This window comes from Saccharothrix lopnurensis (assembly GCF_042658445.1).
GTDB lineage: Bacteria > Actinomycetota > Actinomycetes > Mycobacteriales > Pseudonocardiaceae > Actinosynnema > Actinosynnema lopnurensis.
The window spans coordinates 1-115343 of the sequence record NZ_JBHSQO010000020.1 but is presented as its reverse complement, the minus strand read 5'-3'; the positions used below and the strand labels follow the sequence as shown (position 1 = coordinate 115343).

Genomic DNA, 115343 nt, shown 5'->3' with positions numbered 1-115343 from the left:
CAGCGGGAAGTCCTGTGCGGTGGCCGGGTCGAGCGGGCCGCCGCGGCTCAGGCCGTGGGTGTGCAGCCGGGCCCGGACGGCGGCCTTGTCCCGCAGCACCCGCACCGCCGCCGGCGCCGGTCCGGGCAGGCCGAGGCGGTGGGCCAGCTCCGCGCCGGGCAGCGCCCAGGTGTCGGTGGAGCTGATCAGCCCGGCCAGGTCGGGGAGGTCGCGCAGCACGCGCTCGCACGTGGTGATGTCGGTGGTGTCGACGTCCACGACCCGCACGAGGTCGCCGCAGTGGGACAGCTCGTGGCGGTAGATCGACCGGTCGCCGGTGAGCAGCACGAGGTCGTGCCCGGCGGCGGCCGCGGCGTCGGCGGTGCGGCCGAGGCCGAAGGTGAGGGCTTCGAGCAGCACGACGGTCACGGCACGGGGTCCTTCCTGAGGTCCCGGGGGCGTTCCTGCCCGGGGACGGTCGGTCCGTGGGGGCGGACGTTGTCGAAGTGGATGGCGTTGCCGATGCCGGCGATGATCGCGTCGGGGTCGGTGAACCGTTCGCTGCCGAAGGTGACGCTGCCGAAGGGCTGCACGCACACCAGCCGGGCCAGCAGCTCGCGCACGCGGGCCACCCGCCTGCTCTGGTCCAGCCGCAAGTCGTCCGACGGGGGCATCTGGTCCACGGTCACGGCCAGGATCTCCAGCTGGACGCGCAGGGTCTCGTCGACCGTGGTGGAGGCGACGACGTGGCAGCGCAGGCCGTGGCGGTGGCAGGCCATGGCCAGGGCGAGGGCGTAGATGCCGCTGGAGCTGTCGACCAGGGTCTGCCCGGGGCGGACCACGCCGGTGTCCAGGAGGTGCCGGACCGCGCCGAGCGCGGCGTAGACCTTGAGGGTCTCGAAGCGGACCAGCACGGTGTTCGGCGTGAGCCGGATCAGCGAGGGCGCCTTGACCGCGTCGGTGACGTGGTCGTGGACCGGCGGCGCCACGGCGTCGTGGTCGAGCACGGTCCTCACCTCCCGACCGGTCGTGGGCAGCCGGCCACCGCCGGTGGGACCGTCGCGCGGGTCAGGGTCATGATCGAGCCCTTCCGGTGTGGGCATGTCGTCGAGCGGCGGCGGCGAGGGCGCGCGAACCGCTACCGTGCGCACGGTGGTGCGGGTCGAGCCGGCCGGCCCACCGGCCGTACCGCTTCCAGTCCTACTGGTCGTCCGCAGGACCTGGTTGGTTCCCCGGGTGGTGGAATTCGGGCGTGGGAATCGGAACTCCTGCCCGTCGTGGAACGACCAGTTCCGCGTCGGGCCGGTGGCCCGGCCGGTGCGTGGGGCGACGGGAGCAGGAGGCTGCGCATGGGTCGGGACGGTTGATGGGTACCGGAATGTCCTCCCGTGTGGGAACCCGAAGGCGTTTCCCGGGACGCGGGATGGCCGGTCTCGCGGGAGCGCAGGTGGCGTTGCTGGTGAGCGGGTGCCTGGTCAACGTCGGTACCTTCGCGGTCTACCCGTACCTGGCCGTGCTGCTGCGCGATCGGCTGGGAGTGGGCATGGCGCAGGTCGGCGTGGTGCTCGGGGCGGCTACGTTGGTGCAGTTCGCCAGCGCGCCGCTCACGGCCGCGTTCGCCGAGCGGATCGGGCTCAAGCGCTGCCTGCTGCTGGCCACGTTCGTCTACGGGCTGGCCGCGCTGACCTACCTGGTCGGAGGGGACGAACCCGGGCTGACGGTGCTCGCGCTGTTCCTGAGCTGCGGCGCCGGGGCGCTCTACTCGCCGGCCTACCGCGGCTACCTGGTGCACTCGGCGACCGCGGAGCAGCGTCCGCGGGTGCTGTCGGCCGGCAACGCGGCGGGCAACCTCGGCATCGCGCTCGGACCGGTGGTCGGGGCGTTGTTCCTGCACCAGCCCGGTCGGTTGTTCGCGATGACCGCGGTGCTCTACGCCGTGCTGGCGGTGGCGCACTTCTTCCTGCGCCCGGAGAGGACGACCGGTCCCAGGCCCGATGTCGAGCCGTTCCGCAGGGTGCTGCGGGGTCTGGCCGGGCTGCCGTTCGCGGTGACCGTGCTGACCCACTACCTCTACATGCAGTTCTACCAATACCTGTCGCCCTTCGCGGAAGGGCGCGTGCCCACGGCCGTCTACGGGGTGGTCATGATGGGGTACTCGCTCGGGTTGGTGGCGGTGCAGCCGCTGGTGGCGCGACGGGTCGGTCGCGTCGGCTACCCGGTGGCGATGGCGGTCGGCTTCTGCTGCATGGCCGCGGGCACGGCGGCCTTCGCCGCCGACGGGGTGGCCGGTCTCGCCGCGGGTGTCGCGGTGATGGCGGTGGGTACCGCGGTGTTGTTCCTCAAGAACGACCTGGAGGCGTTGGCGGGGTCGCGGCGGTCGGCCACGGTGACCTTCGGGCAGCAGCGGCTGGCGGTCGGGGTGGGTTCCCTGCTCAGCGGGGTGGTCGGTGGCGCGGTGTACGGGCTGTTCGAGGAGGCGGGGCTGCTGCCGGGGTTCTGGCTGGCGGTGGCCGCGCAGTGCCTGCTGCTGCCGCCGCTGGTGCTGGTGGTGGCCCGCCGGGCGGCCGGGTGGAGGGGGTGACCCGTCTGCGGGCGTACGGGATTACGAAGCCGGCGTCGCGGGCTTCTCGTAGACGGTGACGTAGTTGCCCTCGGCGCGGAACGGCTCACGGCGCCAGCCGCCCCACCGGTGCACGCGCCGCAGTCCCGCCAGGCGGGCCATGAGGTCGAGTTCGGCCGGCCAGGCGTAGCGCATGAACGCCGGCGCCAGCTTGATCCCGCGTTCGGTGATCAGCACGTGGTGTCCCTCGAAGCGCTGTTCGACAGGGTCGTGGCGGACTGCGGCCAGCCGCACCCGGTCGAGGCCGACCTGGTGGGTCTCCAGGGTCTGGTCGCGCTGGTAGCGGGCGACGTCGGGCATCGGGCACTCCAGCACGAACCGGCCGCCGGGCAGCAGGCGCTTCGCGGCATTGGCGAAGCAGCGCACCTGCTCCTCCTGGTCCTGGAGGAAGAAGAAGGTGGAGAACACCACGAACACCACGGCGAACAGGTCGTCGGTGCCGTCGTCGACGTCGGCCATGTCACCGATGACGACGGGGATGCGGTCGCCGCCGGGCTTGGCGCGCATACGGGCCACCATCGCCTCCGAGGCGTCCACGCCCCGCACGTCGATCCCTGCCTCGGCCAGCGGGATCGTCACCCTCCCGGTGCCCACCGCCAGCTCGAACACCGGCCCGGCCGGTCCTTCCCCGGCCAGCTCGGCCAGGCCGCGCACCGCGTCGGTGGGGTCGTGGGCGGCGTGCCACTCGTCGTAGACGTCGGCGTTGAGCTCGCCGTAGGTCTCCGGTCCGAAGCTGTGCATGAGGTGTCCTCCAGAGGGCCGTTTCCAGCGGCCGGGCGCGTAGTGCGGGCAGCGTTCGGCGACCACGGCACGTCCACCAAGGTCGGCCGGCCGATCCACCGAGTTCCCGGCTCGCGCGGAATCGTCACCGTCTGTGCGTTTCCACGATCCTCGGGAACCGGATGGCGGTGCGGCACGACTTCTACGGTGGTGGCCGGTTCGACAGCGGCCCGGAGCGGGAGGAACAGGGTGCGCGGTGTCGGGTAGTGGCACGGGGGTCGAGGACGCGGCCGAGGTCGTCGCACCGCCGCGCGGGACCGGGGCGCGTGGGCGGGCCGGGTACATGGCGGGGTTGTTCGGGCTGCTGGTCCTGCTGTTGCTGGGCGCGGTGGTGGTGCTGATCGCGCAGGGCTCGATCGCCATCCCGATCGGGGAGGTGCTGCGCATCCTGACCGGCCAGGACGCCGAGTCCGAGGTCAGCCGCACGATCGTGCTGGACGCGCGGCTGCCGAAGGTGGTGGCCGGGCTGCTGGCCGGTGCCGCGCTGGCGGTGGGCGGGGCGCAGATGCAGACGTTGTTCCGCAACCCGCTGGCCGACCCGTTCGTGCTCGGCGTCAGCTCCGGCGCGGTCCTGGGCGCCTCGGTGGTCATCCTGGGCACCAGCGGCGTGGGGTGGCTGTCGGGGCTCGGTGTGGTCAGCCAACTGGGGGTGACCGGCGCGGCCGTGGCCGGGGCCGCCGGGGTGCTGCTGATCGCGCTGGGCATCGCGCGGCGCGTCGGCGACCCGGTGGTGGTGCTGGTCGTGGGCGTGATGCTGGGTTACCTGGCCGGGGCGGTGGTGGACATGCTGGTCTACTACACCGACCCGGACCGGTTGCAGGCGCTGGCGACGTTCACCCGCGGGTCGGTGCGCAACGTGACGTGGAACGAGTTGCAGGTCATCGCGGTGTCGTGCGCGGTGGTGCTGGTGCTGTCGGTGTTCCTGGCCCAGCCGCTCAACGCCCTGCTGCTGGGCGACCGCTACGCGGGCAGCCTGGGGATCAACGTCCGCCGCGTGCACTTCCTGGCGCTGGCCAGCGTCGCGGTGCTCTCGGGCATCACCACGGCCTACTGCGGGGCGATCGGGTTCGTCGGCTTGGCCGCACCGCACCTGGCCCGGGGCCTGCTGCGCACCGCCGATCACCGGCTGGTGCTGCCCGCCAGCGCCCTGATCGGGGCGGTGATCGTGCTGGTCGCCGAGTACATCGCGGGCGGCAACGGGTTGACCCGGACCTCGCTGCCGCTGAACTCGGTGACCGCGTTCGTCGGCGCGCCGGTGATCCTGTGGGTGCTGCTGTCGGGTCGGGCGAGGAGGCAGGCGTGACGACCGAGAACCCCCGGCCGGCGTTGCAGGCGGTGGCGCTCACCGCCGGTTATCGGCGTCGTCGCCGGCACCCGGCCGTCGCCGTGCTGCGCGACGTGCACCTGGCGGCCCGGCCCGGCGAGCTGATCGCGCTGATCGGCCCCAACGGCGCGGGCAAGTCGACCCTGCTGCGCACCCTGGTCGGCGCGCAACCGCCGCTGGCCGGTCACGTCCTGCTCGACGGCCGCGACCTCGCCGACCTCTCGCCCCGGCAGCGGGCGCGGCGGCTGGCGGTCACGCTGACCGAGCCGGTCGACGTGGGGCAGATGAGCGTCGGGGCGGTGGTGGCGCTGGGGCGGATGCCCTACCGGTCCTGGATCGGCAGGGAGAAGGCCCGCGACCGCGCCGCGGTGGACCGGGCGCTGGTCGACGCCGGGGTGGCCGAGTTGCGCGACCGGCCGCTGACCGACCTGTCCGACGGCGAGCGGCAGCGGGTCATGGTGGCCCGCTCCCTGGCGCAGGAACCGGCGGTGCTGGTGCTCGACGAGCCCACCGCGTTCCTGGATGTGGCGCGCCGGATCGAGTTCGCGGCGATGCTGACCCGGCTCGCCGCGACCAGCGGCGCGGCGATCGTGCTGTCCACCCACGACCTGGGGTTCGCGTTGCGCCGCGCCGACCAGGTGTGGCTGGTCGGCGGCGACGGCACGGTGACCGCGGGCGCGCCCGAGGACCTGGCCTACGGCGACGCCGTCACCCGCACCTTCACCGGCGAGAACATGTCCTTCGACGACGCCGCGGCCACCATCGTCGTCGCCGACGACACCGAACCCGGCGCCACCGTCCAGGTGGTCGCCGACGGACGCCTGCGCCAGTGGGCCGAGCACGCCGTGCGCCGCGCCGGGTGGGAACCGGTCGCCGACCCGTGCGGCCACGTCCTGGGCATCGAGCACGGCACACCGTGCCGCTGGACCGTCAACGGCGCGCAGGGCGTCGGCTTCGACTCCCTGGTCACCCACCTGCGCGGCCGCGCCGCGCCGCTGCCCGAAGACGCCCGGACCGGGTGACACCCGGTCCCCCCGCCCGACCCACCACGGACACGCAGGAGAGCACCACCGTGAACACACTCATCCGCTCGGCCGTCGCGCTGCTCGCGCTGCCCCTCGCCCTGACCGGCTGCGGGGGATCGAGCCCTGACGCGTCGGGCGGCCAGGCCGGCGCGGACGGCTGCGCCACCGACTACGCCGAGGGCCGGGACTACTTCCCCGACAAGGCCACCGTCACCGAATCCGAGCTGTGGAAGATCAGCTACCACGACTCCTACAAGACCATCACGCTCACCGACACCGAGAACACCGACGGCCCCGAGCTGACGTACGTGCTCTACCAGTGCGGCACCCCCCAACCCGAGGCCACCGGCGACCTGGACGGCGCGCTGGTGGTCCAGGTGCCGGTCACCAACGTCTCCGTCACCTCGTTCAACGCCCTGGCCATGGTCGACCGGCTGGGCAGGAACAAGACCATCACCGGCCTGAGCGGCCAACTCCTGGGCAACGCCGAGAAGGACGAGTGGTACGCGGGCGTCGCCGAGGCCGCCGGCAAGCCGATGTCGATCGGCGAGTACACCGACCTGAACAAGGAAGCCGTGCTGGGCCTGAAGAACCAGGTCATCCTCATGTCCGGGTTCGGCAAGGGCTTCGACGACATCAGCAACGCCCGCGCCGCCGGGATGCCCGGCGTGAGCGTGTCCAACCGGCTGGAGCGCCACGCCCTGGCCTCCGCCGAGTGGATCAAGATGGTGGCGGCGTTCTACAACGCCGAAGCCGCCGCCAACACCGAGTTCGACGCCATCAAGGCCCGCTACGACGAGGTCGTCCCCACCGTTTCCGGCAAGATCGGCAACCGCGAGGCGGGTTACCTCTGCGTCGCTCCCGAGCGCGGTTGCGAGTTCATGCACGGCCACGGCGCCGAAACCCTCGTCGGCCGCCTGCTCACCCAGCTCGGCGTGGACAACGTCTTCGCACCCGACAACCCCGCGCCCAACGGCCTGCCGTACGACTTCGAGAAGGCCGTGGGCACCGCCGCCGACGCGGACTTCTTCATCGTCTACGACCCGATGAAGATGACCCGGGCCGCGCTGACCGCCGACCCGCGCACCAACCGGTTCAAGCCGTTCCGGGACGACGACTTCATCGCCGGTGTGGACGAGAACTTCGAGGAGTGCCGCGCCAAGACCTACCTCGACGTCGACGTGCTCATCCGCGACTTCGCCATCGGCTTGGCGCCCGAGCTGTTCCCGGACGCCAAGGGCACCTGCTTCGCCCGCGCCTCCTGACGCGCCGGGTCCGCCGGGACGGCTGCCCGGCGGACCCGGCGTTCAGGCGCGGGTGCCGCGCACGATCAGCCGGCGCGCGTGGTTGTCGTAGGGGGAGGCGTCGAAGCCGCCGAAGCACTCCACGTCGGTGAACCCCGCGGTCTCGAACAGCACGCGCAGCTCGGCGGCGCTGTAGAGGGTGTTGTGGATCGACGTCCGCCGCACCTCGTCCCCGCGCACCCAAGTCCAGTCGCTGCGCACCCGCGTCCAGTCGTCCAGCACGGTGTCACGCATGAACACCGTGCCGCCGCTGACGTCCACCGCCTGCGGGCGGCCCACCCAGCCGGCGAACACCTCCTTTCCCAACATGTCGACCAGCAGCCGGCCGCCGGGGGCGAGGCTGGTGTGCGCGTTGCGGAGCACGGCCAGGTTCTCGTCCGGGTCGGTGAAGTAGCCGAACGACGTGTACAGGTTCACCACCAGGTCGTAAGCGCCTGGCTCGACGTGCTCGCGCATGTCCGCCCGCACCAGCCGCGCCTCGACTTCTGCCTCCCGACACGCCTCGCGCGCCCGCGCCAGCATCGCCTCGCTCAGGTCCACCCCGGTGACCGCCGCTCCGCGCCGGGCCAGCGGCACGACGTGGGTGCCCGGTCCGCACGCCAGATCCAGCACCCGATCGCCCGCGGTCACCTTGAGCAGCGGTGAGGTCGCCACCAGGCGCTCCGCCTCCTCGACCCGACGCGGCGGGAACATCACCTCGGCGAACCCCACCCACAGGTCGTCGTCCTCGTACCAGCCCATGCCGCTCCAGCCGTAGCGTCCTCGCGCGGAACAACGCCTTCCCGTTCTACTGGTCGTCGGCGAGCTTCGACCGGTTCCCGGGACACGTCGACCGCCGTCGGGTGCCGGGAACTTCCGCACCCGCCAGGACGACCTGTGGTGGTGACAGCCGACTTCGAGGTTGGGGACCCGATGCGACCCACGCAGGCAGCACGCGCCTACCCGTTCCGCGAGCCGACCGCGCTGGAGTTGGAGCCGGAGTACGCCCACCTCCGGGACCACGAACCGCTCAGCCGCATCTCCCTGCCCCACGGGGGCGACGCGTGGCTGGCCGTGCGGCACGCCGACGTGCGCACGGTGCTCAGCGACCCGAGGTTCAGCCGGGCCGCGCTGCTGGACCGCGACGTGCCCCGCGCCTCACCTCGCAGGCACACCGACGCGACGCTGCACACCGTCGACCCGCCCGAGCACACCCGGCTGCGTCGCCTGGTCGCCGCCGCCTTCAGCCCCCGGCGGGTCGAGCGCCTGGCCGAGCACGCCCGACGCGTCGCCGACGAACTGCTGGACCGGATCGAGGAGCAGGGCCCGCCCGCCGACCTGATCACCGACTTCGCCGTGCCGGTGCCCGTGGCGGTCATCTGCCAGATGCTGGGCGTGCCGGTGGCCGACCGCGAGGAGTTCGCGGGCTGGATCGACGTCGCCCTGGCCACCACCGCGTTCACCAGTGAGGAGATCCACGCCGCGTTCACCAGGTTGAAGGACTACGTGGCCGGCCTGGTCGCCGCCCGCCGCCGGGAACCGACCGACGACCTGCTCGGCGCCCTGGTCGAGGCGCGCGACACCGCCGACCGGCTCAGCGAGGACGAGCTGGTCGTGCTGGGCGTGACCCTGCTCTACGCGGGCCTGGAAACCACCACCAGCGAACTCGGCAACGGCATCCACACCCTGCTCACCCACCCCGACCAGCTCGCCGCCCTGCTCGCCGACCCGACCCTGATCGACCGGGCGGTGGACGAACTGCTGCGCTTCAACCCCCTGGTCACCTCGGCGGGGTTCACCCGCATCGCGCTGGAGGACGTCGAACTGGGCGGCGTGCTCGTCCGCGCCGGTGACGCGGTGATGGTGCACCCCGACGCCGCCGACCGCGACGACCGCGTCTTCGACCGCCCCGACGAACTGGACCTCACCCGCAGGCCGAACCCGCACCTGGCGTTCGGGTTCGGCCTGCACTACTGCGTCGCCGCGCAACTGGCCAAGGCCGAACTGCGGGTGGCCATCGGGACCTTGCTGCGCCGCTTCCCGGACCTGCGCCTCGCGGTCGGGGAGGACGAGCTGTCCTGGCGGCAGGGCCGGATGGCGCGCGGTCTGGACCGGCTCCCCGTCACCTGGTGACCCGCACCCCGACGGCGGGGAAGAACGGCGTCCGCCGTGTCTTGGGGTACCGCGCGGTGAGCCCTCACGCGGGCCAGCGGGTGTGGAGCCCGTCGATGCGGAAGTGGTGCGCGTGCCGGTGCCTCCCGTCCACGAGGACCGCGCCGTGGACGTGGTCGTGGTCGGTCCCGAGCCCGTGGTGCTCGTGCTCGACCACCTCGGGGTCGTGGGCGGGCCACAACCGGATGGCGACGGCGGTGGCCGCGGTGGCGATGACGCCGAGGACGAGCAGGGCGGTCGTCGTGGAGGTGGTGGTGGCCAGCCGGCCGGCCAGGGGGTAGCAGAGCAGCCAGCAGGCGTGGGAGAGGGCGAAGTCGGCGGCGAAGACGGCCGGGAGGTCGGGTCGGTGCGCCGATCGCCGCAGGAGGCGTCCGCCGGGGGTGAGCACGAGCGATCCGGCGGCGCCGAGCGCGGTCCACAGCACCAGCAGCGCCGGCCAGCGCAGGTCGCCGAGGAAGGCCGTCGCCGGTGCGGCGAGGAACAGCAGCACGGCGAGGGAGACCGAGGCGCGCAGCACGACGGGGCGGTCGGGGTGGCGGTCCAGGATGCGGGGTAGGGCGAGAGCGGCGGTGAGGGAGCCCAACCCGTAGGCGGCCAGGGCGACCGCGACGGCGGTCTCGCCACGCCCGAGCAGGTCGCGGACGTAGGCGACGGTGTTCACCAGGACCATGGCGCCCGCGGCGGCGACGGCCAGGTGGGCGGCGAGCAGGCCGCGCAGCCGAGGCGTGCCGAGGTAGACGCGGATGCCGCGGGTGGTGGCGGCGAACGAACGCCCCGACACCGCCGTGCCGCGTGAGGTCGGCAGTGCCGCCGCGAGCACCAGCAGGGCCGAGGCGGCGAACCCGGCCGCGGTGCCCAGGAACAGGGAGTCGTGGCCGACCACCAGCAGGACCGCGGCGGCGAGCAGGGGGCTGAGCAGCGTCTCCAGGTCGTAGGCCAGGCGCGAGAGGCTCAGGGCACGGGTGTAGTCGCGCTCCTCGGTGAGGACGTCGGGAATGGTCGCCTGGAACGTCGGCGTGAACGCGGCGGAGGCGGCTTGGAGCAGGAAGATCAACAGGTAGACCTGCCAGATCTGGTCCACCCAGGGCAGGCAGGCCGCGACGGCGGCGCGCACCAGGTCCAAGCCCACCAGCAGGGTCTTGCGGGGGAGCCGGGCGGCCAGGGTCGCGGCGAGCGGGCCGATGCCGACGTAGGCGACCATCTTGATCGCGAAGGCCGTGCCGAGCACCGCGCCCGCGTCCGGTCCGGCCAGGTCGTAGGCCAGCAGGCCCAGGGCGACGGTGGCCAGACCGGTGCCGGTCAGCGCGATGACCTGGGCGGTGAACAGGCGTCGGTACGTGCGGTTCGACAGCACCGTGAGCATCGGTGCGCACCTCCGGTCGGCTGGTGTTCCCGGGAACCGGGTGACACCATACGTGCTCATGTACGCACGCGACGACCTTGCAACAACGCATGACTGGCAACAGCTACCTCCTGGCGCGCACGTCGAGGCGGCGGTGGACGGGTTCCGGATGCTGGCCGACGGGACCCGACTGCGGATGATGTGGCTGTTGTGCGGTGCGGAGTACGACGTCACGACTTTGGCCGCCGCGGTGGGGATCGCCCGGCCGGCCGTGTCCCAGCACCTGGCGAAGCTGAAGCTCGCCGGCCTGGTGGCCGTGCGCCGTGACGGCCGCCGCGCGGTCTACCGGGTGCGCGGCGGCCACGTGCGGCGGCTGCTGGCCGAGGCGGTCGAGACCGCCGACCACCACCTCACCGGCCGTCCCGACCACGATTGACGCCGAAGACCGCTACCGGTCCGGAGCGCTGTCGAGCGGCCACCGGTACCCGCGTCGGCCTCGGCGACGCCGATCCCGCACCACCGCACCCGCGAGTGACCACCCGACATGACGCTGCCGGCAGCCCACACCCACCCGACCGCGTCACCGTCTCCAGCGCCACGAACGCGACCGTCGCCGGGTCCTCCGGTACCCGGCACGAGGCGCCCGTCAGGCGTGGTGTCCCCGGTGCCTGGTGACGGCGGCGCCGACGAGCGGGCAGGCGCGGCACGTGTGGCCGGTGGGCGTGCGGTAGAACAGGCAGCAGCTGCGGCGGGTGCCGTCGAGCGACAGCTCGCCGCGCAGGGACGGCGCGGCCAGCAGGCGGTCGCCGAGGTCGCGGAGATCGGCGGGCAGCGGTCGCAGGGCGCTGCGCAGGGCCGCGGCGGCGTTGCCCCGCAGCACCCCGGCGGCGACCTTGGCCACGGCGCGCAACCCGGTGTGGAACGGTTCCAGGTGCTCCTCGACCACGGCGCGCAGCAGCAGCGGTGCGTGATCGCCGGTGGTGGTCCAGCCGCCGGGCTCGGGCAGGGCCAGTCGCACGGAGGCGTCCTCGCCGATGCGGTAGCGCAGTCGGTCCAGGTCGGGCACGACCCCACGGGAGGCCACCGCGCCGAGAGCCACCGACCACAGCCCGGCCGCGACGAGGAACTGCAGGGTCGAGGCGGCCACCCGCGCCTCCGTCGTGCCGAACTTCGCGCCGACCCGTCGCACGGCCTCGGCCAGGGCGTCGGGGTCGTCGTGGAACGAGCGCAGCAGTTCGCCGTTGTGGTCGTCGTCAAGGGCCGAGCAGGGGCCGGTGCTCGATGCCGAGGCCGGCGCGGCGGCGACGTCGGCGGGGTCGGCCCGCCGGATCGCGTGTGGTCCGGCGGGCAGCGCCAGCGCCCACCGGAACACGGCCGTGACGTCGGGCAGGTGGGTTCGCCGGCCGTCCGCAAGCCCGACGTGACCACCAGGCCCGACCTGGATCTCGGCATCGGCCGGCCCCTGGTCGACGATGCCGATGCCGGCGCGGATCAGGACCGGACCGAGCACCGGGGAGTCGGGGCCGGGAATCCGGCAGGTCGTGGTGTCGGGCGATCGCGGCACGAGGACGCCTGCGGCCCTGTCGACGACCGGCTCGCAGCAGTCGACCTCCGGTTCGTGCGGCAACGACGTCACTGGCCCCACAGGTGCCTCCGGAAGTGTGTGGTGACGTGAACCGGCGGCGTGTCGTGCTGGGCGGCGGGGACCGGGTTCCTCGCCCGATCCCCGCTGCCGTCCCGCGTTCGGGCTCAACGTGGAAGGCCCGTGTACAGGTGGTCGTCCGGGACCCCGTCCCGGTTCCCGAACCGGGACGGCTGAGATGCGCCCCGTGCGCTCCGGTCGGCGGCGTCCGCTGACCTGAGCACGTGGAGGCCGGAGAAACCGCTCCTCGGCACGACCACGGCCGGCGAGGACGGCGGAGCCGCCGGACCGGTGCGGGCTCGGTCGAGTGAGCCGCGGTGGCAGGAGTTCGGCGTTGGGACGACGGGTACGCCCGAGCCGGCCCCGACGACCCCGGTCTCGTCAGATCCAGCCGCGCCGGGACGCCTGGAGGGCGGCCTGGAAGCGGGTCGTCGCGTTGAGCGCGGTCATCAGGCTGGTGAGCCTGCGGGTCAGGGTCCGGTCGGCGAGGTCCAGGGCGCGGGAGATCGCCTTGTCCTTCATGCCCGAGGCGAGCATCAGCAGGATCTGCCGGTCGAGGTCGCTCAGCTCGGCGTCGGGCTCCGGACCGATGGGGGTCGCGCGCTCCCACAGCATGTCGAAGCAGGCGGTGATGGTGCTCAGCAGCGGTGACGGGTGGACGAGGATGCGGACGCCGGTCTCGGCTTCCCTGAAGCTGAGCGGGAGCATCGCCACCCGGCCGTCCGCGATGATCATCTTCATCCGGATGTCCGGCAGGGCGCGGGCCTGCTCGCCCTCCGCGATGGAGCGCAGGATCTCCTCGGAGCGGTGGTGCTCGGCGATCGAGGGCGCGTGGTAGATCGCGCGGTAGCGGACGCCGCGGGCCAGTGCCTGCATCTCCGGCGGGTTCACCTCGGGGTGCCCGCTCATGTACGGCGGGCAGTCGACGATGCACACCTCGGATTCCGCGCCGAGCTGGATGCGGGCGAGCTGGCGGCGGATCGCGGCCTGGCCGTCGACCAGCTCGATCAGCTCGGACGTGCGGCCGGTGGGTGCGATGTCGAGGCGCTTGCCGAGGTCGCGCGCGGCGGCGCGCAGGGCCTCCAGGTCCTGCCTGCGCCGCAGGACGAGCGCGTCCACCGCCACCTCGGGCGGCGCGGGCAGGTAGCGGGCCGGGGTGCCCGCCAGGCGGGTGACCAGTCCGCTGTCGATCAGCCGGGCCAGCGGGCGGCGCAGCCGGGCCGCCGGGTCCCCGGTCAGCGCCGCCAGCTCGGACACCGAGGTCTGCGGGTTGTCGATGAGCACGAGGTAGAGCGCGCTCTCGACGGCCCCGAGGCCGAGCGGCTCCAACAGGACGTCCATGGCCGGTGGACGTTAGCACCGCTTTGGCCAGTTGTCGCCGGTGGCGCAAAGTGGCCACTGGGATTCGCGGGAACGGGGTTATCGTCCTCGGCGGGCGTTGTCTTCAGTTCAACGGAGAACATGAGAATGAACCCTGCATCCTCGCGCCGGGGCAGATGCCTCGGCGTGGCGCTGGCCGCGCTGACCATCGCCGGTCTGACCGCGACCGCCTCGCCCGCCACCGCGGCCGAGGTCACCATCCTCGGTGAAGGCGGTCCCGGCGCCGTCGCCGATCGCTACATCGTCAAGCTCAAGGACCAGACCGGCGCGGTCTCCGCGAGCGCGACCGGCCTGGCCAACACCTACGGCGGCGAGGTCAAGCACACCTACGAGCACGTCCTGCGCGGCTTCTCGGTGGTGATGGGCCAGCGGCAGGCCCGCAGGCTGGCCGCCGACCCGCGGGTGGACTACGTCGAGCAGGTCACCACGGCCCGCATCGCCGACACCCAGACCAACCCGCCGTGGGGCCTGGACCGCACCGACCAGCGGGACCGGCCGCTGAACCAGTCCTTCACCTACCCCGCCAACGGCGGCGAGGGCGTGACCGTCTACGTCCTCGACACCGGCGCGCGCATGACCCACCGCGACTTCAGCGGCCGGATCAGCGCGGGCCCGGACTACATCGACAACGACAGCAACCCCGCTGACTGCAACGGCCACGGCACGCACGTCGCCGGTTCGGCGGCGGGCACGACCTACGGCGTGGCGAAGAAGGCGCGGATCGTCCCGGTCCGCGTGCTGGACTGCCAGGGCAGCGGCCCGTGGGACACCGTCATCCGGGCCATCGACTGGGTCACGGCGAACGCCGCCAAGCCCGCCGTGGTCAACATGAGCCTCGGCGGCAGCGGTACCCAGACGACCCTGGAGAACGCGGTCCGCAGGTCGATCTCCTCCGGCGTGACCTACGTCCTGGCGGGTGGCAACGACAACTCCGACGCCTGCGGCTTCACCCCCGCCCGCACGCCGGAGGCCATCACGGTCGGCAACAGCACCAACTCCGACACCAAGTCCGGCACGAGCAACTTCGGCCGCTGCCTGGACATCTGGGCGCCGGGCACCAACATCCTGTCCGCCTGGCACACCGGTGACACGGCCACCAACACCATCACCGGGACGTCGATGGCCTCCCCGCACGTCGCGGGCGCCGCGGCCCTGCACCTGGGCGCGACCCCGGGCGCCACGCCGCAGCAGGTCCGGGACGCGCTGGTGAACAACGCGAGCAGCGGCAAGCTGTCCGGGATCGGCACCGGGTCGCCGAACCTGCTCCTCTACACCGGTTATCTCAACGACAGCACGCCGAACGAACCCGTGGTGGCCGAGCCGGGCGACCAGACGGCCAGGGTCGGCACCGCGGTGAACCTGCAACTGCGGGCCTCCGGCGGCACGTCGCCCTACCGGTGGTCGGCCCAGGGCCTGCCCGCCGGCCTGTCGCTCGACGCCTCCACCGGCCTGGTCGGCGGCACCCCGACCGCCGCCGCGACGAGCAACGTCGTCGTCACCGCGACCGACGCCGCGGGCAAGTCGGACTCGGCGTCCTTCCGGTGGGTGGTCACCCAGGACGGCGGCGGTGGCTGCGGCACCCACCCGAACACCGAGACGGGCAGGCTGACCAGCGGGGGCAGCACCTACGAGCCCAACGGCACGTACTTCTCGGCGGGCGCGGGCACGCACCGGGCGACGCTGTGCGGCCCCGCGGGCACGGACTTCGACGTCTACCTGCTCAGGTGGAACAACGTCACGTGGGTGACGGTCGCGCAGGGCACCACGCCCGGCAATTCCGAGACCATCACCTACACCGGTGGCGCGGGGCTCTACACCTACCGGGTCCTCGCCTACGCCGGCAGCGGCGACTACACCCTGGGCTACACCGCACCGTGACCCCCGCGGCCCGGCCGGCCGAACTCTCCCATCACGACGCCCTGAGTTCCGGTCGGCCGGGCCGCGGGTGCCGGGCACCGGCACTCGCGCACGGTGCCCGGCCGTGAGAGGCGGCCTTCCGGTCCCTGCGCCGGGGGGCCGCCGACCACGGCGCCGGGCGGACTCGCGGTGCGCACAGCGGTGCGCACCGCGGTGCGCACGAAGGACCGCCCCTGCCCGCGCGGGGGCAACCGGTACCGGATGCGCCCGCCCGGCGCGTCCGGGACCCGCCGCGATCCTCGACGCGTTGGAGTCCGCGGCACAGGCGTGGATCCGGCATCACCGGGGAGCCTCCGGAAGAACGGGCGACCCCGCCCCAGTAGAACCGGACGTCGTCCGCACGTCACGCGGCTGAACCGAGAGGCACCCGGCCCGCCGGGCGCAAGCGGGGTGGTACCGCGGAGTTCCGGGCACCCGGGCGCTTCGTCCCCGTGCGGGTGGTCGCACCGACGCCCGGCGCCCACCACGTCGAAGCGCGCGTCTTCAAGGACGTCTTCCCGCGCTACCGGACGATGAGGGGTTGCTCGGTGCCGCGCCGGGCCGGCTGGGACTGCCACGGCCTGCCCGTCGAGCTGGCGGTGGAGAAGGAACTGGGGCCGTCCGGCAAACCCGACATCGAGAAGATCGGGATCGCCGGGTTCAACGACCGCTGCCGCGAGTCGGTGAGGACTTCCGCGTCGCCCCCTACCGCGCCAAGGACGGCACGACCCTGTCCGACCACGAGGTCGCGCAGGGCTACGAGACGGTCACCGATCCCTCGGTGTACGTGCGCTTCCCGCTGGACGCGCCGGTCGCGGGAGTCGAGGGCGCCGAACTGCTGATCTGGACCACCACGCCGTGGACGCTGGTGTCCAACACGGCGGTCGCGGTGCACCCCGAGGTCCCCTACGTCGTCGCCCGGACCGCCGAGGGGACCTTCGTGGTCGCCGGGGCGCGCGTGGAGGCCGTGCTCGGCGCGGACGCGGAGGTGCTCGCCACCGCGGCCGGCGCGGAGTTGGCCGGCCTGCGCTACCGGCGGCCGTTCGACCTGGTCGAGATCCCGGACGCGCACGTCGTGGTGCCGGCCGACTACGTCACCACCACCGACGGCACCGGCCTGGTGCACCAGGCCCCCGCTTTCGGCGCGGACGACCTCGCGGTGTGCCGGGCGAACGGGCTGCCGCTGGTCAACCCCATCGCGCCCGACGGCCGGTTCCTCGACGACGTGCCGCTGGTGGGCGGCGTGTTCTTCAAGGCGGCCGACCCGATCCTGGTCGAGGAGCTGAAGAGGAACGGGACCCTGTTCCGCCACGAGGAGTTCGAGCACCCGTACCCGCACTGCTGGCGCTGCCACACGCCGCTGATCCACTACGCGCAGCCGTCGTGGTACATCCGCACCACGGACGTGCGCGGGGAACTCCTGCGGGAGAACGAGCGGACGAACTGGTTCCCCGGGCACATCAAGCACGGCCGCTACGGCGACTGGCTGGAGAACAACGTCGACTGGGCGCTGTCGCGGTCCCGCCACCGGGGGACCCCGCTGCCGCTGTGGCGCTGTCCCGGCGGTCACGTCACGGCGGTCGACTCGCGTGCCGAGCTGGGGCGCCTGGCCGGCCGGGACCTCTCCGGGCTGGACCCGCACCGCCCGTACGTGGACGCGATCACCTTCGCCTGCCCGGCGTGCGGCGGAACCGCGACCCGCGTCCCCGAGGTCGTCGACGCCTGGTACGACTCGGGCGCCATGCCGTTCGCGTCGCTGGGCTACCCGCACCTGCCGGGGAGCGTCGAGGCGTTCGGGAAGACCTACCCCGCGCAGTACATCTGCGAGGCGATCGACCAGACCCGCGGCTGGTTCTACACGCTGATGGCGATCGGCACGCTGGTGTTCGGCAGGTCCGCCTACGAGAACGTGGTCTGCCTCGGCCACATCCTGGCCGAGGACGGCCGCAAGATGAGCAAGCACCTCGGCAACACCCTGGAGCCGATCCCGCTGATGGACGCGCACGGCGCGGACGCGCTGCGCTGGTTCATGGCGTGCTCCGGTTCGCCGTGGTCGTCGCGCCGGGTAGGGCCGGCGCCGCTGGACGAGATCGTGCGGAAGGTCCTGCTGACCTACTGGAACACCGCGTCGTTCTTCTCGCTCTACGCGGCGGGCACGACGTGGGCGCCGGAAGACGGCCCGCCCGGTCGCCGGGCGACCCGTCCTGAACCGCTGGATCCTGTCGGAGGCGCACGCGCTGGTCGCCGAGGTGGGGGAGCGGATGGACGCCTACGACACCGCGCGCGGGCCGGCTGCTCGCCGACTTCGTCGACGACCTGTCGAACTGGTACGTGCGCCGGTCGCGGCAGCGGTTCTGGGAGGGCGACCAGGACGCCCTGGCCACCCTCTACGAGACCCTCGACGTCCTGACCAGGCTGCTCGCACCGATCGTGCCGTTCATCACCGAGGAGGTGTGGCAGCGGGTCGTCCGCCCCCGGCAACCCGGCGGCGGCCGACTCGGCGCACCTGGCCCCCTGGCCGGGATCGGACGGGGAGCTGGTCGACCCGGCCCTGCCCGGGGCGGTCGCGACCGCGCGCGCGGTGGCCGAGGCCGGCCGCGCGGCCCGCAAGGCGTCCGGCATCCGGGTGCGCCGGCCACTGGCCCCGCGCGCTGGTCGGCCTGCCGCCGGGCGCCGCGGTGACCCGGGACCTGCTCGACGACGTCGGTGACGAGCTGAACGTCAAGGTCATCCAGCCGCTCGACGCGGCGAGCGAGGTCGTGGACGTGCGGGTCAAGGCGAACTTCCGCGAGTTGGGCAGGCGGTTCGGCAAGCGGACCCAGCGGGTGGCCGACGTGATCACCGCCGAGGACCCGGGGGCGGTGGTGGCGAGCCTGCGCGACACCGGGTCGTTCACGGTGCCCCTGGACGGCGAGGCCCTCGCGCTCGGCGCCGAGGACGTGCTGGTGACCGAGGTGCCCCGCACGGGCTGGGTCGTGGAGTCGCAGCGCGGCGTGACCATCGCCCTCGACACCGCGAGCACCCCGGAGCTGGAGGCGGAGGGCATCGCCCGAGATGTGGTCCGCGTGGTCCAGCAGGCCCGACGCGACGCCGACCTGGAGGTGTCCGACCGGATCGCCCTGGTGGTCGGGGCGCCGCGGGAGGTGCGGGAGGCCGTCCGCGCCCACCGGGAGTTCGTCGCGCACGACACCCTGGCGGGCTCGTTGACCCTGGTGGACGACCTGGACGGCGGCTTCCCCGGCACGGTGGGCAACGCCGTGGGGATCACCGTCGCGGTTGCCAGGGGGTGATTCCCGGGCGCGGTTTTGCGGGACCGCGCCCGTGTGGCAACTGCTCTGTCCGCCATCGGCGTTGGACCGGTCCTCACATTGGGCACCGCAATATCGTGGGACCACTGGCTGTTGGCCGCCGCACAGCCCGCCGCCGCCGGACCACCCCCGCTTGCGCGGGGAGCACACGCCTTCGCGCAGCGCCTCCGCCACGGCCGCCGGACCACCCCCGCTCGCGCGGGGAGCACGCACTAATCACGTCGAACAGGTCAGAGTAGAACGGACCACCCCCGCTCGCGCGGGGAGCACTGGGTCACGTGCTCTTCGGTCCACACGATCGGCGGACCATCCCCGCTCGTGCGGGGAGCACCTCAACCGCGCCGACATCGACGGCGCGAACGACGGACCATCCCCGCTTGCGCGGGGAGCACATACACGATGTGTGCGGCGGGTGACCTGGAGGAGGACCATCCCCGCTTGCGCGGGAAGCACCTCTACGCCAGTGATCCCCGGCCGCTGGACTACGGACCACCCCCGCTCACGCGGGGAGCACTTCAGCCACGCGCCCGCGTGGATGAGGTCGGGGGGACCACCCCCGCTCACGCGGGGAGCACTTACGGGCACGTTTGGAGGTGAACAGGGCGTCCGGACCACCCCCGCTCACGCGGGGAGCACAAGCCGGCCAGCGCCGGGGTCAACTCGGAGAACGGACCACCCCCGCTCACGCGGGGAGCACGGTGCTGGCGCGGTGCTGGCGGGCTTTTGGGTCGGACCACCCCCGCTCACGCGGGGAGCACGGCTGGAGGACAGCCGAGGCACGGTGTCCCCGCGGACCACCCCCGCTCACGCGGGGAGCACGGGTCGTCGGCCGGCGGGGGGGAGCTGGGCGACGGACCACCCCCGCTCACGCGGGGAGCACATCGCGCGCCCCCGGTCCGCACGGTGCACGCACGGACCACCCCCGCTCACGCGGGGAGCACACGATCGGACCGGCCGACTTCCGCAACGCCTTGGGACCACCCCCGCTCACGCGGGGAGCACACTTCTTGACCAGGGACTTTACAGGCCGAAGTGCGCGTTTTCATTCGGTTTGTTCCAGTCTCGTATATCGGTGACCGATCGTGCCCGCGCGCCAGCGGATCTTGACCGGCCGCACCAGATCTCGCAACCGGATGTCGGCGGGGAGGGTGGACATCCTGTAGTCGGTGGGCTCGGGCTCACCAGGCGGCAGTTCGGCCAGTAGCCAGCACTGGGGGCGTCTTCGGCGCGGGGAATGTCGCGGCCGGCCGGTCGGACTCGCAATGCGAGGAACCGTGCTCGCAGTCGGGTTGACCGGTGACTTCTTGTATCCGTGGCGCCGGACCACGAACCTGCCCGCCGAACGTCCGAAGTCCATGACCAGGGTCTTCAGGTGGACCGCCGTGTCCCCGTGTACCCAGCGCGGCTGCCGGTGGGACCTGAGCGCCGTGTTGCACCTGCCGTAGCGGCATGTGCTGTTCTTGGAGGCACCACAGCACGAAAGGCTCCGTCCGCGATGCACCTCTCCTTCACGTCTCCCCGCCAGGTCAAGATCGGTGATGCCGCCGCCTTCGCCGGAACGACCCCGCGCGCCATCCGCCACTACCACCAGATCGGTCTGCTTCGTGAGCCCGAGCGCGGAGGGGACGGCCGCCGCCGCTACGGCTACGACGACATGATCCGCCTGCTGTGGATTCGCAAGATGGCGGAGGCCGGCATCAGGCTCGACGACATGCGGGCGGCGTTCGACGAAACCCGGGACATCGAGGAGAACCTGGTTGGGCTGGAGGAAACGCTGGCCGCTCAGGAGGCCGAGATCAGACGTCAACGCGTGGCCGTTCAGCGCCTGCGGGCCGTGGGCAGTCCACTGGGGCTGCTGTCGGACCTGGTGACGGATCGGCTCGGCCACCTGCCCCCCGGCGCGCTGCGTCCCTCCGATGTGGACGCCCTGCTGGTCACGGAACGGATCTTCGGCCCGCTGGGTGCCGCCGTCCAGGCCAGTTCGTTCATCGTGCTGGCCACCCACCCCGGCCTGCGGGCCGAGGAAGACCGTCTCAACGCGGCTGAGGCCGCCCTCGACGACAGCGTCGAGCCCGATGACCCGCGTGTCGAAGAACTCGCCAGACAGCGGTACGCCCACCACAAGGCCCTGGAACGGGTCGTCGAGGCCACCGGGCTGGACAGGGCCGAGGAGGAGCTCTTCGAGATCCACGGCGACCTGGACGAGGAGCACGAAACGCAGATGAGCGCCTTCGAGGCGTTCACCAAGATGCCGTACGACTTCTCTCCCGCTCGGATGCGCTGCATCGAGCGCGCGGGACAACTCCTGGGGCAGGATCTCGCGAACAGCTGACGTCCGTGCAGGACGCCGAAGTGGACCTGCCGGCAGTGCCGCCGCGGCGGCGTCCACGTCCGCGGCGCCCGCTGCGGGCTGGGCCTCCGCCACACCCGGGCACCGGCACGTCCGAAACCAACGACCACCTCCGCGAACCACACGCCGGTGAAGAGGGTCACTCCAACGCGGCAACACCAAGCGACGCACAGTCACAACCGCAGAGGGCGGATGGGCCGAAAGGGCGGCCCCGCCCCTGCCTCGACCCTGTCGAGGTCACGCCCCTCGCACATCGACCTGGCCGACGTCCGGGCGTTCGAGCACCGACGACTCCCGCCTTCGGGACCCGTCGCGCGTCGACGCCCGCGGGCGGAGGACGTGCCGATCCGCGCACCGTCGGTGCCGGGCGCCGGACGAGCGCGCCCTGGATGGGCTGGCGAGCGCGAACAGTCGTTACGCTGTGTCGGGACGGTGCTGGCGGAAGGGCGGTCATGGTGTTCGAGCGGAAGTACAGCGACGAGGTGCGCAACGCCGCTGTCCGCCGCGTCGTCGAGCGCCGTCAGGCGGAGCCGGGCAACCGGTCGATCCTGCGCGAGGTGGCCGAGGAGTTCGAGGTCGGCGAGCAGTCCCTGCGGATCTGGGTGAAGCGGCTGGACGACGGGATGTTCAGCGTGGGCGAGGCGGCCAAGCTGCGGCAGGCGCCGCGGGAGCGGCTGCTGGCACGCATCGCCGAGCTGGAGGCGGAACTGGAGTCCGCGCACGTCCGGATCGGGGCGATGGGGGAGGAGATCGAGGTGCTGAAGAAAGCCTCGGTGATCTTCGCCGCGGAGCTGGCCAAGCGGTGACCGGGTCCGCGGTGTCCACATAGCGGTACGGCTCCGGTCCGAAGGGGTGGTTGGCGCACACTGGACGCGCGACCTCGCGCTCTCGGAGGGCAGATGACCGGGTACGACTACATCAGCGCCATCACCGGCTGCACGACCGACGTCGGCGGGCGTTTCGCCGTGCGCGGTCCGGCGTTCGAGCTGCTCGCCGACGGCTCGGTGGCCTCGGGTGGTCCCGGCCGGGCGCCCGGTCCGCTCGACCTGCTGGTCTCCGCGCTCGTGGTCAACCTCCTCAACGTGCTGCGCGCCGAGGGCGACCCCGACGCGGACGACCCCGGCACGCGGGCCGTGAACGTGCGCGCCCGCACGTCGCGCTACACCCCGAACCGGCTCAAGGTGGGCCGGGTGCTGGTCGAGGTGGCGGTGGACGGGTTGGCCGAGCCGGACGTCGAGCTGTTGTTGGAGCAGTACCGCGCGGGGTGCCGGGTGCTGCCCGCCGTGTCGACCGTGCTGGACGTGGACATCCGCGCGGTGGTGCCCGCCCCGATCGGTTGACCGCGGCCGGTTGAGCGGGGTTCACCCGGCCAGCAGCGCCTGCGTGTAGTCGTGCCGCGGCGTCAGGACCACCTCCGACGTGGGCCCGTGCTCCACGATGCGCCCGGACCGCATGACCGCGACGTGCGCGGCGACGTCCGCGACCACCGCGAGGTCGTGGGTGACCAGGAAGTAGGTCAGGTTCAGCTCGCGCTGGAGCTCGACGAGCAGGTCCAGGACCCGTGCCTGGACGGTGGCGTCCAGGGCGGACACCGGCTCGTCCAGGACGAGGAGCTCGGGGCGCGGCGCCAGTGCCCTGGCGATGGCCACGCGCTGCCGTTGGCCGCCGGACAGCTCGTCCGGCTTGCGGTCCTCGTAGGACTGCGGCAGGCGCACCAGGTCGAGGAGTTCGCGCACGCGGGCGCGGCGTTCGGCGCGGGTGCCGATCCGGAAGGAGGCCAGCGGCTCGCCGATGATGTCGCGCAGGGACAGCCGGGGGTTGAGCGACTCGAACGGGCTCTGGTACACCACCTGTACGTCACGGCGCAGCGCGCGCAGTTCGGCGCGCCGCAGGGACGGCACGTCGCGGCCGAGCACCCGCACCACACCGCGGTCCGGGCGTTCCAGGCCGAGGATCAGCCTGCTGGTGGTCGTCTTGCCCGAGCCGGACTCGCCGACCAGCGCGAACGTCGTGCCGCGCGGTACGACGAGGGAGACGTCGTCCACGGCCTGGGTGCCGCGCCTCGCGGTGCCGAACCGCTTGGCCACCGAGACCAGCTCGATCACCGGTGGTGCGGCGGCCTCGTCCGCCACCGCCTCGTCCGCCACCGCCTCGTCCGCCACCGCCTGGTTCGGCCGCCGCAGGTGGACCTCCGCGACGCTGAGCACGCGGCCGCGCGACAGCCGTGGGGAACTGGCCAGCAGGGCGCGGGTGTAGTCGTGCCGCGGGTTGGCGAAGACGTCGTCGATCGGGCCGGACTCGACGACCTCGCCGCGGTGCAGCACGACCGCCGTCTGGGCGTTGCGGCCGGCCAGGGCGAGGTCGTGGGTGATGAGCACGACCGTGGTGCCGTGCTTGGCGCGGGCGGTGTGGATGGCGCGCAGCACCTCGCGGCCGACCAGCACGTCCAGCGCGCTCGTCGGCTCGTCGGCGATCACCAGTTCGGGGCGCTGCGAGAACGCGATGGCCACCAGCACCCGTTGGCGCATGCCGCCGGACAACTCGTGCGGGTAGCGCCCCGTCACCGCGTCCGGGTCGTCGAACCCCAGGTCGTGCAGGTCCTGCCGGATGCGCGCGCCGACCTCGTCCGGTGACAGGGTGGAGCGGGCCAGCGTGAACGCCTCGCGCAGTTGCGCGCCGACCGTCCTGGTCGGGTTGAGCGAGGCGATCGGGTCCTGCGGCACGAACCCGATGTGCCTGCCGCGCAGGGCGCGGAAGTCCTCGTCGCGGCGCCGGAGCACGTCCTCGCCGGCGAACTCGACGCGACCGCCGGCGATGTGGCCGTTGTGCGGCAACAGGCGCACGACGGCGTGCGCGAGGGTGCTCTTGCCGGAGCCGGACTCGCCGATCACCGCGGTCACCTGGCCCTCGGGGACGTCCAGGGAGACCGAGTCCAGCGCGGTGTCCGCGGTGTCGTCGCGCGCGTGCCGGTAGGTGACGGTGAGGTCGGTGATGCGGACGAGCGGTGTCATGCGCGGTCTCCCTGGAACAGGTAGGCGATGCGGCTGAGCAGCACGACCACGGAGGTCAGCGCGAGGCCGGGGACGATGGCGACCCACCAGGCGTGCGCCAGGTACTTCTGGCCTCCCGCGATCAGCACGCCCCACTCCGCCGACGGCGGGGCCTCGCCGAAGCCGAGGTAGCTCAGCGAGCCGATGGCGAGCATGGCCAGGCCGAAGTGCAGCGCGGTGTAGGACAGCACGGGGTGCAGGATGCTCGGGACCACGTGCCGGGTGATCACCCTCAGCGGACCGGCGCCGCACGTGCGGGCCGCCTCGACGTAGGTCAGCGTGCCGGAGCGGACCACGCAGCCGCGGATCAGCCGGGCGAACCCGGTGGCCTCGCCGACGCCGATGGCGATCGCCGCCACGAACGCGCCGCGCCCGTAGGTGGTGATCACCGCCAGGGCGAGCAGCACGCCCGGGATGGCCATGACCGCCTCGGTGAGGATGCCGAGCCCGCGGTCGAGCAGGCCACCGGGCCGCAGCCCGGACAGCACGCCGACCACCACGCCGACCCCCAGTGCCACGACGACCGCGAGCAGCGAGGAGAACAGCGAGATCCGCAGGCCGTGCACCACCCGGGAGAACAGGTCGCGGCCGATCTCGTCGGTGCCGAACCAGAAGTCGCCGTTCGGCGCGGTGAACGGCAGTCCGTCCAGCTCGTACGGGTCGTGCCAGGTCACCAGGCCCGGGAAGAGCGCGACCAGCACCAGGAACGCGAACAGCGCCAGCAGGACGTGCAGCTCACGGACCCGCCGCCGACGCCGCCGCCGGACCGGGGCGGACGTGCCCGGCAGGGTGGGGACGGGTTCGACGACGGCGGTGGCGATGGTGTCGGTCACGCCCGGACCTCCTGTGCGACGGCGTTCGCCGCACGGCGGCGCAGACGTGGGTCGAGCAGCACGTACCCGATGTCGACCAGGGCGTTGACGGCCACGTAGGCGACCGCCAGCACCACGACCAGGCCGAGCACGACGGTCAGGTCGACGGCCTTGACCGAGTCGACCATCAGCCTGCCGAGCCCGACGCGGGAGAACACGACCTCGACCACGACCGTGCCCCCGAGCAGCTGCCCGACCCGCAGGCCGAACACCGCCAGGAACGGGAACGACGCGTTGCGCAGGCAGTGCCGGTAGAGGGTGTGGAAGCGGCCCGCGCCCTTGGCGGGCGCGGTGACCGCCGCGTAGGTGGCGCCCAGCTCGGTGCGCAGGCCGCTGATCAGCACCTGGGCGAACTGCGCGGCGCCGAGCAGCGCCAACACCGCCGTGGGCAGCACCAGCGAGGCGAACCCCTGGCTGCCGTTGGACGGGAACCAACCCAGGGTCAGGGAGAAGAAGTAGATGAACAGGACGCCGACCCAGAACACCGGCAGGCTCACGTAGGCCGACGGGACCAGCGAGGCCAGCGAGCGGACCGCCCGCGCGCGGGGGTTGACGGCGAGCACGGCCAGCAGGAAGCCGAGCGGCACCGAGAGCGCCAGTGACGCGAGGGCCAGCGTGATCGTGTTCGGCAGCACCTCGCCGAGCAGGACCGTGACCGGCTGCTCGGTGATCAGCGACCGGCCGAGGTCGCCGCGCACGAGCCCGGCCAGGCCGTCGAGGTACTGGGTCCACAGGCTGTCGGACAGGCCGATCTCGTCCCGGAGCAGGTCCAGGTCGAGGTCGGCGACGTCGGCCGAGCCGATGGTGTCGGTGGTGCCGACGCGGGCCAGCACGGCGTCACCCGGCAGCACGAACAGCAGGAAGAAGGACGCGGAGTACGCCGCGAAGATCACCGCGACGGCGTGCGCGAGCTTGGCCGCCACGACGCGGCCGAGGTCGCGCGCGGCACCGGTGCGGGTGGACGGGACCGGTTCGCTCATCGTCGGCTCCCCACGGGTCGTGGACCGCCGGTGACGGTCTCCTGCCCGGTCACCGCTGGTCGGTCCAGGCGTCGCCGAGCCACGGGATGTGGGTGGCCTCCAGCAGCGGCAGGTGCGTGCTGTTGCGGTGGGCGAGCGGCTGGATGAAGTCGTAGAGGGGGATGTAGTACGCCTCGTCGAGGACGATCTCCGAGGCCCGGCCGGCGAGCGCCTTGCGCGCGGCGATGTCGGGCTCGGCCAGGATCTGGTCGAAGACCTCGTCCAGCTCCTCGTCCAGGCCGGCGTAGGTGGAGCGCAGCACGTCGGCGTCGGGCCGGGTGCCCGAGCCCCAGGAGAACGCGTAGTTGCCGGATTGCAGGCGCTGGTTGAGCTCCGCCTGGGTGAGGCTGCCGAACTTCAGCTCGACGCCGATGGCCCTCCACTGCGACTGCACCACGGCGATGTTCGGCTCGTGCGAGACCGTGGACGGGCTGTAGACCAGCTCGAAGGACAACCGCGCGCCGGCCTTGGCCCGCACGCCGTCCGCGTCCCGCCGCCAGCCCGCCTCGTCGAGCAGGCGTTCCGCCGCCGCGACGTCGGTCCTGATCTTGTCGGACTGGTCGGTGAAGTACGGGTTGCTCGCGGTGTAGGCGCCCTTGGGCGCGATGTCGATCGCCGAGGCGCGCTTGAGCACCGCGCCCCGGTCGACGGCCAGCGCCAGCGCGCGGCGGACCCGCACGTCGTCCAGGCCGGGGACCTCGGTGTTGGCCGCGAACCCGAGGGCCGAACCCGGCAGCGGTTCCCGCCGGATGGTGATCTCCCGGCTGGTGGAGAACTCGGTCTTGTCCGCCGGTTCGGTGTTGTGCAGCAGGTCGAGACCGCCGGAGCGCAGCTCGGCCGCGGCGATGCTGTTGTCCTGGATGTTGTGCACCTCGATCCTGTCGAGGTACGGCGCTCCCCGGTTCGCCGCGGGCTCCGGCGCCCAGGCGTAGTCGTCCCGGCGGACCAGCGTGTAGCCCTCCTCGCCCCGGCTCTCGTCGGCCACGAACGGCCCGGAGCCGATGATGCCGAGACCTTCCTGGCGCTTCTCGAACGGCAGCGCGGCGGTGGCGGGCGCCACGACGCCGAGCACGGTGCTGGACACCGCCTGGAGGAACGACGAGTTCGGCTTGGCGAGGTCGAACACGACGGTGTAGGGGTCGGGCGTGGTGATCTGCGCGAGCGCGCCGATCCACTGGTTGGCGACGGCGTACTTGGCGCCGCCGTCGCGCAGGGCCTGGTAGCTCTTCCGGACGGCGGCGGCGTCGAACTCCTCGCCGTTGCTGAACGTGACGTCCTGGCGCAGCGTGAACGCGTACCTGGTGGCGTTGGCGTTGACCTCCCACTTCGTGGCGAGCCACGGTGCGAACGTGCCGTCCGGGTTGTTGAACACCAGGGAGTCGACCAGGCCGCGCAGCGGCACGGCCAGGCCGTAGCCGGTCGTGGTGGCGGGGTCGAGCGACTTGCCGCCCCCGGCGGCCCGGTACTTCAGCACGCCGCCCCTGACGGGCGTGCTGCTCACGTCCCGCACGCCGCCGCCGGCTGCGGCGCAGCCGGAGAGCACGAGACCGGCCGACGTCAACAGGGCGAGCGCCGCGCTGGCGCCCCGGGAAGACCGGACGCGCCCGGTCGCGTCGCGGAGGTGCCGCTTCATCGTTGGTGACCCACTCTCGTCTGGAACTCCCGTGCGCCGCCCGCGGGCGGCGCGTGCCAGAACCGTAGAGCTGTCGTCGCCCGTAGTGGATAGCGTCCCGCTATATGAAACTTCTACGGTAAAGCACTCAAAAAACCTAGTGTGTGGTGGCATCCACCGTGAAAGTTCTAGTGCACGCACTTGGGGACATCTCATGCCGAAGATCAAGATCGAGGCGACCAGCGCCGTCTTCTACCTGCCGTACTACGTGGCCGAGGAGGAGGGCTACTTCACCGACGAGGGGCTGGACGTCGAACTCATCCGCAACCGGCCCTCCGACGAAACCGGGCTGCGGTTCATCGAGGACCCGCGCAAGGTCTCGTCGTTCAGCAGCTTCAAGCTGTTCGAGGCCGGCGCGTCGCAGCTGTACAACGCCTGCGAGTGGGGCCAGCTGCGCCGCTCCCAGGACAGCCAGGTCAACGGCAGGGTGGTGGCCCGCCGGGCCGCGGTCGCCAGCCAGGCGATCATCGTCCGCCCCGACTCCCCGTACAACGTCCCCGGCGACCTGGCCGGCGTCCGGGTCGGCGTGAACTTCCACCACGGCTCGCACTACCTGGTGCTCCAGACCCTGGAGGGCTTCCTGCGACGCGACGACATCAACCTGGTCGGCATCAAGGGCAAGGAGCGCTTCGAGGCGCTGCGCGACGGCGACATCGACGCCGTCGCGGTGATGGAGCCGTGGATCACCGTCGCCGAGAAGCAGGGCTACAAGGTGCTCGCCGAGGCGCACTACTACGGTGCGGAAGTCGCCAACGACTCCCTCGACGCCGAGACCTTCACCAGGATCAACCGGGCCGTGACGCGGGGTGTCGACCGCATCCACGAAGACATCCGCCCGCACCTGAAGCACTTCATCAGGCAGGCGGCGCCGGTCGCCGAGCTGGTGCCGGAGGACTTCAAGACGGGTCGGCTGCGCTACGTCCACCCCGGCCCGTACCCGGAGGACCACTTCAACCGGACCCTGGACTGGGTGGCCAGCTGGGGCTTGATCGACCCGGGCAACGAGTTCGGCGCGCTCGTCGACTCCGGCAAGATCCTCCAGGAGGCGTGAGGACGCCGTCGCACGGCGGCGCGATCAGCGGTCGCGCCGCCGTCGTGCGGTCCCGCCATGCCCACCACCGTCGTCAACCGCCGGGCCGTGCTGCTGCTGTGCGGCACCACCGCCGGCTTCCTGCTGCTCGACATCCACAAGGTGTCGATCGCCGTGCCCGCGATCGAGCGCGCCCTGCGGCCCGGACCGGCGGGCATCCAGCTGATCCAGGCCGCCTACGTCGTCTGCTTCGCCATCACCCTGGTCCCCGCGGGCCGCATCGGCGACGCGGGCGGGCGACTCGCGCTCGCCTACGCGGGCACCTACCTCTACCTGGCCGCCGGCGTGCTGTGCGCGGTCGCGCCGACCGCGGGCTTCGTCATCACGGGCCGCGCCCTGCTCGGTGTCGCCGCCGGACTGCTCATGCCCCAGGTGATGGGCATCGTCCAGCAACTGTTCCCCGCGGCCGAACGCGGCAGGGCGTTCGGCGTCTACGGCATGTGCGTGAGCCTGGCGACCGCGCTCGGCCCGAGCCTGGGCGGGCTGCTGGTCACCACACCGCTGCTGGGCTGGCGAGGCGTGTTCGTGATGAACGTCCCGGTGGGCATCGCCCTGCTCGTCGCGGTGCGCACCCTGCTGCCCGCCGTCGGTCGTGACCAGGGTGGGCGGCGCACGCCGGACATCGACGTGGTCGGTTTGGCGCTGGGCAGCCTCGCCCTGGTCGCGTTGCTGACGCCGTTCATCCTCACCACCGGTCGCCCGTCCGACGTCGGCGCGCGGTGGCTCGCGCTGATCCCGGCGGTCGTGCTCGCGGCGCTGTTCGCGACCCGGTCACGGCGACGCGTCGCGGCAGGCCGCTCCGGCGTGATCGACCCGGCCCTGCTGCGCATCCCGTCGTTCCGCAACGGCGTGCTCGTCTCCCTCACCTGGTTCGCCGCCGGGCCGGGCGTCGCGCTCGCGCTGACCGTCTACCTCCAGGAAGCCCGCGGCGTCACACCCTTCCTGGCGGGCCTGGTGGTGCTGCCGTCGTCGGCCACGTCCGTGCTGGGCGCCTGGCTCGGCGGCCGGTACGTGACCAGGCTCGGCCGGCTGCTGACCGGCACGGGCATGCTCCTGGTGCTCGCCGGCACCCTGGGCACGGTGGCGTTGGCGCACTCGGACCTGTCCACCGCGGCCGTGCTGGCGGTCATCCCGGCGCTGCAACTCGTGCAGGGGCTCGGCGGCGGGCTGGTGGTCTCGCCCAACCACTCCATGACCCTCGTGGACGTCCCGCCCGCACAGGGCAGCGCGGCGGGCGCGATCGGCCAACTCGGCCAGCGCGTCAGCAACAGCACCGGTGTCGCGACCGCGTCGATGGCGTACTACTCGACGATCTACGGCGCGGGCTCCACACTGGCCGACGCCCCCGCCCGGCTGCACCGCGACGCACTCGACCGGGCCACCGCGGTGTCCTGCCTGTTCCTGTGCGCGGCGATCGTCGTCGTGGCCGTCGACCTGCGCCGCCAGAACCGGGCGCGCCACGGGGTGAACGCCACCGTCGCGACTCCTCCGAATTCGCGCTCGTCCTTCCCGCGCCGCTAACGGGGCGTTCGTCGGCCGAGGACTACCGCGACCTGCCGGACGCCCTCCGATCCCGTCCCGGGCGGACCAGCGTGGTGACCAGGCGGACCGCCGCCACGAGCAAACCCGGTCCCAGGGTGATGATCCACAGGTTCCGCGGTCCGTCGAGGACGGCGATCAACACCACCGACACCACCACGTGCAGCAGGAGGAACGCCGCCCTCGTTCGCGGGCCCCCTATCCTCAGCGCCGCGATCGCCACGGACGCGACGGCGATGAGCACCAGCAGTGCGATGACGACCATGCGCGGCTCACTGGCCCCAACTGTGCGACGGGTCGGTGGCCAGGTTCCGGTCCAGGCAGAAGTGCGCCCTGGCGGGGTTGGTTCCCGGGTCCTGGGGCGGTGCCGCCGTGATGTTCCAGGGGTTGCCCGACCTGTCCGTCGCGGCGTCGCACGGCCCGTACGGGTTCGGCCACAGCGGGAACGTCTGGTTCGGGTCGGGCAGCGCGCTGAACTTCTTGAAGTCACCGCGCCAGACCGGCTGGTTGCTGTTGGAGAACCCGCCGTTCAGGTTCATCGCCCTGCCGTTGTGGTACAGGTACTGGTCGGGCATCCAACTCGCCCGGAGCAGTGGCCGGTCCACGACCTTCTGGATGGAACCGTCGGCGCACGCCTTGAAGTTGAGCTCCTGCCAGATCGGCGGGGCCTGGGTGAAGATGCTGGACTCGGCGCCGACGAGCACACCGTCGTCGAAGAACATCTCCCGGACCGATTCCGCCAGGTCGGCGACGTCGTCCGGCACGCGGGAGTCGCCCTCCAGCCGGTTCACCCACGCCTCCATGTTGTCCACCGGGCCGGAGTTGCCGAGCATCGGGCGGTAGCCGATGGACCCGCCGGACACCGTGATCGCCGCGACGCAGACCGCGTTGTCCGTCGACGGCGCGCCGGTCGAGTCCACCGGGACCGGCTTCTTGCCGGCGTAGGCGTAGGCCCTGCCCGGCAGGATGCCCGTGGACGTCGGGGTGGCCCTGGTCGACACGCCGTTGTGGGTGTTGAGGTCCTGGATGGTGTAGCTCAGGTCCGGCGGCGCGATGCCGTAGTCGGAGTTGATCGCCCGCATGAAGTCCATGAAGAACTTCGGCAGGTGCGTGTTGCCGGTGCGGTGCTCGTACACGGCGTACTCGCTGCCGGTGACGATCCTGCCGTCCGGTCCGACGACGAAGGTCACCGTGGCCTTGGTCCGGATCTTGATGCGGTCGTCGTTGTCGAAGTGCCCCGGCCGCTGGTCCGTCGTGGGCCGGTCGGTGTACGGCTGGGCGAAGCCGATCCACGTGCCCAGGCTGGTGCCGTCCGGGTGGTTGGTGGGATCGGTGCCCGCCGTGGTCACCTGGTTGCGCCAGCCGGTCATCGCGGTCCGCAGGTTCGCCGGCACGCAGCCCGACGTGGGCGAGCCGGCGCAGCTGCCGAGCCCGAGGATCTTCGAACTCGACGAGTTGCCCCAGTCGTGCAGCGACTGCCGGTTCGCGAGCGGACCCGCCAGCCAGGAGCTGGGCGCCTCCGTGTCGATGTTCTGGTCCTCGTCGAACACCGCCACGGACTCGACGCTCTCCTCCTTGAACGTGCCGGGCACCGGGATGAACGCCATGGCGTCCCACGCGATCCGCTGGCTGCCGTCGCCGTCGGGGGTGACGTTCCCGAGGCTGACCGTCGGGGTGACGCCGTCGAACATGAACGTGCCGATGTTCACCCAGCGGTTGCCGCTGCCGACGCCCTGGTCGACCACCCGGCTGCCACCGCCGCGCACGGCGTTGACCTCGTAGTTGGCCGAGCGGGTCCGGGCACCCGGGTCGGGGACGTGCGCCATGAGCCGCATCGGGCCGTTGTGCGTGCGGTCCAGCCGCCACGTCCCGACCGCCCGCCGGGCGGTGTCGCGGTGGGTGTTGCTCATCCAGAAGTGCGCCCCGTAGGCCGCGCCGAGCTGGTGCACGTCGATCTTGCCCGGGTAGGTGCCGTTCGACGCCGCGCTGAAGGAGAACCGGAAGGTGCCGTTGCTCACCGACCTCGTGCACCCCGGCCGGACCGCCGGCACCGACTGCGGGATGTTGTCCACGACGAGCGCGTTGCCGGGCAGTCCGCTGTTCGAGCACACCGGTGGGTAGCTGGTGGCGTCGTCCTGGTAGGCGTAGCCGGGTTCGAAGCGCAGCAGCTCGTTGCCGCAGGTGGTCGCGCAGTTCGACTTCCAGGTGTTGGACGCGTGGTACCAGCACTTCAGGTCGAACCTGCCCGCGGCGTTGCGGTGCGCGCACGGCCCGGCCGGCTCGCCGATCACCTCGGGGTCGTTCGGGGTGTGCCGGGCGCCCGGCTCGCAGTTGTTGCTGCTGTCGCAGAACTGGTTGACCGGCGGCTTGACCAGCCAGCGGTCGGTTTCGGTGAGCCACCACGCCGGCCGGTAGCCGGCGACGAGCGTGCCCGGGGTCTCGATGAGCTCGATGGGGTGACCGGCCCAGCCCATCACCTTCTCCGGGTACGGCCAGTCCTGCGGGTGGGCCGCGTCCTCGTAGGAGGCGTCGAGGAACGGCGTCCGGTTGGCCGGGTAGCGCGGGTTGACCGGGTTGTTCAGCCAACCGACGCCCCAGGCCCCGTCGTTCTGGCCGGCGGTGGACTGGGGGTGGAAACCGGAGTTGTACGCCCACACCGCGAAGAACCAGTTCTCGATCCGCGCCGGGTCGCCGTTGTTGACCACGAGGTTGGCGCCCCGGGTCTGGTTCCACTTGTCCTGGAGGACGCGCAGGCCCGCCGCCACGTTCGCGGCGAAGTCCAGCGCCACGGCTCGCTGGGAGTCGTACGGCAGGGCGACCTCGCCCGGTTTGGTCTTGCCGGCCAACCGCATCCCGTCGGTCATCTGGGTGATGCCGTAGCCGCAGTCGGCGTCGGCCCAGTTGATCGTCCAGTCGTCACCGGAGTTGTCGTTGTAGTAGTCGATGCCGAAGTAGTTGCCGATCAGCGGGTTCGCGGTCACGCCGGGCACCGCGAAGCGGGCGGCCTGCCACATGTTCGACTCCTGTGCGGTGATGCCGAGCATCACCTGTGCCGGAACCCTGCCGCCGCCGGTGAGCGCGCGCGGCGGGAACAGCCCCTGGGGAGTGTAGGCCGGCATTCCCAGGTTCTTCCAGTTCGCCGGCCGCGACACGGTGAGCGAGTTGGTGATCGCCTGGTCGACGGCCCACTCCACCTGCCTCGGCTTGGGCTGCACCGCCTGGTTGCGGGGGTCGTTGCGGGCGACCGAGCAGTACCGGGTGTCGCCGTCCGCGGGATCGTCGTCGAGGGCGCGGGTGGCCAGGTCGTCACCGCGGGCCTCGACCAGCGCGGGGCTCAGCGCCGACCCCTCGTTCTCCGACCCCTTCGCGAGCGCGGCGAGGGTGAACTCCGCACCGGTCACGAGGGACTTCGCGGTGATCTCCACCTGTTGCGGGGTCAGCGGGTCGACCCGCGGCGCCCTCGGGTCGACGGCGTGGACGCGCTTGACGGAGGTCACCGCGACCTCTCCGTCGAGGGAAGGGGTGGCGCCGGTCGTGATGTCGACGATCGCGACGTTGGGCGGGGTGGTGGCGACCGCGGTGGTCTTGCGGCCGGTCACGAACACCCTGCCGCCCCGCCCGCTGGTGACGCTCACGTCCATCAGGCCGCCGGTGGCGAGCGTCTCGACCTCGGCCACGCCACGCGCGGCGACCACCGCACGCCGGACCGAGGCGGTGTCGCCCTCCTCCTGCTGCATGAACACCACACCGCCGTCGGCGTCGGCGGCCACGCGGAACGGCACGCCGACCGCGGGCGCGAGGACGCGGCGCTCGCCGTTCCGCTCGACCCGGACGAGCGCGCCCGAGTCGGCCGCGACGATGCCGTGGGGGGTCGGCACCGGCGAGGTGAGCTGGCCGGGCACGACGATCGGCGTGGCGAGCCGGCCGGTGTCGGTGTCGAGTTCGAAGATCCGGGTGCGGTCGAGGTCCTCGCCGGTGCCCTGGGTCAGCACGGCGGTCTCGCCCTGGCCGCACCCGGGGTTGAAGTACGCGAGGCTGACCTGCAACGGCAGCTTCCGCACCGCGCCGGTGGGGAGGTCGACGACGGCGACGAAGCCACCGCGGTCGGCCAGGTCGGCGCGGTTGGTGAAGGTGCGGGGCGCGTAGACGACGACCGCGCGCGTACCGGAGCCGGTAACGCACACGTTGCCGATCCAGGCGTCGGTCTCGAAGGCCGGCTCGATCAGCGTGGCTGTGGTCACCCAACGATAACCGGTGGTGGCGTCGGCGGTCATCAGGTGAAATCCGTTGCTGTCGCCGCTGCCCACGACCACGCGGTCGCGCGACTGCTCCCACGATTTTCCGAGAATGGCCGCCCGCTGCTCGGGGGCGATGGACGCGGTTGTGTCCGATGCCTTCTCGTCGGTGGAGGTGGTGATTTCCGGAGGTGGAACCGGCTCTGCGGAAGCCGTGGTCTGCGAGGTCGCGAGCAGTATCGAGGCAGCGGTCACCGCGATTGCTTTGACAAGCCGCATCCATTCCCCCAGGAGATGACGAACCGTGTGTCGAGGTATTCGAACAGAGGAGCCCGATGTGCGCACCGGCCCGCGTGGAAGTTTCCGCAGGAGCTGTTCGTGAAAAATTTGCGAAATGCTTGACGCGAACGTTAGTGGTTCTCGACGCGAACCGTCAAGACGGCCGAACGGGGGTTCCCGCACTCACCTCGCAAGTCTTTGTTCCTGGTGGCGCGTCATGCGGCCCCGGTCGGTTCCGCACCCTCGCCGTCGACGGGCGGCCACCGCATCGGACCACTTCTCAAGCCCTGTGCCATGTGACATGGTACTGACGTGTCCCCCTCCCTCCGGGTAGTCGTGGTGGGCGCGGGCATCGTCGGTTCGGCGATCGCCCGCGCGTTGGCCCGCGAGGGCTGCGCGGTCACCGTCGTCGAGCGCGGCCCCAGCGCCGGCGGCACCTCCGCCAGTGGCGAGGGGAACCTGCTGGTCTCCGACAAGGAGCCCGGTGCCGAGCTCCGACTGGCGCAGCGCTCGCTCGCCTGCTGGCTGCGCCTCGAGGACGAGCTGCGCGACGAGTTGCCCCCCGACTTCCCGAACCTGGAGCTGGAGCGCAAGGGCGGCCTCGTCGTCGCCACCACCGAGGCGGGCGCCGCGGCGCTCCGGGGGTTCGCCGCCGCCCACCGCGCCGTCGGGGTCCGGGCCGAGGCGATCGGGGGCGACCGCGTCCGCGAACTCGAACCCGACCTCACCCCGCACCACACCGCCGCCGTGTTCTACCCCGAGGACATGCAGGTGCAGCCCGTCATCGCCACCGAGGCGCTGCTCGCCGCCGCCCGCCGCCACGGCGCCGGGGTGCTCCAGGGCGTCGAGGTCACCGGATCGGTGCTCGACGGGGGCAGGGTGGTCGGGGTCGTGACCACGGCCGGCGTGCTGCCCGCCGACGCGGTCGTGCTCGCCGCCGGTCCCTGGTCCGGCGCGGTCGCGCGGCGGCTGGGGGTCGTGCTGCCGGTCGCGCCCCGCCGGGGCACCGTGCTGGTCACCTCCCGGATGCCCCGGCGGGTGCGGCACAAGGTCTACGACGCCGACTACGTGGGCGCGGTCGGCTCCGACGCGGCCGACCTGCGGGTCTCCGGCGTGGTCGAGTCGACGGCGGCGGGCACCGTCCTCATCGGCTCCTCCCGCGAGCGGCGCGGGTTCGACGAGCGGATCGGGACCGGGGTGCTCTCCGCCCTCGCCGCCAAGGCGCTGCTGCTGTTCCCCTTCCTCGCCGACGCCCAGGTCATGCGCGCCTACGGCGGCTTCCGCCCGTTCGTCCCCGACCACCTGCCCGTGATCGGCCCCGACCACCGGCTGCCCGGCCTGTGGCACGCCACCGGCCACGAGGGGGCGGGCATCGGCCTGAGCCTGGCCACCGCCGAGATCCTGCGCGACCAGGTCCTGCGCGGCGGGCGGGACCCGCTGGCCGACGAGTTCCGCCTGGACCGCCCGACCCTGCTCCCGCACCTCGGAAGGGCCGCCTGATGACGCAGATCCACATCGAGGTCGACGGGACCCCCGTCCGGGGCGTCGCGGGCCAGAGCATCGCCGCGCTCCTGCTGGCCACCGGCCGCACCTCCTGGCGCCGCACCCGCACGGGCCGCCCCCGGGGCGTGTTCTGCGGCATCGGCACCTGCTTCGACTGCGTCGTCACCGTCAACGGCCTGCGCGACGTGCGCGCCTGCCGCCGCCGCGCGGCCGACGGCGACCGCGTCGAGCTCCAGGAGGACGACCGTGCCTGACGTCCTGGTGGTCGGCGGCGGACCCGCCGGGATGGCCGCCGCGCTCACCGCCCGCCGCCACGGCGCGGAGCGGGTCGTCCTCCTCGAAGCGGACGACGACGTCGGCGGCCAGTACTGGCGGCACCCGCCCGGCCGGCACGCCGACCCCGGGGAGCGGCACCGCGGCCGGCCGCGCTTCTCGGACCTGCGCGCCGCCCTGCTGCGCGACCCCGGCTGCGAGGTCGTCACGAACGCCCACGTGTGGTCCGTCGACCGCCGCGACGGCAGGCCCCCGCTCGTGCACGCCCTCATCGGCGAGGTCGACGGGCAGACCCGCGCCCACCGCGCCTTCGACCCCGCGGCGCTCGTGCTCGCCACCGGCGCGCAGGAGCGGACCCTGCCGTTCCCCGGCTGGGACCTGCCCGGCGTCGTCACCGCGGGCGCCGCGCAGGCGCTGGCCAAGGGCGAGCGGGTGGCCGTCGGCCGCCGCGTCCTCGTCGCGGGCTCCGGCCCGTTCCTGCTGCCCGTCGCGGCCGGCCTGGTCGGCGTCGGCGCGCGGGTCGTCGGCGTGGTCGAGGCGTCCGGCCCCGCGCGGCTGGTGCGGGGCTGGGGCGCCGAGCCGTGGCGACTGGCCGCCACCGGCGGCAAGGCCGTCGAGCTGGCGGGCTACCTGCGGGTGCTCGCCGCCCACCGCATCCCCTACCGGTCGGGCGCGGCCGTCGTCGCCGCCCACGGCGCCGACCGCGTCGAGGCCGTCACCGTCGCCCGGCTGAACCCCGACTGGTCGCCGGTCGCCGGCACCGGGCGGCGGGTCGAGGTCGACGCCGTGTGCGTCGGCCACGGTTTCCTGCCGCGCGCCGAACTCGCCATCACGGCGGGCTGCGCGCTCGGCGGGGACGGCGCCGTCGAGGTCGACCACCGGCAGCGGACCTCCGTGCCCGGCGTCCTCGCCGCGGGCGAGCTGGGCGGTGTCGGCGGTGTCGACCTGGCGCTGGCCGAGGGCCTGGTGGCCGGGGCCGTCGCCGCCGGGGGAGAGCCCGCGCCCGCCGCACTGCGCCGCCGCGCGGTCTTCCGCGAGTTCGCCACCCGGCTCTCCGCCGCCCACGCCACCGGACCGGGCTGGCGGTCCTGGCTGGACGACGCCACCGTGGTCTGCCGCTGCGAGGACGTCACCGCCGGAACCCTCCGCCGGGCCGCCGGGGCGACCCGGTCCAGGGGGCTGCGCTCGCTCAAGCTCACCACCCGCGCCGGCCTCGGCCTGTGCCAGGGCCGCACCTGCGGCCCGGCCGTCGAGGACCTGCTCGCCGGCGTGCTCGACCCGGGTCGCACCGCCAACCGGCCCATCGCCGTGCCGCTGCGCCTCGGTGAGCTGGCCGACCACAACCGCACCGGCAACCGAGAGGACGTCCCATGAGTTCCGGACCGCCGTCCCTGCGCGGCGTCGTCGTCGCCACCGCCCTGCCGTTCAAGGAGAACCCCGCCGCGCCCGCCGGCCTGGAGGTCGACTACGACCGCTACGCCGAGCACTGCGACTGGCTGATGGCCAACGGCTGCGACGGCATCGGCGCCAACGGCTCGCTCGGGGAGTACTCCGCGCTGACCGACGCCGAGCGCCGCGAGGTCGTCAGGGTCGCCGTCGAGGCGGTCGGTGACCGCGGCGTCGTCGTGGCGGGCGTGCACGGTCCCGGCTGGCACCAGGCCAGGCACTGGGCGGAGCTGGCCGCCGAGGACGGCGCCCACGGCCTGCTCGCCCTGCCGCCGACGATGTACCGGGCCGACCGCGCGCAGGTCGTCGAGCACTACACCAGGATCGACGAGGTCGGTCTGCCCGTCATGATCTACAACAACCCGGTCGACACCAAGGTCGACCTCGTGCCGGAACTGGTCGCCGAGATCGCCGGGCTGCCCAACGTCCGCGCCGTCAAGGAGTTCAGCGGCGACGTGCGCAGGGTCTTCGAGATCGCCGAGCTGTGCGACATCGACGTGGTCGCCGGCGCCGACGATGTGCTCTTCGAGCTGGTGGCCGACGGCGCCGTCGGCTGGTTCGCGGGCTTCCCCAACGTCTTCCCCGCCGAGTCCGTCACCCTCTACGAGCACATGCTCGCGGGCCGCCTCACCGAGGCCAGGCAGCTGTACGAACGCCTCGTCGCGTTGTTCCGCTGGGACTCGCGTACCGAGTTCGTGCAGGCCATCAAGCTCTGCATGGACGAGGTCGGCCGCTACGGCGGACCGTGCCGCCCGCCGCGCGGCCCGCTCACCGCCGAGCACGCCACGCGGGTGCGCGCGGACCTGCGCCGGGCCGTCACCGGCATCGAGGCGCTGCGCGCCGTCGAGGTGGTCTGAGGTGCGCGCGTCGCGGATGTTCTCCGCCGTCGACTCGCACACCGAGGGGATGCCGACCCGCGTGGTGACCGGTGGCGTCGGCGTCGTCCCCGGCGCCACCATGAACGAGCGACGGCTGCACTTCGTCGAGCACCTCGACCACGTGCGGCGGTTGCTGGTCAACGAGCCGCGCGGCCACTCGGCGATGAGCGGCGCGATCCTCCAGCCGCCCACGCGCCCCGACGCGGACTTCGGCGTGCTCTACATCGAGGTGTCCGGCTGCCTGCCGATGTGCGGGCACGGCACGATCGGGGTCGCCACGGTCCTGGTCGAGACCGGCATGGTCGAGGTGACCGAGCCGGTGACCACGATCCGGCTGGACACCCCGGCCGGGCTGGTGGAGGTCGAGGTGGCGGTCCGCGACGGGCACGCCGACAGCGTGACCCTGCGCAACGTCCCGTCGTACTGCGACCGCCTCGACGAGGTGGTGGAGGTGCCGGGGCTCGGCGCGGTCCGCTACAGCCTGGCGTTCGGCGGCAACTTCTACGCGGTGGTCGACCTCGACCAGGTCGGGCTGCCGTTCGACCGCGCCCGGAAGGGCGACATCCTCGCCGCCGGGTTGGCGATCATGGACGCCGTCAACGCCTCCGCGCCGCCGGAACACCCGGAGATCGAGGGCGTCGACCACTGCCACCACGTGGAGTTCCTCGCGCCGGGCTCGGACGCGCGGCTCTCGCGGCACGCCATGGCCATCCACCCCGGCTGGTTCGACCGCTCGCCGTGCGGCACCGGCACGTCCGCGCGGATGGCCGAGCTGCACGCGCGCGGCGAGCTGCCGCTGGGGCGGGACTTCGTCAACGAGTCCTTCATCGGCAGCCGGTTCACCGGTCGCCTGGTGGCCGAGACGACCGTCGGCGGGCGGCCCGCGGTGGTGCCGACCGTCACCGGCCGCGCCTGGATCACCGGCGTGGGGCAGTACCTGCTCGACCCGACCGACCCGTACCCGGCGGGTTTCGAGTTCTGACGGGGCGGGCACCGCGCTCCCGACCGCCCCTTGCCGGTAGGGTTCGGTGCTGTGTGACATGGCACCACGAGGCGCACGCGCCCACGACAGGGGGAGGCCGCAGAGGTGAGGCCGTCGACCATCAGCCCGGTCGCCGCGGGCGCGAGCCTGCGCGGCACGGTGGAGGACGCGGTCGCCGCAGCCATCGTCTCGGGGGAGCTGGCACCGGGGACCCTGGTCACCGCGCCGACGTTGGCCGCCCGTTTCGGGGTCTCCGCCACGCCCGTGCGGGAAGCCATGCTCAACCTCCAGAAGCGCGGGTTCGTCGATGTGGTGCGCAACAAGGGTTTCCGGATCACCGAGGTCGGTGAGCAGGACCTCTGGGAGATCGTGCGGCTGCGCCAGCAGCTGGAGGCGCCGCCGATGCGCGAGATCGCCAGGACGGTGCAGCCCTCGGCGGTGGCCGGGCTGCGGGTCAAGGCCCAGGCGATAGTGGACGCCGCCGCGGCGGCTGATCTGGCCGCCTACCTGGCCGCCGACCTGGACTTCCACCTGCGCCTGCTGGAGCTGCACGGCAACCGCAGGCTCGTCGCGATCGTGGCGGACCTGCGCCAGCAGACCCGCATGGTGGGGCTGGCCGGCATGGTCGGCACGACCGAACTGGCCAGGTCGGCGGCGGAGCACCACAGCCTGGTCGACCTCCTGGAGGCCGGGGACGGGCGCGGGGCGGAAGCGCTGCTGACCGACCACATCGGCCACGTGCTCGGCTGGTGGAGCGGCAATCCCGAGGACTGAGACCGGGTGCGTTCGCCGAAGCCGCCCGGCACCGCGACGGGCTCGCCGCGCCGACCGGAAGCCTTCCCCCTCAGGTCGGGACGAGCATCGTCGCGACCGCGTCGGTGATCACCTGCCGCCGGTGTGCTCGTGAGGTGCGCGAGATCCGGTCTTCGAGTTCCGGGAGGACGAGGGCCCAGAGCAACGACATGTGCAGCACGAGGTTGAGCAGGTCGACCGCCTGCCGGGTCGAAGTCAGCGAACCCGTCGCCTGGGCGCGTCGGATCAGGGACAGCTCGTCCTCGACGGCCGTGGAGAGCGCGTCGAGCCGCTCCGCCCGGACCGCCCGTTCCACACTGCACCAGATCGCCAGGCGGGCGATCCGCGGGTCGTCCTCGTAGTGGTCGAACAGCCTGCCGGCGTAGGCGGGCAGGTCGTCGACGTCGATCGGCACCTCGGTGACGGCCCGGCTGACGACGCCGACCAGGACGGCGTCGAAGAGCCGCTCCTTGCTGCCGAAGTAGTGGTAGATCTGCGCCTTGCTGCTGCCCGCGGCGGTGGCTATCCGGTCGACGCGGGCACCGGCGATGCCGTGGGCGGCGAACTCGTCGGCAGCGGCGGTGAGCAGCCTCCGCCGAGTGGCCTCCGCGTCTCGTGCCATGACGGCGAACTTACCTCACTAACCGGTTGGATGATACTGGTCCGGCAAAACACCAGCTCAGGGGCGGGCCCGTTCCTTGCCGGTCGCGGTTGAGGACAGCTAACTAACCGGACAGTTGACTATCGCGTGTCCGCCGTTTAGGTTTCCAACCAACCGGTCAGTAGAGAGCCGGCCGGTTGTGCCGAGGGAAGAGAGAGCGAAGATGAGCGGGAACTCCCGGTTGCGGTCCACCGCCGCGGTACTCGCGGTCACGGCGGCACTGGTCACGGGCTGCTCGTCGACCGCCGCGGACCAGGCGGCGCCCGGCGACGCGGTGGCGCAGGTCGCCGGGCGTCCGAGGGTGGGCGTCGTGCTCGGCGGCGGCGGGGAAACCGGTATCGCCTGGCAGACCGGGGTCCTCTCGGGTCTTGCCGAGGCCGGGTTGACCCCGGCGGCCGTCGACGTCGTGGTCGGCACCTCCGCGGGTGCGCTCGCGGGCAGCTACTTCAGCGCCGGGCTCGACCTCGCCGGGCTCGTCGAGCGGGAACGCAGGGGCGAGGTCGCCACGGCACCCCTGCCCGCCGGCGAGGGGATGACCGCGATCCCGCCGGAGATCATCGCGGCGCTGGGCGCCACCGAGGGGACCATCGAGGAACGCGGCCGCCGGGTCGGCGAGTTGGCGATGAAGGCGCGCACGCCCATCTCCGGAGCCGACTTCGTGGGCTACGTGTCCACCATGCTGCCCGGTCCCGACTGGCCCGCGCTGGACTTCCGCCCCACGTCGGTGAACGCCGAGACCGGTGAGACCGTCCTGTGGAAAAGCACGGACGGCGTCGCCCTGGCTGCCGCCGTCGCGTCCTCCGCCGCGGTTCCGGGATTCCTGCCCACCGTGGAGATCGGCGGACGGCACTACACGGACGCGCCGCGCACCTCCTTCTCCGCCGCCCTGGTCGCGGAGAAGGGCTTGGACGCGATCGTCTACATCGGGATGCCGACGCCGAACCTGTCCAACACCGTCGAGGAGGCCGCGCTCGACGAGCTGGAGGCAGGCGGTCTGCGGGTCGTCCGGATCACCGGCGGCGAGGGATCGGAGGAGATCATCCGCGAAGCCCTCGACCCCGCGCTGCGACCCCGCGCCGCAGAACTCGGCCTGCGCGACGCGGCGGTCGCCGTCCCGGCGGTCACCGCTGTGCTGCACCCCTGACCCACCACGCCGAACACCCCTCCCCTCACCGCCACCGACTGGAGTAGTCCCGTGAACACCGCAACCCCGCCCCGGCACCACCCCACCGGCCACTGGACCCCGGACCTGATCGGCGACCTGACCGGCCGCACCGCCTTCATCACCGGCGGCAACAGCGGCATCGGCCTGGAGACCGCCCGGGTGCTCGTGCGCCACGGCGCCGAGGTCGTCCTCGCCGGCCGCGACCAGGACAGGCTGGACCGCGCCGCCGCCGAACTGCGCGACGGCCACCCCGCCGCGGCCGTCGAGACCGCCGTGCTGGACCTGGGATCACTGGCGTCGATCGCCTCGACGACCCGCGGCACGGCGTCGCGGAGGATCGACCTGCTGGTCAACAACGCCGGCGTGATGAACATCCCCGAGCGGCGGACCACCACCGACGGGTTCGAGCTGACCTTCGGCACGAACCACCTCGGGCACTTCGCCCTGACCGCCGGACTGCTGCCCGCGCTGCGGCGCGCACCGGCCGCCCGCGTCGTCACCGTCAGCGCCGTGGCCGCGAACTGGCGGATCGGCCGGCTGGACGACCTGATGAGCGAGCGGCGCTACGGCGCGATGCGGGCCTACGCGAAGTCCAAGCGCGCCAACGTCGTGTTCACCGCCGAACTGGCCCGCCGACTCGACGGCACCGGCATCCTCCCGGTCGCGGTGCACCCCGGCGCGGCGATGACCAACCTGCAACGGCACAACCAGGGCCTGCTCACCCGCGGCGTCATCGCGCTCACCCGCCGCGTCGCCATGGGATCACCCGAGGGCGCGGCCTGGCCCTCGCTGTACGCGGCCACCCACCCCGACGTCACCGCCGGCGGCTTCTACGGTCCGGCGGGTCGGGACCAGACCTCGGGCACGCCCCGGCGCCTCCGCCTGCCCCGCGGCGCCGACGACCTCGCCGAAGGTGCACGGCTGTGGCGGGAGAGCGAACACCTCACCGGCACCCGGTTCGACCTCTGACCCCGCGCCGACCCCGTCGCACGGGAACCGCCGCGGAGCGGCGCGGACGGGCGCCGGACGGGAGCACCGCACAGCCGCAGGACCTCCTACGGACCGTGCACCCCGGCCGGCGCCGGTTCCGGTCGCAGCAGCGCCGCGACCGAGTCGACCAGCACGCGTCGCCGGTGAACCCGTGACGTCTTGACGAACTGCCCCTGGAGTTCCGGGAACACGAAGGTCCACAGGAAGCTCATGTGCAGCACCAGGTTCAGCAGGTCGGCCGGTCGGTACCGCCGGGAGAGGGCACCGGCTCTCTGCGCGGCGCGGATCTGGGTGAGTTCGTCCTTGAGCGTTTCGGAGAGCACGTCGAGCTGTGTTGGTTCACCGGTGCGTTCGAGCCGGTACCAGGTGGCCAACCGGGCGATCCGAGGGTCGTCCTCGTAGACGTCGAACAAGCGGCCGGCGTACCCCGGCAGGTCGTCCACCGTGATCGGGACGCTGTTCGCGGTGCGGCCGACGATGTCGTTCATCACCGCGTCGAACAGCCGCTCCTTGCTGCCGAAGTAGTGGTAGATCTGCGCCTTGTTGCTCTTGGACGCCAACGCGATCCGCTCCACCCGCGCACCCGCGATCCCGTACTCCGAGAACTCGTCCGCGGCGGCGTCGAGCAGCCGCCGTCGGGTCGCCTGGGCATCTCGCGTCATGCGTCCAGTGTAGCCGTGCGCCCGCTCCAATCGACTAACCGGATAGGTAGAACTCGGCGTCCCGCGACCGTCCAGCGCTGTTACTGCGGGTGAATGGGGATCGCGAGATCCGGCAACGCGCCGTTCGAGATCGCGAGGCCGCTGACGAGTTGCTCGCGGCGCCCATCCTCGGCGCGACCCACGTCCTCCGCGCCACCTGCCTCGCCGAACGAGCCGCGACCGCGCACCACCGGACGTGTTCACCGGAGGAGAGCGCCCGGAGTTGGTACTCGCCGGGCACGCGGCGCAGGCCCACGACACCCTCGCGGCGGTCCTGCCGGAGCACCCCGCCGTCCTGGTCTGGGACATCGGCGCGCGGCGCGGGCCGGTCGCCGTGCTCGGCACCGGACTCCCACCGGCCACCGTCGTCGACGTCAGCGCGGACTGATCACTGCTCGAGAACTCCAGCGTGCGACGGCACCACCCACCCGTACAACAGCCTCACCGGCGAGATCCCCGGGAGTTGACGATCGGTCGGGTCCTGCCTGGTCGAGTCGGACCGAGACCTGGTTCGACAGTGGTCGGGTTCGACGATGGCCCGTCGCTGCTCGTCTCGGCGCACTCCGACGACACCGTCCGGATCTGGGACGTCGCGACCGGTGCCGTGCGGGTCGCACTCGCCGACTACGTGCGCGTTCCCCACCAGGTCGTTTTCTGCGAGGAGGACACCCCGAGTGCGGAACTCTGCTCGTGTCCTCGTCGAGGAGCGGGACCACCCCCGCTCGCGAGGGGAGCACCCCGGCTGCATCCGGGGTGGTGCGGGCGGCCCGGGACCACCCCCGCTCGCGCGGGGAGCACGGCGAGGCCACCCCCGCCGAGGCGATCGCTCGCGGACCACCCCCGCTCGCGCGGGGAGCACAGCGGCCGTACACGCTGGAGTGGGCGCAGACCAGGACCACCCCCGCTCGCGCGGGGAGCACCTGTGGTCGGAGTCCCAGAGGTAGGTGTTCGCGGGACCACCCCCGCTCGCGCGGGGAGCACAGACCGTCCACCGCAGAGGCGTGCTGCGCGGCCGGACCACCCCCGCTCGCGCGGGGAGCACCGGGTCGTGCTCGCCATGCTCGCCGCCGCGGTGGGACCACCCCCGCTCGCGCGGGGAGCACGCCGTGCCGATGCTCGCGGACCCCGGAACCCCGGGACCACCCCCGCTCGCGCGGGGAGCACACTTCTTGACCAGGGACTTTACAGGCCAAGGCGCGCGTTTTCATTCGGTTTGTTGCAGTCTCGTATATCGGTGATCATCTGATTCTCCCAGAGACGAGACACCGACGACGTACGGCGCGCCAGACCACATTGGTGGGACCGGGACGTCGCGCGGGGACACCGCCGGCCGCGCTGTCCACCGGCGGGCCGGTGTCGGGCCGCAAATCCGGCACAGGCTGACCGGACGGTCTTTCGACCGCACCCCCGTACCCGGCCACCAGCACCGATCTACCTGCACCTTGCGCTCACGTTCGAGCCACACCACGGCCCCACCCTCGGCTACACGGGCATCACCAGCCGCATCCCCGACACACCACCGGTGTGCCCCGGCGGTGTATCACCGCGCCGGCCAGTGCGTTCCCCAGCGGCCCCGGTGGACGACCTTGTCGGTACCGAGGCGGCGTTCCGCGATGCGGCCGACCTGCGGCGGCAGGTCCGTCGCCCGGTAGCCGACGGCGATGGCGCCGATGGGCGTGTAGTCCACGGGAATCCCGAACCGGTCGAGGAAACCGGGGATTTCAAAAACTCCGATGGTGAAGAACAGGGCGTCGAGTCCTTCGTCGACCGCGGTGAGCAGCATCAGCAGTGAGGCCATGCCCGCGTCGATGTGCCAGTACGGCACGGAGAAACCCGTGAAGTCCCCGGTCTTGTCCGGCTGGGAGTACCGGTCCGTGTAGGACTTCTCGTGCGAGAGCGGGACGATCACGATCGGCGCGGGGGTCAGCTCGGGCGCTTGCGCGACCGCGTTCGGGACCGTCTCCCAGAACGCCCGCCGGTCCTCCGGTTCGCTCAGCGCCAGGAAGGCCCACCCCTGGCTGAACCCGCCCGACGGGGCCCGCAGCGCACTGGCGAGGACCCGCTCCACGGCGTCGGCGGCAACCGGCCGGTCGGAGAAGTGGCGGACCATCCGGCGCCGGCGGAGCACCTCGGAGTATTCCACGGGCGGGGTCTCGCATTCTCGTTCGAGGAGACGTGGGTAAAGCACGGTCGACTCTACGTGAGCCGGGGAACCGGGCGACCGCACCACGCCGGACCACCGGCGGTGCCGCGCATTGCCCCGTGTTCCCGGGAACTGGTCGCCGGTACCGGATGACTTGTGCGCTGATGGCCGAACCGCACCGCACCACCGCACCACCGCACCACCGCACCACCGCGCCGACCAGGGCTCTCTTGACCGTCGATTTACTGCTTTACTATGGTACTAGGAAAGCAGTGAGGAGCTACCGTGTTCGTCTTCCGGCTCGACACCCACTCCGGCGTGCCGCCGTACCTGCAACTCGTCCAGCAGGTCCGCCAGGCGGTGCTGCTGGGCTTCCTCCAACCCGGTGACCGCCTCCCGCTCATCCGCGAGGTGGTCGAGGACCTGGCGATCAACCCGAACACCGTCGCCAAGGCGTACCGGCAGATGGAGCAGGAGAACCTGGTCACCGGCCGTCCCGGCCAGGGCACGTTCGTCGACGAACAGCAGTCGGCCGTGATGTCGGCATCGACGTACACGTCGCTGCGCCGCGGTCTGGCGACCTGGTTGCGCCGCGCCTACGCGGCCGGCCTCGACGAGCAGGCGGTGGACGCGCTCCTCACGTCCGTCCACCAGCAGCTGAGGAACGAGGACGTGGCGTGACGGCGACCGGGTTCGCGCTGCGCACCGACGGTGTGGGCAAGCGGTACCGGAAGGGCTGGGCGCTGCGCGACTGCACCCTGGCCCTGCCGGCGGGCGGCGTGATCGCCCTGGTCGGGCCGAACGGCGCGGGCAAGACCACGCTGCTGCGGCTGGTCGTCGGGTTGCTGGCACCGAGCACCGGCACGGTGGAGGTCCTCGGCCACGACGTCACCGCCAGCACCCCGCACACCCTGTCCCGGATCGGGTTCCTGGCCCAGGACCACCCGCTGTACAAGCGCTTCACCGTCGCCGAGGTGCTCCGCTTCGGCCGGGCCTGCAACCTGCGGTTCGACCAGGGGCTGGCCGAGCGCCGGCTGGCGAAGCTGGGCATCCCGCTCGACCGCAGGGCCGGCACGCTCTCCGGCGGGCAGCAGGCCCAGGTCGCGCTGGCCCTGGCCCTGGCGAAGCGGCCGGACCTGCTCGTCCTCGACGAGCCGGTGGCCAGCCTCGACCCGCTGGCCCGGCACGAGTTCCTCCAGGTCCTCATGGGCGCGGTGGCCGAGGACGGGGTGACCGTCCTGTTCTCCTCCCACGTCGTGCACGAGCTGGAGCGCGTCTGCGATCACCTGGTCGTGCTCAACCGCGGCCGGGTCACGCTCACCGGTGACATCGACACCCTCCTGGCCGAGCACCGGCTGCTCGTCGGCCCGCGCACGGCCACCGACGTCGACCGGGCCGGCGCCGTCGTGGAGGCCGTCCACAGCGACCGGCACACGACCTTGCTGGTGCGCGACGGCGCGATCCCGGCCGCGCCTGGGTGGCAGGCCCGGCCGGTCGCGCTGGAGGACCTGGTGCTGGCGTACCTGCGCCGGCCGTCCGAGACGGGCGCCGCGGTCACGTCGGGAGGGGCGGCATGACGTGGTTGATCTGGCGCCAGCACCGGACCGAGGTCTGCGTCCTGGGGCTGTTCGTCGGCGTGTTCGGCATCGCCCTGCTCGTGCTCGGGTCGCAGGCCCACGACCTGTTCCCCGACGGTCTCGCCCGGTGTGCGGGAGAGGCCGGTGCCGACGACGCCTGCACGGCCTCCTTCCGCCGGCTCGACGAGGAGTTCGGGTACGTCGAGAACCTCCTGGCGGCCTTCTACCTGGTCCCCGTCGTCATCGGCGCGTTCCTCGGCGCGCCGCTGCTCGCGCGCGAACTGGAGGACGGCACCTGGCAGCTCGCCTGGACGCAGGCCGTGCCGCGGACGCGCTGGCTGGCGGCCAAGCTCGCGGCCCTGGCCGGCGTCACCGTCGCGCTCACCGGGATGTTCACCGCGGTGCTCACCTGGTTCCGCCGGCCGTTCGACGCGTGGGAAGGGCGGTTCCAGTACGACGCCTTCGACCTGGAGGGACTCGTGCCGGTGGCGTACGCGCTGTTCGCGTTCGGCGTTGCCACCGCCGCCGGGGCGATCCTGCGGCGCAGCCTGCCCGCGTTCGGCGTCGCGTTCGGGGCGTTCCTCGCCGCGAGGATGGCGGTGGCGCTGGTGGCCCGTCCCGCGTACGCCACGCCGCTCACCACCGTGGAGCCGGTCCCCGTCGGCGGCTCGGAGGACCGGGCGGGGCGCCGGTCCGTGCCCGACTTCGCCGACTGGACGATCGAACGCGGCTACGCGGACGCCACCGGGCGCAGGCTGAGCTGGACCGAGTTCTCCGAGCTGGAGGCCACCGCCAACCGGGCCGGCACCAACCTCAACCAGTTCCTGCACGCGCGGGGCACCCAGCGGTTCAGCGTCTACCACCCGGCCGACCGGTTCTGGCCGTTCCAGCTCGTCGAGGCGACCCTGTTCGTCACCGTCGCGGCGGTCCTGGTCGGTGTGGTGGTGTGGCGGGTGCGGCGCCGTATCGTCTAGCGCCCCGACCCGCGTCGGCGACGCACCCGGCGGCCGGACAGCCCGAACCGGAGGTGCCACCGGTACTAGGGTGATACCCCCAGACGATGAACGGATCACACCATGACGGCGGCATCAGGCCAGCGCCCCCTGCCCACCGGTTCCCCGGTCACCGAGCAGCCGGACGAGGAGGACGTGCGGGCGCTGTTCGGGCAGTCGATCGCCGTGTTCGCCTCCCTGGTGGGGCCGTCGCACCTGGTGGAGACGGCGAACCCGGCGTTCTTCGCCACGATCGGCGCGCACCGGGCGCGCACCGGTGTCCCGCTGGTGGAGCTGGTGCCCGAACTGGAGGGCCAGGGCTTCCTCGTCCTGCTCGACGAGGTCTACCGCACCGGTAGGTCCCACACCGGCCGCGACGTGCGCGTCCTGCTCGATGCCGGCACGCACACGCGGGAGGCGTTCTTCGACTTCACCTACGAGCCGCGCCGCGACACGGGGGGCGGCGTCGTCGGCATCCGGGTGATCGGGGTGGAGACCACCCAGGTCAAGCACGCCCAGCGGTTGACGGCCGAGCACCGCGCCCTGCTGGAACAGATCGCCCGGCAGGCGCCGCTGACCGAGGTCCTCGACGGGATGGCCCGGTGCATCGAGAACCTCGCGCCGCAGGAGGTGCTCGTCTCGGTCCTGCTCGCCGACCCGGACGGGGCGCACCTGCGCCACGGGGCGGGGCCCGGCCTGCCCGACTTCTACAACCAGGCCATCGACGGGATCGCCACCGGTGAGGGCGTCGGCTCGTGCGGCACGGCCGCCCACCGGCGCGAACCGGTCGTCGTCTCCGACATCGCCACCGACCCGTTCTGGGACGACTTCCGCGACCTGGCCGGCCGAGCCGGTCTGGCCGCCTGCTGGTCCACGCCGATCCTGGCCCGCGACGGGAGCCTGCTGGGCACCTTCGCCATGTACCACCGGGTCCCGCGCGCCCCGGAGGACTCCGACCTGGCCCTGGCCCGGGTCTTCGCGGGCACCGCCGCCCTGGCCATCGAGCGCCACCACAACGAGCAGGCGCGACGTGACGCCGAGACCCGCGCCGCGAAAGCCCACGCCGAGCTGGCCAAGGCGATGGACGCGGAACGGGAACTGCGCGCCGAGGCCGAGCTGCGCGCCACCGCCGCCGCGGAACTGGCCGCCCGGATGCGCGCCGCCGCCGCGGCGACGGCCACCGTGCCCCACCCCGAGCACTGCCAGCTCGGCGGCACCGAGGGGTGTGCCGCGCCGGCCGAACTCAAGGTGGCCGACGCCTGGGGCGACGCGGCCTGGGGCTGCCACGACCACGCCGAGGAAGCCCTGCTCAACGTGCGGTCGGCGTTCATCGCCAACGAGGAGCTCGGCGGTCTGGCCGCCTACATCAACCGCAGCCCCTCGGCCAGGCGAACGACCCCGGCGCCCGACGCCTGAGGGACGTCACACAACCCGGTGGTCGGCCGACCGGGATGAGGCGGCGGTGCGGGTGGTCTCGGCCGGCAGCGGCGGCTGGACTGGCCGACCTGCTCCGGGAGATGCCGAACCCGCCGGTGAGACGGGCATGGACGTCACCGTCGCGGGGCAGGGCAGCACGGCTTCCGGAGCAGTGAAGGACTTACCGGTCTGTTCCTTTGCTGCCGGCCTTGTCGGCGTCGATCCGCCGGACGGCGCGCCGAACCCCCCAGATACCGAACAGGACCATGAACAGGGTCAGCAAGACCCCTGACCACACCTGGTAATACCCCGGGGTTTCGCCCGGGATCACATTGCCGGCGACGATGATGAGGACGGGGATGCCGAGAAGGATGACCGATGGCAGGGTGCCGGTCGCGAGGTCGGGGGCGGGCTCCCTCCGAACGACCACGTCGGGCAGTTCGGACACCGGGTGGAACCTCGGTTCGCCGTCGAGCAGGACGGTGTAGCGCAGGCGGTGCCGTCGCGTCAGCAGCGCCGGGCCCACGTGCAATGCCGTGCCGCGCACCTGCACCGCCGGCTCACGCACCGCTGCCCGGCCGGCGTCGCTCCTCTGTTCCAACAGCGCCACGATCGGCACGCCGAACTCCAACTCCAACGGCGCACCATCGAAGGCGCTCGCCGCGATGTCCAGAGCGCTCCGGCCGGCCACCCGCACTGTCACGGTGTGCGGCTCGGCCAGCTCCCGACCGTCCAGGGACACCGCGAGGCTGCGTCCGCGCAGTCCCGGGGAGTTGCTGACCAACGGGACCGCCGAATCCGCCCATATGTACAAGATCCGTCGCGGCCGGGCCGAGCGGAACGCTGCCCACGTCGTCACCGCGATAGCCACCACGCCGACCACCACCGCGGCGATGGTCCAGAACGTGCCCGAGACGTACCAGGGCTCTCCCGCCGACAACGATTGCTCACCTAACGGCATCCACCCATCCAAGCAGACCGGTGAGGCAAAGCGAGTCCGGTGCCGATGACGCGTGAAAGATGGTTTTGGCACGGTGTGGGGGGTGCCGGAACTCCGCGGCGGGGCGCTGAGCTGCGCTGATCGCGCGGCTCGGCCAGGGTGTCCAGCACCATCGGCATGGCGGATGCGGCTACGGAATCCTTGGCGATTTTCAACCAGCACCTGCTCCGGAAGCCGGCTACCAGGTGGCCGCACAACGCGATCGGCTCACCCGCTGACGCGCGCCTCGACCAGTTTCGCCAGCAGGCGCGGTGTGGGGTGCTCGAAGACGTCCCGCACGCCCAGCCGGACGCCGACGCGCTGGTGCAGGCGGGTCAGGAGGCGGACGGCGATCAGGGAGTCGCCGCCCAGTTCGAAGTACGACGAGTCGGTGTCGACCTCGGCGTCGAGCACCTCCCGGTACGCGGTCTCGACGTGGGTCAGGACGTCGTGCGCGTCGTCCTCGACCGGTGCGGGGGCCCGGGGGGTGAAGGCCGCGCGCAGGGCGGCGACGTCGACCTTGCCGGTGGCGGTCAGGGGGAGGGACGACCGGGCGTGGACGTGGTGGGGGAGCATGGTGCGGGGCAGGCTCGCCTCCAGCGCGCGCACGACGTCGGCGGGTGTGGCCGGGTCGGTCGCGGACGGCAGGTAGACGCCGATGAGGGTCGGGTGTTCGCCGTCGACGGCGAACACGGTCGCGGTGGTCACGCCGGGGCACGCGGTCATGGCGCGTTCCACCTCGGCCGGTTCGACCCGGACCCCGCGCACCTTGAGCTGCCGGTCCGCGCGGCCGATGAACGACAGGCTGCCGTCCGGGCGGGTGCGCACCAGATCGCCGGTGCGGTACGCGCGTCCGGCGCGCTCCGGGGCGAACCGCTCGGCGGTCAGGTCCGGGCGGTGGTGGTAGCCCCAGGCGACGGTGGGTCCGGCGACGGACAGCTCGGCGGCGCCGCCCTCCCGCGGTGCCAGGATCTCCTCGACGTGCGGCAGGGCGTGGCCGATCGGCACGTCGTCGGTGTCGCGCAGGGCCCGGCCGACCCGGCCGCCGATGTCGGCGGCGTGCGTGACCATGACCGTCTCGGTCTGGCCGTAGGCGTTGATCAGCCGCACGTGCTCCGGGACGCGCTCGGACCACAGCCGCACGGTGCGGGCCCTCGCCTCCTCGCCGCCCATGACGACCAGGCGCAGGCTCGCCGGCAGCGGCTCGCCCGTGGTGACCAGGTGGTCCACCAGTTCGTTCCAGAGGGCGGTGGCGAGGTTGACCACGGTGACGCCGCGGTCGGCGACCACGGCGAGCAGGGTGGCCATGGACGCGTCGGCCGTGCGGTCGTCGCACACCACGGCCGCGCCGCCGAACAGCGTCGGGTAGATCTCCTCGCCGCTGGTGTCCCAGATCAGCGGGGTCAGGTTGAGCACCCGGTCCCGGTGCGTGATCCCGTACCTCTCGCGCAGCGCCGCGCCCGCGGTCAGCACGGCCCGGTGCGGCACCAGGACGCCCTTCGGGACGCCGGTGGACCCCGAGGTGAACATCAGGTAGGCGAGGTCGTCGGGCGAGACGACCGGGGTGGACCCGGCGGCGTGCCCGTCGACCGACAGCGGCGCCACGTCGAGGCCCCGAAGGGCGGGCGCCAGCGCGGCGAGGGTGGCGTCCCGGGCGAGCACCGCGACGGCGCCGGCCGTGGTCAGCGTCGACCGCAGGCGGTCCGGGGGGTCGCCGGGGGACACCGGCAGGTACGCGGCCCCCGCGTGCAGCACGCCCAGCGCCCCGGCGACGGTGCTCCAGTGCCGTTCGGCCGGCACCGCCACCCGCGCGCCGCGGGGCACGCCGTGCGCGGCCAGCACGCCCGCGATCCGGCGCACCTCGGCCAGCAGCTGCCGGAACGTCAGCTCGCGGTCGCGGTCCAGCAGGGCGGGCGCGTCCGGGGTGGCGGCGGCGACCCGTGCCAGCTCGGCGGTGATGCTCACCGGGGGTCCTCCAGGTGCTCGCGGAGCAGGGTCAGGTAGTCGTCGGCCAGCGCGGCGGCCGTGGCGTGGTCGAACAGGTCGGTGCTGTAGGCGGCGAAGCCGACCAGGCCCGCGCCGTCCCAGGCGAGTTCCAGCTCCACCTCGAACTCGCTGGTGCGGCTGGGCAGCGGCACGGGGGTGGCGGTCACGCCGGGCAGCCGCAGGTCGTCCTCGGCGAAGTCCTGGACGGTGAACACCGCCTGGAACAGCGGGGTCCGGGAGAGGTCGCGCGGTGGCGAGACCGCCTCCACCACCTGCTGGAACGGCACGTGCCCGTCGTCGTAGGCGTCGAACGCGGTCGACCGCACCCGGCGCAGCAGCTCGGCGAACGGGGGCGCGCCGGACACGTCGACGCGCATCACGACGGTGTTGGTGAACAGGCCGATCAGGGCTTCCTCGTCCGGGCCCTCGCGACCGGACAGCGGCACGCCGACGCTCAGGTCCTCCGCCCCGGACCGCCGGGCCAGCACGGCGAAGAAGTTGGCCAGCAGCACCATGAACAGCGTGGCGCCGTGCTGCCGCGCGTAGTCCCGGGCGCGCCGCACGAGCTCCGGGTCGACGGTGATCGGGACGTGCCCGCCGTGCGGCGACCGGATCCGGGGCCGCGGCCGGTCGGTGGGCAGCGCGAGCGGCGGGGCGCCGCGCAGCCGGTCGCGCCACCGGGCGAGGGCCTCGACGTCGGGCGGTTCGGCGGCCGCGCGCCGCAGGTGCGCGGTGTAGCTGTCGCGCAGCGGCGGTGGCGGCTCGCCGCGGTAGAACGCGGCCAGGTCGTCGCAGAACACCGGCAGCGACAGGCCGTCCGCGCAGATGTGGTGGAGCACCACCGACAGGATGTGGTGGTCGTCCGCCAACCGCACCAGCAGCACCCGGAACGGGTTCTCCGCGTCCAGCCGGAAAGGCCGCAGGACGTGATCTTCGTTTTCCCGGGCGGCCTCGGCCTCGCCGTCCGGGTGCCCGGACAAATCGACCCGTTTGGCGGATGCGCGGACCTCCGGCAGCACAACCTGTCGCGGTTCGCCGTCGCCCAGGTCGATCCGGGTGCGCAATGGTTCATGCCGTTGGACCAACGCCGACAACGCGGCGTCGAGCAGGTCGGCGTCGAGCGGCCCGCGCAGCCGGTGGGCGAAGGACACGTGGTAGACGCTGGTGGGCCCGTCGAATTGTTCGGTGAACCAGATCCCGTGCTGCGCGGGGGACAGCGGTGCGCTCGTGCCCGCCGTCCGGATTTCTTCCTGGGTCACATTCTCCCCCGCGAGGACGTGCGCCGGGCAGCCCTCAACCGAGGACCTTCGCGACGAACTGGTTGATGTTGACGAGCATCCGCGCGATCCGCTCGTCGTCGCCGATCGTCTCGGCGGGCTGCGGCGCCGAAGGCCGCTTCTTGCGCCGCACGTAGGCGGAACAGGCCAGGTCGGCGCACACGTAGGTGCCGACGGTGTTGCCCCTGCGCCCGGCCGCGCCCGCCTTCGGCGCGGCGAACAACCCCACGTCGGACTGCACGTGGGTGGTCAGGCAGAACGCGCACGTGGACGACCTCAGCGCGCTGCTCGGCGGGTTGTTCGCGCGCAGCACGACACCCACCACCTCCTCGCCCCGGGGCAGCACCAGGTAGGCGTTGTTCACCGCGCGGGGGTCGACCCAGCCGAGGAAGTCCGTTGCCGCCCAGTCCTGCGAATCCAGCCCGGCCGGCAGGGTGAGCTTCTTCGCTTCACCTTTCGAACAGTTGACGAACGACTTTCGAATTTCCTCCGCGGGGGTCGGTCGCACCCTTTCGCCCTTCATTTCGCTGACGTGACGCCGAAGCCAGTATGCCTGACCGTCGGCGCGGGTCAACATGCGTCTGCGCGGCGCTTCGACTACACGCAGGATCGCGCCCGCGCAAGGGTTGCACGGCTGGTCCTGGCGTTCGCTACGGGTCGTTGCCACGTGAGGTGGCCTGTGCTAGGAAGTGTTTGATCGCACTTGCCGGAAACCGGCGGGAAGGTTCTGGGGAGCTGGGCTGGGCGGTTGGCGCGCATTCCGCGCCGGCTGATCGCATTTTTGGGGAACGGTGGCGGCCGAGGGCTGCCCGGCCCCGGTCTGTCGCGGTGAGGGGCGGGTTGAGCGTGCCTGGGGAATGGAATCGAACGGACTCGGCCTTTCCGGCCCACCGGGGGCTGCACGAGCTGGTCGAGGACCGCGTCGCGGACTCCGGCGACCGCACCGCCGTCGTCTTCGGCGACGAGCGGGTCACCTACGCCGAGCTGGACGCGCGGGCCAACGGGCTGGCGCACCGGCTGGTCGGGGCCGGTGTCGGGCTGGACGACGTGGTGGCCCTGTGCGTGGACCGGTCGGTGGACATGGTGGTCGCGCTGCTGGCGATCCTCAAGGCGGGCGGGGCCTACCTGCCGCTGGACCCCGAGCTGCCCGCGAGCCGCATCGCGCAGGTCACGGCGGTCGCGCGGGCCCGGGTCTGCGTGGTGGCCGACGGCTACCGCGCCCTGCTGCCCGGCGACGTGGTGGCGGTACCTCCGTCGGCGCCGCCCCGGACCGACCGGCCGGACCGGCGCGCGTGCGGCGCGAACCTCGTCTCGGTCTACTTCACCTCCGGCTCCACGGGTGTGCCGAAGGGCGCGGCCAGCAGCCACGAGGGCTGGGTGAACCGGATGACCTGGTCCCAGCGCCGGCACCGGCTGCGGCCGGGCGAGACCGTGCTGCACAAGACGACCCTGACCTTCGACGACGCGGCGCTGGAGCTGTTCTGGCCGCTGACGGTCGGCGCCCGGGTGGCCGTCCTCGAACCCGGCGCGCACCGCGACCCGCGGGCCATCCTCGACGCCCTCGAAGCGCACCGCGGCGTGTACCTCCAGGTGGTGCCCAGCATGTTGACGATGCTGCTGGACGAGCTGGAGCAGCGCGGCGGCCGGGACCTGTCGGCGCTGCGCGACGTGACCTCCAGCGGCGAGGCGCTGCCCCCGGAGACCACCGGCCGGTTCCTGGCGCTGCTGCCGTCGGTCCGCCTGCACAACACGTGGGGCGCGACCGAGGTGTCCATCGACTCGACCAACCACACCTGCGGCCCGGCGGACGCGGCGGACACCGGCGCGGTGTCGGTCGGCGTGCCGTTCGACAACAACCGCGTGCACGTGCTCGACGCCGACTTCCGGGAGGTCGAGGTGGGCGAGGTCGGCGACCTCCACATCGCGGGCGTCGGGCTGGCCCGCGGCTACCTCGGCGACCCGGCGGCCACCGCGCGGGCGTTCCTGCCGAACCCGTTCTCGCCCGGTGAGCGGCTCTACCGCACCGGCGACCGCGGCTACCGGCGGCCCGACGGCACGGTCAAGTTCGTCGGCCGCGACGACCACCAGGTCAAGATCCGCGGCATGAGGGTCGAACTCGGCGAGGTCGAGTCGGCCCTGCGCCGCTCGCCCCTGGTCCGCGACGCGGTCGTGGTGCTGCGCCGCCTCGGCGAGGACGACCACCTGGTGGCCTACGCCACCCCGGCCGGGCCGGACCGCGCGCCCGAACCCGAGCAGCTGCGCGACCTGGTCGCCGACCGGCTGCCCAAGCACATGGTGCCGTCGGTGGTCGTCGTGCTGGACGCCTTGCCGCTCAACCCCAACGGCAAGGTCGACCGGGCGAAGCTGCCGACCCCCGCCCGGCCGCGCGGTGGTGACGCCGAGTACGTGCCGTGCGAGGGTCCCGCGCAGGAGGCGATCGCCGGGATGTGGCGCGACCTGCTCGGCCTGGACCGCGTCGGCGCGCGGGACGACTTCTTCGACCTCGGCGGCCACTCGCTCATGGCGACCCGCTTCTCGGCCAGGGTCCGGCAGCGCTTCGACGTCGACCTGCCGGTGCGCACGGTGTTCAGCACGCCGACCGTGGCGGAGCTGGCCGAGGAGGTCGAGCGGCTGCTGGTGGCGAAGATCGACGACATGTCCGAGGACGAGGTGCGGGCGCTGCTCGGCGGTGCCGGGTGACGCGGCCGGACCGGGTGACGACGCAGAGGGGAGTGGGCGGCATGGCCGAGCGCGACGACGAGGACACCCGCGCCTACGCGGTCGTGGTGAACGACGAGGAGCAGTTCTCGGTGTGGCCCGCGGACCGGGAGGTGCCCGCCGGGTGGCGGGCCGAGGGCGTCACCGGCACGAAGGACGCGTGCCTGGCGCACATCGCCGAGGTCTGGACCGACATGCGCCCGCTGAGCCTGCGGCGAAAGATGTCCCAGGGCACCGCGTGACGGCGCTGACCGGTCGGCTGGCCGCGAACCCGGCCGACCTGCTCCACGACGAGGTGCTGCGCCCGCAGTTCGAGCGGGAGGTCCGCCACCTGCTGCCGCACTACGTCGCGGTCGAACGGGTGCTGGTGGCCGAGTACCGGCGGATGGGCGTGCTCACGACCGGGCAGGCCGACGAGGTGGACGCCCTGCTCACCGGGATCGGGCCGGACACCCTGACCGCCGACCCGGCCGCGAACCTGTCCGACGTCGCCTTCGCGGTGGAGCGGCACGTAGAGGCCCGGCTGTCGAACCCCGCGCCGCGGTGGCACGTGGACCGCAGCCGCAACGACCTCCAGGCGTGCGCGCAGCTGATGTTCGGCCGCGAGCGCCTGGCCGACCTCGCCGACGGGCTGCTCGGGCTGGCGGCGGCGGCGCACGACCTGGCCGCCGCGCACCTGACCACCCCGATGCCCGGCCACACGCACTACCAGGCCGCGCAGGTGATGACGCCCGGCTTCTACCTGGCCGCGCAGTCCGGCCGGCTGCTGCACACCGCCCGCCGGCTGCTGGCCACCTACGACGGCATCGACGCCTGCCCGCTCGGCGCGGGCGCGATGACCGGGCAGAACCTGCCGTGGGACCGCGACCGGATGGCGCGGCTGCTCGGCTTCGCCGCCGCCGGGCGCAACGCGCTCACCGACGTGGCCTCGCGGGCGTGGGTCGCCGAGATCACCGCCGAGCTGTCCCTGTTCGGCGTGACCACCGGCCGGTTCGCCACCGACCTGATCACCTGGGCGGGCGCCGGGTTCGGCTTCGTCGACCTGCCCGACGAGCTGAGCGGGATCTCCTCGGCGATGCCGCAGAAGAAGAACTTCCCGGTGCTCGAACGCATCCGGGGCCGCACCGCGCACCTCACCTCGTGCCACCTGGACGCGGTGCTCGGCCAGCGCGGCACGCCGTACACGAACCTGGTCGAGGTGTCCAAGGAGGCCGGTGCCCAGCTCTACGACGCGCTGGACACCGCGCGGTCGGTGGTGCGGCTGCTGACCGCCGTGCTGCGGCGGCTGGAGTTCCGGGCCGACCGGATGCGCGCGGCCTGCGAGCGGGAGTACCTGGGCGGGTTCGCGCTGGCCACGTCGCTGACGTTGCACGCGGGCGTGCCGTGGCGGCAGGCGCAGGTGCTGGCCGGTCGGTACGTCGTCGCGGCGCTCGACGCGGGCCTGCCGCCGACCTCGCCCGACGCGGACCTGCTGGCGCGCGTCGCCGCGGAGGCCGGGCACGCGGTGGCGGAGCCGGGCGAGCTGCTGGCGCGGGCGTTCGACGTCGACCGCAGCCTGCGCGCCACCCCGACCGCCGGGTCCGCGCACCCGGACGCGGTCGCGGCGGAGCTGGACGTCCAGCACGCGGAGCGGGCGGCGCTGGCCGACGAGTGGGCGGCCCGGCGCGCCCGGCTCGACCGCGCGCGGGACATCGGGTAACGGCGGGAACCGGGGGAGGAGCCGACCATGATCTTCGACGACATCACCGACGCGATCGGCCACACGCCGCTGGTCCGCTTGCGCGTGCCGGCGGCCGAGGGGGTCGAGGTCTACGCGAAGCTCGAACTCCAGAACCCGTTCGGGATGAAGGACCGGGTGGCCGCGAACATCATCCTGGAGGCCAAGCGGGTCGGCGCGCTCGCCGACGGCGCGCACATCGTGGAGAGCTCGTCGGGCACGATGGCGCTCGGCGTGGCCCTGGTGGGCACCTCGCTCGGCCACCCCGTGCACATCGTCACCGACCCGCGCGTCGACCGGATGACGCTGGCCAAGCTGCGCGCCCTGGGCTGCGAGGTGCACGTCGTGGAGGCGATGACCTCGCACGGCTGGCAGAGCGCGCGCATCGAACGCCTCGAACAGCTGATGGCCGACCTGCCCGGCGCGTTCTGGCCGCAGCAGTACGGCAACCCCGACAACCCCGGCGCCTACCGCAGGCTCGCCCGCGAGGTGCTCGACGACCTCGGCGCGTTCGACGTGCTGGTCGGGTCGGTCGGCAGCGGCGGTTCGCTGTGCGGCACGTCGCGGGCGCTGCGCGAGAGCCTGCCCGACCTGCACGTGATCGGCGTGGACTGCGTCGGCAGCGCCCTGTTCGACCAGCCGGACGAGCCGCGCCGGCTCCAGAGCGGCCTGGGCAACAGCCTGCTGCCGAAGAACCTCGACCGCACCCTGCTGGACGAGGTGCACTGGCTCAACGACCACGAGGCGTTCGCGGCGACCAGGGCGCTGGCGGTCGAGCAGCGGATCTTCGCGGGCAACACGTCCGGCTCGGTCTACCGGGTGCTCACCGACGTGGCCCGGCGCGCCGAGCGGGGCACGAGGGTGGTCGGCATCTTCCCCGACCGCGGCGACCGCTACGCCGACACCGTCTACAGCGACGCGTTCTGGGCCTCCTCCGGCCTGACCGACCTGGCCGTCGCCGACGTGCCCGAGCAGGTCGACTACGGCACCGAGGTGACCCGGTGGTCGCGGGCGGTCAACAAGTCCGGGCTGGACCTCGACCGGCACCTGGTGTTCGTGGAGGCCAACACCACCGGCACCGGGATGATCGCGCTGGACCTCGCCGCGGGGCTGGGCCTGCGGCCGGTGCTGCTGACCGGGAGGCCCGAGCGGTACGCGGGGCTGGCCGCGACCGGCGCCGAGGTGCTGGTGTGCGACACGAACTCGCCGAGCGCGCTGCGCGCGGCCGTGCAGGACCGGTTCCGCCGCGAGGAGCTGGCCGGGGTGGTGAGCACCAGCGACTTCTACGCGCCCGCCGTGGCCGACCTGGCGGCGTGGCTCGGCTTGCCGCGCAACCCCGTGGACGCGGTGCGCACGTGCCGCGACAAGTCGCTGCTGCGCCGCCGGCTGGCGGGCGCGGGCGTGCCGCAGCCCCGGTTCGCCGTGCTGGAGGAACCGGTGACGCCGGAGGCGGTGGCCGCGGCGGTCGCCGAGGTCGGGTTGCCGTGCGTGGTGAAACCGGTGGACGACTCCGGCTCCAACCTCGTGCGGCTGTGCCACGACACCGCGCAGGTCGCCGCGCAGGCCGACCGCGTGCTGGCCGTGCGGGAGAACGTCCGGGGCATGCCGACCGCCCGCAGCGTGCTGGTCGAGCAGTACGCGCGCGGCCCGGAGTTCAGCGTCGAGCTGTTCGGCCTGGCCGGGCGGACGGAGCTGGTCGGCGTCACCCGCAAGTCCGTCACCGGCGGGCCGCACTTCGTGGAGCACCGGCACCTGTTCCCCGCGCCGCTGGACCCCGCGGTCGCCGACGCCCTCGCCGACGTCGCGCGGCGGGCGGTGGAGGCGGCGGGGATGGCGCTGGGCGCCACGCACACCGAGGTCGTGCTCACCGACGACGGCCCCGCCGTGGTCGAGGTCAACCCGCGGCTCGCGGGCGGCATGATCCCCGAGCTGATCCGCCTGGCCACCGGGGTCGAGCTGCTGGAGCAGCAGCTGCGCGCGGCGGTCGGCCTGCCACCGGACCTCGCGCCGTCGGACAGCGGCTGCGCCGGCATCGCGTTCCTGCTCGCGCCGGCACCCGGTGTGCTGCGCGCGGTGGACGGCGTGGCCGACGCGGAGGCCCTGCCGGGGGTGGCCGCGGTGACCGTCACCGCCCGGGTCGGCGCGACCGTGCGCCCGCCCGTCAACGCCTACGACCGCCTGGGTCACGTCATCGCCCGCGGTGCGACGCCAGAGGAGGTCGACGCCGTGCTCACCGCCGCGCTCGACCGGATCGACACCCGCATCGAGCCGGAGGCCGGCCAGTGATCGAGCTGCGCAGCGACACCTTCACCCTGCCCACGTCGAACATGCTCAAGGCGATGGTCGACGCGCCGCTGGGCGACGACGTCTACGGCGAGGACCCGACCGTGCGCGGGCTGGAGGAGCTGGCCGCCGAGGTGCTCGGCAAGCAGGCCGCCTGCCTCACGCCCAGCGGCACCATGGCGAACCTCGCCGCGATCATGACCCACGCGCCGCGCGGGGCGAAGGTGCTGGTCGGGGACGAGTCCGACATCTACGTCTACGAGGCCGGCGGCGCGTCGGTGCTGGGCGGCGCGGTCTACGAGCCGGTCCGCACCGGCCCCGACGGCACGCTGGCCCTGGAGGACCTGGCCCGCGGCTTCCCCGACGACCCGGACGACCCGCAGTTCGCGCTGCCCGCCCTGATCTGCCTGGAGAACACGCACAACCGGGCGGGCGGCAAGGTGCTGCCGCCGGACTACCTCGCGCGGGTGCGGCGGTTCGCCGACGAACGCGGCGTGGCCGTGCACCTGGACGGCGCGCGGGTCTTCAACGCCGCCGTGGCCTCGGGCGTGCCGGTCGCGCGGATCGCCGAGCACGCCGACTCGGTGCAGTTCTGCCTGTCCAAGGGCCTGGGCGCGCCCATCGGCTCGATCGTCGCCGGTTCGGCGGAGTTCATCACCGGGGTCCGGCGGCTGCGCAAGATGCTCGGCGGCGGGATGCGCCAGGCCGGCGTGATCGCCGCGGCGGGCATCCTCGCCATCACCGCGGCCGACCGGCTCGCCGAGGACCACGCCAACGCCCGCCGCCTCGCCGAGGGACTGGCCGACGTGGACGGCGTCGAGGTCGACCCGGCCGCCGTGCAGACCAACATCGTGATGTTCCGCGTCACCGACCCCCGGTTCACCTGGCGGTCGTTCGTGGCCGCCGCCGCGGCCGAGGGCCTGGCCGTCGGCGAGCTGGGGCACGGCCGCATCCGCGCCGTCACGCACTCCGGCGTGAGCACGGCCGACGTGGACCGGGCGGTGGTCGTGGTCCGCGACGTGGTGAAGCGGGGGCCGCTCGGATGACCGCCGACCAGGGTGCCGCGACCGGCGTCTACGTCTTCCCGGCCTCGCGCGCCCAGTACCAGATGTTCTTCGTGCAGCAGGTGGTCGGCGACGCGCCGACCTACCACGTGCCGCTGTGCTACCGGCTCAGCGGGGAGGTGGACGAGGGCGCGTTGCGCCGGGCCGTCGCGGACGTCGTCGCCCGGCACGAAGCGCTGCGCACCCGCTTCGCGCTCGCCGACGGCGAGTTGTTGCAGGTGGTGGACCCGACGGCGGAGCCGGAACTCACCGTGGCGCACGCCGTCCCGGCCGACGGGTGGGTGGCGCGCGAGGCCGCCAGACCGTTCGACCTGGAACGCGGCCCGCTGTTCCGCGCGGCCCTGCTGCGCCTGGGCGGCGCCGAGTCCGTCCTGGTCCTGACCATGCACCACATCGTGTGCGACGGCTGGTCGGCCGACCTGGTGTTCGGGGAGGTCGTCGACGGCTACGCCGCGCACGTCGCGGGCCGCGACCCCGACCTGCCCGCGCCCGCCTTCCAGTACGCCGACTACTCCGGCTGGCAGGACGAGTGGCTGGCCGGTCCGGCGGCGGCGGCGCAGCTCGCGCACTGGCGCGACGTGCTCGCGCACCCCCTGCCCACCCTGGAACTGCCCACCGGGGGACCGGGCGGGCCGCCGGCGGGCGCCGACCTGTCGTTCGACCTGCCGGCCGACGCGGTGGCCCGGTTGCGGGCGCTGGCGGCCGAGTCCGGCGCGACGCTGTTCATGGTGCTGCTGGCGGCGTTCAAGGTCCTGCTGCGCGAGCTGTCCGGCGTGGACGACGTGGTCGTCGGCACGGTGTCGGCCAACCGCGGCCGGCCGGAGTTCGCGGGCACGGTCGGGTTCCTGGTCAACACCCTCGCCGTGCGCACCCGGCTGGACGGCGCGCCGACGTTCCGCGACGTGCTGCACCGGGTGCGCGGCACCGCGCTGGCCGCCTTCGCCAACCAGGACGTGCCGTTCGAGCTGGTGGTGGAGGAGGTCAAGCCGCCGCGCGCGGGCGACCGGCACCCGGTGTTCCAGGTGCTGTTCACGTTCTTCGAGGCGGGTGACGGCGCCCGCACGGCCGCCGACGTCGGCTTCACGCCGTTCCTGCTCGACTCCGGCACGGCGAAGTTCCCGCTCACGCTGGAGATCACCGACCGGGACCGGGGCGCGGGCGCGAACTTCGAGTACCGGTCGGACCTGTTCGGCGCCGAGCAGGTGGGCCGGTTCGCCGAGCGCTACGCGCGGCTGCTGGAGGACGTGGCCGCCGACCCGGACCGGCCGCTGGACCCGAACCGGCCGCCGGACGCGGACCGGCCGCCGGCCGCCGTCCCGTCGCGACCGGTCGCGGCGGAGGACGACTGGGACGAGCCCGCGCCCTACGCCGCGCCGACCAACGCGGTGGAGGCCGTGCTGGCGGGCATCTGGTCCCAGGTCCTGGGACGCGACCCGGTGGGCATCGACGACAACTACTTCGAGATCGGCGGCGACTCGATCCGCAGCGTCCAGCTCCTGGCGCGGGCGCGGGAGCACGGTCTCGGCATCAAGGTGACGGACCTCGTGCTGCACCAGACGATCCGCGAGCTCGCGCCGCGCACCACACTGGTCGATCCGGGGCAGCCGGCCGAGGTCGGCCGGCTGGAGCTGCTCGCGCCCGCCGACCGGGAGCTGATCGGCGACGACGTCGTGGACGCCTACCCGCTGTCGGCGTTGCAGGCGGGGATGCTCTACCACAGCGAGTCCTCCGACTCCGAGCAGATCTACCACAACGTCGCCACCTACCACCTGCGCGTGGAGCACTCGGAGACCGCGTGGCGGGAGGCCGTGGCAACGGCCGTCGCCCGGCACGAGGTGCTGCGCACGTCGTTCGCGGTGGCCGGGTTCGGCGAACCCGTGCAGCTCGTGCACGCCCGGGTGCCCACCCCGCTCACGTTCGAGGACCTGCGCGGCGAGGCGGACGTGGAGGCGGCCGTGGCCCGGCGGTTCCGCGCCGAGCGGGCCCGCCCGTTCGACTGGACCCGCCCGCCGCTGATCCGCTTCCACGTCCAGCGCCGCGCCGACGACGAGGTCCAGCTGTGGATCGTCGAGCACCACGCGATCGTGGACGGCTGGAGCGGCCGGTCCCTGTTCGCCGAGCTGCTCACCCTCTACGTGCGGGCGCTCGGCCACGACCGCGAGGTCCCGCCCCCGCCGAAGGCCCGGTTCCGCACGTTCGTCGCCCTGGAGCGCGCCGCCCTCGCCGACGACGCGCAGCGGGCGTTCTGGACCGACCTGCTGCACGACGTCACCGCGGGCGCGCTGCCGCTGGGCGGGCCGGCGACGGCCGAGCCGGACATGGCGATGACGGAGTTCACCGTGCCGGCGGAGGTCGGCGCCGGCCTGCTCGCGCTGGCCAACCGGCTCAAGGTGTCGGTGCGCGTGGTGCTGCTGGCCGCCCACCTGCGCGTGGTGTCCCTGCTGTCGGGCCGCGACGACGTGGTGACCGGCGTCGTCTACAACGGCCGCGGCGAGGAGACCGACGGCGACCGCGTGCTGGGCCTGTTCCTCAACACCGTGCCGTTCCGGCTCGACCTGCCCGACGGCACGTGGGCCGACCTGGTGCGGCACGTGTCGGACGCGGACGTGGCGATCCAGCCCCACCGCCGCTTCCCGCTGGCCGAGCTGCAACGCGCGCACGGCGGCGAGCCGCTGTTCGAGACCTTCTTCAACTACACGCACTTCCACGTCTCGCGCGACCAGCCCTCCGGCGACGTGCTGGAGCTGGTCGACGAGGACAGCGTGGTGCCGACCAACTTCCCGTTCGGCGCCGAGTTCTTCCGCGACGCCGGGACCGGCGAGATCGCGATCGGCCTGCGGCACGACCGGACCCGGCTGGACACCGGGCAGGTCGAACGGGCCCGCGACTACTACCTGGCCGCGCTGCGCGCCCTGGTCACCGACCCCGACGCGACGCACACCGACGCGGAGCTGCGGCCCGAGCGCGAACGGGCGCTGCTGGCCGGGTGGAACGACACCGACCGGCACTATCCGGGGCCGCACCTGCTGCACGCACTCACCGACGGCGACCCGGACGCGCCCGCCGTGCGGTTCGGGGACACCGTGCTGACCTACCGGGAGTTCGACGTCCGCGCCAACCGCCTCGCGCACCGGTTGATCGAGCTGGGTGTCCGGCCCGGCACGTTCGTCGGGGTCAGCGCGGAGCGGTCGGTGGAGCTGGTCGTCGCGCTGCACGCGGTCGTGCGCGCGGGCGGGGCGTACCTGCCGCTGGACCCGGACAACCCGCCGGCGCGCACCGAGGAGATGGTGGCCCAGGCGCGGCCGGTGGTGGTGCTGGCCGACCGGGACCTGCCCGGCGCGCACCGGCTCGACCTCGCCACCGGTCACCCGGACACCGCCACCGGCCACCCGGACCTCGCCACCGCCTACCCGGACACCGCGCCCGTGACGGCCGTGACGCCCGACGACCCCGCGTACCTGATCTTCACGTCCGGCTCGACCGGCCGCCCCAAGGGCGTCGTGGTCCCGCACCGCGCCATCGCCAACCGGCTGCTGTGGATGCAGGACGAGTACCCGATCGGGCCGGACGACCGCGTGCTCCAGAAGACGCCGTACTCGTTCGACGTGTCGGTCTGGGAGTTCTTCTGGCCGCTGATGACCGGGGCGTGCCTGGTCGTCGCCCGACCGGGCGGTCACCGCGACCCCGCCTACCTGACCGGGCTGGTCCGGGAGGCCGGGGTGACGGTGCTGCACTTCGTGCCGTCGATGCTGCGCGCGTTCCTCGACGACGACGACGTGCCCGCGTGCACGTCCCTGCGGCGGGTGTTCGCCAGCGGCGAGGCGCTGCCGCACGACCTCCAGCAGCGGTTCTTCGCCACCCACCCGGCCGAGCTGGTCAACCTGTACGGGCCGACGGAGGCCGCGGTGGACGTCAGCCACTGGCGGTGCCGCGACGACGGTCGCGCCGTCGTGCCGATCGGCCGGCCCATCGCCAACGTCCGGCTGCACGTGCTGGACGCCCGCCGCCGGCCCGTGCCGATCGGCGTGGCCGGGGAACTGCACATCGGCGGCGTCGGCCTGGCCGACGGCTACGTGGGGCGGCCCGACCTGACCGCGGAGCGGTTCGCGGGCGGGCTGTACCGGACCGGCGACCTGGCCCGGCACCTGCCCGGCGGTGAGCTGGAGTACCTGGGCCGGGTGGACGACCAGGTCAAGGTGCGCGGGTTCCGGGTGGAGCCGGCCGAGGTCGAGGCGGTCCTCGGCGGGCACGACGGCGTGCGGGGGTGCGCGGTCGTGGTCCGGGACGGCGCGCTGGCCGCGTTCTTCGCCGGCGACGCCGACCCGGCGCGGCTGCGGGCGTTCCTGCTGGACCGGCTGCCCGAGCACATGGTGCCGCGGCTGTGGCGGGCGGTGGACGCGATCCCGCTCTCCGCCAACGGCAAGGTGGACCGCAAGGCGCTGGCGGCCGTCGAGGTGCGCCGTGACCGGACGTCCGCCGCCGAGCCCGTGACCGAGGCCGAACGCGTGCTGCTGGACGTGTGGCGCGACGTGCTCGGCGTCGAGGACGTGGGTGTGCTGGACACGTTCGGCGACCTGGGCGGCCACTCGCTCAAGGCGTTGCGGCTGCTCACGGCGGTGCGCAAGCGGTTCGGCCGCGCGGTGCCGGTGACCGGGCTGCTCGACGGCGGCACGGTCCGCTCGGTCGCGGCCCTGCTCACCGGGAACGACGCGGCCGTGGAGGACCGGCCGCGGCTGCGGGTGCTGCGCGCCGGCGGCGACGGCACGCCCGTGGTGCTCGTGCACCCGGCGGGCGGCGCCCTGTCGGTCTACCGGGAGGTGGTGGCGGCGATCGACCCGCGCCACCCGGTGCACGGCGTCTCCGCGGCGGCCCGACCCGCGGCCGACGTCGGCGAGACCGCCGCCGCCTACCTCGGCCTGCTGCGCGGGTTCCCCCGGCACCACCTGGCCGGGTGGTCGTTCGGCGCGGTCGTGGCGCACGAGATGGCGGTCCGCGCGCCGGACCGCACCGCCTCGCTGACCATGGTCGACCCGGCCTACCCCGGCCAGTACGACGTCGACGACGTGGACTTCGCCGAGCAGCTGCGCCACGAACTCGGTGACGGGCACGCCCGGGACGCCGACGCGCTGCTGGCCGTGTTCGAGGCCAACGCGCGCGCGCACGCCCGGCACCGACCCGGGGTCCACGGCGGTGACGCGGTGTTCGTCCAGGGCGAGGAGAACCGCGAGCACGACAGCGCGGGCCGGTGGGCCGCGCACGTCGCCGGCCGCTTCACCGCGCACGACCTGCCCGCCGACCACTTCGCGCTGGTGCGGCCACCGCACGCGGCGGCGGTCGCGGCCCTGATCGACCTCGGCGCCGGTTCCGACCCCGGGCCCAACCGGGGAGGCGGCACGTGACCCACATCGGCCACGGTCGCGCCTCCGGCACGTTCGGCGAACTCCTCCAGGGCGCGTTGCCCGAGGGCGAGCGCGACTTCCTCGTCACCCTGCCCATCACCGAGTACTCGACCGCCCGGTTCGAGCTGACCGGCGAGCACGACCCGGTGGTGGTGTCCCCGCCGAACAAGGAGAAGTCGCGGCGGCTGGTCGAGCGGATGCTCAGCGCGGGCGGCCACCGGGGCGGCGGCGTGCTCGACCTGGCGAGCAGGCTGCCCGAGGGCAAGGGGCTGGCCAGCTCGTCGGCGGACCTGGTGGCGACCGCCCGCGCGGTGGCCGCCGCGCTGGGCCAGCAGCTCGACGCGGTGGCGATCGAGGGCTTCCTGCGGCACATCGAGCCGACCGACGGCGTCATGCACGACGGCATCGTGGCGTTCTACCACCGCGAGGTGCGGCTGCGGAAGCGGCTGGGCTGCCTGCCGGTGCTGACGATCGTCGGCGTCGACGAGGGCGGCCAGGTGGACACCGTGCGGCACAACCGGGTGCCCAAGCCGTACACGGCGCGGGACCGGCAGGAGTACGCCGAGCTGCTGGAGGCGTTGACCGACGCGGTGCGCGGGCACGACCTCGCCGCCGTGGGCGCGGTGTCCACCCGCAGCGCCGAGCTGAGCACGAAGGTGCGACCCCGGCCGCTGCTGGCGGAGCTGCGCCGCATCGGCGACGAGGTCGACGCGCTCGGCCTGGTGATCGCGCACAGCGGGACGGTGATCGGGGTCCTCATCGCCGACAGCGACCCGGCCCGGGAGGACAAGGTGCGGTTCGTGGTGGAGGAGTGCCGGGGGCTGTCCGGCGCGGTGTCCGTGCACACCTCGCTGTGCGTCGAGGCGACGTGCGCGCCGCAGAGGGTGGGTGCCTGATGGGGACCGTCCCGGGTGCGCGGCCGGCGGGGGTGGGCGGCTGATGGAGCTCACGGTCCCGGCGCGCTTCAACGGCCCGCCCGACTCGGGGCAGGGCGGGTACATGTGCGGCCTGCTCGCGGGCCTCGCCCCGCCCGCCGCGGGGCGCGCCGTGGTCACCCTGATCGCCCCGCCGCCGCTGGACACCCCGATGCGGCTGGAGGCCGGCGCGCGCCGGTCGCACCTGTGGCTGGGAGACGAGGTGGTCGCCACCGTCGGCGCGGCCACCCGGCCGGTCCCGGTCGTGGCCGCGGTGCCGGCGGACGTGGCGCGGCGCGCGTCGGAGGGGTACCTGGGCCACCGGGACCACCCGTTCCCGACGTGCTTCGTGTGCGGGCACGAGCGGGCGGACGGGCTGCGGCTCGCACCCGGCCCCGTGCCGGGCGCCGACGGCGTGGTGGCGTGCGAGTGGGTGCCCGAGGACACCTCGACCGAGGTCCTGTGGGGTGTCCTGGACTGTCCGGGCGGCTGGACCGCCGACCCGCGCGCCGACCCGATGGTGCTGACCCGGATGACCGCCGAGGTGGTCCGCGCCCCGCGCCCCGGTGTGCCGCACGTCGTGGTCGCCCGCCGGGAGGAGCGCCACGGGCGCACGGCCGTGAACCTGACGAGCGTCTACGGGGCGGACGGCGGCCTGGTGGCCACCTCGACCGCCCGGTGGACGGCCATCGACACCGAAGGGGTGTGACATGCGGACGATCCCGGCGCTGTTCGCGCGCCAAGTCGCGGCCGTGCCGCAGCGGACCGCCGTGACCGGCACCGGGCGGCGGCTGTCCTACGTGGAGCTGGACGACGCGTCCGCCCGCCTCGCCCTGGCCCTGCGCGTGCGCGGTGTCCGGCGCGGCCACGTGGTGGCCGTCGACTCGGCGCGGTCGCCGCTGGCGCCCGTCGCCCTCCTGGGCGTCGTGCGCGCCGGCGGGTGCTACCTGGCGCTGGACCCGAACGACCCGCCGGAGCGCCGCGCCGCCCTGCTCGCCGACGCCGGGGTGTCGGTCGTGCTGACCGAGGACGACGTCCTGGTGGACGGACCGCGCGGCGAGGACGTCGAGGTCGGCCCCGAGGACCTGGCCTACATCGCCTACACCTCCGGCTCCACCGGCACGCCGAAGGGCGTCTGCGTGCCCCACCGCGCCGTGGCCCGGCTGGTGCGCCGGCCCGACTTCGTCACCCTCGCCGAGACCGACGTGGTGTTGCAGCACGCCCCGCTCGCCTTCGACGCCTCCACCCTGGAGGTCTGGGGGGCCCTGCTCAACGGGGCGCGCCTGGCCGTCGCGCCGCCCGGCGAACTGGCGCCCGCCGAGGTCGCCGACTTCGTGCGCGCCGAGGGCGTCACCGTGGCCTGGCTGACCGCCGGCCTGTTCCACCAGGTCGTGGACACCGCGCCGGCCGACCTCAAGGGCGTGCGGCAACTCGTGGCAGGCGGCGACGTGCTGTCACCGTCCCACGTGGACAAAGCGGTCGGGCTGCTGCCGGACACCACGCTGGTCAACGGGTACGGCCCGACCGAGAACACCACGTTCACCTGCTGCCACACCGTCCGCGGCCGGCTCACCACGGCGACCGTGCCGATCGGCACGCCCATCCGCGGCGGCGGGGTGCACCTGCTCGACCCCGACCTGCGCCCCGTCCCGGACGGCGAGGTCGGCGAGCTGTACGCGACGGGCGACGGCCTGGCGCACGGCTACCTGAACCGGCCCGCGCTGACCGCCGAGCGGTTCCTGCCCGATCCCGCCGCCCCCGGCGGGCGCATGTACCGCACGGGCGACCTCGCCCGCAGGCTGCCCAACGGGGCGTACGAGTTCGTCGGCCGCGCGGACGCGCAGGTGAAGCTGCGCGGGTTCCGGGTCGAGCCCGGCGAGGTGGAGGCCGCGCTCGCCGCGCACCCCGACGTGCTGGACGTGGCGGTGGTGGCGCAGCCCGACCGGGCGGGCGGCAGGCGGCTCGTCGCGTTCTACACCACCGAGGGGCTGGTGTCGGTAGCCGACCTGCGGCGCGCGCTCGCCGCCGCGCTGCCCCCGTACATGGTGCCCGCCACGTTCAGCAGGCTGCCCGCGCTGCCGCTGACCGCCAACGGCAAGGTGGACCGCGCCGCGCTGGCCGCCACGCCGCTGCGCGAGCGGCCCGAGCTCGACACCGACTACCGGGCGCCCAGCGGCGAGGTGGAGCTGTGGCTGGCCCGGCTGTGGGCCGACGTCCTCCAGATCGACGAGGTCGGCGTGGACGACGACTTCTTCGAGCTGGGCGGCCACTCCCTGCTGGCCACGATGATCACCGCGGAGATCGGCAACGAGCGGGGCGCGTTCGTCCGGGCCCGCACCTTCTACGAGAACCCCACCATCGCCGAACTCGCCCGATACTTGGACACCGCGCACCTGGGCACGAGGAATGACGGGGAGGGACCCCGATGAGGCTCAGCACACCGACCGGTGACGAGGAGGTCGACCTCGACGCGGTGGACCTGTTCGACGCGGCCACCTACTCCGACGGCGACCCGCACGTGGTGTGGCACGCCATGCGCGACCGCGCGCCCGTGCACCGCCAGGTGCTGCCCGACGGCCGCGGGTTCGTGTCCGTGACGCGGCACGACGACGTGAGCGCCGTGCTGCGCGACCACACCCGGTTCACGTCCAAGCGCGGCACCCTGCTGTCCATCCTCGGCAGCGCGGACCCGGCGGCCAACAAGATGATGGCCGCCAGCGACCCGCCCGTGCACACCGCGATGCGCGAGCCCATGGCCAAGGCGCTGTCGTTCACCGCGCTGCGCGCCCGGCACCCGTCCGTGCTCGCCGTGGTGCGGCGGCTGCTCGCGCCGCTCGCCGGGGCCGAGCCGTGGGACGTGGCCGAAGCGGGCACCGGGTTCCCGATGGAGTTCACCGGGGCGCTGATGGGCCTGCCCGAGTCGGACTGGCCCGAGCTGGCCCGGCTGACCACGATGGCCATCGCGCCGGAGGACCCGTCGTTCGGCGCGGAGGCCGGGCACGGCTCGCTGGTCGCCGCGCACCACGAGCTGTTCGAGTACTTCGGCGAGCAGGTCCAGGGCCGCGGCGAGCGCGACGACCTGATCGGGTTCCTCAAGGCGATGGACGTCGGCGGTCGCGGTATGCGCGCCGACGAGCTGGTCTACAACTGCTACAGCCTGCTGCTCGGCGCGAACGTCACCACACCGCACGCGCTGGCCGGGACGGTGCTGGCGTTCACCGAGCACCCCGACGAGTACGCCCGCCTCACCGGCGACGACCACCAGACGTCGATCGCGGTGGAGGAGGGGTTGCGCTGGGCCTCGCCCGCCAACCACTTCATGCGCTACGCCGTGGTCGACACCGAGCTGAGCGGGCGGCCCGTCCGGGCGGGCGAGGCCGTGGTGGCGTGGCTGGGCTCGGCCAACCGCGACGAGCGGGTCTTCGCCGACCCCTACCGGTTCGACGTCGCGCGCACCCCGAACCGGCACGTGGCGTTCGGGTTCGGCCCGCACTACTGCATCGGCGCGCCGCTCGCGCGCATCGCGCTGCGCCTGCTGTTCGGTGAGGTCGTGCGGTTGGTCGAGCGGTTCGAGCTCGCCGGTCCCGTGGCGCACCTGAGGTCCAACTTCGTGGCGGGCATCCGGAACATGCCGGTGCGCGCCGTCCTGCGGCCGGGCGCCGCGGTCGAGCCGGGGGAAGGTGCCGATGTCGTCTCCGCCACGTCGAGGTAGGTGGCTGCTGCGGCGCCCCGACCCGGAGGCCGCCGCCCGCCTGTTCGTGTTCCCCTACTCGGGGCTGGGCGCGTCGATGTACGCCCGGTGGCCCGCGCGGGTCGGCGACATGGAGGTCTGCGCCGTGCAGCCGCCCGGCCGGGAGAACCGCATCCGCGAGCCGCACTACGGTGGCTACGCCGACCTGGCCGAGGCCGCCGTGCCGCAGTTGCTGCCCTACCTGGACCGGCCGTTCGCGTTCTTCGGGCACTGCGGCGGCGCCCTCGCCGCGTTCGCCACGGCCGTGCGGCTGGAGGGGACCGGGGGACCGCCGCCCGCCGTGCTGTTCCTGTCGTCGCAGGTCGCGCCGCACGAGGGTCCGTACGGGCGCTTCCTGTCGATGACCGACGCCGAACTGGCCGTCGAACTGGCCGCGCTGACCCGCGCGATGGGCGGCGCGCCGGACCCCGACATGATCGACCTGGGACTGGGGGTGCTGCGGGCCGACATCACCGCGAACCAGCGCTACCGGCTCGACGACCCGATCGGCCTGCCGAGCGCGGTGTGCGCCCTCGGGTGGGCCGACGACGTCGAGATCAGGCCGGAGCAGATGGGCGGCTGGCGCGAGTACGCGCCGCCCGGCCGGTTCTCCGCGCCCGTGCTGGCGGGCGGCCACCACGAGTTCCTCGGCGCGCCCGCGCACCTCGTGGCCGAGCTGGACCGGACCATGACCGAGGCACTGCGCGTGACCGGGGGGCGGGGATGACCGAGTACGTCCTGAGCTGCTACCTGACACCACCCGGTGCGCACGCCGTGCTGCAACCGCGGCACGACCAGAACATCAGCCTGTGGCGGCGCACCGCGACCGAGGTGGAGCTGGTGCGCCTGTGGGAGGTCGAGCGGTTCAGCGGGCAGAAGCACCACCACTGGCCGCTGCACACCCCCGAACGCGCGGAGGCGGTGTTGACCGAACTGCTCGCCACCGAAGGGCTCACGCTCGCCGACATCCGCACCACGTGGGGCACGCCCGGCCTGCCCGCAGCCCAGGACGTGCCGGTGCCGCCCGGCGCCGAGGACTACGCCGTGCACTCGCTGGCGCACCTGTTCAGCGGGCTGCTCATGGACAGCGACGTCTTCGCCACCGGCACGATCGTGGCGATGGCCGTGGACGCCGCGCCGGACTTCGTGCTGGAGCGGGACACCAAGCCCCACTGGTACGCGGGCGCAGTGTCGCGGCGGGGCCGGATCACCTACGCGCCGGTCGAGTCGCCTGCGCCGCTCTACTCGGCGGCCGAGCAGCTGTTCGGCAAGGAACCCGGCACGCTGATGGCGCTGGCGTCGGCCTCCTCCAGCACCGTCGAGTTCGACGTCGGGGGCGTGACCGCGCTCAACCTCCTCGGCGGCCGGGTGCACCCGGTCTCCGAAGCGGTGCCGTTCGTCGCGTCGATCGTGAAGGCGGCCCACGAGCAGCTCGCCCACCGGGAGCCGGACCCGGACTTCACCGAGGAGGAGAACCTCCAGAGCGCGGTGATGAAGGTCGTGCAGCGGGCGTGCGAGCTGATCGCGGCGCGCAACGTGCGCAAGCTGTGCGACCTGGCCGGTGTCGACCCCACCACCGCGCACCTGTCGATGAGCGGCGGCTACGCGCTCAACTGCCCGACCAACACCGCCCTGCTCGACGGGTTCGGCTTCCGCGGCCTGCTCACCCCGCCGTGCGCCAACGACTCCGGCCAGTCCTACGGCCTGGGCCTGCTCGGCTTCTACGCCACCGGCGCGTTCGACGCCGGCTCGCCGGACACCGGTTCGTCCGACACCGGTTCGCCGGGTCCGGCACGGCACCGGCTGGGCACCGCCTACCACGGCGCGGAGATCACCGACCTGGACGACGCGCTGGCCGAGTTCGCGCCGTGGATCGAGGAGGTCGGCGACTTCTCGCCCGACCGGTTCGTGCTCGACGTGACCAAGGCGCCGCTGGCCTGGGTGGACGGCGCGGCCGAGATCGGACCGCGGGCGCTGTGCCACCGCAGCCTGCTCGGGGACCCGCGGTCGCTGAAGACCAAGCAGGCGCTCAACGAGCACAAGCAGCGCCAGTGGTGGCGGCCCGTCGCGCCGGTCGTGCTGGCCGGGCACGCGGGGGAGTGGTTCGCGGTGGACCGCCCGTCGCCGTTCATGCTGGAGGCGGTCGCGGTGCGCCCCGAGGTGCGCGACCGGGTGCCCGCGATCCTGCACCTCGACGGCTCGGCCCGGCACCAGACCGTGACCGCCGCGGACAACCCGCTGCTGGACCGGGCGCTGCGCGCGTTCCACGAGGCGACCGGTGTGCCCCTGCTGTGCAACACCTCCCTCAACGACCGCGGCGAGCCGATCGTGGACACCGCCGCCGAGGCGCTCACGTTCTGCCTGCGCAAGGGCATCGGCGTGGCCTACGTGCTGGGCAGGCGGATCGCGCTGCGGGTCGACCCCGCCGCCGCGGCCCTCCCGCCGCGCACCCGCCGCGAACGGTTGTTCGCCGATCAGGAACCGGATCGCGACGCCGCCTGGAACAGGTGGGTGGACGCCGGTTACACCGAGGGTGCGATGTACCTGATGACGCAGATGCCGCAATTGCGGGCCGAACCGGATCCGGAGGCCGCCGAAGACCTGAACGGGTTGGCGGACTATGTTGGCTCGGTCGACCCGGCGTTCGAATTCTGGGTCGACGAGTTCCGACGCGACCAGGGTCCCGGTACCCGGTTTCCCCCCGGAAGGCACACGTGATGAATGGCCGGCCCGGCAGTTTGTTCCAGCAGGCGAATTTCCGCAACCTGTGGTTCGGACAGACCCTGTCGTTGTTCGCGGCGGAGATCACCGCCGGTGTGATCCCGCTGCTCGCGGCGCTCACCCTGAACGCCAGCGTGCTGGAGATGGGCGTGCTGTCCGCCGTCTCCTTCCTGCCCTACCTGGTGATCAGCCTGTTCGCGGGTGTGTGGCTGGACCGGCTGCCCAAGCGGCCGGTGATCGTGGCGGCCGACCTGGCCCGCGGCGTGCTGCTGCTGCTCGTGCCGCTGGCCGCCGTGCTCGACCTGCTCAGCATGCCGTTCCTGCTGCTCATCGCGGTGCTGATCGGGGTCGGCACGGTGGTCGCCGACATCGGCAGCGCCTCGTTCCTGCCCAGCGTGGTGGGCAGGCGGGACCTGGTCGACGGCAACGGCAAGCTGGAGATCAGCAACAACGCCTCCCGGATGGCGGGCGAGGCGGTGGGCGGCGTCCTGGTGCAGGTGCTCACCGCGCCGTTCGCGCTGCTGTTCAACACGGTGGCCTACGCGGCGTCCGCGGTGTTCACGCAGCGCATCCGGGTGGACCCGGAGGTGAAGCCCGAGGTCGACGAGGACGACGAGGAGCAGCCCGACGCGCGCAAGCCCGACTTCTGGCGCGAGGTCGGCGAGGGGCTCCGGTTCGTCTTCGGCAACCCGATCGTGCGCACGCTCGCCATCACCGCGCTGCTGTTCAACCTGTTCACGTTCTTCATCGAGCCGGTGTTCCTGATCTTCATCACCCGGACGCTCGCGCTGGAGCCGATCTACATCGGCCTCATCCTGTCCTCGTCCGGCGTGGGCGGCGTGGTCGGCGCGATGATCTCCGGCCGGGTGTCGCGGAAGCTGCCGCTGGGCACGCTGCTGGTGGTGACGCAGGTGCTCGCGGGCGCCGCGTCCCTGCTGATCCCGGTCGCCACGCTGGTGCCCAAGCCCGCCGCGGTGGTGCTGATCATCGTGATGCACTTCGTGGACGCGGTCATGGTCATCGTCTACAACGTCAACCAGCGCAGCTACCGGTCCGCGGTCACGCCGGACGCACTCCAGGGCCGGATGAACGCCTCGATCCGGATGATCGTGATGGGTGTGTGCCCGCTCGGCGCGCTGCTGGGCGGCGTGGTCGGCAACGCGCTCAGCGCCACCACCGCGCTGATCATCGGCTCGGTGGGCATCCTCAGCTCGGGCGTCTACATCGCGTTCACCCGCATCCGCTCGGTCAAGGAGATCCCGACCGAGCAGCCCGCGTCCTAGGCGCCGGGGAGGAGGGCCGCCCGCACCGGGCGGCCCTCCTCGTCGTGCCCGGTCACCGCGCGCGGGCGAGATCCTCGGCGACGGCCTTGCGGTCGACCTTCCCGCTCGGGGTGCGCGGCAGCGCCGGCCGCACGGCGATCGACTGCGGCACGGCGTGCTCGGGCAGCACGCCTTCGAGGGCCTTGAGCAGGCCCGGCACGTCCAGCTCGGCGCCCGCCTTCGGGGTGACGGCCGCGCGCAGGCTCCGCGCGCCCTCGCCCGCCTCCACCACCACGCACACCGCCGCCGCGACACCCGGCTGCTCCAGCAGCCAGGCGTCCACCTCCAGCGGGTTCACCCGGTAACCGCGGATCTTCACGTCGTGGTCGGTGCGGCTGAGGAACCACGCCACCCCGTCCGCGAACCGCACCAGGTCGCCGGTGCGGAACGCGCGGGTGTGGCCGTGCGGCGTGCGCGGCACCTCCACGTACCGCCGCTCGTTCAGCTCCGGCTGGTTCAGGTAGCCCAGCGACAGCGGCAGGCCCGCCACCAGCAGTTCGCCCACGTCCGGCACGTCCGGGTCGGCCGGGTCGAGCAGCAGCTCGCAGCCCGGCAGCGGCACGCCGATCGGCGGCAGCGCGGGCCACGACGAGGGCGGCCCGGTGAGCACGTGTGAGCTGACCATCGCCGACTCGCTCTGCCCGTAGTGGTTGGTCAGCCGGCACCCCGGCAGCCGCTCGAACAGCTCGCGGATCGGCGGCGTGCACACCAGCTGCTCACCCGCCGTGTTGACCTCCACCAGCGACAGGTGCTCCAGCGAGTCCTCGGCGGACGCGGCCACGGCCAGCATGGTCAGCGCCACGTTGGGCAGGAACAGCCGCTCCACCCGGTGCTCGGCCAGCCAGTCCAGCAGCTCGAACGGGTCCTGGCGCAGCTCCTCGGGCACGATCACCAGCGTGCCGCCGCCGCACAGCGTGCCCAGCACCTCCTGGAACGACACGTCGAAGTTCAGCGGCGCGAACTGGGCGGTGCGCAGGTCCGGCCGCGGCGAGTGGGCGCGCTGCCACTCGGCCATGCCGTCCAGGCAGCTGTGCGGGATCGCCACGCCCTTGGGCCAGCCCGTCGAGCCGGACGTGTAGATGACGTACACCGGCAGGTCGGGCGAGCACGCCACCACCTCGTAGGCCGCGCCCGCGCCGGGCCGCGGGATCGCCACGGGCACGGCGGAGGAGTCGAACCGGGGACCCGCGCCGGTGTGCAGCAGCACCGACGCGCCGCTGTCGGTCAGCATGTGGGCGAGCCTGCGCTGCGGGTACTCCGCGTCCAGCGGCACGTAGGTGGCGCCCACCGCGGCCACCGCGAGGAACGCGGTGACCACCTCGGCGCTGCGCGCGCCCGCCACCGCGACCCGGTCGCCGGGCCGCACGCCGTGCCCGCGCAGCAGCGCGACGACCTCGCCGACCCACCCGTGCAGCCCGGCGTAGGTGAACGAGCGGTCGCCGTCGACCACGGCGACCCGGTCCGGGTGCTCGCGGGCCGTGGTCACCAGCGAGTCGAGCAGGCACGGCGGTCGCGCCGGGCCGCCCCACAGGGTCGTGGTCGCAGCGGTCATGTGCCCTCCACTCCGTCGCGCCCCAGCCCGTGCAGCCGCATGATCCGGCACAGCTCCGGCGCCGTGCCGCGACCGGTCTCGCGCAGGCTCGCCATGATCCGGGCCTGCACCTCGGGGGGCTTCTCCTGGCTGAGCTTGAACATCGAGTCCACCGACTCGACGTGGAACCGGAACGCGCCGACGCCGGGGACGATCTCGGCGAAGTACCCGTGGGACGGCTCGGCCGCCCACCCGTCGCCGAACGACGCCTCGAACACCTCGACCGTCCGCTTCACCACCTCCAGCGAGCCCTCCCGCCCCTCGATCGGTTCCACCCGGCCGTGCAGGTGCACCGAGACGAAGTCCCAGGTCGGCGCGGCCGGCGTGGTCCGGTAGGTGGTCGGCGTGATGTAGGAGTGGGGCCCGGTGAAGATCAGCACCGATGGGGGCCGGCCGGCCAGCGCCGCCCAGTGCTCGTTGGCCCGGTTGAGGTGACCCCACAGGGTGGTCCCGACCAGCTCGCCGTCCTCCGGCGCGCCGGGCGGCCGGACCACGGGCAGGTGCGTGGCGAACGGCGCGCGGGGCCCGTTGCTGACCAGGGTGGCCAGCGGGTAGTCCCGCACGATCTCGCGAGGCCGGCCGGCGTCGGTGGCGCGGTACATCGGTGGCACGTACACGGGGACCTCCTCACCGGTCCTGGTCGAGGATCGACCGGACGATCTCCCCGGCCCGGACGGCCGTGGTGGACAGCAGACCGGCGGACAGCCCGTGCGACGGCTCGGCGACCGCGCCCTGGAGGTAGATGCCGCAGCGCACGGAGTCGGAGGTCACCACCCGGTAGTCCCGGTCCAGCACCGGCCGGCCCGCCTCGTCGAGCTTGGCCAGGCCGCGCAGCATCGGCGTCGGGTCGGCCGGCCGGTAGCCCGTCGCGCACACCACGGTGTCCACGTCGAGGTGCGAGACCGCGCCGGTCGGCAGGTGCTCGACCCGCAGCACCACCCCGTCGTCGGTCTCGACCAGGTCGTGCAGCCGCGAGGAGTTCACGATCCGCAGTCGCGGCGTGCCCAGCACCTGCTCCTGGTAGTGGGTGCGGTACAGCTGGGCGGACAGGTCGGCGTCGACCACCGAGTAGTTGGTGTTCGCGTGGTAGGCGAGCAGCTGCTCCCGGGCCTTGGCCGGCGCGTCGAAGAACAGGTCGACCGCGTCGGGGTCGAACACCGCGTTGGCGAACGGGCTGTCGTCGGCGACGCTGTAGCCGTACCGGGAGAACACCGCCAGCACCTCGGCGCCGGGCAGCTCGCGGTGCAGGTGGTCGGTGACCTCGGCGGCGCTCTGGCCCGCGCCGACCACGGCCACCCGACGCGGCGAGCGCGCGCGCAGCTCCTCCACCCGGTGCAGCAGCTCGCTGCTGTGCCAGACGAGGGACGAGGTGGTCACGCCCCGTGGCAGGCACGGGGTCAGGCCGGTGGCGATCACCACGTTGCGGGTGCGGTGGGTGGTGGTGCGGCCGTCGCGGCGCACCACGACGTCCAGGTGCTCGACCGCGCCGTCCTGGGCGACCGGCTCGATGCCGACCACCTCGCTGCCGTAGGCGACGGAGTCGGCGAAGTGCCCGGCCACCCACTCCAGGTAGTCGTGGAACTCCACCCGCAGCGGGTACAGCGTCTTGCTGTTGATGAAGCCCGGCAGCCTGCCCTTGGCGTGCAGGTAGGCCACGAAGCTGTGCCCGCTCGCCGGGTTGCGCATCGAGACCAGGTCCTTGAGGAAGGACACCTGCATCGTCGCGCCGTCCAGCAGCATCCCCCGGTGCCAGCCGAACCGCGGCTGGCGCTCGAAGAACTCCGCCCTCAGCGCGTCGACCTCCGCCACCGCCACCGCGAGCGCCAGGTTCGACGGTCCGAACCCGACGCCGACGACGTCGGCAACCGTGGTGATCCCGCGCGGTACCGCAGCCAATCGCTCCGCCTCCCCAGTGGCGCGTCAGATGAAGTCGAGCAGCTCCTCGGTCAGCAGGTCCTCCATCGGCATGAGCCCGGCGACGACGGCGAAGTAACCCGTGGTCAGGTCGGGGTCCGCGGCGATGGCGCGCAGCATCTCCAGCCGCGCCCCGGTGACCTCCAGGCGCGCGAGCTGCAACGTGCCGTGGTAGCTCTCGACCAGTTCCTCGTCCCGCCGGGCCGCCCAGGCGCGCAGGCCGGCGGCCCTCGCGCCGGGGTCGCGCAGACCGTCGCCGAGCGCCTCGGTCAGCAGCTCGGCCTGGAGGAACGCGTTGGAGATGCCCTGCGCGGTGATCGTGTCCCGGTGGTGGCCCGCGTCGCCCACCAACGCCCAGCCGCGACCCGCGGCCCGGCGGAAGAAGTTGCGCTGGTCCCCGGTGCCGACCAGCCTGCCGACCTGCTCGCCGCCCGCGAGCTGCTCGAACACCTCGCCGGCCGTGGTGGCCAGCGCGTCCAGGTGCGCGGCGCGCGGGTCGAGGCGGACCTCGTCGAACCGGTCCTGCGGGAAGTACGTGGCCAGGACCGTCGCGCCCTCGTGCGTGGGGATGGTGGCGATCCAGCGGCCGGTGCGCTCGTGGAACCCGAACCCGGTGTCGATCCCGGTCCACAGCGAGTAGTACACGCAGCTCAGGCGGGGGTCCTCGACCTCGGTGGGCGCCGCGACCAGGTCGGCGACCGCGGAGCGCATCCCGTCCGCGCCGACGACGAGGTGCGCCGGTGCGGCGACCTCGGCGCCCGAGGGCGCGCGGAACCGCACCCCCGTGACCGCGTCGCCGTCGGTGAGCAGGCCCCGCACCGACGAGGAGTCGGAGAACTCCGCGCCCGCCGCCACCGCCGCGTCCACCAGCGCCTGGTCCAGGACGTGGCGGCGGGGCCCGTAGGCGGAGTCGACGCCCTCGAACGCGGGCGCGCGACTGCTCAACCGCACGTCGCCGACCGCGTAGGTGACGGTGTCCAGCCGCGGCGCGCCCGAGGCGGTGATCGCGTCCAGCACGCCCCAGCGGGCGAGCCTCGCCACGCCCGGCTGGTGGATGTAGAGCGTGGACATGGTGTCGGAGGGGAACCGGGCCCGGTCCAGCAGCAGCACGCGGTACCCGCGGCGCGCGAGCAGCAGCGCGGTGGCCGCGCCGGCGCACCGGGCGCCCACCACCACGGCGTCGTACATGCCCGCCCTCCTCGGCTGCGCGCCCGGCGTATCCGGCGCGGTGGTGACAAATGGCGGATAAAGCGATCGGTAAACAGGTCCGCTTAGATCGCGGAATATCGCTTATCGTACGCAACGTAACTCATCGCCGGACGGAGCGCAACGGGCCGGAATAGCTGCCGCAGCCAGCGGAAAAGGACCGCAGTTCGTTGTCTTGACAACCCCTGGGGTGGCTGCTGTAGTGGCCTGGGAGAGCGGCAAGCACTGGGGGTGGACATGCTGCGGGGTTTGTCGCAGTGGTCGTGTCGATTAGGCCGACCGGGTGTCCCACGACCTGATCGGACGCGTACGTAAATGCGGGTGGTGGCGTACCGGAAATCCTCCGGAGCGCCGTTCGAGTACCTCAACGCACGATGCTGCCGCGCCTCGTCCCACCGGGGCGGGCGCGTCCGCGCACGCCCGTGAACGGAGGGGATGACGATGGCCGACAGTGTCGCGCAAGCCAGGCGGGAGCTCCTGCGCCGGATGCTCTCGTCGGGGGCGCAGTCTTCGGGAGCGCAGTCTTCGGGAGCCCAGGCTTCGGGGGTGCCGTCTTCCGGGATGCCGTCTTCCGGGGGCCGCGCGCCGGCCGAGCCGGTGCGGACTACCGAACGACCCGACCGGGTCCCGACGTCGGCCGCGCAGAACCGCCTGTGGTTCCTCGACCAGCTCAACGGCCCCAACGCCGCCTACAACGTGCCGTTCGTGCTGCGGCTGCGCGGGGCGCTCGACGAGGGCGCCCTGTGGTCGGCGCTGGACGACCTGGTGGCGCGGCACGAGGTGCTGAGGACGACGTTCGAGGTGGTCGACGACGAGGTCCACCAGGTGATCGGGCCGGCGCGACCGCTGCCGCGCGAGGTGCTGGACCTGCGCGCGCTGCCCGCCGCCGACCGCGGCCCGGCGGTCGACGAGGCCGTCCGGTCCGCGGCCGCCCGCCCGTTCCGGCTGGACGGCGAGCCGCTGGTGCGGGCGTCGCTGCTGCGCGTGGACGACCACCTGCACCACGTCGTGCTGAACCTGCACCACGTCGTCACCGACGGCTGGTCCGAGACCATCCTGTTCCGCGAGTTCGGCGAGCTGTACTCGGCGCGCGCCCGCGGCGTGCCCGCCGACCTGCCGCCGGCCGCCCAGTACGCCGACTACGCGGTGTGGGAGGCGGAGCAGGCGGACGGTCCGCTGTTCGAGGCGCAGCTCGCGCACTGGCGCGACCGCCTGTCCGGCCACCTCGGCGAGGCGGGCATCCCGGCCGACCGGCCCCGACCGGACGGGTCGAGCACGCGCGGCGACAACGTGCCGGTGGCGGTGCCCGACGACCTCCGCGCCCGCCTCGGCGGCACGTCCCTGTTCACCGGCGTGACGACCGCGCTGGCGGTGCTGCTGCACCGGTACGGCGACCAGGACCGGGTGATCGTCGGCGTGCCGGTGGTCAACCGGACCCGCGAGGACTGGGAATCCGCCGTCGGGTTCTTCGCCAACACGGTGGCGCTGCGGGTGGACCTGTCCGACAACCCGACGCTGGCGCGGGTGGCCGAGCGGGTGACCGAGGAGGTCCTGGACGCCCTCACCCACCAGCACGTGCCGTTCGACCGGGTGGTGGACGCGCTGGACGCCCAGCGCGGCGCGGGCATGAACCCGGTGTTCCAGGTCATGTGCTCGGTCAACGCCACCACGCCGCCGCCCCGGATGGCCGGGTTGGACGTGCGGCTGCGGGCGCTGGACAACGACACCGCGAAGTTCGACGTCGAGCTGGCCGTGGAGTACGACGAGCACGGCGTGGAGTGCCGCTTCGAGTACGCCACCGACCTGTTCGACCGGCCGACCGTGCAGGCGCTGGCCGGGCACTACCGCGTCGTGCTCGACGCCCTGCTGACCGCGCCGGACACCAGGGTGGGCGACATCGCGCTGGCCGACGAGGCGGAGGCGACCGTGGTGCTCGACGGGGTCGAGGCCGTGCTGCGCGACCGTTACGGCGCACCGGTCCCCGTCGGTGTCCCTGGTCGCGTGTGGACGGACGGTCGCGAGGACGGCCGGGTGGCGAGGGTCCGCCGCAACGGCGCGGTCGAGGCGGTGTCGACCGGCGCGGGCGACACCGCGGGCGTGGCGGACTTCGCCGAGCCGGCCACGCCGGTCGAGCGCGAGCTGGCCGCCATGTGGGCCGAGGTGCTCGGCCGGGACCGGGTGAGCCGGGACGAGAACTTCTTCCGCGGCGCGGGCGGCGACTCGATGCTGGCCACCAAGGTCGTGGTGCGGGTGCGGCGCAGGTGGGGCGTGCGCATCACCGTGCGCCAGATGCTCCAGTTCCCGGTGCTCAAGGACCTCGCCGCGCACCTCGCCCCCTCGGTGCCCGGGACCGCGCCGGACGACGTGCCGGTGATCGACGCCGCGCCGGTGGTGGAGGACGTGTCGCTGTCCTTCGCCCAGCAGCGCCTGTGGTTCATCGACCAGCTCGAACCGGACAGCGCCGCCTACAACATCGCCGAGCTGCTGGAGATCACCGGCCCGCTGCGCGCCGACGCCCTGGAGCGCGCGCTCAACGCCGTGGTCGCACGGCACGAGGCGCTGCGGACGACGGTGGCGGTCGTGGACGGCGTGCCCGTGCAGCGGATCGCGTCGCAGTCGACGATACGTCTCTCCGTCGAGGACGGACGATCGCCGGAGCAGGCGCGGGCGCGGGCGTGGCAGGAGGCGGACCGGCCGTTCGACCTGACCGCCGGGCCGCTGCTGCGCGCCACCCTGCACCCGACCGGTCCCGACCGGTGTCTGCTCGCGTTCACCTGGCACCACCTGGTGTTCGACGGCTGGTCGCAGGACCTGTTCTTCCGCGAGCTGACCGCCTTCTACGCCCGCGAGACCGGTCGCGACGCGCAGGTGCCGCCGGCGCCGGTGATCCAGTACGCCGATTACACGCGGTGGCAGCGCGCCTCGCTGCGGGACGCCGAACTGGCGCGGTTGCAGGACTTCTGGTCCACCGCCCTGGACGGCGCGCCCGCCCTGCTGGAGCTGCCCACCGACCGACCCCGGCCCGCCGTGCGCGGCACCGCGGGCAACAGCCGGTTCCACGACCTGCCCGCCGAGCTGGTGGACGACCTGCGCGCGGTCGCCGACCGGCACGGCGTGACGCTGTACCTGGTGCTGTTCGCCGCGTTCACCGCGCTGCTGGCCCGGCACAGCGGGCAGACCGACATCGTGGTCGGCGGCACCACGGCCAACCGCGCCACCGAGGAGACCGAACGCGTCGTCGGCCTGTTCGTCAACACCCTCGCGCTGCGCACGGACGTGTCCGGCAACCCGGCGTTCGGCGAGCTGGCGGCCCGTGCCCGCGACACCGTCACCGCCGCCTACGCGCACCAGGACCTGCCGTTCGAGCAGGTGGTGGAGCTGCTGCGGGTGGAGCGGTCGTCCAGCCGGACGCCGCTGTTCCAGGTGCTGTTCGACTACCAGGAGGGCAGCTGGTCCTCGCTGGAGCTGGACGGGCTGGCCGCCGAGCGGGTGCGCGGCGCGGACAACGCGGCCATGTTCGACCTGACGTTCGTCGCCGTGGTCGACGACGACGGGCTGCACTGCGACCTCCAGTACGCCACGGACCTGTTCGACGAGGCCACCGCGCGGCGGCTGCTGGACCGGTGGGAGACCCTGCTGCGCGCCGTCGTGCGCGACCCGGACGCACGCCTGCACGAGCTGGACGTGCTGCCCGACGACGAGCGCGACCTGGTGACGCGGCGGTTCGGCGCGCCCCGGCCCGCCGTCGGCGGCCGCGAGCCGGTGCCCGCGCGGATCGCGGCGCAGGCCGCGCGCCGGCCCGGCGCTGTCGCCCTCGCGCAGGGCGACCGGCGCCTGTCGTACGCGGAGCTGGACGAGGCGTCGGCCCGGCTCGCGGCCCACCTGGTGTCGCGGGGCGTCGGTCGCGGCGACCGGGTGGTGGTGTGCGCGCCGCGCGGGTTCGAGTACGTGATCGGCTCACTGGCCGCGATGCGCGCCGGCGCGGTGTACGCGCCCGTGGACGCCGCGTTCCCCGCGGCCCGCGTGGCGCAGGTGCTGGCCACGGCCAACGCGGCGGCGGTGCTGGTGACCGGGGAGACCCGCGGCCTGGTCGACGGCTTCGCCGGCGTCGTCGTGGCGGTGGACGAGCCGCGCGACCCGGCGCCCGCGCCCGACGTGCCGATCGGCCCGGACGACGCGGCCTACGCCATCCACACCTCCGGCTCGACCGGGCAGCCCAAGGGCGTGCTGCTCGACCACGGCGGCCTGGCGCTGCGCGTCGACTGGTACAACGCCGACTGCGCGACGACCGAGCACGACCGGGTGTCCCAGATCGCGGGCACCGGGTTCGACGTGTCGGTGCTGGAGATCTGGTCCGCGCTGGTCGCGGGCGCCGAGCTGCACCTGGCCGACCCGGACACCACGGCCTCCGGCGAGCACGCCGTGCGCTGGCTCGCCGAGCACGGCATCACGGTCGGGTTCCTGCCCACCCCGCTGTGCGAGCTGGCGCTGGACGTGCCGTGGCCCGCGGGCAGCCCGCTGCGGGTGCTGAGCACCGGCGGTGACGCGCTGCGCAAGCGCCCCGCGCCCGACGCGCCGTTCACCCTGATCAACCTGTACGGCCCGGCGGAGGCCACGGTGGTCACCACGAGCTGCGACGTGCCGCCGACCGGGCCGCGGGTGCCGTCCATCGGCACCCCGGTGCCCGGCGCCCGCGTGCACGTGCTCGACCGGCACCTCAACCCGGTCGGCGTCGGCGTGCCCGGTGACCTGCACGTCGGCGGCGGGGGAGTGGCCCTGGGCTACCTCGGCAGACCCGACCTCACCGCCGACCGGTTCGTGCCGGACCCGTTCGGCTCCGGCGAGCGCCTCTACCGCACCGGCGACCTCGTCCGCTGGCTGCCCGACGGTTCGCTGGACTACCTCGGCCGCATCGACACCCAGGTGCAGCTGCGCGGGTTCCGGGTCGAGCTGGGCGAGATCGAGGCGGTGCTGCTGGCGCACGCCGACGTCACCGACGCCGTCGTCGTGGCCCGCGAGCTGCCCGGCATCGGCCTGCACCTCGTCGCCTACGTCGTGGGCGGCGCGGACACCGAGGGCCTGCGGGCGCACCTGCGCGGCAGGCTGCCGGACTACATGGTGCCGGCGATGGTGCACCCGCTGCCCGCGCTGCCGCTCAACCGCAGCGGCAAGGTGGACCGGGCCGCCCTGCCCGAACCGGACCGCGAGGGCGGCGAGGAGCACGTGGAGCCCCGCACGGACGTCGAGGTGACCGTCGCCGCCGTCTGGTGCGACCTGCTGGGCGTGGACCGCGTGGGCCTGCACGCGAACTTCTTCGCCCTGGGCGGGCACTCGCTGCTCGCCATGCAGGCGGTCGCGCGCCTGCGCGCCGAGCTGCACCGCGACCTGCCCGTGCGCCAGCTCTTCGAGACCCCGACCGTGGCGGAACTGGCCGCGGTCCTCTCGACCGCCGCGACCACCGGCACCGCCGAACCCGCGGTCGTGCGGCGGGAACGCCGCCTGCAGCAGCTTCCAGTCATCTCCTGAGCAAAACGGAGCCACAGATGTCGGAGTCATTCGCCGCGCCCGCAGCGGCGCCGGGAGCACCTTCCACCGAGCAGTGGTCGGACTGGCGCTGGCACATGCGCAACCGCGTCACGAACCTCGACGGGCTGCGCGAGTGGGTGAAGGTCAGCCCGGAGGAGGAAGAGGCGATCGCCGGGACGGCGGGCAAGTACCGCTGGAGCGTCACGCCGTACTACGCGTCCCTGATGAACCCGGAGGACCCGGACTGCCCCATCCGGTTGCAGGCCGTGCCGGCGCACGGCGAGCTGCTGGAGTTCCCGGACGCCGACGTGGACCCGGTCGGCGACATGTTCTACCGCAAGACCAACCGCATCGTGCACAAGTACCCCGATCGGGTGATCATGCTGATCACCGAGTCGTGCCCGGTGTACTGCCGCCACTGCACCAGGAAGTTCCACACCACCGACGTGGAGGGCACCTACTTCCGCGACAACGAGGGCGGCGACTTCGAGGAGGACTTCCGCTACCTCCGGGAGCACCCGGAGATCCGCGACGTCCTGCTCACCGGCGGCGACCCGCTGTCCTACCGGGACGAGAAGCTGGAGACGATCATCTCCGGCCTGCGCGCCATCCCCAGCGTCGAGATCATCCGCATCGGCAGCAGGTTCCCCGTGCTGCTGCCGCAGCGCATCACCGACGAGTTCTGCGAGATGCTGTCCCGGTACCACCCGGTGTGGCTGAACACCCACTTCAACCACCCGCGCGAGATCACCCCCGAGGCGGCGGCGGCCGTGGACCGGCTGCTGCGCCACGGCGTGCCGGTCGGCAACCAGACCGTGCTGCTCAAGGGCATCAACGACGACGTGGACACGATGCGCAAGCTGATGACGGAACTGCTCCGCATCCGGGTGCGCCCGTACTACCTCTACCACTGCGACAACGTCACCGGTGTCTCCCACTTCATGACCTCGATCGAGAAGGGGTGGGAGATCATGGAGGCGTTGCAGGGGCACATGACGGGCTTCGGCGTGCCGCAGTACGTGTTGACCACCAGGATCGGGAAGATCCCGGTCAGCCGGCCGTACCACGAGGTGGTGGAGGACGGCCTGGCGCTGCGGAACTACCGGGGCCAGACGATGACGGTCACGGGGGAGCACTACCGGGTCACCGAACCACCGTCGGCTTGACGTCCAGCGGTCCGGCCACCTCGTTCGGGGGTGGCCGGGCTGTTTGGTCGGGCGCCCCGGTTCGGCATCGGGGCGTCCTCGACCATGTCCAACCCTGTCAGTTCTCCGGCCGAGTACCGTCCGCGGGAACCCGCATCTCGTCGATCCACCACGGTGCCGCCACGATCGGATGCGGATACCGGCCGGCAGGGCCGGAGTCGGGTACGGCAGCAGCCATGGCCCCGATTCCTCCAGCGCCTCGCGCCCGGTGGTCTGGCCTGCGTGTCGTCAGCCCCGACGTGCCCACCCACCACCAGGTGACGACCCAACCGGGATCGCAGCCCGACGCACACGACCTGCCGGTCGAGGACATCGCCACCGCCGGCCGTGCCTACCTGCTGCGCACCGCGGTCATCCCCATCGCGCCTGCGGCGAACCTCGCCCGCCGTGCGCGCCGGCTCGGCGTTTCCTCTGGTATCACTTCCATCACGACAGGTGTACTGGTTCATGCGGGCCTGGACGCGTTTCGGGTCATCCCCGCTCGCGCGGGGAAAATGGTACAACCGACCGCGCCGAGGGCGGCGATGTGGATTCGACGCCGGGGCTACCTGATCGTTTGCCACTCGATGGTCTCCGGGCGTTGGCCGGTGGTCATGTAGTCGATCAGCGCTGTTTCCAGGTCCGTCACAGGGATTTCCGCACATGGTGGGAATTCGTTGTCGGCCGTGACGAAGTAGTAGATCACCGGTTCGGTGTTGCTGGGCTCGGCGCTCTTGCTGAAGCAGCCCGTCGGGGGACTGTCCTGTCCGGCGTAGCGCAACACGCCCTTGTCCCCGTCGATTCCCACCGTCAATTCCGAGGCCCACGGGTAGTCGGCGGGTACCACGGTCATGAGCAGGGCGGTACCCGCCGGGTACTTCGCGCGTACCGCGGCGAACAGGTCCCGGATGTCCTCGGGTGTGGTGACGACGACCGGGTCGGCCGTGTGCTGCTTTTCGTAATAGACGTTCAGCGTGTGCGCCACGGTGGGGTGGCCCCTCCTCGGTAGGTCCGGTTGAAACCGTTCGGTCCGTACACGGTCAGTGCGTGTCCTTCGGGCAACAGGGCGGGCACCACCTGTTCACCGGTGAGGGGACCGTCCTCGCAGGGCCAATTATTGATGATCAGCGTCGCTGCTCGAACGTCGTGGTTGCGCATGTACGCGGCGAGCTTGGTTTCCACGTGGGCGGCGATGGTGGGCAGCCCCCGCCGTAGCCCCAGGTGGGGAAAGCCTTCTCGCACTCCTCCAAGAGTTCGTCGTAGCCGCTGACCAGCGGACGGACTTCCCCGTCAGGAGTCACCCACCAGCCGTGCGTCTTTTGTCCGGTGTTGGGCACCACGGTCGGCGGCAGCTCGCGCCGTAGGTGTTCGATCTGTTCGGGCGGGATCACGGGTAGGTCGTCGGGCTCGGCCTGCCGGTGCGGCAGACGTTGTGGCTGTACCGGGGCTGGTTGTCGCGGCGGCCGTGCGGACCGCTGGGCGGTCGGGGTCGGAGTGCGCTCACCCTCCAGCCGGGCCGCGAAGCTCTCGGCGGCTTTCACGGCCTCGTGGAGCAACGGCCACAAGTAACCCTTGCACCCGTCCGTTACCCGAGTGAACGCCGACAGCACCTGTGCCCCGTCGGATTCGAGGTGGCGCGCCCCTTCCAACGCACGGGCCACCAAGTCATGAGCCTCCCCGGCCAGGTCTTCCGCCTGTTCCAACGCTGTCCGGGCTTGCTCCGCCCGGCTGCACACGGCCCGGACGCGTGCGGCTACCTCCCCAGATGACGCCACCCTGCTCCTTCCCGCATCAGTGTCACACAGGGTAGTCAAAAGTTGCAGAGCCGACACGTGCTGTACTCGCTTAACCACCTGCTCATCTACGGATATCTGTCGACTGCGCATGACATGACGGTGGACGGCCGCCCAGTCGCTGACACCTACGAAGAACAGGCACTACCGCGACCCATCCTCTGCTCGCGCGGGAAGTGTCTTTCGCTTCGGCGGAGCGCGGAAACGCACCCGGGACCACCCCCGCCCACGCGGGGAGAACACGCCAGATGCGTCGCTGAGCAGGCGTGGAGTGGAACCACCCCCGCTCGCGTAGGAGCACGACGACGAGCTGGAGCGCATCGTGGCCGACCATGGACCACCCCCGCTCGCGAGGGGAGCACGGGGGCTTTCCCCCGGACAATTTCCCGGAGACCGGACCACCCCCGCTCGCGTGGGGAGCACGACGCGGGCCGAGCGGCCCTCCGACATCCGGATCGTCTCGTCGGCCCGCTCCAGGTGCTCCAGGCGGGCTGCGGGGGCGAGGTGCGCGGCGCGCTCGGTCTCGCTCACCGGGCACCCCCTCTCCGGATCGGGGCGCAGCGTGGACACGGCGTGGACCGGCTGCGGTCCTCGTCCAGCCACACCACCCGGGCGCTGATCGGGTCACCGGGGCGGGCGTCGCAGCCGCCACACTCCGCCGGGACCGCCGAGCGCCCCGCCGGGGGTGCGCTCGGCGCAGGACGGTTGGCCTTGTGGTTCAAGGACGTTTCGGGCGTCATGCCGACGCCCCGCTTAGTCGCTGCCGACGCCCCGTTCATGCGCTGCTGACGCCCCGTCGGGGCCGGCGGGGCATCGTTCTGACGCCCCGTTGCCGTGCCTGTGGACAACCCGGCCGACAGTACGAGGTCGTAGACCTGGGGGCGCAGGTCGGCGCGCCCGATCCGGGTGTTGCGGTAGCGGGTACTGCCCGGCTTGATCAGCCCCAGCTCCTCCAGCGACCGCAGCGCGCGCTGCACGGTGCGCCGCGACAGCCTGGTGCAGCGCGTCATCCGCTCCACCGACGGGAACGCCTCCGACCCGTCGGGGCCGGCGTGGCTGGCCAGCGCGATGAGCGTGATCGCCAGCGCGGTGGCGTCCTTGCGGTCGGTCGGGATCGGGGCGGCGTTCAGCGCCCAGTCGATTGCCTCGATGCTCACGGGCTCACCACCCGGTGACGCTGGTACGGCAGGATGTCGTGCACGGCTCGGCCCTCCGCGGAAGAGTCCGGATCCAGGCCCCGCCGTGGTGTTCCTTCACCCGGTGGGAGCCGTTCGGCAAGTCAGCCTCCGACGCATCCGGGCGGTGGGGCTCCACGGGCGCGGGAGTACGTGATGAGTGGTTGGCGCTCGAGGTGGACGTGGCGTCCACGGCCACGGCCGTGACGACCGTCCGGCGTCGTGGGGATCGGCGTCAGCCCGGTGCGCGATGGTGCGGGGCACAGGTGGGATACGGCTTGATCCGGCGGACGAGGAACGCGATGCCCGGCCCGAGCAGGGCTGTCAGCAGCAGCGTCGCCGGCCCCACGGTGCCGTCGACGACCGCGGTGATCGGTCCCAGGAGCGACCAGCCGGCCAGAAGGCAGGTGGCGTCCGCGACGACCCGGATCGGCGCCGGTCGCAGCCGCGGGTGGCGGCGGTGCAGCTCCAGCATCAGGCCGTCGCGAGGAAGCGTGCCCATCCGCGCACCGAGGTAGAGGGCGACGCCGACGGCGAACAGCGCTCCTCCCGTCACCAACAGCAGCAGCCTCCACGCCAGGGCCTGAGGTGCCGGCATCGACGCTAGTACGACGTCGCACGACAGAGCGGGGATCACGGCAGCGGCGACAGTCCCTGTTCCGGGACGAATGCGCAGCGGTAGGTAGATCATCAACAGCGTCGCCTGGACGGCGATGAAGGCGCCGCCGAGGGTCCAACCGGTGTGTCGGCCGACAGCCAGGTGCAGCACGTCCAGCGGTAGCAGACCGAGCTGTGCGCGGACCAGCGCGGCGACGGCCACCCCCATCAGCATCGTGCCGCCCAGCAACCGGACCACCCGGCTTGCCACGGCACGGCGGTCGATGCCGGTCACGCCCCACCTCGTCCGATCGCAGCCACCGTGGCGGCCGCGGACCACCCCGACGCCGCCCGCCCCGGCGGTGCGCCCGACGAACGGGGAGAACCGCTCGACGGTGGCCCCGCCCGCCGTGGCGTGAGGCCCTGGTGACGCGGAGGTGTTGTCGCCGCGATGCGCACGTACATGACCTGTCTCCTCCGGGATTTTCCATGAAGTAGCGATCAGTCGGGCGGGATGCCTGTCATGCCCCGGGAACAATAGCTCGCGAGGGGTGTCGGTGAAACCATTTCAGTCGGTGAAATACGGCCCGGCCGGTGATGGCGAACGGGCCTTCCGGCTGGCGAAAACCGGCTTTTTGGTGAATGGAATGATTTCATGTGGCGAAATCTTGGGCTGTGTCCATCGCGAGTATTTCGGCAGGTAGGGGACTTGTTCACTCCTTTTTTGACTTTTCTGGTGACGTGGCGGGTAGGCGTGTGTCATTGTTTCCTCGGCAACGGAACCCGCCAGGGTCGGTGAAACCGCAAGGTGGTCGAGGCACCCGGTGGGGAGTCGTGTCAGGCCGGGATGCGCGTCCCGAATGGACCGCCTGCTGAATTCGAGGAAAATCCGTCCATAGTCAGGGACTGGTCGATGTGACGACTCATCGAGGCAATCGGACGCGGCCAGAGACCAGTGACCTACACGGGGGACCGATGAAAACACGCCGGGCGCGATGGCGCCACACCGTCGACGGGCGGTTGCTCGTCCTACTGGGCCACCGAGCCGACCCGGTGCCGTCGATGCTGGCGCAGCACCTGCTGGGGGAGAAGGCGCCGCGGCTGACCGCCGAGGCGGCCGACGACCTGCTGATGACGGACGCGGCGCTGCGGGCCGATGCCGCCGACGCGCTGGAGCGCGTCGACTCCGCGGAACGGCGCCTCACGGCGACCCGGTCGAACACCACGCCCGACAGCCGCGCCGTGGAAGACGCGGTGCGCGAGCACGACGAGGCCGTGCGACGCCTGGAGCAGGCACGGGCCCTGATCGACGACCTCCGTCGGTTCGTGGTCGATCTCGACGCGCCGGACGGTGCACTGCGCGCTGCGGCACAGGGCTGGCGACTCTCGCCGGCGGTACCGGCACAGGTCACCGTCTTCGACGACGAAGCCCTCTTCCTCACCGTCGACGCCCGCCGGGCCACGACCACCGGACTCGGTGTCTTCACCACGGCGGGAGTGGAGGAGTGGGGCTGGGCCTGGCGCCGTGATGATGACGACGACGACCTGTCCGCGCCCCTCCAGCCCGACCGCTGTGGCCGGTGGGTACTGGGCTACCTGCCCGCCACCGAGGAGATCTACGCCGTACTGCGAGGAGCGGGTGTGCCGTCGCAGGTATGGCTGTTGGGTCGAGGCTTCGACGCCGACACCGCGCACGCCGTCCTCGACGACCTCGCGCCGCGGATGGCATGGCCCAACTCGTTGATCGCGGCGGCCGGGGCGGTCCACGCGGCAGTGCTGTGGCGGTCACACGGTCACGTTCGGCCCGCGACGTCTACCGGCTCCATCGTGGAGGCGTCGACGGACGAGGACACACGGCGATGACGGCGTACCGACGAGGCCGGACGTGGCTGGGGCTCTCGGGCGGGCTCGTGGTACTCGCGGCCTGCGCCCCCCACCCCCCGGGCGGCATCGACACGCTCGACCCGATCACGACCTCGACTTCCGGAGAAGATGCCAACCCCCACCCGTCCCGGACCGGTAAGCCCTCGGGGACGACCTCGGTGAGCGTTCCGCCGCCGGAAGCCCGGGGACCGTTGATCACCGTAGTCGGACAGGTCGAGTGGACCGACCGGCAACCCGGTTGCGTGGTGCTGCGCCTGCCCAGCGGCCAGCATTTCCAGCTCACCGGACCACCTGCGCGAGACCGGGAACGACAGGCCCGCGCCGGGCGGCTGCCGCGACGACAGCACATCGAGACCACCGGCCACATCCCACCCGTCGGAGCAACCTCCTGCGGACCGGGACGCGCTTTCTGGGCCGAACGACTCCGCGCCGTCGGCCGCTGAACTCCCCGGCGGAAAACAACGCCATGGATGCGGATCCACTCCACGCCGAGTTTCCGCCGACCACCGGTGTCGCGCACAGCGCCCACCCGGAGTCTCACCGCCCAGGCGCAGGTGAGCACAGGCTGCCGGTCGCTCCCGACCGGCGGGGGTGCCGCGCCGATCGCTCAGACCCGAAATCCCCCTGGGGCATGGCGACGGCGCGGCACACCATCTCCTACCAGTAGTCAGGACATCCATGACACGCACGTTCATCCTGCGACTGCTCGGCGCATCCGGCCTCGCTCTGGGGCTGTCGTTGGCCCTCACCGCAGGCAGTGCCTCGGCGCAGGTGGCCATGGGCGGTCCCTACGGGCCCACCTCCGCCAGCGTCGGCAACCAGGACTCCCGGATCCAGGCGTGGCCCACACGACCCGATGCCTGGCAGGCGCCCTACGCGACGCCGGATGACCGGAGCCGGAATGTGGCCAACCCGGACAACTCCGGCTCCCGGCGCCAGGCGCAGACCGGGGTGACCCTTCCCGGATCCCGAATCCAGGGCGGAAACAACCGCGCGGACCCGGGACGGCCCCAGATGGGTGCCGAAGGAGTGACGGCCCAGGCGTGCGGTTGGCATGCGCTCAACGCGAACGCGTACTACATCCACTGCGGCTCCGGGCGGATCTCGATCAACGTCGAGTTCTGGTGGGGTGTGGGCGCAACCCGCTCGATCTGCGTGTGGCCTGGCAAGACCCTGCTTTCCTCCCACCCGGCCCTCCAAGGCGGAATGATCACCTACGCCTACTACAACGGCCGCGGCTGCTGACAGTCCACCGACCACGAAGCACCCGTTCTGCGAAGTCAGGTGCACCGCCGCTGTCGGGGTGTCCGGCGCACCGCATCCTTACCCGCCCTGCCCAGCCGCTGCCCGTCCCCAAACGGGCAACCGACCGTGGGGCGGGATGTGCCCCTCCCGGCCGCGTTTCGCCCGGGGGAGCACGGGACCACACCGTCGTCGGCGGTGTCCGGGTCCGGTGTCTCACCTCCACTTCGGCCGGTGACGGCCAGGACTCGCCGGTCCATCCGGGACCGGCCCGTTCGCGGTCCGCGCCGCCCACGCGTTACCTGCGCGGGGTGGCGCGGCCGCCACGTCATCCACGTTCACCCACAAGGGAAATGATCATGTATCGACGGTTTTCGGCCGTGCTGCCGCTGCTGGGAACAGCGCTGCTGCTCTCGGCCTGCACCTCGGGCGGCGACATCCCGCCGCTCGCCGACACCGCGCAGTCCACCGGCACCGGCCAGGTGCCCGCCGGGTCCGCCATCGAGCAGTCGATCCCGGAACGCGACCGCGACACCGCCGAGGCATACGCCGCGTTCCGCGCGATCGACGCCTGCGCCCTGCACGACGTCGAGGCGGCCACGGCCGTCACCGGCGACAAGGGCGATGAAATCACCCCGGACCAGGACGGGCTCAACGGGTGCATCCTGCGACTGCACAAGAGCGAGTTCGAGTCGACCTGGACCGTCTTCCTGGAGGTCGGCATCCTGTTCCCGCCGGAGCTGCGCCACGAGGCGGCTCCGGAAACCGTGGGTGGGATGGCGGTGTTCACCAGGGAGGACGAACGCGGCTGCGCACTGTCCAAGCCGCTGGACGACAACCACGCCATCGAGGTGCGCACCAGCACCTACAGCGGCGCGACGAAGAAGCCCTGTGACGTGCTGCGCGAATATGTCGGCAAGCTCGGCGAAGTATGGAACGACCCGCCCCGGCGGGACAGCGGCCGGACCAGTCCGCGCCTGTCGCTGGCCGACGTCGACCCGTGTGTCGCGGCCTCCGCAGTGCTCGACGGCGTCGGTCCCAGCGCGCAGCTCTCTCCCAAGAGCGTGTTCGCCTGCTCGGCGGTTCCGGCGTCGGCGGCGCCGTCGAAGAAGAGCACCGACATCGAGATCGCGTTGATCATGGACGAGGACCCGGCCTCGCTGGTCGCCGCCGGGGCGCGGGAGGTCACCATCGGCAGTCACCGGGCGGTGCTCATCGAGCGGGCCACCGGCTGCCTGTCCTATGTGGTGTGGGAACCGGAAACCGAGGTGGTGGTGGACCGGCAGTCCGGGGATGCGTTGCCCTCACTCCAGCAGATCCGCGTGCGGGCCGGAACCTGCGAGGCCGCCCAGGCTGCTGCGGAAAAGGTCCTGGCGAAGATCGGCAGGCGATGAGGCGCACAACCACGGCGCTGGTCCTGGCGGCGATCGCGCTGAGCGCGGCGTGTACCACCAGGATCGCCGGGAACCCCAGTCCCGCCGGCGATGTGACGGGTGGTGGCGCCACCGCCCAGACCTCGGCAGGCAGTACCGCGACCGACGGGCGGAACCCCGGCTCGGGCCAGGACGCGTGCGGGCGCAGCTCCAAGCCCGAGGAGTGCACGCAGTGGACCCACACGACCCCGGCCACCGGGCAGCAGCTGCTGGCCACTGTCAAGGACAACCCTGCGTCCGCCGCGCAGATGCTGTGTTCGGCGCTGACCGAGCAGCAGCTGGACACCCACCTCGGACCGGGCCACTACCGGTACGTCGAGGCCGGGACCAGCTGCGCGATGTGGTCGGCCGACGGCCAACTCGCCATCCGCGTGGGCGTCAACGCCCTGTACCCACTCTCGGAGTATCTCACCAGGTTCCGCAACGACCCGAGGTTGGCCTCCTCGGTCTCCGAGCTGACCATTGCCGGTGCACCGACCATGCGCACCGGCGTGCCACGGGAGTCCGACGGCAAGGGCACCGACACCGAGGATCTCGTCGTCGCCATCGGGGCACCGGACAAGCCCGGAGTAATGCAGGTGCAGTTCCTGCTGCGCCAGCCGCGCGGCAAGCCGGACAGCACTCCGGTGGACCGCACCCGCCTGGACATGCGTGACGCGGCCGTCGGCGACCTGCTCACAACCCTTTTCCCGCAACGATGACCGCGATTCAGGGAGACCCGTCATGACCGACTTCACCAGGCTGGTGCGCCCGGCCGCGCTGCTGACCGGCGCGTGCGCGCTGCTGCTGGGCACCACACAGGCCGTCGCCCTCGGCGTGCCGTCGGCCGCAACGCCGACCCCGTCCACCGCCTCCGACGGCGGTGCGCGCATCGTGCTGGGCGACCTGGACCCGAAGGTCGACGCGGCGGCCGTCGGCGCGCCGTTCGACCCGTGCGGGCTGGGTTGGGAAGCGTTCCCCGCACCGGTGCGGCCGGAGAAACCGAACGCACCGCGCCTGCGCCCACCCGGAGACAACGACATCTACAGCACCGCCTGCCGCTACGACCACAGCGGGGCAGCGGTGCTCAAGCCGGGCGAGCAGAGCGCAGTCGGGGCTCGGTTCATCACCGTGGTCGCCTGGGCGAAGGCGGACGACGGGATGAGCGCCAACCCCGCCGAGCACCCCGACGCACACCCGGCGCAGTTCGGCGACAAACCGGGACTGATCAAGCCCGGCACCAACGCCTCCAGCGGCGACCCCACCTGTACCGCGATCCTCGCTCTGGCCAACGGCGTGGCAGGCATCACCGTCACCAACGGGAGGTTCCCCTCCGTCGACACCTGCACGATCGCCCGAACCGTCGGCGACGCCGTCGCCGCCGCCGCGCCATGACCGGCTCGGACACCTCGGTGCCGGAGGACACGGCTACCGAGCAGGCCCGACCGATGCCCGCCCCGACCGCCGGCGGGCCGCATGACCAGCGGCCGCGCCGCAGGACCCGCATCGACGGCACCCTGCGCGTGGTGGCGCAGGGCCTGGGCTTGATCGCGGTGACGACGCTGGTCGTGACGGTGCTGCTGCTGCGGGAGGACAACACGGTCGGGCCGCGGGCCGGTCGGACGGTCACGGCATCGACGACGGTCACGGTCACCGCGACCCCCTCGACGCCCGAGCCGGTGCCCGCCGAAGTGGCCCCGGCCGCGGTCACCCCGCAGCCGGTGTCATCCGAGCAGCTCGCGGCGCTGCCGGCCGCAGTGGTCGGCGCGGCCTCCGGGCAGGCGATCACAGATCCCGCGCCCGGGAGCGAACCGGGCACCACCGTGCTGCACCCCACCCGCGACACCGCGGTCTACGCCGAGCCCGGCGGGCTGCCGGTGGCGGTGCTGCCGCCGTACCAGCTTCTCTCACCGACCTGGGTGCCGGTCGTGGCCCGGCGGCCGGGCTGGGCGCTGGTGCTGCTGCCGACCCGCCCGCACGCCGACGGCACCGCCGCGGCGGGCTGGATCCACCTCCAGCCCGAGGTGCGGCTGGCCGACACCGACCGGCGGATCGAGATTGACACCACCACCGGCACGATCGTGGTTCTGGCCGAACTGGGCCGCACCGGGACCATCCCCACCGCCGCACACGCCACCGCCGCACACGCCACCGCCGCACACGCCGACGCCACACGCGCCGACGCGCCGGGTAGGCGCAGTTTCGTGGCCATCGGCAACCGGACCCTGCGCGCCAACTGGCTGCTGCGGCTGATGTGGCCGGTCGCGGTGGACCCGGCGCGGTTGTGCTCCGGCCCACTGGGCGGGGTGTCGATGCCCGGCCTGCCCGCCCGATCCGGACTCGGCGCGGCCGATGGCACCGGCTGCGTGACCACCCCCGACGCCGTCCGCGACGCACTGGGCGAGGTACCCACCGGAACGGTGGTGCTGCTGCGGTGACCCGGCTCCCTACCCGATTCGCACACCGACCCGGTCCGCACCGGATCGACCCCCGTCGTGGGTGGAGCGCGCCGCCGTCGTCGGGGGCGCACGGCGTGCTCCGCCCACTCCACCTTCCACGAGCGAGAAAGGGCCGAGGTCATCGACGACGGCGACCAAGTACGCCCGGGCGCGCCCGGCGAGACGCGGCAGGCTGCCACGCCGCAGTCCCCGGCCGCCGCCGATCGGCGCGCCGGTCGTCACCCCCACCCGGGGCCCGGCCGCAGGGTGACCGACCGCCGGCGCGCGGTCCGCCGTCACCTCCCGGACAGCGGGCCACACCTCTACCAGCGCCGATCCCCAGGCAGGAGCAACACCGTGCCCCTCATCGACATCGACACGCGCGTCAACACCGAGCACGAGGCGAACACAACGACGATCCGCGCCGCGGACACGGCCGCCGACGATCACCAGATCGGCGGCGAAGACCTGGTGGACAGAGCGGCGCGACTCAAGCGGATGATCAACGTCGCCCCCACCTACACCGCCGCCCTGTCCTGGTGGACCGGCATCGCCGTGCGCAGGGCAGCGTCGGCACCGGACACGCGCCGCGAGGTGGACGAGTTGGAGGCCAGGCTGCTCGATGTCCCGCCCGGCACCCGCGTGCTCGTGCGCGAGGGCCACCTGGTGCCCGCCGTCGGCGACCCGACCGTGCGCCTGGCCGCGGTGACAGCGCTGGTGTACGAGCCGGCCCTGGGACTGGGGATCGACGGGCACGAGGTGCTGCGAGAGGGCAGTGTCCCGCTGGGCGAGTTGCTCGGAGCAGCGGCACGGCGCGCCACCCAGTTCACGGTGCGCATCGCCGGGCCGGTGCGTGCCGATGCGCCGGCACTGCACTCCCAGGCCCGCCTGCTGCTGGCAGGGCGACCGGTCGCGGTGGTGACCGAGACGACCTATTGGTGGCCGCTGCTGCGCCGCGCGCCCGCGACGATGCCGCAGTACGTACAGACCGGCCCGTGACGTTGGACCGCGATTCCTACCTGGAGCGCTGCCTGCGCGTGCTGGAAGCCGTCGCCCCACAACCGGCGCCGACGACGTTGGCCCGGATCGGCGAACTGAGCGGGCTGCCGTTGAGCACGGTCCACCGCCTCGTGCGGGTCCTGGAGCACAGCGGCGCCGTGGAGCGGGTCGGCCGCCGCTACCGGATCGGCGAACGCCTGATCGCCATCACCGCCCACAGCACCCTCGAACGGCACGATCCGACCGAGTAGTCGACCTTTCCGTACGGCCCGTCGACAGATGGTATCGACGCGCTCGTGCGGAAATCGACGTACGTCCTTCCTCCGCCTCTTTTCGGCACATGAAATCGTTGACTATGCGAACGGTCGGTAAGCCGTCTACGCCCCCACGGCTCGGCGGCTTACCGACCTTCCTCGACAGTGCGCTCTCGGTCGCACCAGGCCATCATGGCACGTTGCGGCATTCATCGCGCGGATTCGAGTGCGTAGATCACAGTTTTCACATAATGAAAGCCTCATTTTCCGATGTGCGGGAAAAATTCCCTCCCTGGGTGGATGGAGGGTTACGGTGCCGGTATCGCTCCGTACGTCCAAGTCGTAGCGACGTCATGAAGCGGTGTTCACGGGGAGCTTTATGCGTGCTTTTTCTGCGAGACTGTCGGCCGTCCGGGGAGCGGATCGTGTCCGGTGATCTGCTGTGGCGGCTGATGGCCGGCAGAAACCACCGCGAGGTCCGCGCACGCTGGCGTGCTCGCCGCGCCGGCACAGCCGTGCGGGTCACTGGTGCTGTTCCCGCCGTTGACGACGGACCGGGACGCGCGGGCACCGGTCGGCCGGTGCCCGCGCGCGGCTCCCGACCCCGTCCGGCGACGTGGACGCCTCCGGCACCCGGACATCCGGGAGCACCGGGCGTGGTACCCGGTGGCGCCGCGTTGTGGAGGCCACCCCACCCGGCGCCGCAGCAGCAGGAGCCGGTACTTCCCGTCGGTGCCGTGCCGCCGCGGCGGGCCTCCGGGCGAGAGTCGGCTTTCGACGTGGTCGACGCTGTCCGCGAACCGTGGTGGACACGAGCGCGTCGCCTGGTCGTGGTGGGCGCGGTCGTCGTGCTGACGGTCCTGGGCGCGGTCGACGTGACCGTCACCGTGCTGGCTTTCCTCCGCCCGTCGACATCGCCCCCGGCGTCGGGGATCGCCGACGAGGTGCTCGACGGGGTCGCCGAGGGCGTGGCGGTGGACTACCTGTCCTGGGATGCCCGGGATCGGGAGCGCCGCGGGCAGGTGCTGCGGCGGTGGGCGGTGCCCGACCGTGAGGTCGACGGGTGGGACGGGCAGGGCCGCCAGTCCGCCGATGGCACCGCCGTGCTGGGACGCACTCGGCGGGGCGTCGACCAGGCCGTGGTGACCGTGCGGGTGCGGGTCGTGCCCTACGCCCCGGACGAGCAGTCGGGATCGCAGAACCCGTCAACGCAGCCACCCGCGGAAGAATCCGACAGCTCGTCGCGCGCTGACGAACCCGGCGTCCCGGCCGCACAGCCCACATCGGCGGACGCGCCCGGCTGGCGGGCGCTTCCGGCACGCTGGCTGGTCCTCGCGGTTCCCCTCGCACGGTACGACGACCACGTGCTGCTGACCGCGCCTCCCGCGCTGGTCGGCGACCCCGGTATCACACTCCCCGAACCCGTGCCCGCGGTGGAGGCGGTGAACGACGACCGGTTCACCCGCGACACCCGGCAGGCGGTGCAGAGCTTCTTCGAGGCGCTGGCCACCGGCGAGCTGGACTTCGTGCGCGCCCCGCGAGCACGGATCACCTCCCTCCGGAACGCGGCCGTGCTCGTCGAGCTGCGGCAGTGGCGCGGCGTGCAGTCGCAACCCGATGCGCCTCCGGGGCAGCGCGCGGGGGTGGCGAGCGTGGTGTGGCGGATCGCGGAGAACGCCGGGCAATTGACCTGCACCTACCGCGTGAGCCTGCACCGCCAGGAGGACCGCTGGCTGTTGGCGGGCATCGACATCGACACCGGGAAAACACCGTGATGACCACCATGACGACCATTCTGACCGAGCTGGCGCAGACCCAACCGTTGCAGCAGGTCAACCTCGACGGCATCAAGAACGCGATCTTCGCGCTGTTGGGTGTGCTGCTGATGATCGTGCTCGGGGTGCGGGCCTTCTGGTCCTACATGGAGGATCAGCCCGGCAAGATGGTCGCCCAGATCATCGCCGCCCTGGGCTGCGGCGTGTTCGTGTTCTTCCCCGACACTGCCGAGAACATCCTCAAGGGCGTCATCCAGTCCATCGTGGGCGGCACGGTATGAGACTGCCCACCGACACCGTCCACCTCAAACTCCAGACCCGCCAGTACGAGCTGTTCGGCCGCTCGCTGGGACGTGGCGTGGAACGGCGCATTCTGCTGATCGGAGCCACGAGTACCGCGCTGTGGTGGGCGATGCTTCTGTTGCTGGGAATGCCGATCCTGCACCGCCTGTCCCCGCTGCTGTTCCTCGTGCCGCCGGTGGTGTTCGTGCTCTACGGCACCCGACGCGACGACACCGGCCGGATGGTGCTCGCGGCCTGGCGCGATCGGCTGTTGTTCCATGCGCCGGCGCGCCGACGGCCGATCGGCAACCCGTTGCTGGAACTCGACAACCATCGGTCACGGCCTGTTCGCCTGCTGATCATCGCCCGCCTCGTCACCTCCGCTCCCAACCCTGATCGGGAAGGTGGTGCGTGGTGACGCGCAAGGCACAGGCATCGCGCCGGATCACCGATCCGCCCGCCGCGCCGTTGCTGATCCAGGACGGCGTCGAGGTCACCGACGACGCGGTGTGGACGTGGGCGCGGATCCCGGACGGCTCCACCGAGCTGATGGAGGACGGCGAGCTGGAGACCGCGACCTGGGCCACCGCCACCGCGATGCACACGCTGCTGCCGGTCGACGCCGAGTACCACGTGAAGGTCATGTGGGCGCGGTACTCGCCCGAGGACTACCGCGACAGCTGGACCTCGATGCCCGGGGTGCGTGCGCCGGGCGCGGACTATTACATCGAGCTGGGCGCGCACCGCATCGCCCGCAACAGCGAGGTCGGCCACTTCCGCCGCCGCATCGTGCTGTTGGGGGTGCGCTGGCCCACCCGTGATATCGCCTCGCCGTGGGAGCGGCGCCGACAGGCCGTCTCCGTGCAGCTGCGTTCCCGCGCGGCGGTGCTGCGCGACGCCCACGACCGCGTCGACGAACTGGAACCGGCCATACGACGTTGGTTCGGCCAGGTACGGGACAGCCCTCTGCGGGGAGTCCAGGCTTCGGCCGCGACGATCGCGTGGGCCTATGCCCGCGAGCTGCGCCGCATTGCCGACCTCACCTCCGTCGGTGACGGCGAGTTGTCCGGCGCGCGGCTGGTGTCGCTCATGCACGGCGAGGTCCTTCCCAGCCCCGACGGCCGCTACGTCACCACCCGGGACGCGTCCACCGGTGCCGTTCGGCACGTGGCGATCCTCGTTCCCGCCACGAACGGGTTCCCGGCAGAGGAGTTGGAGATCCCCGGCGGGGAGTGGCTGGCGCTGCTGACCGAGCTGACGGATGTGGAGGCGTCGGTGCGCGGGGTCAACCACGGCCGCACCGCTTCGCTGGCGCTGCTGCGCACCGGCCGCAAGTGGACCAGGTCGCAGTCGCTGGAGGCCGGTGAGGCGGGTACCGCGCCGCCGGAGGAGATCGACGAGGCCGAACTCGCGCTGGCAGAACGTGACCGGGAGGTGCGGCGGCGCGTCGATGTGCTGGCGACCTCGCATCCGCGGTGGGTGGTGCACGCCGCGACGGTGGAGGAGTTGACCGACCGCGTCGAGGCGCTGCGCCGCCGCTACACCGGCATCGTCGCGTTGGAGCAGGCACCGAACATCCAGGACCTGCTGTGGAAGGAGCTGCTGCCGGGTGACCGGGTGCGGGTGCCGGAGTTCGGGCAGGTGCAGCCGATGCGCACCCTGGCCGGCTCGTGGTTCCACGGCGGCTCGGCGGTTGGGGACACCAGCGGCCCCTACATCGGCGGCAACCTCGGTGCGACGCCAGGCCCGGTGCGGCTGCACCTGGTCTCCCGCACCACCGACGACCGGCGGATGCCGACGACGATGTCGTTCACCGGCCGCTCCGGATCGGGCAAGAGCACCGCGGTGATGCTCACGGTGCTCGCCGCGCTGGCCGAAGGCGCCTGGTGCCTGCTGGCCGACCCCAAGGGCGATCTGGCCGGGATCGTGGAGGTCGCCGACCGCGTCCTGGGTGTTCCGGCGCAGGTCGTCGACGTCACCGCTGCGCAGGCGGCAGGGTCGATGGACCCGATGCGGTGGGCGCCCGGCGTCGACGAGGCCCGCACCCTGACCCTCGACGCCCTGCTCGGCGTGCTCAGCGGGGACGACCGGCGCGGCACCGAGGCGGTGCTGGAGGCCGCGATCGACCGGGTGTTGGCCCGGCCTCGTGAGATGTGGTCGGCCACCGCCGTGATCGGCGAACTCGTGGCCACCCCTGGTGACAGCACGGCCGCGCAGGCGGCGCGGGCGCTGGGCGAGACGCTCTCGGTGCGCTCACGGCAATCCGACGTGCGCGCCGTGCTGGGCACCCCGGTGGCCGGTGCCGCGCCCATGCTGTCCGGCCGAGGGTTGGTCTACCTGCGCCTGGACGGTCTGGGCCTGCCCCAGCCCGGCAGCGTGGCGGAGCAGTGGACGGTTCCGCAGCGCTGCGCGATGACCACCTTCCGGACCTCCACCGCCTACGCGCTGATGCAGTCCCGCCACGTCCGAGAGCTGATCAAGCTGGTCGCGTTGACCGAGTTGCACCGCATCACCGCCTACCCGGAAGGCCGCTCGCTGGTGCAGTGGCTGGCCCGCACCGGCCGCGCCCTCAAGACCTACCTGCTGCTGGACTCGCAGTCCGCGGTCGAGATGGCCGCCATCGAGGGCCTGGTCGAGCAGCTGGTCATGTCGGCGGCGTTCGAGGCGTTGGGGCGAGAGGAACAGCAGGCCCAGGCGGTGCTGCTGCACCGGCCCGACGCGGGCCCACGCCTGCGGCAGGCACAAGGCATGGTGGGGCCGGGCGAGTGCGTGATGCGCGACCGGCACAACCGGCTCGGGCTGGTGGCCTTCGACCGGCTGACCGAGTGGATCGCCGACACACTGTCCACCGACGCCGCCGAGGACTCCGCCGATCTCTACGCCTACGACACCGACACCGATCCGGCGGACACCGACCCCCGCGACAACCGCGGGGACGAAACACCGGCCGGTGACATGGCGCCCGATCAGGCCGTTACCCGGCACGGCATCGAGGACCGCCGGGTCGATGAGCCGGAGCGTGCCCGGTGATCGCCGTCACGTCCTCCAGCGCATCGACCCTCGGGCGGCGCGCCGGCTGGTTCACGACGGCGGTGTCTGTGACCGCGCCGGCGAGCCCGCTCGCGACACAGCGGTGGCGCGCCCGGCTCGGCCGTCACGCGCGCTGCCTGCCCACCGGGCACCGGCTACGGCCGGAGGTCCGGGTACTCAGCGCGAGCAGGTCCGCGGAGTCCGCGGTCGCGATGATCGCGGTTCGGGCGCACGACGAGGTGTTCCAGCAGGTCATGGTCAGCCTCGCTCTGGTCGGGGACCGGTGGCCGGTCGACTCGACGACGCCTACGCCTGCGGAGACGCGATGAGCAGCCAGGTCCCGCCCGCTCGACTCGTCGACTTCATGCGCGACACGGGCCGGTGGGCGCTGCTGTTGGTGGTGCTGGTGCGTGAGCGCGCGCCGCGTCCGCTGCGGTGGCTGTGGAACCGGCCGGAGCGGATGACGACCCTGGCCTGGATGGTGGGGCTGCTCGTCGCAGGGCATGCGCGCGGTGCGGTGGCCGACGACGTGATCACCGGCCCGGACCTGGCCGGCAGTGGCCCGAAGACGCTGTTCGAGACGTACTCGTTCTCCGACTACGGCATCACCGTCAAGCCGGATGACTCGGCGTCGGGCTGGCTCGATGTCGCGTTGCCGGTGTACCAGATCATGGGTGTGATCGCGCTGCTGCTGATGTGGCTCGTGCTCGGCGTGCTGGAGGGCGCGCTGACCTTGCTGGAGTGGCTGCTCAACCTCACCGTCTACGCCGAGTCCAGCGACAGGATCGACCAGGCGGTGAACTCGGTCGCCTTTCACGTGTTCTGGCCGCTGATCACGGCCACCGTCGCGATCGGCGCGGTCATGACCTATGCCCGCTGGCGTGGCGAAGGTCGTGGCTTCGCCACCGACCTGGGCTGGGTCATCGCCACCGCGGCCACCGCGATGTTGTTCGCCTCCGGCCCCTCCACCGTGATGACCACCGTCGACGGAGCGCGGCAGCAGATCGCCGACGGCGTCATCGCCGGATCTACCCGGTTCGTGACCGACACGAACAACCCCACCGGGTTTCCCGCTCCGTCGATCGCCGATGGCAATCCGCACGCGGGCACGCGTCGGCTCGTCGACGGCATGTGGTCCAACTTCGGCGCCACACCCTGGTGCCTGGCGCACTTCAACTCCCTGGAGGTGTGCGGCAAGGCCGGTCACCACGCGTTGGCCAACGACGACACGTGGAAGCGGTGGATGGAGATCCTCGACCGGCAGGGCGCCGTGCCGGAGTTCGGTCCCTACGGCGACTACATCCGCGGACAGGACCCGGCCCGGCTGGGCGTCGTGCTGCTGCTCGCCCTGTTGGTGCTGCCGCTGGCGCTGCTGCTGATCCGACTGGCCATCGCGGGACTCAACGCCTCGGTCGGCCTTCTGCTGGCCCTGGTCGCGGGGCTGGTGTTCCTCACGCTGTGGCCGATACCGGGCTGGCCGCGCGCGACCGGCACCCGCTACCTCGTCTACACCATCGGCCGCAGCCTCCAAGCGCTGACCATCACCACCACGGTCTCCGGCGTGACCGTCACCTCCACGATCATCGTCAGCCTCGTCGGCCAACACGGGTTCTTCATCGTCACCGTGCTCAACATCGCCCTGATGACCTCGGCGGTGCAGATGCAGTCCTGGGCGGACTCGCTGACCGGCGGCGAAGGCGCCCGCACGATGGGCGTCGGTACGGCGCTGATCGCCCGATCGGTGGCACGCACGGCGGTCAAGGCGGCCGGTGGCGTCGCCCGCGTCGCCGCCGGCGCGGCACGAGTCGCCGGTGGAGCGGCGATCGGCGGAGTCGGCCTGGCCACAGCCGCGACCCGCGCAGTCGGCAACCAGCTCAAGTCCCAGGCGGGCAAGGCCGCGGACATCGACCGCGGACCGGTGGAGGCGACCGCCACCCGAATCGTTCCGTCCACCGCGGTGCAGCCCTACACACACGGTCCTCCGGGAGGACGACGAGCGCGCCCCCACGGAACCGGTCCGGACACCGCGATCACCTCCGGCCCCGGCCTGGCGGTGCGGCCGAAACCGGGCGCGCGTCCCGACCAGGAAGCACGATCGGGCGCGACGTTCGACGCCGAACGGGCCACCGCGGTCGGCCCACGCCGCTGGGTCGCACCGCCCGGCGGAACCGGCACCGAGCAGGTCGCCGGCGACACGCGCCGAGTCTGGGTCGTCCCACCCGGTGGACGCGGGCTGGCACCGCCGGACAAGACCCCACCGCCTCCGGCCCGCAGCCGTCGTGGTGTTCACCAGATCAACACCGGACGCCCGCGCCCGCCCCGGCAGGTCAGGCAGGGCGGTGCGGATGCGGCCCGACCGCAACGACCGCGTCGCGCGCCCGGACACCGACGCGATGACACCGACACCGGCTGACCGGTGAGAGGAGAGCAGCGCCGATGGCACATCCCGACCCGGCGCGCGACGGCTCCGAGCCGGAGGAGACCGCACCGGTCCTCCCCGCCGGCGACCGGCTCGATGACGACGCCGACCGTCCGGCGCAGGTCGCACGACAGGTGCGCCGCGCGCTGTGGGGACGCGACCTGCTCGGCCCCCGGCCCGGGTGGTGGCCGTGGGGTACCGGCGCCCGCGCCCGAGCACAGCGGCGGCGCGAGCTGCGCGAGCTCGGCGCGCAACGGCGCATCGAGCTGCACCGTCGGTTCACCCACGGCCACGACCACGATGGTGGTGCCGTTCGCGCGCCGTGGCGACCCGTGCCGACCAGCCGGAACATCGCGGCCCTCGCCGCAGTGGTCGCAGTGGTCGCCGCGGTGGTGGCCGTGGCCTGGTCGATGGGCGACGGGCCAGGCGCAACCCGTGAGCCGCCGGGTGAGCAGCGTGGCGAATCGGCGCCCACCGAGGTCGCGCCCACCACCTCGACGGCGTCGGTGGTTCCGCCTTCCGTCGCCATCTCGTCGTCCGCATGGTCGTTGCCGGAGCAACCGCCCATCCCGCCCTCGGGCGTCGCACCCGCACAAGCCCGGCCCCGGACCGCGACGGACCCGGCGACGATTGCCGTCGTCACCGCCCCACCGGGCCCACCGGCACGCCAGGAACTGTCCGATCCGCAGGACGCGGCGAGTGCCTGGCTGGCCCGGTGGTGCCCGTTCACCACCAGCGAGGACCAGTTCGGCGACGCCGAGCGGCGAGCACAGCCGGCGATGACGGATGCGGCCTGGTCGCTGTTCGACCCCACCGGCGACGAGCGAGCCGCGCGCAGTTGGCGCCAGGCCACCTCCGCCGGGGAGACCGGCAGGTGCTCCGCGCCCGTCGCCCAGGTCGTACCGAGCGCACCCCGCACCCCGGAGCGGGTCGTGGTGCGGGTGACCGCCGACCGGGCCGTCACCACCGCCGCCGGGGCACGCTACGTCGAGCCGGTCTTCTCGACCCGGGTCATGCTGCGCCAAGCCGACGGCACCTGGCGGGTCGACCTGGCTGCGGTGGGCGGCTGAGGCGATGGTCAAGGGCCTTCTCGGCGGCGCAGCCGCCCTGTTCAGCCTGCTCCTGTTGGTCGCACTGCTCAGCACCGGTGCACAGGAGGCAACAGCGGCCCCGCCGCGCGGCGGCTGCACGGTCACCACCCCGCCCGCCGACCGGCAAGGCGAGCAGGCGACCGTGCCGGGCGAGCAGGTGGAAGCCACGCTGACCGCCGACCAGATGGCCGTCGCGCGCACCATCGTCGCCGTCGGCAAAGGACTCGGGGTGACGCGGCGCGGCACCGCGATCGCCCTGGCCACGGCCATGCAGGAATCCACCCTCGACCCGAACGCGGTCTCCGGGCGCAGCCTCGGGCTGTTCCAGCAGCAGGGCGAACTGTACGCAGGCGTCAACCGAACCGATCCGGCCGACACCGCCAGGGCGTTCTACGAGCAACTGCTCACGCGGGTTCCGCACTACGACGACCCGGCGGTGACGCCGGCCGACGCGGCACAGACCGTGCAGGCATCCGGTGCCGGAGCCTCCTGGTACGCACGCTGGGACCGGTGGGCCACCGCGCTTGCCGCCCAGCTCTACGACGGCACCCCCGCCCAAGGCGGCACCGGCGATGTCGGCGGCATCGTGTGCGCCCCGGGTGGCGGGTCCGGGCCGATTCGCGTGCTGGTCAGCGGCACTACGATCACCCTGCCGCCCGAGGCTGGGATTCTCGGCACGCTCACCATGCCCCACGAACAAGCCACCACGGTCGCGGCCGCGGCGTTGAGCTACCTGGGCACCCGCTACTCCTGGGGCGGCGGCAACTCGGGCGGCCCCACCATCGGCATCCGCGACGGCGGGGTGGCCGATGCCCATGGCGACTACGCGGCGGTGGGTTTCGACTGCTCCGGGCTGATGGTCTACGCCTTCGCCCAGGTCGGCATCATCCTGCCGCGTGTCTCGCAGGACCAGCAGCGGTTCGGCCGCTCGCTGCCGTGGGAGCAGGCCCAGCCCGGAGACCTGCTGTTCTGGGGACGCCCGGCCACCCACGTCGCGCTCTACCTCGGCGTGCTCCAGGGCGTGCACTACATGGTCGAGGCACCCCAGAGCGGCGACGTCGTCAAGGCCGGCCTCGTGCGCACCCGCGCGGGATTCGACTCGACGGTGGTGCGCGCATGGTGATCCTGCGACGGCACCGCACGACACTGGAGCAGCGCCGACGCCGTGCCGCGGGCCTGCTGCTCGCCTTGGCCGGCGTGATCCTGACCGTGTGGCTGGCCGCAGGGCTGCTCGCCCTGCTCGACGGGCAAGGCTGGCGCCCACCCCGGCTCCAGCTGCACTCACCGGTCCACGGTGACGGCGGGCTGCCGGGGCTGCCGACCTACCGGTCCTCGTCCCCGACCACCACCGTTGCCGAGCCGGACCCGGCCGCTTCCCCGGAGGACGGGGCACGGTGGCCGGTGATCGTCCAGTGGCCGGTGCGCCCGCTGTGGTCGGCGACGGCCGCTGTGCCGCTGTGGGCGGCGTGGCTGGCGTTCGTGGTCGCCCCCGTGGCCGGGTACCGCCGTGAAGGGCTGGCCAGCACCCGCGAAGTCCGGCGCGCCCTCGGTCGCCGGCAGGCCCGCGGCAAGGGTCGGGTGACGTGGCCGCGAAGCCGGTGGTGGACCCGGCTGACCATGCCCACCGCCGCGTTCGGCTACCGCCTGGGACATCCTCTGCGGCCGTGGGCGCCGTGGGTGCCGCTGTGGGCGCACTTCGAGCACAACATCCGCATCCTCGGCCGCACCGGCTGGGGCAAAACCCTGCGCCTGCTCATCCCCATCATCCGCGACCTGCCCGGCGCGGCGATGGTGCTGAGCATCGAACCGGCTGTGTTCACCCACACCGTGCTCGCCCGACAGCACCGCCCCGCACACCCCGTGCGGGCACCGTTGAGTTGGCTGCCCCGCCACCGCCGGATCTGCGAGTACCCGGTCGCCGCGGTGGACTTCTCCGACCCGGCCAACCGATTCACCGCAGGCTTCCCGCAGGTGCGCTGGAACCCCATCGACGGGTGCGCCGACTTCGCCGTGGCCACCCGACGCGCCCACGCCCTGGTCGCAGGCTCCGACACCGCGGGCACACAGCGGCGCGGCAGCGAGGACGACGTGTTCTTCCGCAACTCCGCCGCCGAGGTCCTGGCCGCCTGGCTGTACGCGGCGGCGCTGGGCGGCTACGGCCTCGACGAGATCACCCAGTGGCTGTCCGACACCCAGCACACCACTCCACGCCGCGTGCTCGCCGAACATCCCCACGCCGACCGCACCGCCCTGCTCGCGCTCGCCACCCACCTGAGCACCCGCGCCGCCCGCACCACCTCCGGCGTCGAGCGCTACCTCGCGCTGACCATCAACGCGTTGATCAGCCGCGACGGTCGCCAGTTCTGTGACGTGCACCCGGACCGGTCGTTCAACATGGTGGAGTTCGTTCGTGACGGTGGCACCGTCTACGTGCTGGCCGACCCCGACCGCGTCCACCGCGTACGTCCGCTGCTGTCGTTGTTCACCGCAGAGATGTTCATCGCCGCCCGCACCGCCGCACTCGCCCATCCCGGAGGCCGGTTGCCCGTGCCGTTCGTCGCGGTGCTGGACGAGTTGCGGCACAGCGTCGTGGTGCCCAACCTGCCCTACGTCGGCAACACCATGCGCAAACACGGCATCCACTACCTCTACTCGGTGCAGGGCAGCAGCCAGGAAGACGAGCTCTACGGCGCCCAGGCTGACGGCCTGCGCGCCTCGGCCAGTGTCACCGTCGTCGGCGGACTGGACATGACCGTCGCCCTCGAACTGACCACCCGCGCGGGCAACGCAGCCCTCGTCGAGCGGGCCCGCGAACGCGGCGGCGACCAGGTCACCCGCGTGGACAGCCTGCCGGTCTCCGAACAGCAGCGCCTGGCCGACGGCCGCGCCGTCATCGCCCCACGCGGTAGTGGCCTGTTCATCGCCTCCGCACCCACGATCCACCAACATCGCCGGCTGCGCCGCCGCATCCACCGCGAGGTCGCCGCCGTCGACGCGATCGTGCGCGAAGCACGCAGCCGTGAACACAGCCGGGCCCGAGCAGCCATGGACGCCGCCGACGCACGAGCCACCTTCAACCAACCCGGAGGCACCCAGCCGTGACCGGCCACCCGACGAATCCCGCCTCGACGGCCCTCGAACCGTCTGCCGAGCAGGACGTGGCGGTGTTGCTGGCTCTGCTGGACGCCGAACCCGCCGCTGTGCGGCGCACCCCGTGGACATGGGCCGCCCTGTCGCATGAGGAGGCCGCAGCACTGCGACGGACCATGCGGCGGTGGGTGGCCGACTACAACCTGGTGCACGCGGTGTCCAGCCGCGAACTCATCCCCGACTGCTGGCCACAGCATCCCGGCCTCGTCCACGACCTCGCCGTCATGGTCTGGGTCTACTACGACAGCCACCACGACCGCCGCACCACACCGCTGATGGCCGGCGACTACCACCTGCGCTACCTACCCGGCTTCCGCTCCCGGCTCGATCACTGGCTGGGCAGCGACCCGACCAGTTGCCGCGCGGGCCAGCACCCCGCCTCATGGCGCACCAGCCCCGGCGAGACCCTCCGCCCAGTCGACCGCCATCAGCTCGTGGACGCCGACGACGACAGCAGCGCAACGCGCTCCTCATTCGGCTTCACCGCGACAGGCGAACCGCCGAACGTGGGCTCGGCGTCCGCATCGGTCAGCAGGTAGAACGATCATTGAAGCCAGGGGTCCAGCCGCGGTGCGGTGCGACAGGGATTCGCCGCAGCTAGATAACTTTACAGAAAGCTTTTAAGAAAGCTAAGCTTGTCCGGTCGAAGGGGGTGCCGGTGACCGACCCGGTGACGGACGTCGTCCGGTGGTGGGCGCGCGAAGCGCCGGAGCTGCCCGCGGAGACCATCGAGTTCACCAAGCGCGTGGCGCGGATGCACGCCCTGACCGACCGCGTCACGGTCGCCGTGCTGGTCGGGTACGACCTCAGCCGGGCGGAGTACGACGTGCTCGGGACCCTGGTGACCGCCGGTGACGAGCGGTTGAAGCCCTCGGAACTGTCGTCCCGGCTGCTGCTCACCACGGGCGGGCTGAGCAACGTGCTGCGGTCCTTGGAACGGCGCGGCTACGTCGCCCTGACCCCGGACCCGGCGGACGGGCGCAGCCGGCGCGTCTCGCTGACCCCCGAGGGCGCGACTGCCACCCGGCGGGTGGTCGGCGAGGTCGTCGCCGCGCAGCACGAACTGCTGGGCGGCGTCGACGCCGCCCGGATCGGGTCGGTGACGGAGGACCTGAGGGTCGTCCTGCGCCTGCTCGACACCCGTTGAGGCACTGCCTTCCCGACTCCCGGAGGTACGACATCCGCCGGTTCACCATCACCGACGTCCACGTGTTCGCCGCCGACGGCACCTTCGGCCCGCCGACGTCGGTGGCCGTCGAGGACGGCGTGATCGTCGAGGACGCCGGCGGGGCCGTGGTCGACGGGCGGGGCGGCTACCTGCTCCCCGGCCTGATCGATACCCACGTGCACGTCGACCACCCCGACCAGCTCGCCGCCGGGCTCCGCTGGGGCGTGACGACCATGCTGGACATGGGCTCCGCCCGCTGGGACGACCTGCGCGCGCTCCGCGACACCGACGACGACGCCCGCGCCGACCTGCGCGGCGCGTCCTCTCCCGCGTGCGCCCCCCGCGGCACGGCCGTGCGGAGGATGCACCACCCCGCCTCCACCGCGGTCCGGGGCCCGCGGGACGCCGCCCGGTGGGTCGCCGAACGGCTGGCCCAGGACCCCGACCACCTCAAGATCGTCCTGGAGGAGAGGCTGCCGTTCCGGCCGAAGCCGCTCGACCCGGACACCGTCGCCGCGATCGTGACCCACGCGCACCGCGCGGGGAAGAGGGTGGTGGTGCACGCCGCGTCGAGCCGCGCCTACACCGTCGCGCTCGACGCGGGCGCGGACGTCATCACCCACGCGCCCATCAGGGACACCGTGTCCGCCGACCTGGCCCGGCGGATCGCCGCCGCCGGCACGGCCGTGTCGCCGACCCTGGTGATGATGCGGACGATCCTGCGCACCCTCAAGCTCCCGTTCACCCCGAGATCGCTGAACTTCACCAACGCGACCGCGTCCACCGAGGCCCTGCGCCGGGCCGGGGTCGCGATCGTCCTCGGCACGGACGCGAACGCGGACGAGACCTCACCGGCCCGCGTCGCCCACGGGATCTCCGCGCACGACGAACTCGCGCTGCTCGTCGAGGCAGGGCTGAGCCCGTCCGAAGCGCTCGCCGCCGCGACCTCCCGCGCCGCCGCGGTGTTCGGGCTCGACGACCGCGGGCTCATCGCCACCGGCAAGCGCGCCGACCTGCTGCTCGTCGCCCGCGACCCGACCCGGGACATCACCGCCACCCGCGACATCACCGGCGTGTGGAAGCGCGGTGTCGCCGCACCCGTCCCGGACCGCGCCTGACGGGGCGCGGGATCCGGCGAGGGCGACGACCCTGCCACGGCACCAACCGGCCCGAACGCCACCGCGCGGTACGCACCCACTGCCGGACCACCGCCCAAGTCACCGCCATCAACATCTGGCTCAGCCGCCAGGTGATGATGGTGTTCGAGGAAATTTGAGCGGCTGGCACGCGCCGTCGCCGACTACCGGGTGCGCATCGCCGTGGGTTGACTGGCCTGCGCTACGTCGCCTGCGGCACGTGCCGTCGTACCACGCACCACAAGTCCCTATCCTGGGGCCGAGGCATCCCGGTTCGTGGACTTGCCGCGGCTTGGATGTCGCCATCTCGGGCACCTCCTCGCCCTGGTCGCTGGGTCTGCTGCACGGATTGGTGACATCTGAGTTGGCTTGCCGTGATGGTGAGCTGGGAGGATGTCGCTGTGCCCAAGCCCTACCCCCGGGAGTTCCGCGACGATGTCGTGCGGGTCGCTCGTGACCGTGAGCCCGGTGTGACGGTCGAGCAGATCGCGAAGGACTTCGGGGTCCATCCGATGACCTTGTTCAAGTGGCTGCGTCAGGCCGAGATCGACGAAGGCGCCAAGCCCGGTGCGAGCCGGGCCGAGTCGGCCGAGCTGCGCGAGGCGCGTAAGACCACATCTCATTTGGAGTGCGACCGGGCGGCCGATATCTTGATCATCGATGAACGACGTGGAGAAGTGGTGCCCGGAGCCGTTGTGGCTGTTGGCGAAGCCGTTGTTGCCCGACGCGCCGCAACGCCACCAGGGCGGGGGTCGACGTCGGCTGGACGACCGGACCGTGTTGGCGGCCATCCTGTACGTGCTGCGGACCGGGTGTGCCTGGTCGGCGTTGCCCGCCTCGTTCGGGATCAGTTCCCCCACCGCGCATCGCCGGTTCGTCGAGTGGGTCGAGGCAGGCGTGTTCGCCCGGCTGCACCGGGCGACGCTGGACCTGCTCGGCGTCGCCGGGGCGATCGACTGGTCGCGGGCGTCGGTGGACAGCATGCACGTCCGTGCGGTCAAAGGGGGGACCTGACCGGCCCGAGCCCGGTCGACCGGGGCAAACCCGGCTCGAAGATCCACGCGATGGGCGACCGCGGCGGCCTGCCGCTGACCGTGGTGGTCTCGTCGGCCAACCGCAACGACCACCTGTTGTCGGAGACCGTGGTCGACGCCGTCGCCCCGATCAAGGGGCCCGTCGGCCGTCCTCGTCGTCGGCCGCGCAAGCTGCACGCGGACAAGGGCTACGACTACCCGGTCTGCCGCGCGCAACTGCGCAGACGGGGCATCACCGCCCGCATCGCCCGCCGCGGCATCGAGTCCGCCAAGCGGCTGGGCCGCCACCGGTACGTCATCGAACGGACCCTGGAGTGGATTTCCCGGTTCCGACGCCTGGCCCGCCGCTACGAGCGCAAGGCCGCCCACTTCACGGCATTCGCCCAACTTGCCTGCGCGGTGATCTGCTACCACCGAGCCGTCAAGCTGGACCTGCTGACCCAAAACAACCCCAAATGAGATTTGGTCTAAGCGGATCAAGCTGCTGGAGCAGGAGAACGAGGTCCTGCGCCGCGCGACCGCGTATTTGTCGCAGGCGAACCTGCCGGGAAAAGGCT

General features: G+C 72.8%; 89 protein-coding genes, 4 pseudogenes and 2 CRISPR repeat arrays (1 of these 95 running past the window's edge). Of the genes and pseudogenes, 64 read left to right on the top strand and 29 right to left on the bottom strand.

The annotated features are described in order from the left end of the window. Both ACFP3R_RS20740 and ACFP3R_RS20735 read right to left on the bottom strand, forming a co-directional pair. Positions 1-408: the beginning of an ATP-grasp domain-containing protein gene (locus ACFP3R_RS20740; RefSeq protein WP_380638008.1), read on the bottom strand. The gene continues 780 nt to the left of window position 1, outside the view; only the first 408 of its 1188 coding nucleotides appear in the window; its start codon is at positions 406-408; the stop codon falls past the left edge of the window. 65 nt (positions 409-473) lie between these two features. Beyond that, a pseudogene (locus tag ACFP3R_RS20735) lies at positions 474-968 on the bottom strand (pyridoxal-phosphate dependent enzyme); the annotation flags it as partial. Positions 969-1426: 458 nt separating this feature from the next. On the opposite strand from ACFP3R_RS20735, the gene ACFP3R_RS20730 reads away from it, so the two are divergent. Beyond that, complete coding sequence (locus tag ACFP3R_RS20730; RefSeq protein WP_380638007.1) at positions 1427-2560, top strand: MFS transporter; 1134 nt, start codon at positions 1427-1429, stop codon at positions 2558-2560. 21 nt (positions 2561-2581) lie between these two features. On the opposite strand, the gene ACFP3R_RS20725 is transcribed toward ACFP3R_RS20730, so the two are convergent. After that, entirely contained in the window at positions 2582-3340 is a 759-nt protein-coding gene (locus tag ACFP3R_RS20725; RefSeq protein WP_380638006.1) for a methyltransferase domain-containing protein, read from the bottom strand. A gap of 235 nt (positions 3341-3575) precedes the next feature. Between ACFP3R_RS20725 and ACFP3R_RS20720 the strand changes: the two genes are divergently transcribed. Genes ACFP3R_RS20720 through ACFP3R_RS20710 form a run of 3 tightly spaced genes read left to right on the top strand, consistent with a single transcriptional unit; the run spans position 3576 to position 6993 of the window. After that, positions 3576-4682 (top strand): FecCD family ABC transporter permease, encoded by a 1107-nt coding sequence (locus tag ACFP3R_RS20720; protein ID WP_380638005.1) that lies wholly within the window; start codon positions 3576-3578, stop codon positions 4680-4682. Then, positions 4679-5725 (top strand): ABC transporter ATP-binding protein, encoded by a 1047-nt coding sequence (locus ACFP3R_RS20715; protein ID WP_380638004.1) that lies wholly within the window; start codon positions 4679-4681, stop codon positions 5723-5725. The genes ACFP3R_RS20720 and ACFP3R_RS20715 overlap by 4 nt, the downstream gene beginning before the upstream one ends. 50 nt (positions 5726-5775) lie before the next feature. Next, positions 5776-6993, top strand: coding sequence for an ABC transporter substrate-binding protein (locus ACFP3R_RS20710; RefSeq protein WP_380638003.1), 1218 nt, complete (start codon positions 5776-5778; stop codon positions 6991-6993). 42 nt (positions 6994-7035) lie between these two features. Here ACFP3R_RS20710 and ACFP3R_RS20705 read toward each other — a convergent pair whose 3' ends face one another. Further along, positions 7036-7773, bottom strand: a complete 738-nt coding sequence (locus tag ACFP3R_RS20705; protein ID WP_380638002.1) for a class I SAM-dependent methyltransferase — start codon at positions 7771-7773, stop codon at positions 7036-7038. 171 nt (positions 7774-7944) lie between these two features. Here ACFP3R_RS20705 and ACFP3R_RS20700 point away from each other — a divergent pair, with 171 nt between their 5' ends. Continuing rightward, the gene (locus tag ACFP3R_RS20700; RefSeq protein ID WP_380638000.1) at positions 7945-9144 is read left to right on the top strand and encodes a cytochrome P450; all 1200 of its coding nucleotides are present in this window, start codon (positions 7945-7947) and stop codon (positions 9142-9144) included. A gap of 64 nt (positions 9145-9208) precedes the next feature. Here ACFP3R_RS20700 and ACFP3R_RS20695 read toward each other — a convergent pair whose 3' ends face one another. After that, a complete protein-coding gene (locus ACFP3R_RS20695; protein WP_380637999.1) occupies positions 9209-10546 on the bottom strand; it encodes an MFS transporter in 1338 nt (445 codons plus the stop codon). 58 nt (positions 10547-10604) lie between these two features. On the opposite strand from ACFP3R_RS20695, the gene ACFP3R_RS20690 reads away from it, so the two are divergent. Further along, positions 10605-10961 (top strand): ArsR/SmtB family transcription factor, encoded by a 357-nt coding sequence (locus tag ACFP3R_RS20690; protein ID WP_380637998.1) that lies wholly within the window; start codon positions 10605-10607, stop codon positions 10959-10961. 210 nt (positions 10962-11171) lie between these two features. Here the strand turns inward: ACFP3R_RS20690 and ACFP3R_RS20685 are convergent, their stop codons facing one another. Together ACFP3R_RS20685 and ACFP3R_RS20680 are read right to left on the bottom strand one after the other, a co-directional pair. Further along, positions 11172-12152 (bottom strand): (2Fe-2S)-binding protein, encoded by a 981-nt coding sequence (locus tag ACFP3R_RS20685; RefSeq protein WP_380637996.1) that lies wholly within the window; start codon positions 12150-12152, stop codon positions 11172-11174. Positions 12153-12548: 396 nt separating this feature from the next. Next, positions 12549-13508 carry a helix-turn-helix transcriptional regulator gene (locus tag ACFP3R_RS20680; RefSeq protein ID WP_380637995.1) on the bottom strand — a complete coding sequence of 320 codons (960 nt, stop codon included), beginning with the start codon at positions 13506-13508 and terminating at the stop codon, positions 12549-12551. A 126-nt stretch (positions 13509-13634) separates the two neighbouring features. Here ACFP3R_RS20680 and ACFP3R_RS20675 point away from each other — a divergent pair, with 126 nt between their 5' ends. The 4 genes and pseudogenes from ACFP3R_RS20675 (at position 13635) to ACFP3R_RS20660 (ending at position 18733) form a co-directional block, all read left to right on the top strand. Next, positions 13635-15425 carry a S8 family peptidase gene (locus tag ACFP3R_RS20675; RefSeq protein ID WP_380637994.1) on the top strand — a complete coding sequence of 597 codons (1791 nt, stop codon included), beginning with the start codon at positions 13635-13637 and terminating at the stop codon, positions 15423-15425. Positions 15426-15976: 551 nt separating this feature from the next. Further along, positions 15977-17853 (top strand): annotated as a pseudogene (locus tag ACFP3R_RS20670) (class I tRNA ligase family protein). Next, on the top strand, positions 17775-18125 hold the full coding sequence (locus ACFP3R_RS20665) for a class I tRNA ligase family protein (protein WP_380637993.1): 351 nt from the start codon (positions 17775-17777) through the stop codon (positions 18123-18125). The pseudogene ACFP3R_RS20670 and the gene ACFP3R_RS20665 overlap by 79 nt, the downstream one beginning before the upstream one ends. Continuing rightward, on the top strand, positions 18122-18733 hold the full coding sequence (locus ACFP3R_RS20660; protein ID WP_380637992.1) for a DUF5915 domain-containing protein: 612 nt from the start codon (positions 18122-18124) through the stop codon (positions 18731-18733). The genes ACFP3R_RS20665 and ACFP3R_RS20660 overlap by 4 nt, the downstream gene beginning before the upstream one ends. A gap of 137 nt (positions 18734-18870) precedes the next feature. Further along, a CRISPR array of direct repeats spans positions 18871-19753; the repeat unit is 29 nt; unit sequence CGGACCACCCCCGCTCACGCGGGGAGCAC. A 52-nt stretch (positions 19754-19805) separates the two neighbouring features. Here the strand turns inward: ACFP3R_RS20660 and ACFP3R_RS37895 are convergent. Further along, positions 19806-20132, bottom strand: a pseudogene (locus ACFP3R_RS37895) (IS701 family transposase); the annotation flags it as partial. A 114-nt stretch (positions 20133-20246) separates the two neighbouring features. On the opposite strand from ACFP3R_RS37895, the gene ACFP3R_RS20655 reads away from it, so the two are divergent. The 3 genes from ACFP3R_RS20655 (at position 20247) to ACFP3R_RS20645 (ending at position 22441) form a co-directional block, all read left to right on the top strand. Continuing rightward, positions 20247-21083 (top strand): MerR family transcriptional regulator, encoded by an 837-nt coding sequence (locus ACFP3R_RS20655; protein ID WP_380637991.1) that lies wholly within the window; start codon positions 20247-20249, stop codon positions 21081-21083. A 470-nt stretch (positions 21084-21553) separates the two neighbouring features. Then, entirely contained in the window at positions 21554-21907 is a 354-nt protein-coding gene (locus tag ACFP3R_RS20650) for a transposase (protein ID WP_380637990.1), read from the top strand. A gap of 93 nt (positions 21908-22000) precedes the next feature. Then, complete coding sequence (locus tag ACFP3R_RS20645; protein WP_380637989.1) at positions 22001-22441, top strand: hypothetical protein; 441 nt, start codon at positions 22001-22003, stop codon at positions 22439-22441. Positions 22442-22462: 21 nt separating this feature from the next. Here ACFP3R_RS20645 and ACFP3R_RS20640 read toward each other — a convergent pair whose 3' ends face one another. The 4 genes from ACFP3R_RS20640 to ACFP3R_RS20625 are packed head-to-tail and all read right to left on the bottom strand — an operon-like array spanning position 22463 to position 27675. Then, positions 22463-24112 carry an ABC transporter ATP-binding protein gene (locus ACFP3R_RS20640; protein ID WP_380637988.1) on the bottom strand — a complete coding sequence of 550 codons (1650 nt, stop codon included), beginning with the start codon at positions 24110-24112 and terminating at the stop codon, positions 22463-22465. Next, complete coding sequence (locus ACFP3R_RS20635) at positions 24109-24984, bottom strand: ABC transporter permease (protein ID WP_380637986.1); 876 nt, start codon at positions 24982-24984, stop codon at positions 24109-24111. The genes ACFP3R_RS20640 and ACFP3R_RS20635 overlap by 4 nt, the downstream gene beginning before the upstream one ends. After that, complete coding sequence (locus ACFP3R_RS20630; protein ID WP_380637985.1) at positions 24981-26003, bottom strand: ABC transporter permease; 1023 nt, start codon at positions 26001-26003, stop codon at positions 24981-24983. The genes ACFP3R_RS20635 and ACFP3R_RS20630 overlap by 4 nt, the downstream gene beginning before the upstream one ends. A gap of 49 nt (positions 26004-26052) precedes the next feature. Beyond that, positions 26053-27675: an ABC transporter substrate-binding protein gene (locus ACFP3R_RS20625; protein WP_380637984.1), complete on the bottom strand. Its 1623-nt coding sequence runs from the start codon at positions 27673-27675 to the stop codon at positions 26053-26055. Between the two features lie 193 nt (positions 27676-27868). On the opposite strand from ACFP3R_RS20625, the gene ACFP3R_RS20620 reads away from it, so the two are divergent. Next, positions 27869-28765 carry an ABC transporter substrate-binding protein gene (locus tag ACFP3R_RS20620; protein ID WP_380637982.1) on the top strand — a complete coding sequence of 299 codons (897 nt, stop codon included), beginning with the start codon at positions 27869-27871 and terminating at the stop codon, positions 28763-28765. Positions 28766-28822: 57 nt separating this feature from the next. Beyond that, positions 28823-30325 (top strand): MFS transporter, encoded by a 1503-nt coding sequence (locus ACFP3R_RS20615; RefSeq protein WP_380637980.1) that lies wholly within the window; start codon positions 28823-28825, stop codon positions 30323-30325. Between the two features lie 22 nt (positions 30326-30347). On the opposite strand, the gene ACFP3R_RS20610 is transcribed toward ACFP3R_RS20615, so the two are convergent. Together ACFP3R_RS20610 and ACFP3R_RS20605 are read right to left on the bottom strand one after the other, a co-directional pair. Then, positions 30348-30608 (bottom strand): hypothetical protein, encoded by a 261-nt coding sequence (locus tag ACFP3R_RS20610; RefSeq protein WP_380637978.1) that lies wholly within the window; start codon positions 30606-30608, stop codon positions 30348-30350. 7 nt (positions 30609-30615) lie between these two features. Continuing rightward, positions 30616-34617 (bottom strand): golvesin C-terminal-like domain-containing protein, encoded by a 4002-nt coding sequence (locus ACFP3R_RS20605; protein ID WP_380637977.1) that lies wholly within the window; start codon positions 34615-34617, stop codon positions 30616-30618. A 552-nt stretch (positions 34618-35169) separates the two neighbouring features. Here ACFP3R_RS20605 and ACFP3R_RS20600 point away from each other — a divergent pair. The 6 genes from ACFP3R_RS20600 to ACFP3R_RS20575 all read left to right on the top strand — a co-directional run bounded on the left by ACFP3R_RS20600 (position 35170) and on the right by ACFP3R_RS20575 (position 40713). Further along, complete coding sequence (locus ACFP3R_RS20600) at positions 35170-36357, top strand: NAD(P)/FAD-dependent oxidoreductase (RefSeq protein ID WP_380637976.1); 1188 nt, start codon at positions 35170-35172, stop codon at positions 36355-36357. After that, a complete protein-coding gene (locus ACFP3R_RS20595) occupies positions 36357-36614 on the top strand; it encodes a 2Fe-2S iron-sulfur cluster-binding protein (RefSeq protein ID WP_380637974.1) in 258 nt (85 codons plus the stop codon). The genes ACFP3R_RS20600 and ACFP3R_RS20595 overlap by 1 nt, the downstream gene beginning before the upstream one ends. Then, complete coding sequence (locus tag ACFP3R_RS20590) at positions 36607-38007, top strand: FAD/NAD(P)-dependent oxidoreductase (RefSeq protein WP_380637972.1); 1401 nt, start codon at positions 36607-36609, stop codon at positions 38005-38007. The genes ACFP3R_RS20595 and ACFP3R_RS20590 overlap by 8 nt, the downstream gene beginning before the upstream one ends. Beyond that, positions 38004-38936: a dihydrodipicolinate synthase family protein gene (locus ACFP3R_RS20585; RefSeq protein ID WP_380637970.1), complete on the top strand. Its 933-nt coding sequence runs from the start codon at positions 38004-38006 to the stop codon at positions 38934-38936. Before ACFP3R_RS20590 ends, ACFP3R_RS20585 begins: the two co-directional genes overlap by 4 nt. A 1-nt stretch (position 38937) precedes the next feature. Further along, positions 38938-39939 carry a proline racemase family protein gene (locus ACFP3R_RS20580; RefSeq protein WP_380637969.1) on the top strand — a complete coding sequence of 334 codons (1002 nt, stop codon included), beginning with the start codon at positions 38938-38940 and terminating at the stop codon, positions 39937-39939. Positions 39940-40044: 105 nt separating this feature from the next. Continuing rightward, a complete protein-coding gene (locus ACFP3R_RS20575; protein WP_380637967.1) occupies positions 40045-40713 on the top strand; it encodes a GntR family transcriptional regulator in 669 nt (222 codons plus the stop codon). 70 nt (positions 40714-40783) lie between these two features. On the opposite strand, the gene ACFP3R_RS20570 is transcribed toward ACFP3R_RS20575, so the two are convergent. Next, positions 40784-41353, bottom strand: coding sequence for a TetR/AcrR family transcriptional regulator (locus tag ACFP3R_RS20570; RefSeq protein ID WP_380637965.1), 570 nt, complete (start codon positions 41351-41353; stop codon positions 40784-40786). A 202-nt stretch (positions 41354-41555) separates the two neighbouring features. Between ACFP3R_RS20570 and ACFP3R_RS20565 the strand changes: the two genes are divergently transcribed. Next, positions 41556-42536 carry a patatin-like phospholipase family protein gene (locus ACFP3R_RS20565; protein ID WP_380637963.1) on the top strand — a complete coding sequence of 327 codons (981 nt, stop codon included), beginning with the start codon at positions 41556-41558 and terminating at the stop codon, positions 42534-42536. Between the two features lie 51 nt (positions 42537-42587). Continuing rightward, positions 42588-43526 carry an oxidoreductase gene (locus ACFP3R_RS20560; protein WP_380637961.1) on the top strand — a complete coding sequence of 313 codons (939 nt, stop codon included), beginning with the start codon at positions 42588-42590 and terminating at the stop codon, positions 43524-43526. 86 nt (positions 43527-43612) lie between these two features. Here the strand turns inward: ACFP3R_RS20560 and ACFP3R_RS20555 are convergent, their stop codons facing one another. After that, positions 43613-44209 carry a TetR/AcrR family transcriptional regulator gene (locus tag ACFP3R_RS20555; RefSeq protein ID WP_380637959.1) on the bottom strand — a complete coding sequence of 199 codons (597 nt, stop codon included), beginning with the start codon at positions 44207-44209 and terminating at the stop codon, positions 43613-43615. 235 nt (positions 44210-44444) lie between these two features. Between ACFP3R_RS20555 and ACFP3R_RS20550 the strand changes: the two genes are divergently transcribed. Continuing rightward, on the top strand, positions 44445-44636 hold the full coding sequence (locus ACFP3R_RS20550) for a hypothetical protein (RefSeq protein ID WP_380637958.1): 192 nt from the start codon (positions 44445-44447) through the stop codon (positions 44634-44636). 321 nt (positions 44637-44957) lie between these two features. After that, a CRISPR array of direct repeats spans positions 44958-45412; the repeat unit is 28 nt; unit sequence GGACCACCCCCGCTCGCGCGGGGAGCAC. A 376-nt stretch (positions 45413-45788) separates the two neighbouring features. Here the strand turns inward: ACFP3R_RS20550 and ACFP3R_RS20545 are convergent. Then, positions 45789-46391: a nitroreductase family protein gene (locus ACFP3R_RS20545; protein ID WP_380637957.1), complete on the bottom strand. Its 603-nt coding sequence runs from the start codon at positions 46389-46391 to the stop codon at positions 45789-45791. A 285-nt stretch (positions 46392-46676) separates the two neighbouring features. Between ACFP3R_RS20545 and ACFP3R_RS20540 the strand changes: the two genes are divergently transcribed. The 4 genes from ACFP3R_RS20540 to ACFP3R_RS20525 all read left to right on the top strand — a co-directional run bounded on the left by ACFP3R_RS20540 (position 46677) and on the right by ACFP3R_RS20525 (position 50376). Then, complete coding sequence (locus tag ACFP3R_RS20540; RefSeq protein ID WP_380637956.1) at positions 46677-47072, top strand: GntR family transcriptional regulator; 396 nt, start codon at positions 46677-46679, stop codon at positions 47070-47072. Next, positions 47069-47968: an ABC transporter ATP-binding protein gene (locus tag ACFP3R_RS20535; RefSeq protein WP_380637955.1), complete on the top strand. Its 900-nt coding sequence runs from the start codon at positions 47069-47071 to the stop codon at positions 47966-47968. The genes ACFP3R_RS20540 and ACFP3R_RS20535 overlap by 4 nt, the downstream gene beginning before the upstream one ends. Continuing rightward, positions 47965-48942, top strand: a complete 978-nt coding sequence (locus tag ACFP3R_RS20530; protein WP_380637954.1) for an ABC transporter permease subunit — start codon at positions 47965-47967, stop codon at positions 48940-48942. The genes ACFP3R_RS20535 and ACFP3R_RS20530 overlap by 4 nt, the downstream gene beginning before the upstream one ends. A 102-nt stretch (positions 48943-49044) precedes the next feature. Beyond that, complete coding sequence (locus ACFP3R_RS20525) at positions 49045-50376, top strand: GAF domain-containing protein (RefSeq protein ID WP_380637953.1); 1332 nt, start codon at positions 49045-49047, stop codon at positions 50374-50376. Positions 50377-50557: 181 nt separating this feature from the next. Here ACFP3R_RS20525 and ACFP3R_RS20520 read toward each other — a convergent pair whose 3' ends face one another. From ACFP3R_RS20520 to ACFP3R_RS20505, 4 genes are all read right to left on the bottom strand, one after another. Further along, positions 50558-51337 carry a hypothetical protein gene (locus ACFP3R_RS20520; protein ID WP_380637952.1) on the bottom strand — a complete coding sequence of 260 codons (780 nt, stop codon included), beginning with the start codon at positions 51335-51337 and terminating at the stop codon, positions 50558-50560. 246 nt (positions 51338-51583) lie between these two features. Next, entirely contained in the window at positions 51584-53320 is a 1737-nt protein-coding gene (locus tag ACFP3R_RS20515; protein ID WP_380637951.1) for a non-ribosomal peptide synthetase, read from the bottom strand. Further along, on the bottom strand, positions 53317-54600 hold the full coding sequence (locus tag ACFP3R_RS20510) for a condensation domain-containing protein (protein WP_380637950.1): 1284 nt from the start codon (positions 54598-54600) through the stop codon (positions 53317-53319). Before ACFP3R_RS20510 ends, ACFP3R_RS20515 begins: the two co-directional genes overlap by 4 nt. A gap of 34 nt (positions 54601-54634) precedes the next feature. Further along, on the bottom strand, positions 54635-55126 hold the full coding sequence (locus ACFP3R_RS20505; RefSeq protein WP_380637948.1) for an FBP domain-containing protein: 492 nt from the start codon (positions 55124-55126) through the stop codon (positions 54635-54637). 338 nt (positions 55127-55464) lie between these two features. Between ACFP3R_RS20505 and ACFP3R_RS20500 the strand changes: the two genes are divergently transcribed. The 13 genes from ACFP3R_RS20500 to ACFP3R_RS20440 are packed head-to-tail and all read left to right on the top strand — an operon-like array spanning position 55465 to position 76447. Further along, positions 55465-57318: a non-ribosomal peptide synthetase gene (locus ACFP3R_RS20500; protein ID WP_380637946.1), complete on the top strand. Its 1854-nt coding sequence runs from the start codon at positions 55465-55467 to the stop codon at positions 57316-57318. 41 nt (positions 57319-57359) lie between these two features. Further along, a complete protein-coding gene (locus ACFP3R_RS20495; protein WP_380637944.1) occupies positions 57360-57578 on the top strand; it encodes an MbtH family protein in 219 nt (72 codons plus the stop codon). Continuing rightward, a complete protein-coding gene (locus ACFP3R_RS20490; protein WP_380637943.1) occupies positions 57575-59035 on the top strand; it encodes an argininosuccinate lyase in 1461 nt (486 codons plus the stop codon). The genes ACFP3R_RS20495 and ACFP3R_RS20490 overlap by 4 nt, the downstream gene beginning before the upstream one ends. 27 nt (positions 59036-59062) lie before the next feature. Next, positions 59063-61339, top strand: coding sequence for a pyridoxal-phosphate dependent enzyme (locus tag ACFP3R_RS20485; protein WP_380637942.1), 2277 nt, complete (start codon positions 59063-59065; stop codon positions 61337-61339). Next, positions 61336-62382: a GntG family PLP-dependent aldolase gene (locus ACFP3R_RS20480; protein WP_380637941.1), complete on the top strand. Its 1047-nt coding sequence runs from the start codon at positions 61336-61338 to the stop codon at positions 62380-62382. Before ACFP3R_RS20485 ends, ACFP3R_RS20480 begins: the two co-directional genes overlap by 4 nt. Then, positions 62379-67799: an amino acid adenylation domain-containing protein gene (locus ACFP3R_RS20475; RefSeq protein WP_380637940.1), complete on the top strand. Its 5421-nt coding sequence runs from the start codon at positions 62379-62381 to the stop codon at positions 67797-67799. The genes ACFP3R_RS20480 and ACFP3R_RS20475 overlap by 4 nt, the downstream gene beginning before the upstream one ends. Beyond that, positions 67796-68695, top strand: a complete 900-nt coding sequence (locus ACFP3R_RS20470; protein WP_380637938.1) for a GHMP family kinase ATP-binding protein — start codon at positions 67796-67798, stop codon at positions 68693-68695. Before ACFP3R_RS20475 ends, ACFP3R_RS20470 begins: the two co-directional genes overlap by 4 nt. 43 nt (positions 68696-68738) lie before the next feature. Continuing rightward, positions 68739-69422: a hypothetical protein gene (locus ACFP3R_RS20465; protein ID WP_380637937.1), complete on the top strand. Its 684-nt coding sequence runs from the start codon at positions 68739-68741 to the stop codon at positions 69420-69422. A gap of 1 nt (position 69423) precedes the next feature. After that, complete coding sequence (locus ACFP3R_RS20460) at positions 69424-71142, top strand: amino acid adenylation domain-containing protein (RefSeq protein ID WP_380637936.1); 1719 nt, start codon at positions 69424-69426, stop codon at positions 71140-71142. Further along, a complete protein-coding gene (locus tag ACFP3R_RS20455) occupies positions 71139-72425 on the top strand; it encodes a cytochrome P450 (protein ID WP_380637934.1) in 1287 nt (428 codons plus the stop codon). Before ACFP3R_RS20460 ends, ACFP3R_RS20455 begins: the two co-directional genes overlap by 4 nt. Next, positions 72400-73170, top strand: a complete 771-nt coding sequence (locus tag ACFP3R_RS20450; protein ID WP_380637933.1) for a thioesterase II family protein — start codon at positions 72400-72402, stop codon at positions 73168-73170. Before ACFP3R_RS20455 ends, ACFP3R_RS20450 begins: the two co-directional genes overlap by 26 nt. Beyond that, positions 73167-75161, top strand: coding sequence for a carbamoyltransferase C-terminal domain-containing protein (locus ACFP3R_RS20445; RefSeq protein ID WP_380637931.1), 1995 nt, complete (start codon positions 73167-73169; stop codon positions 75159-75161). Before ACFP3R_RS20450 ends, ACFP3R_RS20445 begins: the two co-directional genes overlap by 4 nt. Next, positions 75161-76447: an MFS transporter gene (locus tag ACFP3R_RS20440; protein WP_380637929.1), complete on the top strand. Its 1287-nt coding sequence runs from the start codon at positions 75161-75163 to the stop codon at positions 76445-76447. The genes ACFP3R_RS20445 and ACFP3R_RS20440 overlap by 1 nt, the downstream gene beginning before the upstream one ends. Before the next feature lie 52 nt (positions 76448-76499). Here ACFP3R_RS20440 and ACFP3R_RS20435 read toward each other — a convergent pair whose 3' ends face one another. From ACFP3R_RS20435 to ACFP3R_RS20420, 4 genes are read right to left on the bottom strand one after another with little or no spacing between them, the layout of a single operon-like run. Further along, positions 76500-78038 carry an AMP-binding protein gene (locus tag ACFP3R_RS20435; protein WP_380637927.1) on the bottom strand — a complete coding sequence of 513 codons (1539 nt, stop codon included), beginning with the start codon at positions 78036-78038 and terminating at the stop codon, positions 76500-76502. After that, positions 78035-78694: an FMN-binding negative transcriptional regulator gene (locus tag ACFP3R_RS20430; protein ID WP_380637925.1), complete on the bottom strand. Its 660-nt coding sequence runs from the start codon at positions 78692-78694 to the stop codon at positions 78035-78037. Before ACFP3R_RS20430 ends, ACFP3R_RS20435 begins: the two co-directional genes overlap by 4 nt. Positions 78695-78704: 10 nt before the next feature. Beyond that, positions 78705-79973, bottom strand: a complete 1269-nt coding sequence (locus ACFP3R_RS20425) for a lysine N(6)-hydroxylase/L-ornithine N(5)-oxygenase family protein (RefSeq protein WP_380637924.1) — start codon at positions 79971-79973, stop codon at positions 78705-78707. A gap of 24 nt (positions 79974-79997) precedes the next feature. Further along, positions 79998-81179, bottom strand: coding sequence for an NAD(P)/FAD-dependent oxidoreductase (locus tag ACFP3R_RS20420; RefSeq protein ID WP_380637923.1), 1182 nt, complete (start codon positions 81177-81179; stop codon positions 79998-80000). Between the two features lie 579 nt (positions 81180-81758). Between ACFP3R_RS20420 and ACFP3R_RS20415 the strand changes: the two genes are divergently transcribed. Beyond that, positions 81759-86723 carry an amino acid adenylation domain-containing protein gene (locus tag ACFP3R_RS20415; protein ID WP_380637922.1) on the top strand — a complete coding sequence of 1655 codons (4965 nt, stop codon included), beginning with the start codon at positions 81759-81761 and terminating at the stop codon, positions 86721-86723. 17 nt (positions 86724-86740) lie between these two features. Continuing rightward, positions 86741-87889 carry an arginine 2,3-aminomutase gene (blsG, locus tag ACFP3R_RS20410; protein ID WP_380637921.1) on the top strand — a complete coding sequence of 383 codons (1149 nt, stop codon included), beginning with the start codon at positions 86741-86743 and terminating at the stop codon, positions 87887-87889. Between the two features lie 583 nt (positions 87890-88472). On the opposite strand, the gene ACFP3R_RS20405 is transcribed toward blsG, so the two are convergent. From ACFP3R_RS20405 to ACFP3R_RS20390, 4 genes are all read right to left on the bottom strand, one after another. Further along, positions 88473-88892 (bottom strand): Imm1 family immunity protein, encoded by a 420-nt coding sequence (locus tag ACFP3R_RS20405; RefSeq protein ID WP_380637920.1) that lies wholly within the window; start codon positions 88890-88892, stop codon positions 88473-88475. Further along, positions 88877-89149, bottom strand: a complete 273-nt coding sequence (locus ACFP3R_RS20400) for a DddA-like double-stranded DNA deaminase toxin (RefSeq protein WP_380637919.1) — start codon at positions 89147-89149, stop codon at positions 88877-88879. The genes ACFP3R_RS20405 and ACFP3R_RS20400 overlap by 16 nt, the downstream gene beginning before the upstream one ends. A gap of 1078 nt (positions 89150-90227) precedes the next feature. Continuing rightward, positions 90228-90857 carry a helix-turn-helix domain-containing protein gene (locus ACFP3R_RS20395; protein WP_380637918.1) on the bottom strand — a complete coding sequence of 210 codons (630 nt, stop codon included), beginning with the start codon at positions 90855-90857 and terminating at the stop codon, positions 90228-90230. A 253-nt stretch (positions 90858-91110) separates the two neighbouring features. Further along, positions 91111-91767 carry a YczE/YyaS/YitT family protein gene (locus tag ACFP3R_RS20390; RefSeq protein WP_380637916.1) on the bottom strand — a complete coding sequence of 219 codons (657 nt, stop codon included), beginning with the start codon at positions 91765-91767 and terminating at the stop codon, positions 91111-91113. A 767-nt stretch (positions 91768-92534) separates the two neighbouring features. Here ACFP3R_RS20390 and ACFP3R_RS20385 point away from each other — a divergent pair. From ACFP3R_RS20385 to ACFP3R_RS20285, 21 genes and pseudogenes are all read left to right on the top strand, one after another. Further along, complete coding sequence (locus tag ACFP3R_RS20385; protein ID WP_380637915.1) at positions 92535-93335, top strand: hypothetical protein; 801 nt, start codon at positions 92535-92537, stop codon at positions 93333-93335. A 699-nt stretch (positions 93336-94034) separates the two neighbouring features. Further along, positions 94035-94601, top strand: a complete 567-nt coding sequence (locus ACFP3R_RS20380) for a DUF6355 family natural product biosynthesis protein (RefSeq protein WP_380637913.1) — start codon at positions 94035-94037, stop codon at positions 94599-94601. A gap of 308 nt (positions 94602-94909) precedes the next feature. Further along, positions 94910-95992 carry a hypothetical protein gene (locus ACFP3R_RS20375; protein WP_380637911.1) on the top strand — a complete coding sequence of 361 codons (1083 nt, stop codon included), beginning with the start codon at positions 94910-94912 and terminating at the stop codon, positions 95990-95992. Beyond that, complete coding sequence (locus ACFP3R_RS20370) at positions 95989-96732, top strand: hypothetical protein (RefSeq protein WP_380637910.1); 744 nt, start codon at positions 95989-95991, stop codon at positions 96730-96732. Before ACFP3R_RS20375 ends, ACFP3R_RS20370 begins: the two co-directional genes overlap by 4 nt. 22 nt (positions 96733-96754) lie before the next feature. Beyond that, complete coding sequence (locus tag ACFP3R_RS20365) at positions 96755-97405, top strand: hypothetical protein (protein ID WP_380637909.1); 651 nt, start codon at positions 96755-96757, stop codon at positions 97403-97405. Continuing rightward, positions 97402-98448: a hypothetical protein gene (locus ACFP3R_RS20360; RefSeq protein ID WP_380637908.1), complete on the top strand. Its 1047-nt coding sequence runs from the start codon at positions 97402-97404 to the stop codon at positions 98446-98448. The genes ACFP3R_RS20365 and ACFP3R_RS20360 overlap by 4 nt, the downstream gene beginning before the upstream one ends. A gap of 357 nt (positions 98449-98805) precedes the next feature. Beyond that, positions 98806-99447, top strand: coding sequence for a hypothetical protein (locus ACFP3R_RS20355; RefSeq protein WP_380637907.1), 642 nt, complete (start codon positions 98806-98808; stop codon positions 99445-99447). Further along, a complete protein-coding gene (locus ACFP3R_RS20350; RefSeq protein WP_380637906.1) occupies positions 99444-99698 on the top strand; it encodes a helix-turn-helix domain-containing protein in 255 nt (84 codons plus the stop codon). Before ACFP3R_RS20355 ends, ACFP3R_RS20350 begins: the two co-directional genes overlap by 4 nt. Positions 99699-100480: 782 nt before the next feature. Next, on the top strand, positions 100481-101476 hold the full coding sequence (locus tag ACFP3R_RS20345) for a hypothetical protein (RefSeq protein WP_380637905.1): 996 nt from the start codon (positions 100481-100483) through the stop codon (positions 101474-101476). Further along, positions 101473-101757 (top strand): hypothetical protein, encoded by a 285-nt coding sequence (locus ACFP3R_RS20340; protein WP_380637904.1) that lies wholly within the window; start codon positions 101473-101475, stop codon positions 101755-101757. Before ACFP3R_RS20345 ends, ACFP3R_RS20340 begins: the two co-directional genes overlap by 4 nt. Then, on the top strand, positions 101754-102176 hold the full coding sequence (locus tag ACFP3R_RS20335; protein WP_380637903.1) for a hypothetical protein: 423 nt from the start codon (positions 101754-101756) through the stop codon (positions 102174-102176). Before ACFP3R_RS20340 ends, ACFP3R_RS20335 begins: the two co-directional genes overlap by 4 nt. Beyond that, complete coding sequence (locus tag ACFP3R_RS20330; protein WP_380637901.1) at positions 102173-104788, top strand: ATP-binding protein; 2616 nt, start codon at positions 102173-102175, stop codon at positions 104786-104788. The genes ACFP3R_RS20335 and ACFP3R_RS20330 overlap by 4 nt, the downstream gene beginning before the upstream one ends. A gap of 394 nt (positions 104789-105182) precedes the next feature. Further along, a complete protein-coding gene (locus tag ACFP3R_RS20325) occupies positions 105183-107201 on the top strand; it encodes a hypothetical protein (RefSeq protein ID WP_380637900.1) in 2019 nt (672 codons plus the stop codon). Positions 107202-107224: 23 nt separating this feature from the next. Further along, positions 107225-108277: a hypothetical protein gene (locus tag ACFP3R_RS20320; protein WP_380637899.1), complete on the top strand. Its 1053-nt coding sequence runs from the start codon at positions 107225-107227 to the stop codon at positions 108275-108277. A gap of 4 nt (positions 108278-108281) precedes the next feature. After that, positions 108282-109421: a C40 family peptidase gene (locus ACFP3R_RS20315; protein WP_380637898.1), complete on the top strand. Its 1140-nt coding sequence runs from the start codon at positions 108282-108284 to the stop codon at positions 109419-109421. Continuing rightward, positions 109415-111400 carry a type IV secretory system conjugative DNA transfer family protein gene (locus ACFP3R_RS20310; protein WP_380637897.1) on the top strand — a complete coding sequence of 662 codons (1986 nt, stop codon included), beginning with the start codon at positions 109415-109417 and terminating at the stop codon, positions 111398-111400. Before ACFP3R_RS20315 ends, ACFP3R_RS20310 begins: the two co-directional genes overlap by 7 nt. Beyond that, complete coding sequence (locus tag ACFP3R_RS20305; protein ID WP_380637895.1) at positions 111397-111987, top strand: hypothetical protein; 591 nt, start codon at positions 111397-111399, stop codon at positions 111985-111987. Before ACFP3R_RS20310 ends, ACFP3R_RS20305 begins: the two co-directional genes overlap by 4 nt. A gap of 119 nt (positions 111988-112106) precedes the next feature. Continuing rightward, positions 112107-112595, top strand: a complete 489-nt coding sequence (locus ACFP3R_RS20300; protein WP_380637894.1) for a MarR family winged helix-turn-helix transcriptional regulator — start codon at positions 112107-112109, stop codon at positions 112593-112595. Continuing rightward, on the top strand, positions 112592-113734 hold the full coding sequence (locus ACFP3R_RS20295) for an amidohydrolase family protein (protein ID WP_380637893.1): 1143 nt from the start codon (positions 112592-112594) through the stop codon (positions 113732-113734). The genes ACFP3R_RS20300 and ACFP3R_RS20295 overlap by 4 nt, the downstream gene beginning before the upstream one ends. A gap of 395 nt (positions 113735-114129) precedes the next feature. Further along, positions 114130-114303, top strand: a pseudogene (locus ACFP3R_RS20290) (transposase); the annotation flags it as partial. A 109-nt stretch (positions 114304-114412) separates the two neighbouring features. After that, positions 114413-115245, top strand: a protein-coding gene (locus ACFP3R_RS20285) for an IS5 family transposase (RefSeq protein WP_380637891.1) whose coding sequence is annotated in 2 segments (ribosomal slippage) — positions 114413-114761 and positions 114761-115245 — 834 coding nt in all. Because the reading frame shifts where the segments join, the coding sequence is not laid out codon by codon here. The last annotated feature ends 98 nt before the right edge of the window (positions 115246-115343 follow it).

Coding starts and splice junctions, on each gene's coding strand:
- ACFP3R_RS20630 (WP_380637985.1), bottom strand. CDS start 26,003: ATGAGCGAACCGGTCCCGTCCACCCGCACCGGTGCCGCGCGCGACCTC.
- ACFP3R_RS20315 (WP_380637898.1), top strand. CDS start 108,282: ATGGTCAAGGGCCTTCTCGGCGGCGCAGCCGCCCTGTTCAGCCTGCTC.
- ACFP3R_RS20695 (WP_380637999.1), bottom strand. CDS start 10,546: ATGCTCACGGTGCTGTCGAACCGCACGTACCGACGCCTGTTCACCGCC.
- ACFP3R_RS20620 (WP_380637982.1), top strand. CDS start 27,869: ATGCCGAAGATCAAGATCGAGGCGACCAGCGCCGTCTTCTACCTGCCG.
- ACFP3R_RS20465 (WP_380637937.1), top strand. CDS start 68,739: ATGGAGCTCACGGTCCCGGCGCGCTTCAACGGCCCGCCCGACTCGGGG.
- ACFP3R_RS20640 (WP_380637988.1), bottom strand. CDS start 24,112: ATGACACCGCTCGTCCGCATCACCGACCTCACCGTCACCTACCGGCAC.
- ACFP3R_RS20485 (WP_380637942.1), top strand. CDS start 59,063: ATGATCTTCGACGACATCACCGACGCGATCGGCCACACGCCGCTGGTC.
- ACFP3R_RS20705 (WP_380638002.1), bottom strand. CDS start 7,773: ATGGGCTGGTACGAGGACGACGACCTGTGGGTGGGGTTCGCCGAGGTG.
- ACFP3R_RS20565 (WP_380637963.1), top strand. CDS start 41,556: ATGAGCGGGAACTCCCGGTTGCGGTCCACCGCCGCGGTACTCGCGGTC.
- ACFP3R_RS20365 (WP_380637909.1), top strand. CDS start 96,755: ATGACCGACTTCACCAGGCTGGTGCGCCCGGCCGCGCTGCTGACCGGC.
- ACFP3R_RS20595 (WP_380637974.1), top strand. CDS start 36,357: ATGACGCAGATCCACATCGAGGTCGACGGGACCCCCGTCCGGGGCGTC.
- ACFP3R_RS20605 (WP_380637977.1), bottom strand. CDS start 34,617: ATGACCGCCGACGCCACCACCGGTTATCGTTGGGTGACCACAGCCACG.
- ACFP3R_RS20585 (WP_380637970.1), top strand. CDS start 38,004: ATGAGTTCCGGACCGCCGTCCCTGCGCGGCGTCGTCGTCGCCACCGCC.
- ACFP3R_RS20675 (WP_380637994.1), top strand. CDS start 13,635: ATGAACCCTGCATCCTCGCGCCGGGGCAGATGCCTCGGCGTGGCGCTG.
- ACFP3R_RS20520 (WP_380637952.1), bottom strand. CDS start 51,337: ATGCCGTTAGGTGAGCAATCGTTGTCGGCGGGAGAGCCCTGGTACGTC.
- ACFP3R_RS20385 (WP_380637915.1), top strand. CDS start 92,535: ATGCTGGCGCAGCACCTGCTGGGGGAGAAGGCGCCGCGGCTGACCGCC.
- ACFP3R_RS20525 (WP_380637953.1), top strand. CDS start 49,045: ATGACGGCGGCATCAGGCCAGCGCCCCCTGCCCACCGGTTCCCCGGTC.
- ACFP3R_RS20610 (WP_380637978.1), bottom strand. CDS start 30,608: ATGGTCGTCATCGCACTGCTGGTGCTCATCGCCGTCGCGTCCGTGGCG.
- ACFP3R_RS20460 (WP_380637936.1), top strand. CDS start 69,424: ATGCGGACGATCCCGGCGCTGTTCGCGCGCCAAGTCGCGGCCGTGCCG.
- ACFP3R_RS20655 (WP_380637991.1), top strand. CDS start 20,247: ATGCACCTCTCCTTCACGTCTCCCCGCCAGGTCAAGATCGGTGATGCC.
- ACFP3R_RS20370 (WP_380637910.1), top strand. CDS start 95,989: ATGAGGCGCACAACCACGGCGCTGGTCCTGGCGGCGATCGCGCTGAGC.
- ACFP3R_RS20615 (WP_380637980.1), top strand. CDS start 28,823: ATGCCCACCACCGTCGTCAACCGCCGGGCCGTGCTGCTGCTGTGCGGC.
- ACFP3R_RS20380 (WP_380637913.1), top strand. CDS start 94,035: ATGACACGCACGTTCATCCTGCGACTGCTCGGCGCATCCGGCCTCGCT.
- ACFP3R_RS20680 (WP_380637995.1), bottom strand. CDS start 13,508: ATGGACGTCCTGTTGGAGCCGCTCGGCCTCGGGGCCGTCGAGAGCGCG.
- ACFP3R_RS20445 (WP_380637931.1), top strand. CDS start 73,167: ATGACCGAGTACGTCCTGAGCTGCTACCTGACACCACCCGGTGCGCAC.
- ACFP3R_RS20440 (WP_380637929.1), top strand. CDS start 75,161: ATGAATGGCCGGCCCGGCAGTTTGTTCCAGCAGGCGAATTTCCGCAAC.
- ACFP3R_RS20435 (WP_380637927.1), bottom strand. CDS start 78,038: ATGACCGCTGCGACCACGACCCTGTGGGGCGGCCCGGCGCGACCGCCG.
- ACFP3R_RS20645 (WP_380637989.1), top strand. CDS start 22,001: ATGACCGGGTACGACTACATCAGCGCCATCACCGGCTGCACGACCGAC.
- ACFP3R_RS20650 (WP_380637990.1), top strand. CDS start 21,554: ATGGTGTTCGAGCGGAAGTACAGCGACGAGGTGCGCAACGCCGCTGTC.
- ACFP3R_RS20530 (WP_380637954.1), top strand. CDS start 47,965: ATGACGTGGTTGATCTGGCGCCAGCACCGGACCGAGGTCTGCGTCCTG.
- ACFP3R_RS20420 (WP_380637923.1), bottom strand. CDS start 81,179: ATGTACGACGCCGTGGTGGTGGGCGCCCGGTGCGCCGGCGCGGCCACC.
- ACFP3R_RS20360 (WP_380637908.1), top strand. CDS start 97,402: ATGACCGGCTCGGACACCTCGGTGCCGGAGGACACGGCTACCGAGCAG.
- ACFP3R_RS20335 (WP_380637903.1), top strand. CDS start 101,754: ATGAGACTGCCCACCGACACCGTCCACCTCAAACTCCAGACCCGCCAG.
- ACFP3R_RS20700 (WP_380638000.1), top strand. CDS start 7,945: ATGCGACCCACGCAGGCAGCACGCGCCTACCCGTTCCGCGAGCCGACC.
- ACFP3R_RS20450 (WP_380637933.1), top strand. CDS start 72,400: ATGTCGTCTCCGCCACGTCGAGGTAGGTGGCTGCTGCGGCGCCCCGAC.
- ACFP3R_RS20475 (WP_380637940.1), top strand. CDS start 62,379: ATGACCGCCGACCAGGGTGCCGCGACCGGCGTCTACGTCTTCCCGGCC.
- ACFP3R_RS20690 (WP_380637998.1), top strand. CDS start 10,605: ATGTACGCACGCGACGACCTTGCAACAACGCATGACTGGCAACAGCTA.
- ACFP3R_RS20570 (WP_380637965.1), bottom strand. CDS start 41,353: ATGGCACGAGACGCGGAGGCCACTCGGCGGAGGCTGCTCACCGCCGCT.
- blsG (WP_380637921.1), top strand. CDS start 86,741: ATGTCGGAGTCATTCGCCGCGCCCGCAGCGGCGCCGGGAGCACCTTCC.
- ACFP3R_RS20310 (WP_380637897.1), top strand. CDS start 109,415: ATGGTGATCCTGCGACGGCACCGCACGACACTGGAGCAGCGCCGACGC.
- ACFP3R_RS20725 (WP_380638006.1), bottom strand. CDS start 3,340: ATGCACAGCTTCGGACCGGAGACCTACGGCGAGCTCAACGCCGACGTC.
- ACFP3R_RS20415 (WP_380637922.1), top strand. CDS start 81,759: ATGCCGTCTTCCGGGGGCCGCGCGCCGGCCGAGCCGGTGCGGACTACC.
- ACFP3R_RS20320 (WP_380637899.1), top strand. CDS start 107,225: ATGGCACATCCCGACCCGGCGCGCGACGGCTCCGAGCCGGAGGAGACC.
- ACFP3R_RS20455 (WP_380637934.1), top strand. CDS start 71,139: ATGAGGCTCAGCACACCGACCGGTGACGAGGAGGTCGACCTCGACGCG.
- ACFP3R_RS20555 (WP_380637959.1), bottom strand. CDS start 44,209: ATGACGCGAGATGCCCAGGCGACCCGACGGCGGCTGCTCGACGCCGCC.
- ACFP3R_RS20625 (WP_380637984.1), bottom strand. CDS start 27,675: ATGAAGCGGCACCTCCGCGACGCGACCGGGCGCGTCCGGTCTTCCCGG.
- ACFP3R_RS20495 (WP_380637944.1), top strand. CDS start 57,360: ATGGCCGAGCGCGACGACGAGGACACCCGCGCCTACGCGGTCGTGGTG.